120 protein-coding genes, 1 pseudogene and 2 other annotated features (1 of these 123 running past the window's edge) are annotated in these 111290 nt (G+C 36.6%); of the genes and pseudogenes, 85 read left to right on the forward strand and 36 right to left on the reverse strand.

Going from position 1 to position 111290, the window contains the following annotated elements; translation table 11 throughout:
* On the forward strand, positions 1–47 hold the 3' end of the coding sequence (locus ACK4M9_RS05520; protein ID WP_409848594.1) for an SAM-dependent methyltransferase. The gene continues 805 nt to the left of window position 1, outside the view; only the last 47 of its 852 coding nucleotides appear in the window; the start codon falls outside the window, past its left edge; its stop codon occupies positions 45–47.
* A 104-nt stretch (positions 48–151) separates the two neighbouring features.
* Here ACK4M9_RS05520 and ACK4M9_RS05525 read toward each other — a convergent pair whose 3' ends face one another.
* The gene (locus tag ACK4M9_RS05525; RefSeq protein ID WP_409848595.1) at positions 152–1228 is read right to left on the reverse strand and encodes a metallophosphoesterase; all 1077 of its coding nucleotides are present in this window, start codon (positions 1226–1228) and stop codon (positions 152–154) included.
* A gap of 189 nt (positions 1229–1417) precedes the next feature.
* Positions 1418–1852: a YndM family protein gene (locus tag ACK4M9_RS05530; protein WP_409848596.1), complete on the reverse strand. Its 435-nt coding sequence runs from the start codon at positions 1850–1852 to the stop codon at positions 1418–1420.
* A gap of 237 nt (positions 1853–2089) precedes the next feature.
* Here ACK4M9_RS05530 and ACK4M9_RS05535 point away from each other — a divergent pair, with 237 nt between their 5' ends.
* Positions 2090–2641 carry a flavodoxin domain-containing protein gene (locus ACK4M9_RS05535; protein ID WP_409848597.1) on the forward strand — a complete coding sequence of 184 codons (552 nt, stop codon included), beginning with the start codon at positions 2090–2092 and terminating at the stop codon, positions 2639–2641.
* 246 nt (positions 2642–2887) lie between these two features.
* Here ACK4M9_RS05535 and ACK4M9_RS05540 read toward each other — a convergent pair whose 3' ends face one another.
* The 4 genes from ACK4M9_RS05540 to kapB all read right to left on the reverse strand — a co-directional run bounded on the left by ACK4M9_RS05540 (position 2888) and on the right by kapB (position 5264).
* Positions 2888–3016, reverse strand: a complete 129-nt coding sequence (locus ACK4M9_RS05540) for a YjcZ family sporulation protein (RefSeq protein ID WP_409848598.1) — start codon at positions 3014–3016, stop codon at positions 2888–2890.
* A 103-nt stretch (positions 3017–3119) separates the two neighbouring features.
* Positions 3120–4172, reverse strand: a complete 1053-nt coding sequence (locus ACK4M9_RS05545) for an iron-containing alcohol dehydrogenase family protein (RefSeq protein WP_409848599.1) — start codon at positions 4170–4172, stop codon at positions 3120–3122.
* Positions 4173–4823 carry an MtnX-like HAD-IB family phosphatase gene (locus ACK4M9_RS05550; protein ID WP_409848600.1) on the reverse strand — a complete coding sequence of 217 codons (651 nt, stop codon included), beginning with the start codon at positions 4821–4823 and terminating at the stop codon, positions 4173–4175.
* Positions 4824–4880: 57 nt separating this feature from the next.
* Complete coding sequence (kapB, locus tag ACK4M9_RS05555; protein ID WP_409848601.1) at positions 4881–5264, reverse strand: kinase-associated lipoprotein KapB; 384 nt, start codon at positions 5262–5264, stop codon at positions 4881–4883.
* Positions 5265–5434: 170 nt separating this feature from the next.
* On the opposite strand from kapB, the gene ACK4M9_RS05560 reads away from it, so the two are divergent.
* From ACK4M9_RS05560 to ACK4M9_RS05585, 6 genes are all read left to right on the forward strand, one after another.
* On the forward strand, positions 5435–6190 hold the full coding sequence (locus ACK4M9_RS05560) for an exodeoxyribonuclease III (RefSeq protein WP_409848602.1): 756 nt from the start codon (positions 5435–5437) through the stop codon (positions 6188–6190).
* A 236-nt stretch (positions 6191–6426) separates the two neighbouring features.
* On the forward strand, positions 6427–7500 hold the full coding sequence (locus ACK4M9_RS05565; protein WP_409848603.1) for a branched-chain amino acid aminotransferase: 1074 nt from the start codon (positions 6427–6429) through the stop codon (positions 7498–7500).
* Positions 7501–7697: 197 nt separating this feature from the next.
* The gene (locus ACK4M9_RS05570; protein WP_409848604.1) at positions 7698–8642 is read left to right on the forward strand and encodes a DMT family transporter; all 945 of its coding nucleotides are present in this window, start codon (positions 7698–7700) and stop codon (positions 8640–8642) included.
* A 12-nt stretch (positions 8643–8654) separates the two neighbouring features.
* Complete coding sequence (locus tag ACK4M9_RS05575) at positions 8655–10694, forward strand: molybdopterin oxidoreductase family protein (protein WP_409848605.1); 2040 nt, start codon at positions 8655–8657, stop codon at positions 10692–10694.
* 116 nt (positions 10695–10810) lie between these two features.
* Positions 10811–14245, forward strand: a complete 3435-nt coding sequence (locus tag ACK4M9_RS05580) for a hypothetical protein (RefSeq protein WP_409848606.1) — start codon at positions 10811–10813, stop codon at positions 14243–14245.
* Positions 14246–14470: 225 nt separating this feature from the next.
* Positions 14471–14968 (forward strand): GNAT family N-acetyltransferase, encoded by a 498-nt coding sequence (locus tag ACK4M9_RS05585; RefSeq protein ID WP_409848607.1) that lies wholly within the window; start codon positions 14471–14473, stop codon positions 14966–14968.
* 160 nt (positions 14969–15128) lie between these two features.
* Here the strand turns inward: ACK4M9_RS05585 and ACK4M9_RS05590 are convergent, their stop codons facing one another.
* Both ACK4M9_RS05590 and ACK4M9_RS05595 read right to left on the reverse strand, forming a co-directional pair.
* Complete coding sequence (locus ACK4M9_RS05590; RefSeq protein ID WP_409848725.1) at positions 15129–16061, reverse strand: ATP-binding protein; 933 nt, start codon at positions 16059–16061, stop codon at positions 15129–15131.
* A 6-nt stretch (positions 16062–16067) separates the two neighbouring features.
* Complete coding sequence (locus ACK4M9_RS05595; protein WP_409848608.1) at positions 16068–16250, reverse strand: hypothetical protein; 183 nt, start codon at positions 16248–16250, stop codon at positions 16068–16070.
* Between the two features lie 239 nt (positions 16251–16489).
* On the opposite strand from ACK4M9_RS05595, the gene ACK4M9_RS05600 reads away from it, so the two are divergent.
* The gene (locus tag ACK4M9_RS05600; RefSeq protein WP_409848609.1) at positions 16490–17179 is read left to right on the forward strand and encodes an SDR family oxidoreductase; all 690 of its coding nucleotides are present in this window, start codon (positions 16490–16492) and stop codon (positions 17177–17179) included.
* 171 nt (positions 17180–17350) lie between these two features.
* Positions 17351–17992: a GNAT family N-acetyltransferase gene (locus ACK4M9_RS05605; RefSeq protein WP_409848610.1), complete on the forward strand. Its 642-nt coding sequence runs from the start codon at positions 17351–17353 to the stop codon at positions 17990–17992.
* Positions 17993–18522: 530 nt separating this feature from the next.
* Here the strand turns inward: ACK4M9_RS05605 and ACK4M9_RS05610 are convergent.
* The gene (locus ACK4M9_RS05610) at positions 18523–19692 is read right to left on the reverse strand and encodes a cation:proton antiporter (protein WP_409848611.1); all 1170 of its coding nucleotides are present in this window, start codon (positions 19690–19692) and stop codon (positions 18523–18525) included.
* Positions 19693–19697: 5 nt separating this feature from the next.
* Positions 19698–20210 (reverse strand): cation:proton antiporter regulatory subunit, encoded by a 513-nt coding sequence (locus tag ACK4M9_RS05615; protein ID WP_409848612.1) that lies wholly within the window; start codon positions 20208–20210, stop codon positions 19698–19700.
* Between the two features lie 258 nt (positions 20211–20468).
* On the opposite strand from ACK4M9_RS05615, the gene ACK4M9_RS05620 reads away from it, so the two are divergent.
* The 7 genes and pseudogenes from ACK4M9_RS05620 to ACK4M9_RS05650 form a co-directional block, all read left to right on the forward strand.
* A complete protein-coding gene (locus ACK4M9_RS05620; RefSeq protein WP_409848613.1) occupies positions 20469–20639 on the forward strand; it encodes a hypothetical protein in 171 nt (56 codons plus the stop codon).
* 608 nt (positions 20640–21247) lie between these two features.
* Positions 21248–21478 carry a hypothetical protein gene (locus ACK4M9_RS05625; protein ID WP_409848614.1) on the forward strand — a complete coding sequence of 77 codons (231 nt, stop codon included), beginning with the start codon at positions 21248–21250 and terminating at the stop codon, positions 21476–21478.
* Positions 21479–21617: 139 nt separating this feature from the next.
* Positions 21618–22058 carry a hypothetical protein gene (locus ACK4M9_RS05630; RefSeq protein WP_409848615.1) on the forward strand — a complete coding sequence of 147 codons (441 nt, stop codon included), beginning with the start codon at positions 21618–21620 and terminating at the stop codon, positions 22056–22058.
* A 148-nt stretch (positions 22059–22206) separates the two neighbouring features.
* On the forward strand, positions 22207–22401 hold the full coding sequence (locus ACK4M9_RS05635) for a hypothetical protein (RefSeq protein ID WP_409848616.1): 195 nt from the start codon (positions 22207–22209) through the stop codon (positions 22399–22401).
* 249 nt (positions 22402–22650) lie between these two features.
* Positions 22651–22962, forward strand: a complete 312-nt coding sequence (locus ACK4M9_RS05640) for a TIGR04104 family putative zinc finger protein (RefSeq protein ID WP_409848617.1) — start codon at positions 22651–22653, stop codon at positions 22960–22962.
* Between the two features lie 125 nt (positions 22963–23087).
* Complete coding sequence (locus ACK4M9_RS05645) at positions 23088–23387, forward strand: hypothetical protein (protein WP_409848618.1); 300 nt, start codon at positions 23088–23090, stop codon at positions 23385–23387.
* Positions 23388–23465: pseudogene (locus ACK4M9_RS05650) on the forward strand (transcriptional regulator); the annotation flags it as partial.
* A 115-nt stretch (positions 23466–23580) separates the two neighbouring features.
* Here ACK4M9_RS05650 and ACK4M9_RS05655 read toward each other — a convergent pair.
* Positions 23581–24789 (reverse strand): MFS transporter, encoded by a 1209-nt coding sequence (locus ACK4M9_RS05655; protein WP_409848619.1) that lies wholly within the window; start codon positions 24787–24789, stop codon positions 23581–23583.
* 158 nt (positions 24790–24947) lie between these two features.
* On the opposite strand from ACK4M9_RS05655, the gene ACK4M9_RS05660 reads away from it, so the two are divergent.
* Positions 24948–25892 (forward strand): SDR family NAD(P)-dependent oxidoreductase, encoded by a 945-nt coding sequence (locus tag ACK4M9_RS05660; RefSeq protein ID WP_409848620.1) that lies wholly within the window; start codon positions 24948–24950, stop codon positions 25890–25892.
* Positions 25893–25978: 86 nt separating this feature from the next.
* Complete coding sequence (gene lepB / locus ACK4M9_RS05665) at positions 25979–26590, forward strand: signal peptidase I (RefSeq protein WP_409848621.1); 612 nt, start codon at positions 25979–25981, stop codon at positions 26588–26590.
* A 165-nt stretch (positions 26591–26755) separates the two neighbouring features.
* Here lepB and ACK4M9_RS05670 read toward each other — a convergent pair whose 3' ends face one another.
* Complete coding sequence (locus ACK4M9_RS05670) at positions 26756–27178, reverse strand: GNAT family N-acetyltransferase (protein WP_409848622.1); 423 nt, start codon at positions 27176–27178, stop codon at positions 26756–26758.
* A gap of 241 nt (positions 27179–27419) precedes the next feature.
* On the reverse strand, positions 27420–28754 hold the full coding sequence (locus ACK4M9_RS05675) for a polysaccharide biosynthesis protein (RefSeq protein ID WP_409848623.1): 1335 nt from the start codon (positions 28752–28754) through the stop codon (positions 27420–27422).
* Positions 28755–28999: 245 nt separating this feature from the next.
* Here ACK4M9_RS05675 and ACK4M9_RS05680 point away from each other — a divergent pair, with 245 nt between their 5' ends.
* The 11 genes from ACK4M9_RS05680 (at position 29000) to ACK4M9_RS05730 (ending at position 39134) form a co-directional block, all read left to right on the forward strand.
* Complete coding sequence (locus ACK4M9_RS05680; RefSeq protein ID WP_409848624.1) at positions 29000–29206, forward strand: zinc ribbon domain-containing protein; 207 nt, start codon at positions 29000–29002, stop codon at positions 29204–29206.
* A 172-nt stretch (positions 29207–29378) separates the two neighbouring features.
* Complete coding sequence (locus ACK4M9_RS05685) at positions 29379–30308, forward strand: DMT family transporter (protein ID WP_409848625.1); 930 nt, start codon at positions 29379–29381, stop codon at positions 30306–30308.
* Complete coding sequence (locus ACK4M9_RS05690; RefSeq protein WP_409848626.1) at positions 30305–31603, forward strand: Zn-dependent hydrolase; 1299 nt, start codon at positions 30305–30307, stop codon at positions 31601–31603. Before ACK4M9_RS05685 ends, ACK4M9_RS05690 begins: the two co-directional genes overlap by 4 nt.
* A gap of 98 nt (positions 31604–31701) precedes the next feature.
* On the forward strand, positions 31702–32274 hold the full coding sequence (locus tag ACK4M9_RS05695; RefSeq protein WP_409848627.1) for a TetR/AcrR family transcriptional regulator: 573 nt from the start codon (positions 31702–31704) through the stop codon (positions 32272–32274).
* A 191-nt stretch (positions 32275–32465) separates the two neighbouring features.
* On the forward strand, positions 32466–33419 hold the full coding sequence (locus tag ACK4M9_RS05700) for an SDR family NAD(P)-dependent oxidoreductase (protein WP_409848628.1): 954 nt from the start codon (positions 32466–32468) through the stop codon (positions 33417–33419).
* Positions 33420–34114: 695 nt separating this feature from the next.
* On the forward strand, positions 34115–34906 hold the full coding sequence (locus ACK4M9_RS05705; protein ID WP_409848629.1) for a class I SAM-dependent DNA methyltransferase: 792 nt from the start codon (positions 34115–34117) through the stop codon (positions 34904–34906).
* A 94-nt stretch (positions 34907–35000) separates the two neighbouring features.
* On the forward strand, positions 35001–35735 hold the full coding sequence (locus tag ACK4M9_RS05710) for a hypothetical protein (protein WP_409848630.1): 735 nt from the start codon (positions 35001–35003) through the stop codon (positions 35733–35735).
* Positions 35732–36478, forward strand: a complete 747-nt coding sequence (locus ACK4M9_RS05715) for a hypothetical protein (protein ID WP_409848631.1) — start codon at positions 35732–35734, stop codon at positions 36476–36478. Before ACK4M9_RS05710 ends, ACK4M9_RS05715 begins: the two co-directional genes overlap by 4 nt.
* 23 nt (positions 36479–36501) lie before the next feature.
* Positions 36502–38526, forward strand: a complete 2025-nt coding sequence (locus ACK4M9_RS05720) for a transglycosylase domain-containing protein (protein WP_409848632.1) — start codon at positions 36502–36504, stop codon at positions 38524–38526.
* 217 nt (positions 38527–38743) lie between these two features.
* On the forward strand, positions 38744–38899 hold the full coding sequence (locus tag ACK4M9_RS05725) for a hypothetical protein (protein ID WP_409848633.1): 156 nt from the start codon (positions 38744–38746) through the stop codon (positions 38897–38899).
* A 79-nt stretch (positions 38900–38978) separates the two neighbouring features.
* Positions 38979–39134, forward strand: a complete 156-nt coding sequence (locus tag ACK4M9_RS05730) for a hypothetical protein (RefSeq protein WP_409848634.1) — start codon at positions 38979–38981, stop codon at positions 39132–39134.
* Positions 39135–39331: 197 nt separating this feature from the next.
* On the opposite strand, the gene ACK4M9_RS05735 is transcribed toward ACK4M9_RS05730, so the two are convergent.
* Positions 39332–40033 carry a BsuPI-related putative proteinase inhibitor gene (locus ACK4M9_RS05735; protein ID WP_409848635.1) on the reverse strand — a complete coding sequence of 234 codons (702 nt, stop codon included), beginning with the start codon at positions 40031–40033 and terminating at the stop codon, positions 39332–39334.
* Positions 40034–40266: 233 nt separating this feature from the next.
* Here ACK4M9_RS05735 and ACK4M9_RS05740 point away from each other — a divergent pair, with 233 nt between their 5' ends.
* From ACK4M9_RS05740 to ACK4M9_RS05750, 3 genes are all read left to right on the forward strand, one after another.
* Positions 40267–40869, forward strand: coding sequence for a trimeric intracellular cation channel family protein (locus tag ACK4M9_RS05740; protein WP_409848636.1), 603 nt, complete (start codon positions 40267–40269; stop codon positions 40867–40869).
* Positions 40870–41458: 589 nt separating this feature from the next.
* On the forward strand, positions 41459–41653 hold the full coding sequence (locus ACK4M9_RS05745) for a YuzF family protein (RefSeq protein ID WP_409848726.1): 195 nt from the start codon (positions 41459–41461) through the stop codon (positions 41651–41653).
* A 44-nt stretch (positions 41654–41697) separates the two neighbouring features.
* Complete coding sequence (locus ACK4M9_RS05750) at positions 41698–42594, forward strand: manganese catalase family protein (RefSeq protein WP_409848637.1); 897 nt, start codon at positions 41698–41700, stop codon at positions 42592–42594.
* A gap of 154 nt (positions 42595–42748) precedes the next feature.
* Here the strand turns inward: ACK4M9_RS05750 and ACK4M9_RS05755 are convergent, their stop codons facing one another.
* Positions 42749–44185, reverse strand: a complete 1437-nt coding sequence (locus ACK4M9_RS05755; protein WP_409848638.1) for a glycoside hydrolase family 1 protein — start codon at positions 44183–44185, stop codon at positions 42749–42751.
* Between the two features lie 265 nt (positions 44186–44450).
* Here ACK4M9_RS05755 and ACK4M9_RS05760 point away from each other — a divergent pair, with 265 nt between their 5' ends.
* The 3 genes from ACK4M9_RS05760 (at position 44451) to ACK4M9_RS05770 (ending at position 46847) form a co-directional block, all read left to right on the forward strand.
* A complete protein-coding gene (locus tag ACK4M9_RS05760) occupies positions 44451–45176 on the forward strand; it encodes a MurR/RpiR family transcriptional regulator (RefSeq protein ID WP_409848639.1) in 726 nt (241 codons plus the stop codon).
* A gap of 137 nt (positions 45177–45313) precedes the next feature.
* The gene (locus ACK4M9_RS05765) at positions 45314–45841 is read left to right on the forward strand and encodes an RNA polymerase sigma factor (protein ID WP_409848640.1); all 528 of its coding nucleotides are present in this window, start codon (positions 45314–45316) and stop codon (positions 45839–45841) included.
* Positions 45828–46847 (forward strand): hypothetical protein, encoded by a 1020-nt coding sequence (locus ACK4M9_RS05770; RefSeq protein WP_409848641.1) that lies wholly within the window; start codon positions 45828–45830, stop codon positions 46845–46847. Before ACK4M9_RS05765 ends, ACK4M9_RS05770 begins: the two co-directional genes overlap by 14 nt.
* A 110-nt stretch (positions 46848–46957) precedes the next feature.
* Here ACK4M9_RS05770 and ACK4M9_RS05775 read toward each other — a convergent pair whose 3' ends face one another.
* Entirely contained in the window at positions 46958–47152 is a 195-nt protein-coding gene (locus tag ACK4M9_RS05775) for a hypothetical protein (protein WP_409848642.1), read from the reverse strand.
* 180 nt (positions 47153–47332) lie between these two features.
* Between ACK4M9_RS05775 and ACK4M9_RS05780 the strand changes: the two genes are divergently transcribed.
* Both ACK4M9_RS05780 and ACK4M9_RS05785 read left to right on the forward strand, forming a co-directional pair.
* Positions 47333–48010, forward strand: a complete 678-nt coding sequence (locus ACK4M9_RS05780; RefSeq protein WP_409848643.1) for an SOS response-associated peptidase — start codon at positions 47333–47335, stop codon at positions 48008–48010.
* A 205-nt stretch (positions 48011–48215) separates the two neighbouring features.
* A complete protein-coding gene (locus tag ACK4M9_RS05785) occupies positions 48216–48968 on the forward strand; it encodes a hypothetical protein (protein WP_409848644.1) in 753 nt (250 codons plus the stop codon).
* Positions 48969–49199: 231 nt separating this feature from the next.
* Here ACK4M9_RS05785 and ACK4M9_RS05790 read toward each other — a convergent pair whose 3' ends face one another.
* A complete protein-coding gene (locus ACK4M9_RS05790) occupies positions 49200–49436 on the reverse strand; it encodes a DUF3892 domain-containing protein (RefSeq protein ID WP_409848727.1) in 237 nt (78 codons plus the stop codon).
* 161 nt (positions 49437–49597) lie between these two features.
* Here ACK4M9_RS05790 and ACK4M9_RS05795 point away from each other — a divergent pair, with 161 nt between their 5' ends.
* The gene (locus ACK4M9_RS05795) at positions 49598–49876 is read left to right on the forward strand and encodes a hypothetical protein (RefSeq protein WP_409848645.1); all 279 of its coding nucleotides are present in this window, start codon (positions 49598–49600) and stop codon (positions 49874–49876) included.
* 131 nt (positions 49877–50007) lie between these two features.
* Positions 50008–50640 (forward strand): LysE family transporter, encoded by a 633-nt coding sequence (locus ACK4M9_RS05800; RefSeq protein WP_409848646.1) that lies wholly within the window; start codon positions 50008–50010, stop codon positions 50638–50640.
* Here ACK4M9_RS05800 and ACK4M9_RS05805 read toward each other — a convergent pair.
* Positions 50621–51988 carry a GerAB/ArcD/ProY family transporter gene (locus ACK4M9_RS05805; RefSeq protein ID WP_409848647.1) on the reverse strand — a complete coding sequence of 456 codons (1368 nt, stop codon included), beginning with the start codon at positions 51986–51988 and terminating at the stop codon, positions 50621–50623. The two genes, ACK4M9_RS05800 and ACK4M9_RS05805, sit on opposite strands and share 20 nt — an antisense overlap.
* Positions 51989–52077: 89 nt before the next feature.
* Positions 52078–52716, reverse strand: coding sequence for an SIMPL domain-containing protein (locus ACK4M9_RS05810; protein WP_409848648.1), 639 nt, complete (start codon positions 52714–52716; stop codon positions 52078–52080).
* Between the two features lie 214 nt (positions 52717–52930).
* On the opposite strand from ACK4M9_RS05810, the gene ACK4M9_RS05815 reads away from it, so the two are divergent.
* From ACK4M9_RS05815 to ACK4M9_RS05835, 5 genes are all read left to right on the forward strand, one after another.
* Positions 52931–53563: a YhbD family protein gene (locus ACK4M9_RS05815; protein WP_409848649.1), complete on the forward strand. Its 633-nt coding sequence runs from the start codon at positions 52931–52933 to the stop codon at positions 53561–53563.
* 144 nt (positions 53564–53707) lie between these two features.
* Positions 53708–54439 carry a polymer-forming cytoskeletal protein gene (locus ACK4M9_RS05820; protein ID WP_409848650.1) on the forward strand — a complete coding sequence of 244 codons (732 nt, stop codon included), beginning with the start codon at positions 53708–53710 and terminating at the stop codon, positions 54437–54439.
* A 227-nt stretch (positions 54440–54666) separates the two neighbouring features.
* Positions 54667–55089, forward strand: coding sequence for an SRPBCC family protein (locus tag ACK4M9_RS05825; RefSeq protein WP_409848651.1), 423 nt, complete (start codon positions 54667–54669; stop codon positions 55087–55089).
* A 189-nt stretch (positions 55090–55278) separates the two neighbouring features.
* Positions 55279–56262 (forward strand): DUF3231 family protein, encoded by a 984-nt coding sequence (locus ACK4M9_RS05830; protein WP_409848652.1) that lies wholly within the window; start codon positions 55279–55281, stop codon positions 56260–56262.
* Positions 56263–56468: 206 nt separating this feature from the next.
* A complete protein-coding gene (locus tag ACK4M9_RS05835) occupies positions 56469–57791 on the forward strand; it encodes a serine hydrolase domain-containing protein (RefSeq protein ID WP_409848653.1) in 1323 nt (440 codons plus the stop codon).
* Here ACK4M9_RS05835 and ACK4M9_RS05840 read toward each other — a convergent pair whose 3' ends face one another.
* The 3 genes from ACK4M9_RS05840 to ACK4M9_RS05850 form a co-directional block, all read right to left on the reverse strand.
* On the reverse strand, positions 57792–58067 hold the full coding sequence (locus tag ACK4M9_RS05840) for a hypothetical protein (protein ID WP_409848654.1): 276 nt from the start codon (positions 58065–58067) through the stop codon (positions 57792–57794). It abuts the gene before it with no gap.
* A 225-nt stretch (positions 58068–58292) separates the two neighbouring features.
* Positions 58293–58469 carry a hypothetical protein gene (locus tag ACK4M9_RS05845; RefSeq protein WP_409848655.1) on the reverse strand — a complete coding sequence of 59 codons (177 nt, stop codon included), beginning with the start codon at positions 58467–58469 and terminating at the stop codon, positions 58293–58295.
* A gap of 388 nt (positions 58470–58857) precedes the next feature.
* Positions 58858–59016, reverse strand: coding sequence for a YjcZ family sporulation protein (locus ACK4M9_RS05850; protein WP_409848656.1), 159 nt, complete (start codon positions 59014–59016; stop codon positions 58858–58860).
* A gap of 213 nt (positions 59017–59229) precedes the next feature.
* On the opposite strand from ACK4M9_RS05850, the gene ACK4M9_RS05855 reads away from it, so the two are divergent.
* Complete coding sequence (locus ACK4M9_RS05855; protein ID WP_409848657.1) at positions 59230–61797, forward strand: helicase-related protein; 2568 nt, start codon at positions 59230–59232, stop codon at positions 61795–61797.
* 56 nt (positions 61798–61853) lie between these two features.
* On the opposite strand, the gene yjcZ is transcribed toward ACK4M9_RS05855, so the two are convergent.
* Positions 61854–62051: a sporulation protein YjcZ gene (gene yjcZ, locus ACK4M9_RS05860; protein WP_409848658.1), complete on the reverse strand. Its 198-nt coding sequence runs from the start codon at positions 62049–62051 to the stop codon at positions 61854–61856.
* Between the two features lie 227 nt (positions 62052–62278).
* On the opposite strand from yjcZ, the gene ACK4M9_RS05865 reads away from it, so the two are divergent.
* The 3 genes from ACK4M9_RS05865 to ACK4M9_RS05875 all read left to right on the forward strand — a co-directional run bounded on the left by ACK4M9_RS05865 (position 62279) and on the right by ACK4M9_RS05875 (position 64093).
* The gene (locus tag ACK4M9_RS05865; RefSeq protein ID WP_409848659.1) at positions 62279–62782 is read left to right on the forward strand and encodes a L,D-transpeptidase family protein; all 504 of its coding nucleotides are present in this window, start codon (positions 62279–62281) and stop codon (positions 62780–62782) included.
* A gap of 149 nt (positions 62783–62931) precedes the next feature.
* A complete protein-coding gene (locus ACK4M9_RS05870; protein ID WP_409848728.1) occupies positions 62932–63621 on the forward strand; it encodes a pseudouridine synthase in 690 nt (229 codons plus the stop codon).
* A 238-nt stretch (positions 63622–63859) separates the two neighbouring features.
* Positions 63860–64093 carry a hypothetical protein gene (locus ACK4M9_RS05875; protein WP_409848660.1) on the forward strand — a complete coding sequence of 78 codons (234 nt, stop codon included), beginning with the start codon at positions 63860–63862 and terminating at the stop codon, positions 64091–64093.
* A gap of 86 nt (positions 64094–64179) precedes the next feature.
* On the opposite strand, the gene ACK4M9_RS05880 is transcribed toward ACK4M9_RS05875, so the two are convergent.
* Entirely contained in the window at positions 64180–64512 is a 333-nt protein-coding gene (locus tag ACK4M9_RS05880) for a hypothetical protein (RefSeq protein WP_409848661.1), read from the reverse strand.
* Positions 64513–64652: 140 nt separating this feature from the next.
* Here ACK4M9_RS05880 and ACK4M9_RS05885 point away from each other — a divergent pair, with 140 nt between their 5' ends.
* The 4 genes from ACK4M9_RS05885 (at position 64653) to ACK4M9_RS05900 (ending at position 66097) form a co-directional block, all read left to right on the forward strand.
* Positions 64653–64853 (forward strand): hypothetical protein, encoded by a 201-nt coding sequence (locus ACK4M9_RS05885; protein WP_409848662.1) that lies wholly within the window; start codon positions 64653–64655, stop codon positions 64851–64853.
* A gap of 12 nt (positions 64854–64865) precedes the next feature.
* Positions 64866–65168 carry a hypothetical protein gene (locus ACK4M9_RS05890; protein WP_409848663.1) on the forward strand — a complete coding sequence of 101 codons (303 nt, stop codon included), beginning with the start codon at positions 64866–64868 and terminating at the stop codon, positions 65166–65168.
* Positions 65169–65234: 66 nt separating this feature from the next.
* Positions 65235–65459: a hypothetical protein gene (locus ACK4M9_RS05895; protein WP_409848664.1), complete on the forward strand. Its 225-nt coding sequence runs from the start codon at positions 65235–65237 to the stop codon at positions 65457–65459.
* Positions 65460–65488: 29 nt separating this feature from the next.
* Entirely contained in the window at positions 65489–66097 is a 609-nt protein-coding gene (locus ACK4M9_RS05900; RefSeq protein ID WP_409848665.1) for a polysaccharide deacetylase family protein, read from the forward strand.
* A gap of 21 nt (positions 66098–66118) precedes the next feature.
* Here ACK4M9_RS05900 and brnQ read toward each other — a convergent pair whose 3' ends face one another.
* Together brnQ and ACK4M9_RS05910 are read right to left on the reverse strand one after the other, a co-directional pair.
* Positions 66119–67480: a branched-chain amino acid transport system II carrier protein gene (brnQ, locus tag ACK4M9_RS05905; RefSeq protein ID WP_409848666.1), complete on the reverse strand. Its 1362-nt coding sequence runs from the start codon at positions 67478–67480 to the stop codon at positions 66119–66121.
* A 63-nt stretch (positions 67481–67543) separates the two neighbouring features.
* Positions 67544–67793, reverse strand: a binding site (T-box leader).
* A 98-nt stretch (positions 67794–67891) separates the two neighbouring features.
* On the reverse strand, positions 67892–68857 hold the full coding sequence (locus ACK4M9_RS05910; protein WP_409848667.1) for a DMT family transporter: 966 nt from the start codon (positions 68855–68857) through the stop codon (positions 67892–67894).
* A gap of 152 nt (positions 68858–69009) precedes the next feature.
* Between ACK4M9_RS05910 and ACK4M9_RS05915 the strand changes: the two genes are divergently transcribed.
* From ACK4M9_RS05915 to ACK4M9_RS05925, 3 genes are all read left to right on the forward strand, one after another.
* The gene (locus ACK4M9_RS05915; RefSeq protein ID WP_409848668.1) at positions 69010–69483 is read left to right on the forward strand and encodes a DUF6232 family protein; all 474 of its coding nucleotides are present in this window, start codon (positions 69010–69012) and stop codon (positions 69481–69483) included.
* A 119-nt stretch (positions 69484–69602) separates the two neighbouring features.
* Positions 69603–69752, forward strand: a complete 150-nt coding sequence (locus tag ACK4M9_RS05920) for a hypothetical protein (RefSeq protein ID WP_409848669.1) — start codon at positions 69603–69605, stop codon at positions 69750–69752.
* A 294-nt stretch (positions 69753–70046) separates the two neighbouring features.
* Positions 70047–70922, forward strand: a complete 876-nt coding sequence (locus ACK4M9_RS05925; protein WP_409848670.1) for a GNAT family N-acetyltransferase — start codon at positions 70047–70049, stop codon at positions 70920–70922.
* Between the two features lie 214 nt (positions 70923–71136).
* On the opposite strand, the gene ACK4M9_RS05930 is transcribed toward ACK4M9_RS05925, so the two are convergent.
* Together ACK4M9_RS05930 and ACK4M9_RS05935 are read right to left on the reverse strand one after the other, a co-directional pair.
* Positions 71137–71619: a hypothetical protein gene (locus tag ACK4M9_RS05930; protein ID WP_409848671.1), complete on the reverse strand. Its 483-nt coding sequence runs from the start codon at positions 71617–71619 to the stop codon at positions 71137–71139.
* Between the two features lie 18 nt (positions 71620–71637).
* Positions 71638–72216 carry a DUF1836 domain-containing protein gene (locus ACK4M9_RS05935; protein WP_409848672.1) on the reverse strand — a complete coding sequence of 193 codons (579 nt, stop codon included), beginning with the start codon at positions 72214–72216 and terminating at the stop codon, positions 71638–71640.
* A gap of 130 nt (positions 72217–72346) precedes the next feature.
* Between ACK4M9_RS05935 and trhA the strand changes: the two genes are divergently transcribed.
* The 4 genes from trhA to ACK4M9_RS05955 all read left to right on the forward strand — a co-directional run bounded on the left by trhA (position 72347) and on the right by ACK4M9_RS05955 (position 76136).
* On the forward strand, positions 72347–72994 hold the full coding sequence (gene trhA / locus ACK4M9_RS05940) for a PAQR family membrane homeostasis protein TrhA (protein WP_409848673.1): 648 nt from the start codon (positions 72347–72349) through the stop codon (positions 72992–72994).
* A 166-nt stretch (positions 72995–73160) separates the two neighbouring features.
* Entirely contained in the window at positions 73161–73652 is a 492-nt protein-coding gene (locus ACK4M9_RS05945) for a hypothetical protein (RefSeq protein WP_409848674.1), read from the forward strand.
* A gap of 374 nt (positions 73653–74026) precedes the next feature.
* On the forward strand, positions 74027–75466 hold the full coding sequence (locus tag ACK4M9_RS05950) for a DEAD/DEAH box helicase (protein ID WP_409848675.1): 1440 nt from the start codon (positions 74027–74029) through the stop codon (positions 75464–75466).
* A 100-nt stretch (positions 75467–75566) separates the two neighbouring features.
* Positions 75567–76136, forward strand: a complete 570-nt coding sequence (locus tag ACK4M9_RS05955; protein WP_409848676.1) for a lysophospholipid acyltransferase family protein — start codon at positions 75567–75569, stop codon at positions 76134–76136.
* Positions 76137–76504: 368 nt separating this feature from the next.
* On the opposite strand, the gene ACK4M9_RS05960 is transcribed toward ACK4M9_RS05955, so the two are convergent.
* Entirely contained in the window at positions 76505–77089 is a 585-nt protein-coding gene (locus ACK4M9_RS05960; RefSeq protein WP_409848677.1) for a helix-turn-helix domain-containing protein, read from the reverse strand.
* Between the two features lie 84 nt (positions 77090–77173).
* Here ACK4M9_RS05960 and ACK4M9_RS05965 point away from each other — a divergent pair, with 84 nt between their 5' ends.
* The 3 genes from ACK4M9_RS05965 (at position 77174) to ACK4M9_RS05975 (ending at position 79257) form a co-directional block, all read left to right on the forward strand.
* The gene (locus ACK4M9_RS05965) at positions 77174–77353 is read left to right on the forward strand and encodes a hypothetical protein (RefSeq protein ID WP_409848678.1); all 180 of its coding nucleotides are present in this window, start codon (positions 77174–77176) and stop codon (positions 77351–77353) included.
* 390 nt (positions 77354–77743) lie between these two features.
* Complete coding sequence (gene rsgA, locus ACK4M9_RS05970; RefSeq protein ID WP_409848679.1) at positions 77744–78799, forward strand: ribosome small subunit-dependent GTPase A; 1056 nt, start codon at positions 77744–77746, stop codon at positions 78797–78799.
* 131 nt (positions 78800–78930) lie between these two features.
* Positions 78931–79257, forward strand: coding sequence for a hypothetical protein (locus ACK4M9_RS05975; RefSeq protein ID WP_409848680.1), 327 nt, complete (start codon positions 78931–78933; stop codon positions 79255–79257).
* 121 nt (positions 79258–79378) lie between these two features.
* On the opposite strand, the gene ACK4M9_RS05980 is transcribed toward ACK4M9_RS05975, so the two are convergent.
* Positions 79379–80155: a carbon-nitrogen family hydrolase gene (locus tag ACK4M9_RS05980; protein ID WP_409848681.1), complete on the reverse strand. Its 777-nt coding sequence runs from the start codon at positions 80153–80155 to the stop codon at positions 79379–79381.
* 158 nt (positions 80156–80313) lie between these two features.
* Here ACK4M9_RS05980 and ACK4M9_RS05985 point away from each other — a divergent pair, with 158 nt between their 5' ends.
* The 6 genes from ACK4M9_RS05985 (at position 80314) to ACK4M9_RS06010 (ending at position 88324) form a co-directional block, all read left to right on the forward strand.
* Complete coding sequence (locus ACK4M9_RS05985) at positions 80314–82227, forward strand: beta-propeller domain-containing protein (protein ID WP_409848682.1); 1914 nt, start codon at positions 80314–80316, stop codon at positions 82225–82227.
* A gap of 453 nt (positions 82228–82680) precedes the next feature.
* A complete protein-coding gene (locus tag ACK4M9_RS05990; protein ID WP_409848683.1) occupies positions 82681–83628 on the forward strand; it encodes a YiiX/YebB-like N1pC/P60 family cysteine hydrolase in 948 nt (315 codons plus the stop codon).
* 64 nt (positions 83629–83692) lie between these two features.
* A complete protein-coding gene (locus ACK4M9_RS05995; RefSeq protein WP_409848684.1) occupies positions 83693–84901 on the forward strand; it encodes a hypothetical protein in 1209 nt (402 codons plus the stop codon).
* A 273-nt stretch (positions 84902–85174) separates the two neighbouring features.
* Positions 85175–86575: a DUF5643 domain-containing protein gene (locus tag ACK4M9_RS06000; protein WP_409848685.1), complete on the forward strand. Its 1401-nt coding sequence runs from the start codon at positions 85175–85177 to the stop codon at positions 86573–86575.
* A 160-nt stretch (positions 86576–86735) separates the two neighbouring features.
* Complete coding sequence (locus ACK4M9_RS06005; RefSeq protein ID WP_409848686.1) at positions 86736–87530, forward strand: endonuclease/exonuclease/phosphatase family protein; 795 nt, start codon at positions 86736–86738, stop codon at positions 87528–87530.
* 23 nt (positions 87531–87553) lie between these two features.
* Positions 87554–88324: an alpha/beta hydrolase gene (locus ACK4M9_RS06010; protein ID WP_409848687.1), complete on the forward strand. Its 771-nt coding sequence runs from the start codon at positions 87554–87556 to the stop codon at positions 88322–88324.
* 170 nt (positions 88325–88494) lie between these two features.
* Here ACK4M9_RS06010 and ACK4M9_RS06015 read toward each other — a convergent pair whose 3' ends face one another.
* Together ACK4M9_RS06015 and ACK4M9_RS06020 are read right to left on the reverse strand one after the other, a co-directional pair.
* Complete coding sequence (locus ACK4M9_RS06015; protein ID WP_409848688.1) at positions 88495–89445, reverse strand: L-threonine 3-dehydrogenase; 951 nt, start codon at positions 89443–89445, stop codon at positions 88495–88497.
* Positions 89446–89487: 42 nt separating this feature from the next.
* Complete coding sequence (locus tag ACK4M9_RS06020) at positions 89488–90675, reverse strand: glycine C-acetyltransferase (protein WP_409848689.1); 1188 nt, start codon at positions 90673–90675, stop codon at positions 89488–89490.
* Between the two features lie 415 nt (positions 90676–91090).
* Here ACK4M9_RS06020 and modA point away from each other — a divergent pair, with 415 nt between their 5' ends.
* The 7 genes from modA to ACK4M9_RS06055 all read left to right on the forward strand — a co-directional run bounded on the left by modA (position 91091) and on the right by ACK4M9_RS06055 (position 99568).
* Positions 91091–91867, forward strand: a complete 777-nt coding sequence (gene modA / locus ACK4M9_RS06025; protein WP_409848690.1) for a molybdate ABC transporter substrate-binding protein — start codon at positions 91091–91093, stop codon at positions 91865–91867.
* 65 nt (positions 91868–91932) lie between these two features.
* Positions 91933–92181, forward strand: a binding site (T-box leader).
* Between the two features lie 63 nt (positions 92182–92244).
* On the forward strand, positions 92245–93900 hold the full coding sequence (locus ACK4M9_RS06030; RefSeq protein ID WP_409848691.1) for a glutamine--tRNA ligase/YqeY domain fusion protein: 1656 nt from the start codon (positions 92245–92247) through the stop codon (positions 93898–93900).
* 198 nt (positions 93901–94098) lie between these two features.
* Positions 94099–94923, forward strand: coding sequence for a hypothetical protein (locus ACK4M9_RS06035; protein WP_409848692.1), 825 nt, complete (start codon positions 94099–94101; stop codon positions 94921–94923).
* 124 nt (positions 94924–95047) lie between these two features.
* A complete protein-coding gene (locus ACK4M9_RS06040; RefSeq protein ID WP_409848693.1) occupies positions 95048–95731 on the forward strand; it encodes a DUF421 domain-containing protein in 684 nt (227 codons plus the stop codon).
* Between the two features lie 414 nt (positions 95732–96145).
* The gene (locus ACK4M9_RS06045; protein ID WP_409848694.1) at positions 96146–96604 is read left to right on the forward strand and encodes a hypothetical protein; all 459 of its coding nucleotides are present in this window, start codon (positions 96146–96148) and stop codon (positions 96602–96604) included.
* Between the two features lie 226 nt (positions 96605–96830).
* On the forward strand, positions 96831–97076 hold the full coding sequence (locus tag ACK4M9_RS06050; protein WP_409848695.1) for a hypothetical protein: 246 nt from the start codon (positions 96831–96833) through the stop codon (positions 97074–97076).
* An 80-nt stretch (positions 97077–97156) separates the two neighbouring features.
* Complete coding sequence (locus ACK4M9_RS06055; protein ID WP_409848696.1) at positions 97157–99568, forward strand: penicillin acylase family protein; 2412 nt, start codon at positions 97157–97159, stop codon at positions 99566–99568.
* Positions 99569–99729: 161 nt separating this feature from the next.
* Here ACK4M9_RS06055 and ACK4M9_RS06060 read toward each other — a convergent pair whose 3' ends face one another.
* Positions 99730–100551, reverse strand: coding sequence for an alpha/beta fold hydrolase (locus ACK4M9_RS06060; protein WP_409848697.1), 822 nt, complete (start codon positions 100549–100551; stop codon positions 99730–99732).
* 217 nt (positions 100552–100768) lie between these two features.
* Between ACK4M9_RS06060 and ACK4M9_RS06065 the strand changes: the two genes are divergently transcribed.
* Positions 100769–101011 (forward strand): hypothetical protein, encoded by a 243-nt coding sequence (locus tag ACK4M9_RS06065; protein WP_409848698.1) that lies wholly within the window; start codon positions 100769–100771, stop codon positions 101009–101011.
* 393 nt (positions 101012–101404) lie between these two features.
* Here the strand turns inward: ACK4M9_RS06065 and ACK4M9_RS06070 are convergent, their stop codons facing one another.
* On the reverse strand, positions 101405–101656 hold the full coding sequence (locus tag ACK4M9_RS06070) for a hypothetical protein (RefSeq protein WP_409848699.1): 252 nt from the start codon (positions 101654–101656) through the stop codon (positions 101405–101407).
* Between the two features lie 183 nt (positions 101657–101839).
* Here ACK4M9_RS06070 and ACK4M9_RS06075 point away from each other — a divergent pair, with 183 nt between their 5' ends.
* The 5 genes from ACK4M9_RS06075 to ACK4M9_RS06095 all read left to right on the forward strand — a co-directional run bounded on the left by ACK4M9_RS06075 (position 101840) and on the right by ACK4M9_RS06095 (position 105408).
* The gene (locus ACK4M9_RS06075; protein WP_409848700.1) at positions 101840–102634 is read left to right on the forward strand and encodes a hypothetical protein; all 795 of its coding nucleotides are present in this window, start codon (positions 101840–101842) and stop codon (positions 102632–102634) included.
* A 134-nt stretch (positions 102635–102768) separates the two neighbouring features.
* The gene (locus ACK4M9_RS06080; protein WP_409848701.1) at positions 102769–103224 is read left to right on the forward strand and encodes a hypothetical protein; all 456 of its coding nucleotides are present in this window, start codon (positions 102769–102771) and stop codon (positions 103222–103224) included.
* 256 nt (positions 103225–103480) lie between these two features.
* Complete coding sequence (locus tag ACK4M9_RS06085) at positions 103481–104005, forward strand: hypothetical protein (RefSeq protein WP_409848702.1); 525 nt, start codon at positions 103481–103483, stop codon at positions 104003–104005.
* A 156-nt stretch (positions 104006–104161) separates the two neighbouring features.
* Complete coding sequence (locus ACK4M9_RS06090) at positions 104162–104611, forward strand: HIT family protein (protein ID WP_409848703.1); 450 nt, start codon at positions 104162–104164, stop codon at positions 104609–104611.
* A complete protein-coding gene (locus ACK4M9_RS06095) occupies positions 104608–105408 on the forward strand; it encodes a PP2C family serine/threonine-protein phosphatase (RefSeq protein ID WP_409848704.1) in 801 nt (266 codons plus the stop codon). Before ACK4M9_RS06090 ends, ACK4M9_RS06095 begins: the two co-directional genes overlap by 4 nt.
* A 186-nt stretch (positions 105409–105594) precedes the next feature.
* Here the strand turns inward: ACK4M9_RS06095 and ACK4M9_RS06100 are convergent, their stop codons facing one another.
* Entirely contained in the window at positions 105595–105774 is a 180-nt protein-coding gene (locus ACK4M9_RS06100) for a small acid-soluble spore protein H (RefSeq protein ID WP_409848705.1), read from the reverse strand.
* A 129-nt stretch (positions 105775–105903) separates the two neighbouring features.
* On the reverse strand, positions 105904–106929 hold the full coding sequence (spoIID, locus tag ACK4M9_RS06105; protein ID WP_409848706.1) for a stage II sporulation protein D: 1026 nt from the start codon (positions 106927–106929) through the stop codon (positions 105904–105906).
* A gap of 212 nt (positions 106930–107141) precedes the next feature.
* On the opposite strand from spoIID, the gene ACK4M9_RS06110 reads away from it, so the two are divergent.
* From ACK4M9_RS06110 to htpX, 3 genes are all read left to right on the forward strand, one after another.
* On the forward strand, positions 107142–108815 hold the full coding sequence (locus ACK4M9_RS06110) for a ribonuclease J (RefSeq protein ID WP_409848707.1): 1674 nt from the start codon (positions 107142–107144) through the stop codon (positions 108813–108815).
* A 64-nt stretch (positions 108816–108879) separates the two neighbouring features.
* Positions 108880–109191 carry a hypothetical protein gene (locus ACK4M9_RS06115; RefSeq protein ID WP_409848708.1) on the forward strand — a complete coding sequence of 104 codons (312 nt, stop codon included), beginning with the start codon at positions 108880–108882 and terminating at the stop codon, positions 109189–109191.
* Between the two features lie 198 nt (positions 109192–109389).
* Complete coding sequence (gene htpX / locus ACK4M9_RS06120) at positions 109390–110307, forward strand: protease HtpX (protein WP_409848709.1); 918 nt, start codon at positions 109390–109392, stop codon at positions 110305–110307.
* Positions 110308–111290: the final 983 nt, after the last annotated feature.

The raw sequence follows: 111290 nt of genomic DNA on the forward strand, positions 1-111290 counted from the left end.
GAAAAGATGTATTGAAGGATAGGCTTTCACCATTAATCGTTAAATAATGTAGATGATAATTGAGTGTGAGGGGAAATATAGAGAAATTGCGCCTTTGCTAAGCGACGAACAAAGGCGCGTGGTTTAATTACTTGGCGAGTAGCCTTGTTTTTTATTTTACAAAGTTAATATTAATCTCAACCACTTCTGACCGGCTCCCGAGGCGAAATGGCGGTCCCCATATACCGAACCCAGAGGATACGATTGTATGAAGATTTTCTTTTACATAATACCCATAATGATTTTCATAAATGGCTTGTGTAACTAAATTACCAGGGAACAACTGTCCTTTGTGGGTGTGGCCAGACACCATTAAATCTACGCCAGCAGCATTTACTTCAGCAAATTCTCTTGGTTGGTGGTCAATTAAAAAAATTGGTTTTTCTTTGTTCAAGTCTTTTGTCAGCGTATCAATACTCTCTCTGTCTCGATCTGAAAAATCTTTTCTACCGACGATGTAAAAGAGATCTTCTAAATAAGTCACCTCATCTACTAAGACTTGTACATCAATTTGGTTCATTTCCTCAATAAATATTGGAATGTCTCTTCCATAATATTCATGATTTCCTAATACAGCATAAACACCCATTGGAGCAGTTAAACCGGCTAAAGTCTCACCAATATTATGCTTTAAGTAGGGGTCGATGCTATTGTCTAAAATATCTCCAGCTAGGAAGATAATATCTGGTTCTACGTTTTTCGAGAGGTCGATCAGACGAGAGACAAACCTATTTCCAATAGTCTCATTTATATGGATATCCGAGACTAGTAAAACTTTTAGGTTGTCTAGTTCTGTTTCTTTATGGATCTCAACGTCGTAACTAACAACGACCGGGCTCCACATATTAAAAGATCCATAAATGAAAACAAATAAATAAAACGATAGGATACCAATACCATACCATTTAACGCCTCTTTTTTTATTTAAAAAATAAATCAAGTTAATAATAGGGAAGAGAACCAAGCCGTAGCCAAAGATGATTAGCCAGATTGAACCAATCCAAGTAAATGCATGGAAATCAACAATTCGACTTAGAAAAAAGGAAATTGAAATAAAGAACACAATGATAAAATATGTTTTTTTGTAAGTAAACTGATACGTTTTATTTAGCCAAACCCAGCCGTTAAAAGCTATATAAAAACTAAGTAATAAATAAATCAATAGTGAAAAAATAATCAAAAATGGCACAAATCATACTCCCTTAGTAGAATTATTTCTATTAGTTGAATCAACTATATTATACCGTATATATAAATCCTTTAAAAATTTCTGCTACATAATTAATTCATTAATCATAGTTAGGTGCTACTAGAAAAACAAAAAAGGACTGTTCAAGTCCTTTGTTTTAACAAATGTTATTTTAGTAGTAAGTATGGTTTACTCTTTGGTTCTCTTAGGGTCTTCCTCCTCGGCAAATTCAAAAGCAAAACTTTGATTGAAGGTAGGTTTTTGTTTTTCTCGAACGGTAGGATTTACATTTTTTAGAATATAGGAATGGACAAACACTTCTGAGCCTGCAAAAAGAGTTGCTGAGATAATGCTTCCCCATGCAACCTGTAGGTAGTTGTGGAAGAAAACAGCGCCAAACACCCAGACGATTAAATACGTTAGAAAAAAGTCAACAACAACGGCGTTCCTATTTCCAATGCGAGGAAGTAGGACTTGGTCCCCTAAAAAATAAGAAACAATTGTTACTAGTAAACTGAATGCGACGATTTGGGTAAGGGTTGCATCAAAAAACAAATCTAAGCTAACCCAGAAGATAATCATCGCGGCAATAAACTTGAGTAATAGGACATTAAAGTGCTTCATTAACATAAGTACCCCTTTTTTAGTTATCTTGGGCAAAGTAAGGAAATTTTATACAAGAGGGTAAAAGGATAACTAAATTCTTAGGATTATCAATTATGTTGCCCTTGATGTCAGGTGACTAACTTGTGGCTATTGCGTGAAATATCATAATTCATCCCTTTTTCCAACTGCTTTTCTAAAGGGTTCGCCACTTATTACGTAGAATTTTTAAGTAAATATTGTCGTGGAGGGAACTGAATGAAAACAGCAGTTATTTATGCATCAAAAACAGGTTTTACAAAAAAGTACGCAGAATGGATTTCAGAGGAATTAACAGCAGATATGTTTGAACTTAGTGAGATTTCAATTGATAAGTTAGTTAACTATGACACAATTATTTTCGGTGGTGGACTATATGCCGTTGGAATCAATGGGATCAACATCATCACTAAAAACTTTGAGAAGCTAAAGGATAAAAAGATCGTAGTTTTCGCCACAGGTGTGAGTCCGTCTAGGGAAGAAGCAATCATAGAAATTAAAAATAAGAACCTCCCTGGAGAAATGCAAAAGAGCATTAAGTATTTTTACCTTAGGGGAGGATTTGAATACAGAAGATTAAAATCTTTAGATAAATTATTGATGACCCTTTTGAAATGGAAAATCAGCGCTAAGAAAATCCTAAGAATGAAGCTAATTCCAGATGAAAGAGGGATGTTAGCGGCTTATGATGTTCCTCTTGATTTTACGCGTAGGAAGAATATTAGGGCGTTAGTAAATTATGTGAGATTCAAGGATTCCTCTGCTAGTTAGTAGTGGGTCGTGAGGTAGGTTAGGTAAACAAAAAAGAGGTTGGGACAAGAGTGTCTGACATCGCGAGGGGCCTTCTAAATATAGACAGTCAGATTTATATCAAATGTCTATATTATGTGCCTGGCGGTGTCTGACACTTTGTTATGTCCCAGCCTCTTTAACTGTGAATGAACTCGTAACGGATTTTTCAGACGAGTAAACCCGTTAAGGAAATCCAAGCTGTTGTTTTTGAAGTAATCGTAGAAATTACTTAATATAAGCTGATCCTACAACAACTAGTAGGATGAATAAAACAACAATTAATGTAAATGACCTACCTGTGCTATGAGCACTTGGGTAACCTTGGAATTGTTGTGGTGCGCCATAATGATACATTATGCATGCCCCCCTTTTTTGTTTGGCTACATTATATTAGTATGTAGGAGGTCAAAAATAGGGTGGGCATTTACCATAAAGAAAACGAAGTTAAGTGATCCGCCTATTGAAAAATCTCTTGTAGGATCAAATCCTCTTTCATAAATTCAAGCGCTTTTTCTTGATATGAAGCATCATGGAGAAACGTATAGCGATTCGGCTTGATACTTGGTGCCATTTTGATTGCCTCGATATATTCATCTTTTTGTAAACTCAGTGTTTTGACGTAATCAAAAAATCCAGTTCGTTCAAACACTTTTTTTATGCGAAGGGCACGATGATCTTGGACATTTGCGGTAATATAAGTAGCGATACCAACTTGAATACCGTGCATTTCGGGTTTGGTAGCTATTTTATCTAAAGCATGCGAAATTAAATGTTCTGATCCGCTAATTGGTGAACTATTACCACTAATTGCCGTAGCGATACCGCCCATTGTCGCAGAACTAATTAACTCTTTTAAAAAGATCGGGCTTTTGACGTCAGTCATCGGTGTACGGATAAAGCTGTTGACAGCTTTTTTGCTTAACATTGACGCAAAGGCATTAACATGGCTTGCACCGTTTTTTTCTTCAAACTCCCAGTCGTAAAGTGCAGTAATGTTACTCATTAAATCGCCAATTCCGGCTAAGATAAAGCGCTTTGGAGCGTGTTGAATAATATCTAAATCAGCGATAATGCCAAACGGAACCTTTGCAGGAACCGTTGTTTTTTTACCATCTACGTGAATCGAGCAGTTGGAACTTGCGAAACCGTCATTGGATGCTGAGGTTGGAATGCTAATGAAGGGGCTCCTTCTTGAGTAGGCAATATATTTTCCATAATCAATTATCGAACCTCCGCCCATCGCAACTACAACATCATAGCGGGGCATTGCAAATGCTTTTTTGATTAAATCTTGAATATCGAGATCAGAAGGCATCATGATCGTATCGACTTCAAGAGTTTGTAACGATTTTTCTACATCTTCCTTATAGGTCGCGTATGTGAAATCGTCAAAAATAACTACGACATTTGAAAAGTTATGCTTTCTTAGAATATCTCCTAAGCGGGCGAGTACACCATTATTGATTTCCAAGATCGCCGGAATCGGTACACTTGTTACAGGCGAGAGCATTTAAGAAAGCACTCCTTTTTCACGTAAGTACGTTTCAATTTCTGCAAATGTTTCGACAGCTACAAAAGGAATCTGCTTTTCTTTTAAAATATCTTGCAAAGCATCCTTGGCAAAGGTGACGTCTGCATGTGCAGCGGGATGACTATCTGGTTCACTATCGCCAGCAAAATACACATGTTCATACTGTTCTTTCAATTCTAGTATAACTTTCGATTTATCAATGCCGTAACGCTTTGAGTAATGGCGATGATTTTCATCAATGTTCATCAAGACATTTTTCTCATGAAAATAGCCTTCATTAGAAAACACTTTGACATTATGAATGCCATATTTTTTTAGAATATGGTAGATGTAGTAGTCAGTTCCAGCACTTAGTACAAAGAAGTCGCCGTTACTTTCTTGAACTTTCTTAATGAAGCTTGGGACATGCTCATCAATCGGGATTGAAAGAATGTCAGCGATAATTTGATCTTCATCTTGGTGAATGGACGCGAAAACTTCACTAAGAAAATCAATATCTAACAGTTCTGCTCGTTTCCATTTATCAAATAACTTCTGACCTTCAGGAAAATATTTGTTAATTACTAGCCAATAAAAATCTTGTTTTGATATCGTCCCATCAAAGTCAGAGACAAAAGCCCATTTATTCATTTGTTCAGCTCCTATTCTGTAGTGTAAGCAATTTAGGTGCCTGGCACCTAAATGTATCTATTTAAAGTAGTCTTTTTCTAAGCCTCTAAGGATTTCGATTGATTTTAGGGCAAAAGGAGAACCTTCTGCTTCAAGTTGGCTGAATTCCTTGTCGAGAGCACTTCGTAATGACTCCTCATAGGAAGGTAGCTCGCCTTCATATGGTTTTACGTAGACATTTTGGATGTTTACTTGCTCACGGTGCGCTAACGCGCGACGTTCATGGAAGAAGACACCGTCAACAGTTTTAGGGTTATGGAGATCACCTTGAGTGGGATGATTGATGACGGCTAACACTCGCATGACGTAATTCGCTTCTTTGACCATCGTTATTTCACCTATGTATTTTCCTGTTTTATATATACCTGTAACTAATTGACCAACTTCAAATTGTTGACTCATAGATAATCATCCTTTCAATTTTTCTTGCAAATATCATACCATAGATCGTTTCTTTTTCACTATCTTTAGGGTGTTTACAATTAGGAAACGTCTCCCTTTAGAAAAACTTGTCCATTTAGAGTATAATGAAGAAATTAGAAATTTAAACGTAAGGAGAAAACTCATAAATTATGAAACTTATTTCTTGGAATGTGAATGGACTTAGAGCATGTGTAAAAAAGGGGTTTTTAGATTACTTTCATGAAGTGGATGCTGACATGTTTTGTATCCAAGAGACGAAATTACAAGAAGGTCAAATTGACTTAGAGCTTGAAGGCTATTATCAGTACTGGAATTATGCTGAGAAAAAAGGCTATTCAGGAACAGCTATCTTTTCAAAAATAGAGCCAATAAATGTTCAGTACGGCATCAGCATCGATGAACACGATCAAGAGGGCAGAGTGATAACGTTAGAGTTTGATAACTTCTATTTAGTGAACGTGTATACTCCAAATTCTAAGCGTGATTTAGCGAGGCTTGGATATCGACTCCGCTGGGAAGACGATTTCCGCGATTATTTATTACAGTTGGAAAATGTCAAACCGGTCATCCTTTGTGGGGATTTAAATGTAGCCCATACAGAAATCGACTTGAAAAACCCGAAATCAAATCATGGAAATTCAGGATTTACTGATGAGGAGCGAGGGAAACTTACAGAACTACTTGAAAAAGGATTTGTCGATTCGTTTCGTTATTTATTTCCAGACCGCCAAGACTCATTTACGTGGTGGTCTTACATGAATAAAGTAAGAGAGCGGAATATCGGCTGGAGAATTGATTACTTTATCATTTCAAACCGCTTAAAAGAGCGCATAGCAGCCGCTGATATTCACTGCGATATATTAGGAAGTGACCATTGTCCGGTAGTCGTTGAACTTAAAAAATAATTTTCTGTAAAAAACCTTGAAGAACTACTTTTTTCTTCAAGGTTTTTCGTTTATACTTTAAAGAAGTTTAATTGAGTAGTGGGTTAAAGTGAAAAAGTTTAAGAATATTCAATTTTTTTTAGTTTTTTTTCTAAATACACAAAAATTCCTCTTGTCTACAACCGAAAGTAGTATTAATATGAATTAACAGAAAATTTTTACGATTATAAAAGAACTTTTGAAAAGGGGAGTAAACTATGAGTGCCACTGTAGTTGAAATTGTGAAAGCTTCAAATTTAAAAATAAAACCTGAAGACGACAAATTAGGTTTTGGTAGGTACTTTACTGATCACATGCTTGTCATGGATTATTCAATAGAAACAGGTTGGACTCATCCGCGAATTACTCCATATGAGCCGATTTCGTTAGACCCGGCAGCTGTAATTTTCCATTATGGCCAAACGGCATTTGAAGGTATGAAAGCTTACCGGACAAATGACAATCGAATTTTATTATTTAGACCAGAGAAAAATTTCAGTAGATTAAATGCTTCGTGTGAGCGGTTAAGTATGCCGGCAATAAATGAAGAAGAGGTTCTGGAATACGTAAAACAGCTAATTAGTGTTGATCAAGATTGGGTGCCAACTTCTGAAGGGACGTCGTTGTACATCCGCCCGTTTATTATTGCAACTGAATCATTTCTCGGCTTAGCAGCTTCTAAACAATATAAACTTGTAGTCATTCTTTCGCCAGTAGGCTCATATTATTCGAACGGTATTTTGCCTGTTAGTATTAAGGTTGAAGAACATTATACGAGAGCAGTTCGCGGTGGAACAGGTATGGCAAAAACGGCAGGTAACTACTGCGCAACATTTAATGCGCAAACTAAAGCAATAAATGAAGGCTTTTCACAAGTGTTGTGGTTAGATGCAATCGAGAAAAAGTATGTTGAAGAAGTAGGAACGAGCAATGTGTTCTTCAAAGTGAATGGCGAAGTAATTACACCTGAATTAAGCGGCAGTATTTTACCAGGAATTACAAGAATGTCAGTCATTGAAATGCTAAGAAGTTGGGCTATACCGGTCACCGAAAGAAAGATTTCTATCGAAGAAATTTATCAATACTACGCTGATGGACTTCTTGAGGAAGTGTTTAGTACTGGAACCGCAGCTGTCATTTCGCCTATCGGAGAATTAGAATGGCAAGGGCAAAAAATTATCATTAATGATAAAATAATTGGCAATGTCTCACAGAAATTGTACGATACGCTGACTGGTATTCAAACGGGAAAAATTGCTGACACCTATAGCTGGACAACCGAAGTGAAATAGTAAGAGAAAAGTGGAAAGCATTTTGTTGCAAATATCGATTGTTTCCTATATTTTAAAAAGAGCAGCTTGGAATGTTTGCCAAGCTGCTTCTACGTGTACTTTTATTGTATAATCTAAAGGTGCTTACTTATGCAAAAAGAGTGACATGTACTAATAATCTTAATGAAGAAACTATCATCTATGGATGTTCATCAACTATGAAAGAAGGGGTTATGCTGTCTCGAACACTTACGTTTAGTTTACTAGTTTTCGTGATGTTTATCTGGGGATTGAACGTTGTTGCCATTAAATACCTTGTTACTGAATTGCCGCCCTTAGCGATGCAAGGGACGCGAATTTTTATTGCAGGGATGTTTGCAATTACGGTTCTTTATTTTCTGAGGGACTTACGGAAACTGACGAGAACCGAATGGTTTTATGCGTTTTTAGCAGCGCTCTTTGGGCAAGTGGGTCATCATACGTTACTCGCGATGGGATTAGTTCAAACGACTGCAACAAAGGCGGGGCTAATCCTTGGGTTAATCCCACTAGCGACGGTTATTTTCTCGATGATATTCCTTCGTGACCGCCCGACCTTTGTTAGAGTTGTTGGGATCTTTCTCGGGTTTATGGGAGTCGCGATTGTTATTTTCCAAAAAGGTGAGGGGTTAAGTTCGGTTTCAAGGGGCGATCTATTAATCTTTATTTCAATGATTTCACAAGCATTTAGCTTTATCCTAATTAAAAAGGTCACGACGACGTTATCTTCAAGACAGTTAACTGCTGTTATGCTATTAATTGGTTCTGTTTTTATTCTTATAAGTAGTTTTGCTTTTGAACCTGGTAATGTCAGTGAAATGACTGGGAAATCAGCCACTGTATGGGCGGTATTTTTTACATCGGCGATCCTAGCAACTGGATTAGGGCATATCCTTTATAACGCGGCGATTCAACAAATTGGTGCTGGAGAAACGGCAGTTTTTAATAACCTTGTTCCATTTTTTGCGATCGTTGGAGCTTTTTTATTTTTAGGGGAAGCGATTCGCTTCATGCAAGTCTTCGGCTTTATCCTCATTGTGATTGGTGTCTTACTCGGAACTGGTTATTTAGAAATGAAAATGATCAACCGTATAAAACAAAGAAAACTATTAAAAACAGGTTAGGTGGTGTTAGTTTTGAAAAACCTAATAGAAGAACAAAATGGCATTTTTCCTGCTGTTTGTTCGCTTGATTGTCCTGATCAATGTGGTTTATTACTCCATAAAAAGGATGGAAAAATTGTAAAAATTCAAGGTGATCCCAATCATCCTGTGACGAAAGGCAACATCTGTAACAAAGTTCGTCATATGACAGAGCGTATTTACGATCCGAAACGGCTAAAATACCCTTTAAAACGAGTCGGTGCTAAAGGCGAAGGGAAGTTCGAGCGAATTACTTGGGAAGAAGCAATGAACACCATCTACTCGAACTGGACAAAACTAATTGAAACTGAGGGACCTGAAAGCATTTTGCCATATAGCTTCTATGGAAATATGGGAAAATTAAATTCTGAAGGAATGGATCGTCGCTTTTTTCATCGCTTAGGTGCTTGTCTCCTTGATCGGACGATTTGTTCGTCAGCAGGCTCAACAGGATATCGCTATACAATGGGTGGTAGCTTTGGCACAGATCCTGAGGAAACAATTGATACAAAGCTATTTATTTTCTGGGGCGTTAATGCCGTAAGTACAAACATGCATCAAGTAGCGATCGCCGAGAAGGCGCGAAAAAATGGCGCTAAAATTATTGTCATTGATGTTCATAAAAACCAAACAGGACGTTGGGCAGATTGGTTCATTCCCATTTTACCGGGAACGGATAGTGCACTAGCGCTTGGATTAATGCATATTCTTTTTGCTGAAAATATGGTAGATGAAAGTTTCTTAGAAAACTATACAGTAGGTTATGAGGAATTAAGGGGACATGTAAAAAAATATGATCCAGAAACTGTTTCAGCGATTACTGGGGTTTCTATAGACGATATTTATAGTCTGGCAAGAATGTATGGAAAAACAACGCCAGCCTTTATTCGTATCGGTAATGGTATGCAGCACCATGATAATGGTGGGATGTGTGTTAGAACCGTTGCTTGTTTACCAGCCATCACTGGTCAATGGCTTGTCAAAGGTGGTGGGGCGATTAAAGGGAATGGTGGCTTCTTAGCCCACAATAGTCATGCTTTAGAGCGCCCTGATTTACTTGAAAATAAAAATACCCGCGTCATTAACATGAATTTAATTGGGAAAGCATTACAACAGTCAAAGAAACCAATCCGGTCGATGTTCGTCTACAATTGCAATCCGGCACTAGTCGCTCCTGAAGGAAATAAAGTGAGAGAAGGATTGCTTCGTGAAGATCTATTCCTTGTTGTCCATGACTTATTTTTAACGGAAACAGCAATGTATGCAGATCTCGTCCTACCTGCAACATCTTCATTTGAAAACTTAGATTTTTATGCTTCGTACTGGCATCACTACTTGCAAATTCAAGAGCCTGTTATTGAATCGTATGGTGAGAGTAAAGCGAATACAGAAGTGTTTCGCATGCTTGCAAGCGCGTTTGGCTTTGAAGAAGAGTGTCTTTATGACAGTGATGAACAGTTAATTCGCCAAGCGTTAAATCATCCTGAAAACAAATGGATAGAAGGAATTGATTTCGAAACCTTGCTAGACAAAAAGTACATCAAAGCAAACCGAAAGCCACTTGCTGCTGAACCATTAAAAACAACGAGTGGAAAAATAGAGCTTTATTCTAAAACGCTAGAAAAGTTAGGATTGCCAGCACTACCGACATATACCCCTTTAGTAAAGGATAATGATCATCCATTTTTATTTATTCCAGCCCCCAATCACAATTTCTTAAACTCTACCTTTTCCAACAATGAGAAACATATTTCATTGGAAAAAGTGGCTCGTCTTCATATAAATAAGGACGATGCCTATAAGCTTGGAATTGAGGATGGAGAAAAAGTAAAGGTTTGGAATGAACGTGGGGAATGTGAACTTGTTGCTGCTGTTGGTGATAATGTACTTGAAGGTGTTGTCGTCACACAAGGATTATGGGCGGATTTACCGGAAACAAAATACTTTGTCAATGCTTTAACTCCAGACCGTGTCGCCGATATGGGTGGTGGGGCAACCTTCTTTTCCGGTCGCGTCAGTGTCGAAAAGCTCTAGACAAAATATTTGTGTTGATATTTGGAAAATTTTATATAATATATAAATTAAGAAGGAAGTTATGATTGTTATAATCATAGCTTTTTTTTCTATATAAATTATAAGGAGACCGTTATATGACACTGGAAAATCGTAAAACGATTTTTAAAAGCGAGCTAAAGCAGCTTAAAGAACATAGTTACATAGATCAAGAGGAGTATACAAAAGTTGCGGATGCTTACGATCAATATTTTGAGTTAATGATGGAAAAGAAAGTAGCAGAAGAAAATCGTTTGGTTGAACAAAGGAAAGCAAGGCAAGAAGAAGTCAAACGAATCGCCGAGGAACGAAAAGAACAACTGAGAATAAAAAAGGAAGCGAAAAAACTTACTCCTGAACAGGTGAGAGAGCGGAACATTAGTTTGGCACTAATTGCAGGGGTTGTTCTCCTCTTATTAGGTGGGTTAGTCCTTGCTACGAGTAGCTGGGAAAAAATGAATCATTTAATGAAAGTATTTTCAATCGCTTTTGTCTCGCTCTTATTTTTTGGAATTAGCTATGTGGCACGCAAATATTTGAAAATTGATAAAACGGCTTTCGCCTTTTTAACATTAGCTAGTTTACTTATCCCAGTTACATTTATCGGGATCGGCTATTTTCAACTGTTTGGAGAATGGCTTTCACTTTTCGGTGGAGGACGGCATGTGTTAGGCGTGATTGCGACGCTTACCTGTTTGCCACTTTACGCGTGGATTGCTTATCAAAGTAAAAACCGGTTATTCGTATGGTTATCGTTTTTAACACTAACTGCGCTGAGTGGCTTTGTTTTAGCGGCAAGCTTATTGCCGATCGATTTCTTCTATTTAGGTATTATTATTTATAACGGTTTATTATTAGCTGGATATCATTACTTAAAGGACAACAACAAATATGCAATGTTTGTCCGAGAGTTGCCGTTATTTTCACAAGCAAACTTGGTCGTTAGCACATTGCTAATGCTCGTTTTTTTCCAAAGTTATGTTATTTACAGTGTTAACATTCTGCTTACGGCAATTATTTATCTTTCAGTTGTATTTGTTTATAACAAAAAAGAGTTTCATTATGTATTTACGTTGCTTTTGGTGTATGGGATGTATCAATTACTAGAGCACTCATTTTTACAGCCTTTAAACTATATCGGTTTTGCACTCATTGGTATTTTTTATTTAATCCTTGAAGATCGTCTAAACGATGGTTCCTTAAAGAAAGTTTTTAAATACACGAGTGCGATTATTTCAGCACTTGCATTTGTTTATATAAGCTTTGAAGGGCTACTTCTGCGCTACGATGAAAATTCAGTTGTTTTATTAGTTGCTTATCTAATGATTTCGCTAAATTACATCTATTTGGCGTTTATTACGAAAAGACGTGTATTTCAGTTTTTAGCCCCAATTTTCTTAGTCGTCTCGGGCTATCAATCTTGGAATTTACTTTCAGGAGTGTTCTCTTTTGATCTAAAAGGGCTATATATCGTTGAATTGTATATGTTTGCTGTTGGTGTCGTGATGTTTTTGTTGTTATATGTTAGAAACAGCCATAAATATCTAGTACCTATTAAACATACTAGCTTCTATGTTTCAGTGGCAACAATGGCTCTATCAATAATGTCTAGCTATTTTGGAGGCAAGGATCTTGAGTTGTCGTTTCTACTTATTGTTTTTGGGGTCATATTAATGATCATTAACGCGACCCACGATAAAGCAAGTTATCAAAAGACAGCGGCTTGGATGTTTCCAATTTCATGGTTGTTAGCATTTCATAGTATCTACGCAAGCTTTGTTTATTCGGATTTTTACACAAATGAAGTAGGGGTGATTGGTCATTTTGCCTTAAGTTCATTACTACTTTTGGCGATAAGCTTTGGTTTTAGAAGGTATCGAAACATGTTATTTATTCCTATCTATTCGATTGCGATGATCGGCTATTCGATTGCCCTACTTAATTGTTTTACTGCAGAAATGATGCCAGTCTTCAAATCTAGTTTTTATTTGCTAGGAATTGCTTTATACATTGTTTTAGTTTACATCACAAAAATTAAGCAATTTTGGACGCTTGTGGCGATTACGACCGCAATGTTTTTCTTATCGTTTATTGAACCACTTAAAATAATGGATACTAATAGTGTTCTGTTTCTAGTGTTGTTCCTCGTACCTGTTATTTTGCTATTCATTTATGAATTTATTGGCAGGAAAATTGCTGATCTAAAACCGTATTTTTTCTGGACGGCGCATAGTTTCTTAATCGTTTTTTTGATCTTGGCATTAGTTATTACGATGGAAACAACAAGTAACCCATTAGCATTTTTAATCCCATTGTTGATCTACGCCTATAGTGTGCAAAGACAAGAAAAAGAGTGGGCAGTTAAGTTGTTTTTATATGCGGGTTTAACAATGATCCCAGTAAATATCCTTTTAGTGAGCGACTATTTTAACTTTAATATTGATTTTGCGGAAGGCTTAGCGGCTTCAGTGTTAGCCATGGCAATACTGTTTGGACTGACTAATGATAAGTGGAAATTTAGGATTGATTTATACGCTCTGCCATTTGCGATGATTACCTTATTTAGCTTTTTGACTTTTCAAATCAGTCTAGTTGACTTAAGTATTGTACTGCTAACAGCTGCATTTATCATCTATTTATTATTTAGGAGGAGCTGGGATTTGCTAGCGATTATACCGCTTTTCTTTGCTAGCGTTACGTTCTTGGATTTTTTTGATGGATTAGAAAAGTCGATAAATATTAGTGCGATTATTATCGCAATTTTGTTCTTACATCTCATCGGGAAGTTTTCCTATCAATATTTATTTTCCAATGATCAGGATACGAAGAAAACTCAAGTGGATTGGTTTACAATCATAACAGCAATGTTTCTAATTGAATTAAATGACGCTATCTTTTATACAGACCCTCTATGGATGAGGCTAATTCCGTCGTTACTATTGATTTATCTACTATTTATGCAAATCAATAGAGTAAAAGAGGCAGTGGTAAAAAACGTGATGGTTTCTCTTACAGCTGCCGCGACATTATTACCATATTACTTAATCGTAAATTACTTTAACGTACCAACAATTGTTGCGATGGAAGTAAGGATGCTGCCGTTTATTGTCTTGACGATTTTCTTAAGCAAAAAAGCATGGAACAATTATGCCCATGTAATGAGGAACATTCAAACAATTGTGCTTGTGATCGTAACCGTATTTATCGTTGGCGATGCAATTCAAAGTAACACGATTTATGACGCAATCATTGTTGGCGGATTATCGTTAATTTCAATTATCGCTGGGATGCATTACCGGATTAAGTCGTATTTTATCGTTGGTATCGCTGTTTTGCTCGTCAATGTCTTCTTACAAACAAGACCATTCTGGGGTAATTTACCTTGGTGGATGTATTTAATTATTGGTGGTGCTACATTAATTGGCTTTGCGTCATTTTACGAATGGCAAAAGCAACGACCGACTCGTGAAGGAAAGACGTTATTTCAAGAGAAGAAAGAGAAATTTATAAAGTCGTTTAAGGATTGGCAGTAGAGGAGTTGCATAAAGGTTTTTTTGTCGACATTTTTCTTAGATGACCTTTTGAGCTATGCCTCTTAATAGCAACTAATAAAACTGTGCCGCGAAAGAACTAGTCAGTCACTTTTCTTCAAGGGTTGAGGGAAAAGTGAGAAAGTTCGAAGTTTTGTAAATCCTTAGGTTTAACAGTTGGTATTTTATGTTAGAATTATAGAAAAACACTGAAAGTAGGTGTGCACTATGGAAGTAAGAGTTTTAGAGCCAACGGACGCAAAAGATTATCAGTTGCTTAGATTAGAGGCATTGCAAACGAATCCGGAAGCTTTTGTAGCTAGCTACGAAGAAGAAAAGGATTATCCGCTTGAGCATTATGAAAACAGATTTTGTTCGGAGTATTCTGTATTCTTTGGTGCCTTTGACAATGGTCAACTCGTTGGTGTCGTCTCTTTAGTCAAAGAAACGAAGCAAAAGTTAAAGCATCGAGCCAATATTTTTGCGATGTATATTACTCCTAGTGCACGTGGTCTTGGAATTGGCAGAAAGTTAATGATCGCAGCTATTGAAAACGCACTGAACTCAGAAGGGATTGAACAGGTTTATTTGTCAGTCGTAACGACGAATAAGGCTGGAAGAAACTTATATTTAAATCTAGGTTTTGAAATCTACGGAAGAGATTATCGTGCCATAAAGATAGGAAATCGTTATTTTGACGAAGATCATATGGTTCTGTTTTTGTAATGTCAGACATTCAAGTGGATTCCGTCTACAAATATCTTTTAGGTTAATAAAGATAGTGTCCTTTGCCACGAATATAAAGAGATAAGTAAAAAACCTTAGCGATTCAAAAGGCTAAGGTTTTTTTATGTGTTTATGAAAAGCCTAATGTACTTCACAAACATTAACTTCCGATTGGTAAGCGAATAGTTACGGTCGTACCCGCTGAAGTTGTTTCAATGTGAAGTTGACCTTTATGAGAATTGATTATATCTGATGCAATTGAAATTCCTAAGCCGTTACCATCATCCTTTGAAGAATATAAAGGCTTTCCTACTTTATTTAAGTCATTTAAAGCAATACCTTGACCATTGTCGCTAATTTCAATACAAACGACTTGCTTTGACTCTGAAAAACTTCGAACTTGAATCGTACCGTTTTTATTTTTTGTAGCCTCAATACTATTTTTAATGAAATTTTCAAATACACGTTGGATCTGGCTTTTATCTACCTTAAGTTCAGGTAATGTCTCTAAAATTAACGAGATGGATACATTGTATTTATCAGCTTCCGGTTTTAATGATGAAGTAGCTTCGACAAGAGAAGTTGCTAAAGGAATCTTCTCCATCATTGGATAAGCAGGCTTTGTCGTAAGTAAAAATGAATGGATATTTTCCTCCATTGTTGCTAGCTCATCTAAAATGACTTGCTTATGCTGTTGGAACTTTGGTTCTTCGAGTAAATACTGGATAAAACCTTTAACTGTTTGCATTGGGTTACGAACTTGGTCGGCTAAATCAGCAGCTAATGTGCTGATGATTGATTTTGCATGCATTCTAAGCTTGTCTTCCTCTGGTGAATAGGCGAAGCCTGATTGATTTACAATATAAGTATAAATCGTGGCTAACAATACCATATTTTCAAGTTCTGTTTCAGTAAAACTATAAGGGTCAGGGTCTGAAGCACATAGAGTCCCTAATAAAGTGTTATCTATGATAATAGGAACAGCCAAATGAGACCCGATTTTTAAGTCGTGAATGACGTTTTGTTTGTTTACTCGTTCATCTAGATGGGTGTTATTAATGATTAGCGGCTCACGACCGCTAGTTGAAGTGATTTCTTTTCAAAGAGTTTCACTAAATGAGTATTCTCCGCCTTCTTCTACTTTACTCCCGTTGTTATTTAAGACTTTTAAAATCGTATATTTGTCATTATTTAGCATACTTATAAAAAACGTTCTTGTACCAATTAGCCGATTAGCTAATTCGAGGATGGTCACTGTCAATTGATCCAAATTAATGTTCATCTAATTTTCTCCTTCCATGGAATACCATCGATTATACAGATTATTAGTCGCTTTGTAATACAATGTGTTGATTTACCATATTTTTAGTTGGTGCTTCGACATTTGAAGAAGAATGTATTTTTATAAAAACCCCGTTAATGGTTAAATATGTTAGACTATGAGTGGTCTTTGCAAGTTGTTGTTTTATTGTTAGAAACGTAAGGGTAACAGAAACTTATATATGGTAAGGAGGTAAGATAATGTTAGAAAATCAAGTTATCATTATCACAGGTGGCACGAGAGGTATTGGCGAAGGTATCGTAAAACTTTTATTAAATGAGGGAGTTAAAACGATCGTTTTAGCGAAAAGTGAAGACTCAATTGAAAAACTAAAAAATGGTTTTGCTAGTTTTGGAGACTTAGATACTTACCAATGTGATATTACTTCAAGTGAGCAAGTTTCAAAGGTGATTAATTCAATTTTTGAAAAATATGGGCGAATTGATACACTAGTAAATAATGCTGGTGTTGGGGTTTGGAAGCCAGTTGAAGAAATGACTGAGGAAGATTGGGATTGTCAATTAAATACGAATTTGAAGGGTGCCTTCCTTTGTAGCCAATCCGTTTATAAAATTATGATGCAAGGGCAAGGTGGACAAATAGTAAACATTGCTTCAGATCTCGCCTATAATACAGCTGAAAAAGCCTCTGCCTATTGCGCGAGTAAATGGGGACTTTTAGGGTTGTCGCATACGATGAATAAAGAAGGCAAGAAATACGGAATTCGTGTGACAACAGTATCTCCAGGTCTTGTCCAAACCGACTTTGGTGGTGTGCTAGCTTCGAAAAAAACCACAGGCTTAACCGTGGAAACTGTAGCTGAGCAAATTATCACTGTAATTAAAGCTGGAAAAGATGCAGGCGCCATTGATGTGATTATTAGACCTTAGGAAAGGAACTTGTGAAATAAAATACTTAAAAGTAACAAAAAGGGAATTGAGGGATTTAGTTAGTGACTTTTATGATAACCTAGCAGAAGAGTACCATCTCATATTCGAAGATTGGCATAATGCAATATCTTGGCAACTAAAACAAATTATACCTTGATTGGGGGCTAAAAATTGAGTAATGAAATACCGGATAAAAATCTATTTATGATGTGTAATTCATTGATTTTAAGCGCTACAAGCAAATTACCAAAAGGGTATCATGTGCGTTTTTGTAGAGAAGATGAGTTAGATACATGGAAAGCCATGCAATTTGACACAGCAGAATTAGCAAGGGAATATTATGGCTTTATGTCAAATTACTATAATCAGGTCTATCATAAAAAGGGGAATCTATTTTTTCAAAGGTGTGTATTTGTCTGTGATGATAATGATAGGCCAATCGGAACCTGTTTTTTATGGAAATCGTATGATGAGATATGGACACTACACTGGTTTAAAGTTTTGAATGAATATGAAGGAAATGGTATTGGGCGAGCATTACTATCATATGTAATGGAATCCTTACCCCAAAAAGAATACCCAGTGTTTTTACATACTCATCCTTCTAGTTATCGAGCAATAAAACTCTATTCTGATATAGGTTTCAAACTTTTGAAAGATCCAGCTATAGGAAGTAGGCAAAATGATTTGGAAGAATGTATCCCTATTTTAGAAAGTTACATGTCTAATTCAGATTTTGAGAAATTACAGTTTACAAAAGCACCACAATATTTCCTCAATGTGGTCAGTTCTTCAAAAGTTGAAGAGTTTTAATAGTTGAGTAGAAATAAGTAGAAATTGGCTGTGGAGGACCTAGTTACTTTTAATCCAGGTCACAGAGGAAAGTCAGCTAACGAATAATGGCGAGTTTATAGATAATATAGGTTTTGTTTTTTTGAAATATGATTTTGTACTAAAAAATAATAGTAAACAAGACTTAGAGGTTAGTAGCGATTTACAACAGGCGAAAATAATAAAATCATTACGTTAACTATTGAACCCAACGCCAATTTAAAAAGAATGCAATAATTGAAATAAATCTGTTTGGTTCTTTTAATATCTTCTGTTACACTCCTCTAACCTAAATATAAAGTTATTGTACACATTAAATCGTATGTTAAATAGTGCGCTAATTCCCAATCATAAAATCAAATAACTTTACATTAAACCTTGATATATCAACGAAAAAAAGAGGTGCGAATTAGCGTGCTAATTCCACCTCTAAAAGATGTGTTATTTATTATTTTCTCCCTCTCAACCGAACGGGTTGACATCCACTGAACATCTTTATAAAGCCATACCCACTAACTCGGTATGCGTATTTTTGTCTTCAATTTTTCTTTGCCATACACTTTAATTGCAATCTTAGGCGCTAATTGGAACAATATTATCCCTATCGATGCGGTGATTAAGATGTATATTCCCCCAAACAAAGCATACTCACCAACCGCTAAACTCGCTATGATTACCGAAAACTCACCTCTAGCTGTTAAGGACAATCCAGCTTTTAATGCTGTTTTCTTATTTAAACCATACCATTTACCACCAACTATTCCGACTATTACTTTTGCAACAATTGTGTACACGATTAAGATGATCAATAAGGACAGCATAGGGATGGCACCAAACTCTATCGTTGTACCAAAATATAAGAAAAACAGGGGTAATAGCAAGTCTTTCATTGGTAACAATAAATGCTCAATAGGTTCAGGTCTTTTCACTTCTGCCAATGTAATTCCTATTAAGAATGCCCCTAACACTTCTGACAACCCTAATTGTAGCGCCCAGCCACCAAAAGCTAAGGCTAGTCCTACAATAAGCAAGATCATTACATCACTGTCCATATAAGCATCAAAGAAAGTAGCCAGTTTACTAAATACGAATACTCCTAACAAAATAGCAAGGATAGTCATCCCAATAATTTTTACGAATATCATACTAAAATCGAATGCAGTTAATCCTACACCTGCAGTCAATGCAACTAAAATCGCCACCACTATCGGGGCTACTAAGTCTTCAAAAATTAATAATCCTAACATAAACTCACTTTCAGTGTTTGCCATACGCTTATTAGACTCTAACAATTTTGCTGTTATTGAACTACTAGTCGCATAAGTAATACCACCAATAATGAAACTTGTTAGTAAATTCAAACCAAATAACAGACAAAGAGCCATAGGTAAGCCTAAACATAAAAGGACATCTAAGACACCTGCAGGAGCTACCTTCTTCGCGATACCTACTAATCTTTTTATCGGGAACTCTAAACCTAATAAAAAGAATAATAAAATGATCCCTATTTCACCCATTACATGCAGTAGTTTTAATTCGGTAAACAATCCACCTACAACTATCCCTAATACTATGTAAATAATTACATTCGGCACTTTCACTTTAACACCTATAAATCCTGCCACAAATAGCAGGAGAAATAATAGCCCACTATTTAATATCATGTTGTATTCCGAGAACAATTAAATCACACTCCTCGGTTGTTGGAATTAATATATTGCGTTTTTATCCATTCTTCAAACGAGAAAATATTTTCCTTACTTCCAGCCACCATTAGCACATCATCTGTTTTTAAAACTTCGTCAGCAGCAGGACTTACAATGACATTTTCACCTCTCGTTATCGCTACTACCATAGCGCCAGTTTTCGCTCTGATATCGGATTCCACCAAAGTCTTCCCTACTAAAGCACTACTTGCGGTTAACGTGTACCACTCTAACACCATTGCACCTTTGACCATTTTCATTTGGTCTGAATCCCCAGGCTGATAACTTGCACCTAATAATTGTGCACCTAACTCACGCGTGTCTTGTGCAGATAACTCAATTGCATAATCTGCTTCGTCATCATCTACGTCATGGGAAAAGTATAAATCTCGCTTACCCGTGTGATGTGTAATTAAATTTATTTTCTCATTTTTCGATGTCACCATTGTGATCTTCTTTCCAACGGTGGGTAAATCAGTTACTATGGTTTTCATTTGAAATTCTCCTTATTTCGTAATTTAGTTGCCGATTATCAGTACTTATACTTACATTAGTTTAACCCAACCTCCAATTCCTGTATAGATACGAGGCTTTCTACTACAAAGGTTTAAATTCTAATTTTTGAAACTAGATAAGTCCTAATATCGTATTATACAGGTAGCCATGGAACTGATATATATACCAATGAATTAACTAAAATATGGATACTTATTCCTATAAGGTGTAAAGTGGGAAGAAGAGGAGGAATATTTATGTTTATGGCTCAAGAACTATTTTTAATTATCATCCTTTTGTTATTTTTAGTTGGGATAGTTGTCGTAGTATTACTAATTTCCTTTTGGATGAAAAGTAGTTATAGGAAAAAAGATTTAAAAATCAAAGAGCTCCAAGATGAAATTGATGAACTAAAAGGAAAGAAATAAATATAAACGACGAAAGAAGAAAAAACAGTCTATTCTAGTAGACAACTAAATCACGTGAGACAAATCTAGTAATTACCTATTCTTTGGTGCGGCAACGGTACTGTTCCTTGATGAACTAGCGTTTTATCGGTCTGTAGTGCTAGTCTCTTTTTTGTTTTTAATAAATGGTTGCACCAAAAATAGAGAATTAGGAAAAATCTGCTCGGCAGTTGTCTTGTTATTGCTATATTTTTGGCATTGGCTATTTTTACAGTAGATAAGGTTCTGCCACTCTTATTGGGATTATCTGTTAAAACAAAGTAATAAATTAAATGGGAGAAAAAAGTTGAGAATTCTAACTATGCTTTTTCTTTCAACAGTTTTTTTGTTATTTACTTTTTGGTTTTTAGATACTTATACCATTTTGTTGTTCCTTGGAATACAGCTACCGATATAATTGGAATCATCCTTCTTGTTGTTATACCTATTTCTTATCTCTCAGCAACCAAAGCCTTAGACATAATTAAATCTTCATAACATGGATTAATTGGAAATGTTAATGAAAAACAAGAAGTAAAGAGCGTTATTGCAAGGTACAGTAAAAATACAAAAGGGGGTACAAATTATTAATGTTTAGTAGAAAAGATGAAGCTAAAGATCATACTAAAGCAGAAATTTTACTGGCTGGTCAATCACTTTCATTCAAACTTAGTAGCAGTGAAACAACAATACTAATGAAAAATTTAGAGGATGCATCATACGATTTTAAGAGAATGGAAACTATAAAATTATTTCATCAAGACGGTAGATTGAGGTCAGTTATTAACCCTTTACAAATTTCGAGAATTTGGTTCTCTTAATAAAGTACCTTATTGGATTATCGACGTGCGATAACGTAAGAAGCAAATGGTAGATAGTATTAAAATTTACTTATTCAAGAAAGAAGCAGTTAAGGATAACAATAGTGATAAATAGTTTATTGAAAGAAGTGAAAATAGATTGAAATCTTTATATATAATGATAATTACAATCGTTTTAACTTTTACTGGGTGTGGTCAAGGACCATCAATGTCAATAAATACTGCCAAGTCGCATTTGGAGAAGGAAGGATTTACACCAATAAATTTAAGATATAGCATGAATTTTCCGCGCACAGAAATGCCTTGGATTTGTATATGTGCCAAAGAAGATAATCAGTATATAACCGTGATAAATAGTAAAAAGGACTTCAAACAAGTTCAGATCGGTACTGAACAATACCTATCACTAGAAGAGATACAAGATAAACTAGTCAGTCTTGGTTATGAAAAAAATGAATATTTAATAAATAACCTTAATGTTGATTTATCAGAAAATGATCAACTCTACTGGTTTTTTCCTGTAGAAAGTTCAGGAAGTCTTTTGTTTTTTTCACTAGACGGGAAGAGAATTAACCATTAGACAATTTTAATATTTTATTTACTTAGATTGGAATTATCTATATCGTTGTTTTGGTTTTTAGAGTAATGAAATAGTAAACGGATAAAAGAATTGAAGAAAAGGTTGACAACTAAACGAGGAGACTACGCAAAATAAGGAGTAGATGAACTTGGCAATTACCTTAGAATGGTTTATCAAATGGCTTGTTGTTTTCGTAGTATTTATTATTATATTCGGAATACCTACATATATAATTTATATCTTCAATCAACGTCAAAATAGGTTGTTAAAAGCTAATTCACTGGAAGGAAAAGTTGAGGAGTTAGAAAGAAGAGTTAAAGAATTAGAGAATAAGGATAGGTGAAATCCCTTTTTATACAGAATATTTAACTTAGCTAGCCGCATTGATTTATTTCGCACTTAGTCTTATTAGTGATTTAGTGATCAAATTAAAAGAAAAGAAAGAAGCTTCTCCTGGCAGTGAGTGGTCTTTCTGAATTTAGAAATTAAACTATATGAAAGCTTTAGTGGAACAAGCAGCTAACGAGGAATACTTTAAGAAGAATAGGTTTCTAACAATTGTAACTGTAGGTTTAGAATTAGGGAGGCAATTATGAAACTGCCAAAATGTTCTGTTTGTGAGCAGCAATTTAGCCATAAAGAAATCATTAAATCACAATGGCGTCGTTCTTTTAAGGAGTTGAAATGTAGCAAATGTAACACAAAATATACTGTAAGGAATTCTTTTTTACACTTCTTAATTATTTTTAGTGGAGCTTATATAACTTCAAAATTGTTGTTAATAAATTATTTCAGCCCAGAAGTTAATTTACTAATTGAACTATTAATATTTATCATAACAGCGATTTTTATTTCTCTAATAACCCCGTATTTCGTAAAGTTAGGGACTCCTATAAAAGATTAGATGAAATTATCTCTTTAATTAATGAGTAGACATTAATTAACAGTTCAATTGACTTTCCTCTAAATAATGGTAAGGTCTAAATGTAAAAAGTTTTAGATATTTTTAGTAGCAGAGGAGATAAATGTATGGAGGACTTATTCTATATTTCTATTTTAGTTTTTGCAATTCTAATCATTATTATTACATTTGTAACATTACCAAATGTAGTAGGTGACGAGAGAAAAAGAATGATTAGAACAAAAGCACAAGCTCACGCATTCAGCACTATGATCTTTTTATTAACCTACCAGGCGGGAAGGGATTTCTACTCCACTTTCAGGGGTAATGATCCCTACGAGGCGATACCACCATTTGCAACTTTAAGTGGAGCGGCAGTTATTTATATAGGTTCCTTATTATTCTTTAACAGAAAGTATGGAAAATAAATGGAGAATCGAATCTGGGAGCATAGAAAATCTCGAAACCTATCACGGGAAGAAGTTGCGAAATTATGTGATGTATCGAGACAAACGATTAATGCTATTGAATACAATAGGTATGACCCAACATCAATTAGCCTTTCGATTAGCAGATGGGTGAAGCATGGGGAAGCATGGGGACGGTTCTTCTGCTTCCTAATTATTTCAAAAAGGAAGCACCAGAACCGTCCCCTTGCTTCCGAAGTTTGTCCATCGAAACGATCCCTAAAATCGGTCCGATGCTTAGGAAGGCAAAGACCCATTCCCAGCCAACTACCGTTTGAAGAAAGGGGAGGGCTTGAATGGTGATTATTGTAATCGCAAAACCAATGCACATTTGAAAGGTTAGAGCAGTACCTACATATTCTACATCTGCAAATTCTGAAACAGCTGCGGAAAATTGGGCAGAATCGGCAATCACGAACACCCCCCATAAAAAGGCAACGGCTAGCGTTAGCCAAACCGCCTTACCGAAAGTGAAGCCTATTAAAAGAGCACATACAGTACTGCCTGATAAGGCAATGATCGTTAACTGAGCACGACCTATTTTATCAGCGATATATCCGCCAAGGACAGAGCCGATCGCCCCTGCTATCCCAATCGAGAAAAATGCGGCAAGTGCGCTAAACCACAGACTAGTTTCAGGCGCATACATCATAAAGCTTGCGGTTAAAAAAGCAGGTAACCACGTCCACATCGCATAAAGCTCCCACATATGACCGAAATATCCGTAATTGGCTAGCATCACCGGTTTGTTTTGAAGGACTTTCCTAAGTAAAGTAAAAGAAAAAACAGTTTTATTCGAAGCGGTTGGGGCATCGGCAACCAATAGATACATCATGATCGCAGCGCAAAAAGCTAGGCTGGAACTTGCAATAATGATAAATTTCCAACTAACTGCTGTTAAAAAGACGACGATAAAATGAGGCAAAGCAGAGCCAAGTGTTAAAGCTGCTATTAGTATACCAATGGCTAAGCCGCGATTTTTAGGAAACCACGCTGCAAGAATTTTTACAGCAATAGGATAAACAAAGGCGAGAGTAATCCCGGTTAAAAAACGGAGTGAAATTCCGATGAAAGCAGACCCTGTAACTAATATAAAACAATTTATTACTGCACCAAATAGAGCGGCGATAGCAAAAATTTTCCGAGCGTTATACCGATCAGCGATACCAAAATAAGAACTAACTAATGCACCAACAATAAAACCTAATGGTACGGATGAAGAAATAAGCGCTTCACTAGAACCAGACAAATTCCAGATGTACTTGAGGTCGGTGATAATGACAGAGGCACTAAACCAAAGTGAGAGAGCGAATAATTGACTTAATGCGATCCAAAATAAAGCTGTCCAACGAGTCTGTTTCACAGTTATTCTCCTCAATCGTAGATTAATAATTTTCATCATATCATAATTTCAGCATGCCATAGCTAGACAAAGTAAAAATGATATGTTGAAAGTTTCATATACATGCTAAAATATTGGAAAGATGTTATTTTTCTGCCAAAAAATAGAGGAGGGTACTAATGGGGGAGCGAACGGTAATTATAACAGGAGCAAATTCAGGAATTGGCAAAGCAGCAGCGATCAAGTTTGCAACAGAAGGATACCGAGTAATCATGGCTTGTCGCGATGTTGACCGAAGTAAAAAGGCTCAAATGGAAATTATCGCTGCGACAGAAAGTGAGCGTGTTGAACTTATGGGGTTGGATGTTTCTTCGTTTGAATCGATACGCAACTTTTGCGCTGAGTTTAAAACTAAATATGAAAAGCTGGACATATTAATACATAACGCTGCTTACTTTAACCATGGTGAAAAAAGCTATCAGTTTAGCCGTGATCAAATCGAATTAACTTTTGCCACTAATACATTTGGTCCTTATTTAATGACAAAATTGTTAGCTGATCACCTTGCTAAATCAGAGGATCCAAGAATACTAAACGCGTGTACAACCAACATTCGCTACTTCTTTGATCCAAAGCGAAAAATTGAGTTTGATAATCTTCAAGGTGAGTTCAAAGACAGCAAGCCATATAGCGTCTACGTCAATTATGGGAACTCGAAAATGGCCTTGTTGATGCTAACCTTTAAAATGGCAGAGCACTACCACGAACAAGGGATTAAAGTAAATGCAGTTCAAATTCCAGTGATAAAAGTGTCAAAAGAAACGATAAAAAAGGTCAGCCCTGGTTATCGTATCATTGCGAGACTTCAAAACCTTTTAGGTGATTCCCAAGAATCGATGGCTAATACATATTTTCATATATGCACCTCGGAAGAGTTTAAAAATGTTACAGGAAGACTCGTTAATGATAAACGGAAAATTGTGAACTCATCACATTATGGTTCTAGCATCAAGGACGGTGTAAAACAATTTTTTGATAAAGATGTTTATCCAACCTATGCGGATAACCGTGAAATAATTGAAAAAGTGTGGGAGCTAAGTTCTAGGTTAACAGAAGAGGCTTGAAAAATGAGGTGTTAAAATATGAAATTCACTTGGAATAAATTGGTCATCCATCATATACTAGATGAATAGGAAGGGAGGATATTGTATTGAATAAGCTGTTAGTAGAACTATTTAGTTGGATGAAAGTACTGTTCTTTTCATTAGCAATATTTTTAGTTGTTAGTATTTTTGTGTTTCAACCTTATACGGTAAATGGAAGTTCCATGGAGCCGACATTCACTGGAACAGATCCGGGCCATCATGAAGAAAAAGGGGATTTCGTTCTCGTGTCAAAAAGCTCTTATAAGTTATGGGGGAAACCTGAAGTCGGCGATATCGTGGTGATTGATAGTCGGACGTTCAAAAAGCGGACGATGAAAGATGAACTTAGAGAACATCCTTTAGTAAATCTCTTTACAGAAAATCCTAGCAACAATTATAAGTGGATTAAGAGAGTAATTGGCGAAGAGGGAGATACGATTGAGCTAAAAGACGGAAAGCTGTATCGTAATGGGACGCAACTAGAAGAAGATTATATTTTAGAAGAGACGGAAGGTAGCTTTGAAGCGGTTATTGTCCCTGAAGATCATGTATTTGTATTAGGTGATAATCGAAATCATAGCGGTGACAGTCGCGAGATCGGTGCAGTTCCAAATGATCATATAATTGGCAAAGTTTTTGTTCGCTATTTTCCATTTAGTAAATTAGATTTGTTTTAAGTTCGGTCGGAGTGTTCAGCCCTTGTACCAAACTTAGGATCAGTTCCTTTAATCATATCTACTAAAGAGCATGCTAAAACGAAAGCTATGAAATCCTTTTTAAAAAAACTAGTTAGAAATAGAGGCAAGGTCAAGATGGGAACATCTCACCTTGCCTCTATGTGTTTATAGTTCATGAATAAACGAGAACGATTTCTTTTCGTAGGCCATTTTCTCTTCATAAAAACGGTGGGCATCTTTGCGTTGCAATCCTGAAGTGAGAGCGACTGAATGGCAACCTTCGTCCTTGGCTAGTTGATGGATGAACGACAATAGCTTTTGGCCATAGCCATTTGAGCGAGCGCTTACCTTTGTAACTAGATCATATACATACATGTGTTTGAAATTGTAGAAGTTTACTAACTGGCTGATCCCTGCTAAGGCGACAATTTCTTCATTTGCATATAAGGCAAACATTCGATAGCCTTGTGGGACCATTTGTTTAAGTAGCTGCAGATAGTCGTGCTCTGATAAATGTGTTCGTAATTCGTGCATCACTGGATAGGCTTCAAGCCATTGTTGCTCAGTTTTCAATTCTTGAATGACCATTTTTAAATCCCCCTAAAAATTGTATTTTATAGTATCTAATATATCGGTAAAGTGGTCTGAATAAAAGGAATATTTTAAAAATAATTCTGTGTTTAAATGTCAAACGACATAAGTATGTTGGTAACACAATTGGTGACGTACAGCTTTGTCACTATTGAAGTTCGATTTTTTGAAAAGCTAGATCGGTTGGGTCATTAGAATTAAAAAAAGCAGTACAGTGGTGTTATCCACTTGTACTGCTTTATCTATATATATTCGTTATAGATGGAAGGCGTAATGATAGGGGAATGCCAATTTTATGACAAACGGTCATATAGTGCATAAGTGTAAGTAATACAACCCCTGTATTCATTCCAATAATAATTCCATGCATTTGCAAATTTGGATTTGATCCTAAGAAATACATGAGTAAAAATGAGATAAATGTTGACCAAACCGCATGCATTAGCGCGTCTTTCACTAAACCTAAACCAATTAAATAGGCTTGAAGTGGGATGACAAAGAAGTGAAATAAGAAATAGGGTACTAACAGCTGTAAGTAAACAACAGCTGGTGAATCTTTGAAAAATAGACCTGTTAATGGTTCGGCAAAAAAGTAAAAAATAAGCACAGAAGGGAGCCCGTAGGCGAGCGTTAACTTCATAACTTGGATTAATAAGTTTTGGAGTTTTAGATAATCTTGTTTGGCATAAGCTTCAGCAACTGTTGGAATTAACACTATTAATAACGAATGTGCAATAAATGCCGGGAAAAAACCTATCGAAAATGCGACTCCAGCCAACTTTCCAAACTGAGCAGTGGCCATTGTTTCTGTGAGACCAGCGTTTACTAGGGCATATTTGATTAAAAATGGCTTTACTGCAAAGGTGACAGAGTGGAAAATTCGAACTCCTGTCATAGGCAAGGAAACCGCTAATAAACCTTTGCGGACAGTATCACCATTAAGTGTTGCATGCTCCTCCAATCTTTCTGACCGTAGTTGAATAAAGAACATCGTAGCCATGTAGGCAAAAACAACAAACTCACTAGCGATAAGGGTACATAAGGCAACTAATAGAGCAATCTCGTGTTCGAATTGAAATAGTTGATAAACGATAACGAGTAGAACTAATTGAAGAGCACGACGGATAAAATTAGAGATTGCGATTTTACCCATTTGCTGTGAACCCATGAAATACCCCCGAAAAACTGAGGAAAATGAGATGATCGGGATGAGAATATAAACAAGTATTTTTACATACGGATGGTAAAGTTCAAAAACAGGGATATGTGGAACGACAATCATAGCTAGGGCTAAGAAGAGAATGGCAATAAAGGATGCAATTCCAATAGCGTGTAGTAACATGCTTCGGTGATACCGCTTGTCTTTTTCTGCAACGAATTTAGAAATTGAAATGGGAAGCTCCATACTAGCAAGTACGGCAATGAGCATAATCGTTGGGAGGATCGACATATAAAGGCCTAATCCTTGTTCCCCTAATTCTCTAGCTAAGACAATGTTGATGACTAACTCAAGACTCTCCCCAATAAAAGCTGCAATTGCTAATAGAAGTACCCCACGAAAAAATAGTTTCATAACACTTATCCCCTAACAAACATAAAAGTTTACTTAAAGACTATGAGACAAGTTTGGAAAATATGATTTTATTGAAGTGATCTTATCGATCTGCCCGTGGAGTTTGGATGGATACAGCCTTTGTCTGTGATAGATGTTCCATCTAGGAAGTAAACAACAAAATATAAGTGAAACTACTCAGGTCCTAAAGACGTAAAATATATATAAATAATCTTTGAAGAATGCTGAAAATGGGAGGGGTCAAGGTGAACAAAAAAGGTTGTATGAAATGTGGTGGAACAGAAGCAGGAACGAAGGAGATAGCCACAACAGGTACGGGGGTATCTAAGATGTTTGATATCCAACATAATAAATTTATCGTTGTGTTTTGTAAAAACTGCGGCTATTCGGAGCTTTATAATAAGCAAACTTCGACAGCTTCAAATGTAATTGACTTCTTTTTTGGTGGATAATCGGATAATAAAAAGGGATTTCTCATAGTTGAGAGATCCTTTTTTTCGCTAGAAGATTTAGCTATATTCCTTGAACGCGTGATAGTATATATTTTGTATTGAGTTAATATTCACTATCGAGTAATAATAGAATTAAAGATGAACGATTTTAATCTAGAAGTGAGGAACAAGGATGAGAGTTGATAGGGAAAGATTATTTGGAATTAGTCTAGTATTAGCGGCGGCCATATTTTGGGGAGTATCAGGCACGGTTGCCCAATACTTATTTCAGAACCATAGTGTTACTGTTTCCTGGCTTGTTGTTACTAGATTGCTAGTTTCAGGTGTTCTTATTTTGGGTATTACCCTAATAAAGAAAGACAGAAACGTTTGGAACATTTGGAAATCTAATTGGTTAAGCTTGCTTTGCTTTGGATTATTTGGACTGTTAGCTGTTCAATTTACATACTTTGCTGCCATAGAAGCATCAAATGCGGCAACAGCAACGTTACTACAATATTTAGCACCTGTTTTAATTGTCATTTTTGTTGCAATGAAACTTAAACGTTTTCCAACGAGAACACAAATAATCGCGATTTTTTTAGCACTAATAGGGACGTTTTTATTAGTCACACATGGCTACTTTCAGGAACTTTCAATAACTGGCTCAGCCTTATTCTGGGGAATAGCTTCGGCGTTTGCCTTAGCATTTTATACAGTTCAACCAATTAAGCTACTACAACAATTTGGTTCTTTTGTTGTCGTCGGCTGGGGAATGATTATTGGGGGGATTGGGATGAGCTTTTTTCACCCACCGTGGCGAGTTGAAGCAAACATCAACATTACGTCCATAGCTGCCATTTTGTTTGTCATTATCTTTGGTACACTTCTTTCGTTTATTTGTTACTTAGAAAGTTTAAAATACTTAAATGCAACTGAAACAAGTCTCTTAGCATGCGCAGAACCGTTATCTGCAGCAGTTCTATCCGTGATCTGGCTACAAGTGTCATTTGGTGTTTCAGAATGGACAGGAGCCTTCTGTATTATTTCAACGATTGTTATCCTATCGCGCGTGAAAGAAAAGAAAAAACAATTTCTAGTGAAGGAGAGAAAAGGGGCATGAATGGATTTTCACAGCAGTTTTACGAAAAATTAATGAGTGAATATGATAGTAGCTTAAATCGTTCGGGTATTGATGGGGAACGTTTAGCTAGCCGGTTAGCGAAATTAACGGAAATTGGCTTAACATTAGAAAATGGCTCGAATCGAATGGGCTTTTCTAAAGAAGAGCGCAAGGCAAAAGAGCTAGTGAAAGTTTGGATGAAAGAGGCGGGCTTAGACGTTCGTGAAGATGGCGCTGGAAATGTTTTTGGAAGGTTACTTGGTAAAGATAGTGACGCTCCTATTATTTTATCGGGTTCACATTTAGATTCGGTTTCAAATGGTGGTCATTTTGATGGTCCGCTTGGAGTGCTAGTAGCACTAGAAGTTGTAGAGGCATGGAACGAAACTGGCTTTCAACCGAGTCGATCGTATGAAGTAGCTATTTTTACAGATGAGGAAGGCTCAAGGTTTAATGGAGGACTAAGTGGAAGCACAGCAATGGTTGGGGATGTTGACCGAGACGATCAGGTAAACCTAGTTGATGTTAACGGTGACTCGTTTCAGAAGGTAATTGAAGCAGACGGCTTAACGGTTAAGGACTATTTCGCCGCTAAACGTGACTTAAAAGAAATTGCGGCATTCATTGAAGTTCATATTGAACAAGGAAAACAATTAGAGAAACGGGATCTGCCTGTCGGAGTAGTGACGGGTATTGCTGGACCTTGTTGGATTGAGATAACGTTCTCTGGGGAAGCAGGACATGCTGGAAATACGCCAATGAACGATCGCAAAGATGCTTTAATTGCTGCTAGTATGTTTATCCTAGAATTAGAGCGATTTCCTAGAGAAATCAGTCCAACTGCTGTTGCAACAGTAGGGCGATTACACGTTCACCCTAATGGAATTAATGTTATACCTGGCAAAGTCACGTTAACAGTTGATATTCGTGATATTTATAAGGAGACGAGAGACTTACTTGTTGAGGAAATTATAAAAATGGCCCAGGAAATTGCTGAACATCGGAAAGTAACTATAGACGTAGGTGAAAAAGTTAGAATTGCACCTGTCCCAATTTCATTTAAAATGCAAGGGAAAGTAATGAAGGCTGTTGAAGAGCAAGGATTCGAGTCTTTTTCATTGCCTAGTGGAGCAGGTCACGATGCAATGATTATTGGGCGGCACGTACCTGCTGCGATGCTGTTTGTCCGAAGCAAAGATGGAATTAGTCACAATCCGAAAGAATGGACTTCGTTAAATGATTGTGTGATTGCAGCTCATGTGTTAAAAGGGGTAGTTGAGGAACTGACAGAATAAGATTAAGTGAAGATGACAAAAAAATGAAAACCACTTGCAAAAACGAATAATTGGTAATATAATCTAATTAACCGATGGTCAATAAAAGGAGCAAGCAAATGTCCCCTCGAAAACCAGCCTCTGAAGAACTAACTAGAGAGATGATTTTAAAAGAAGCAAGAACTCAGTTTGTTGAAAAGGATTTTCAAAAAGTATCAATGCGCAACATCGCCAAACAGTTAGGTTGTAGTCATGGCGCAATTTATTACCATTTTAAAAATAAAGCGGAATTATTTTACGGGATTGTTGAAGAGGATTTCGCAACTCTCAATAAGCTAGTAGAAGAAGTAGCACAAAGTACTGATGATGACGAAACAAAGATATATATGATTTTTCTTCGTTTTATCGAATTTGGTCTAAACAATCAGAGTCAGTACGAAATTATGTTTATGACTAGAAACTCGGAAGTTGATAGTTTAAATCAGCAGGCAGCTTATGCAAGTTATCAATTATTTGCAAAGAAGGTGCAGTCAGTAGCTAACAAACAGCTAGCGATTAAAGATATTTGGTCTGCATTCATTGCCCTGCATGGTTTTGTCTCCTATTACCGTGGCTATGTAACTAGTTTTGAAGAAGCGAAACTACCTGCCGAAGGACACGTCAATTTTGTATTAAAAGGGTTACTTAGTTAAAATAAAAAATACAATCTTTAAATAGTAGTATTCATTAAAAATAGTTTTGGGCCCATAAAAGTAACTCAAGAATATTTTTACATTCCTGACTTCTAATGGGGCCAAACTGTAAATGTCTATAGAGGTTTCAACTAAATTTTTTTTAGTGGTATTTGACCAGTGGTTAATAAATAAAAAGGGAGCGATTGTTCATGAAAAAGGTATTAGTATTAGGGGCTTCAGGTGGGATTGGGTATGCATTAGTTCAAGAGTTAGTTTCTCGCGGTGTTGAAGTAATAGCGTTTGCAAGGGGGAAAGAAAAGTTAGAGACTCTATATCGAAGCGAAGCAAACGTGAAGATTTTTCAAGGTGATGCCCTTGTCGAACAGGATGTCATTGAAGCGTCAAAGGGAGTTGACGTTATTTTTCACTCTGTAGGTTTTCCATATCAAGACTGGGATGAGACACACCCTCTTTGTGTAGAAATTATGATTACGGCTGCTAGAAAAGTTGGAGCAAAAATAGCATTTGTCGACAATGTGTATGCTTATGGTAGACAGGGAGAATTAGTAACTGAAATAACAAAGAAAATTCCCCATACGAAAAAAGGAAAGCTACGCCTTGCCATGGAAACTAGCTTGAAAGAAAGTGGTGTCCCAACGTTGATCGTTCATATGCCGGATGTGTACGGTCCTAATTGTGAAAATACAATTCTCCATGAAACGTTGAAAAATGTTGTTCAAAACAAAACGGCAAACTTTGTTGGTTCTATGAAACCAGCTCGAGAGTATCTTTACACTCCTGATGGAGCTAAGGCAATGGTGGAACTAGCTCTTCGTGAGGGTGCTTATGATCAAAATTGGAATATTCCCGCTGCTTACCCGATAACTGGGGAAGAGTTACTAGAGCTATTTCAAAAGCAATTCAACTATACGAAATCACTGCGTTCTATTTCTAAAGCGATGATCAGACTCATAGGAGTTTTCCAACCATTCATGAAAGAAATGGTAGAGATGATGTATTTAACGGAAGAGCCAGTTGTCTTAAGTGGTCAAAAATATGAGAGAGAAATTGGCACAATGCCACGGACATCCTATCAGGATGGGCTTAACCAGACATTTAAATGGATGGAAGAGAATTCAAAGAAAGAGTTACAAGTAAGATAGAAAAGGATAGAGGCTGACTCAAAAGGTTATTTTAAAATGACTTTTGAGCTCAGTCTCTTTTTTTAGCCATCTTATAGACAAGCTAAAATCACTTTTGAATCCACTCATTTTTATCTTATCGACTCTCATTTTTTCTCTTGAAATGCTATACTTTTCAAATTATAGGTGACAGAAAGTTACCACATTCTTCAATGTGCCCTTTACACTGTCTTTGAGCTCGTGAAGGGCACGCGGGGAGCGCTCATGTGCCCTTTAAGCTGACTTTGATAACGTGAAGGGCACGTGGGGAGCGCCCATGTGCCCTTTAAGTTGGCTTTGATGACGTGAGGGGCACGTGGGGAGCGCCCATGTGCCCTTTAAGCTGGCTTTGATGACGTGATGGACACGTGGGGAGCGCCCATGTGCCCTTTAAACAAGATTTGATCACGTGACGGGCACATTGACCGCGGCAATTAAAGCCATCTCCACTATTAAAATAGATTTGCAAGAATACAATTGTATCTCTACTAAAATAGTTTTTCACAAACATACAGTTAAAATCACTTGGGTGTCCACTGATACTAATTGGTTAGCCTCAGTTTCAAAAAAAAGGAATTAGATACCCCTATGCTGAATAGGTAGGAGACGTTATTTGATAAGCTATGCTTTACTGAGTGAAATAAATACATATAGAGAACCTAGAGGGAGTGGTTATTATGGAACGTTATTTTGGGTTTGCAAAGGAATTATTAACAAAAGGGTTAGCGAAAGAAGAAGATAGCTACGGCGAGGATAACTTATATGATCTCAATATCACGGACACCTCTGACTTTGAATTTTATTTGTCATTAGCAAAACAATGTAATGGCAAGGTGTTAGATGTTGGATGTGGTACAGGAAGAGTGTTAAGGGAACTATTAAAGGCGGGGTATGACGCAGTTGGGGTTGACCTATCTGAGGAGATGTTAGCTGTTGCGAAGTTGAAATTAACAGAAGCTGGATTTAATCCGCTACTTATTCAGGGGGATATGCGAAATCTCCAGATAGATGATAAATTTGCACTAACGATCATTCCTAATTGTTCAATGATTTATATTAATAATGATGAGGACAGAAAACGTGTATTTAAATCAGTTTCTAACTCCTTACAAAAGGGCGGGTTGTTTGCGTTTGACTTTGATGCAGAAGATGTGCCCTTGGGTGAAACAAAACCATGGCTGTCTGCACAAACAGTTAATCAAAATTCAGGTGAAGTCGTTATTTCCACCGTTCAAATGAAAGGAATCGATAATCAGCTACGGTTAATTAATATGGTTAATTATCGTTACAATAGTGAGAACAATTGTCATATCACTGTAAATGCTTCGTTTGAGGCAACGTGTAAGCACGAACGAATGATTGAGCTTCTCGAAGCAACAGGATTTCATGTGAAAGGCATTTATAGTGACTATCAGTTAACGCCATATCAGGGTGAAGAGCTATGTGTAGTCGTTGCTGAAAAGTTATAGTAAACTAGCATTTTCAACATGACCTATTTTACTAATATGATAAAATAACATTGAAGTATTTACGGCATTAAAATGCCATACAGGAGGAGTAAAGATGCAGGTCGAGTTCGGATTTCAAAATGATCTCATAGAGATTGTATTTACGTTAGTAACGTGGGGATTAATTGCTTTTATGGCTGTACGTTACTATAATAATCAACGAGAAACAACAACACTATGGAAAGCATTTATCGTTACTTTTATCGGGATTTTTTCGTTTACATTTAATTTCACGATTTTAGATACGCTTGTTAAAGTTGCTCTTTTACCGCTTGGGGTCTGGGTGTTATATTGGCTTTTAAAAGAAAAGGGCGATATATGGAAAAGGTATCGTAAGTTCGCCTGGTTAGGGTTTTGGGCAAATTATTTATTTTTAATGACTACGTTGCTTTCCATTCCACTCCACAATATTGTTTATCCTAAGGATGATGCTAAAACGTATGTTGCTAATGTAGAAAATGCGACGATCGTGTCTACGCATCCTTCAGCAGCTGAAGTTAGCTTAAATCATGAAAAGCTTAGAGAACAACTTCGGACAATGAACATCGAAGCAATTCATAGCGATACATGGTATACATGGCATACAGACATGTATTACATACAAGACACTAAAGAAATAGAAGAACGATTTCCTTATCAACTAGCAGGGACTTCCTCAAAATGGGGGAGCGGCATAGCGACGGTTATTTTCGTCGAGAATGATGGCAAGGGATTACTAATATCTACTTCCAAAAAACAAGTCTATTTCCGCTCAAATGAAATATTTTTAGAGGGGGAACTAAAAAAATGAACAAGAAGGAAATTTCCCTAATTGGAATTTGCACATTGATCGTTGTTTTATCAATTATTATTTATTTGTTTTACTTTGCGACGCCTAAAGCCTTTCCTAATGAAGAACTTTTGATCGACAGCATGAATGAGCTTTTTCCTAGTGCAAAAGTGAGTCGCATTCAAGATGTTATTCATCTTAATGAGAGAAATGTGTTTGTTCCGTTTATCTCTCGTGATAACGATTATGGGATAAGTTATTGGATATGGGATAAATATCAATGGAAGGTAGCAAAAATCGAAACTAGAGGTGAACCTGAAGTTTGGAAGTTTAATGGCAATGTCCCGGCTAATCACCATATTGTATGGAATATAAATCCAAATGATCAGTTAAGTCATCTGGATTTTTATCTAATTAGAGATCGAGGTTATTCTATTAGGAACGACATTCATACGTATTACCCAAAAGTACAAATGACGACGACGGCTTCGCTTAACGAGCAATCATACGGGGTTATGCCTGTTCCTAGTGAGTGGAATAGCTTACTAAAGGCAGTTGAAAACATTTGGATAACCAATCAGGGCGATTGGCTATTTGGTCAAGTGTATCAGCAAGATCAGCTCTATATCGGTTGGATTCCATATGCGAAAAACGGAAAAGTATTTTTTCCGGAGTACTCAGTAAATGGTGGAGGCTATATAAACAAATCTATTAAAGTTGAATTTCTGAGAATTTTAAATGAAAGTGAACTAGAATTGCCTTAAAAAAAGGAAGGTGTCTACAACAGATGAGATTACAACAGAATATGCGCCGGTTAATAAAACCAATCTTAGTTACTACGGTTATTTTCATTGGAGTACTCGGAGTGGCATTAGCAATATTAATTAAGGATGCGTATCAGATCGACCTTAGTAAACTAGAAGAACCTTTACCAAAGCCAACAATTATTATCGATAAAAATGGCGACGCAGCATCTGAATTGTCATCAGCGAGATTTACCTCGGTACCATTATCAAAACTACCCGAAGAATTAATCCAGGCGATTATTGCTGTAGAGGATCAACGTTTTTTTGAGCATTGGGGTGTCGATGTACGAGGGATAGCACGCTCGGCGTGGACGAATTTCCGCGCTGGATCGGTTGTGCAAGGTGGTAGCACGATTACGCAACAATTAGCGAAAAATTTGTTTTTGACATCAGATCGTACGTATACTCGAAAGTTTCGTGAGGTCATTACGGCATATCGAATCGAACAAAACTATAGTAAAGAAGAGATTTTAGAATTATATTTAAATCAAATTTATTTTGGAGAAGGAACATGGGGAATTCAAGATGCAGCTAGAGTCTACTTTGGAAAAGACGTTCAAGATATAACAATATCAGAAGCTGCGTTACTAGCGGCATTACCGAAAGCACCGACACATTACTCTCCCTTTCAGAATGAACAAAAGGCCAAAGACCGTAGGAACCTTGTTTTATCCTTACTTTATGACCAGAAATACATTGATAAGGAACAATATGACAACGCGGTAAATGAGGAAATCATCCTGAGGGATTGGGATTTAGAAGGTTTGAGGGGGAAATTCCCAGGCTATGTAGATTATGTCATTGAAGAAGCGATTCATAAATATGGGTTTAGTGAAGAATATCTTTTGACTGGTGGCTTGCATATTTTTACCCAAATGGACCCTATCGTGCAAACGGCAATCGAAACGGCGTATGCGACAAACGAACTTTTTCCTGCAAATAGTGGTGAGGAGCTTGTACAAAGTGCCTCTGTGGTGATTGATCCCTATACGGGTGGCGTACGAGGTCTTATTGGCTATCGTGGAAGCCATGTATATCGAGGCTTTAACCGTGCTTCGCAACTAAAACGGCAGCCGGGATCTGCGATTAAACCGTTGGCTGTTTTTGCGCCGGCGTTGGAAAATGGCTATAAACCAAACTCCACGCTTATTGATGAGAAAACAGATTTTAATGGCTATTCTCCGAGGAATTACAACGATCGCTATAGAGGGAGAGTTTCTTTATATGAGGCGTTAATTCATTCTATTAACGTTCCTGCAGTAGCTTTACTAAATGATATTGGTGTTAAAGCAGGTGTTGATTTTCTGCAGAGGGCAAGTATTCCGCTGCACCGGGATGATCGAAACTTAAGCATTGCCCTTGGAGGATTTACTGACGGAGTATCTCCTTTGGATATGGCACAAGCATTTAGTTTGTATCCTAATCAGGGTACAATGAAGAAAGCACATGCGATTACGAGGATAACTTCTAGTACGGGTGAAATTTTATTAGATGTTGTTGAGGAAGAAGTACAAATCATGAAACCTGAAAATGCCTATACAATGACTCAAATGTTAATGGGTGTTGTCCAAGAGGGAACAGGAAAAAATGCTGCATTAGACCGACCAACAGCAGGGAAAACAGGGACGACGCAATTACCGGCAACTGAGGCTTTCCAAGGTATTTCGGGAGCAAGAGATGCTTGGTTTGTAGGGTATACTCCTGAGTTAGTTACAGCTGTTTGGGTAGGTTATGACAAAATAGAGCCGAGTCAAGTAATGGAATCAACAGGTGGAAATCATCCAGCAAAAATCTTTCAGGCGATCATGGCAAAGGCATTACAAAATACGGCAATTACGCCATTTACGAAGCCGAACAATTATCAGGAAGAATTAAAAAAGCAACCCGGGCAAATAGATCAGCAGCCTAAAGAAAAAGAGAAGGAAAAGGACAAAAAAACTGGTAAAAGTAAAGAAAAAGAGAAAAAGAAAAAGAAAAAGCCAGGAAAGGGAAAAGGACGAAACTAAAGAATTTTAAAATGCGAGGCTATCCGATAAGTGTTAGAGTACCTCAAGGTCGCACTATAAATAGAAATGTATTCTATGCAAGATTTATTTATAGTAGGCGGGATGACTGATACTTTGTTTTTGGAAAGCCTCGATTTTTCTTTAGGTAGATAGAACTGTAGTAACGAACAATTTTCCAACATATCTATTAGGTAACCCAATAAAAGGAGGCGTTTTTTTGATTCCATCGATTGTCATTAAAATAGCTATACTAATTATTGCGATACGGTCTGGATATGTTGCAGTCAATATGCTATCAAATTATCGGAAAAGCCTATTAGATTTACTTTACCATGTTTCAATCTGTATCATCGCACTATCATTTTTCATCTAATCGTGTAATCCAGTCTCATTATTAACACTCTTTGAATTTTGGCATATAATAAAAAAATCACTTTTTGAGGTGCACACAAATGACTGATCCGCGAACGTTAGAGATAGTCGAAGAGTTCATACAAAAACGTTTTAACAAAATTCTAGAAAATAATGAGTTGGAAAACTTCGATAAGCTTCCGGGACTGGTGGAAGCGTTAAAATTGATTAAAGAAATCAATTTAGAAAATGAATAAAACAGCAATGAACTTTCCTTCAAGCTTGAGTGGAGATTTCACAATGCTGTTTTATAAAGCGCTAGCTAAAATATGTTACTTATAAAAAGGATGCCCATTAAGTATTGGTTCATTGAAGGTGTTAGATTTAGAAGTTAATATTCTTCTAAATACTAACACTTTATGAACGTCACTTTGTGTGGGCATCCTCATTTTAATTATTGTAATGAATGTATCGTAGTTAGAAACAATTGCTCATTTTGCTTGAAGTAACTATAAGAAACCTTTGCATCTGTTTCTAGCAATTCAACAAGTTCTTTTGAGCTTGCAGTCAAACGGTAGGCCTTTGGATTTCCGTCCGCATCAATAATTTCCACTGAATTGTTGTCAATTTGACCTACGTACTCACCTTCAACATTGCTGCCGACTTCCTCAAGTGTAATCTCCATTTTCGCACTTAAGTTTTCTGCTTCAGTGGCCATCGACCATACTTCTAATATATATGTGTCTGCTTGTAGTGTCGGGAAAATTTCTACATCAATATTCATTTGATATGAATCGCCAGCAGCGATCGTTTTCTCACTTATCATTAGTAAAAACATTTTATCCATTGAATACGTGTAAACAACTTCACCAGCTTTATCTTTAAGTTGGTATTCATACTCTTGGGAGCTTGGGATAGTAAAGACAATGTCTTTGTCAGACGTGTTCGTCATGGTGAATGTATAATAACCGTCTGAAAATTGTAAGTCAGTTTTAACCACTTCGTCGTTAATAACTTCCTTCCCATTTTCACCAGGTGTTTCGTAACCAGTTTGGTCACCGCCACCAACCTTTTTTTCTACTTCTCCTGAACCACAAGCTGTTGCTAATATAGTAGCTAACGTAATTGCCGATAATACTTTCCAATGTTTTTTCATAGTAATTGCCTCCTTTAATCTATTTTGTTCTGTTCAACTAATTAGTCGACAACTAAAATAAAAGGTTACAAGCAATCTATTTATTATTGTTTTACTAGTTTTTGATCCTAAAACTCTACATCTATGTATATGAGCAAAATAAGAAGTAATTTTCAAACGTTCATGTTATGATATGTTGTAGCTTTTTTGGGCACATTTTTTGTGTCCTTTTACTTCTTTAAAGGGGAAATACTATGACTTGGGAAATTTTGACGATCATCGGGACAATCGCTTTTGCCTTAAGTGGAGTCATTGTTGCGATGGAAGAGAATTATGATTTAATGGGGGTATATATATTAGGGCTAGTAACAGCCTTTGGTGGTGGGGCAATCCGTAATTTACTTATAGGGGTCCCAGTTTCTGCCCTTTGGGACCAAGGGCATCTCTTTACAGTAGCGATTATTGTTATGACGATTGCCTTTTTCTTTCCTAGGTTATGGGTGGCACGGTGGCTGCGATGGGGATTACTATTTGATGCATTAGGCTTAGCGGCCTTTGCTATCCAGGGTGCTTTGTACGCTACCGATATGGGCCATCCTATTAGTGCTGTTATTGTCGCTGCAACCTTAACAGGGACAGGTGGAGGAATGATCCGTGACGTACTCGCTGGGAGAAAGCCACTATTTTTACGAAATGAAATCTATATTGTTTGGGCGATGTTAGCAGGACTCGCAATTGGCGTCGGTGCGATCAAGGAACCAATAGGAATTACAGTGTTATTTGTTATCATCGTCGTATTACGAATGTTATCAGTCTACTTAAAGTGGGAGTTACCACGTCGGAGCATTAGTAATTAAGAAACAAAAATAGGCTGTACAAAATCAAATGATTAGTCGCCTCGTAGAACTAATATGGAACCTGTACAAACACATTTCTATGAATAGTATCATTTCGTGGTGGGTTGGCACTGTTCTTAAAACCATAAATAAAAAAGACGTCCCTAAGGACGTCTTTTTGCGTATTGCGGCGAGTGACTACACTCCACATAGTGTATTGCCAAAGGCGTGTCTCTCGACTTATGCAAATCAGCTCATCGCTTAGTAAATATACCATGGCAAATCCTAAAACACAATAGAAAATTATGGGCAAATATATTAACTTGCTAAAACACCCCTTTTATAAAAAGTTCTATGCAATTGTAATCTCTAGGGGATTTAAGTTCGTGGCGGTTGCGCTTGTACAGGTACGTATGGTCATTACTTATTTGGCATTACCCCACAACAAGTAAAAAAATGCTGACCAAATAGAAAAAGGTGACTTTTCGACAAAAGAAAAAAAGTTGGTATGGTACAATCTGGATTTTACATAAGATCAGAATAAGTGAGAAAAAGAAGGGAGTTGTTTTATTTGAGTAACTTTCCAAGTCAACAGCCGCAAACTCCACAAATGATTTCGTTAGTCGATCCTTATGTATATCAGACACTTTTAACTGTCGTAGGAAAAACGGTAGTCGTGCAAACATCTGAGGGCAATATCCGTGGCCTCTTAAGGGATGTAAAGCCAGATCATGTTGTTGTTGATGTTTCGGGTTCGTCCTTTTTCATTCGTACTCAATGTATTGTTTGGGTATTGCCGCAGTAAATCGATTGTAAATGAATACATGAATTGAGAAAGGGGCGAAGGTCTTGATCCAACGTTTTGATAAAATCCTCATTGATTTACCAAAGCCGGATTATCCAGATCCAAACGGTGCTTCAGCTGTTCAGGAATTACTCGGTGGTAAATTTGGTGAAATGTCGACATTAAATAATTATATGTATCAATCGTTTAACTTCCGTAACAAAAGAAAATTCAAACCTTTTTATGATCTAGTAGCAAGTATTACTGCCGAAGAATTCGGCCATGTAGAGCTTGTATCCCATACAATTAATATTATGTTAGAAGATACAACATTCCCGGGTGATCCTAATATCGCCCCAATGCAAAGTGCCAAAGACTTACGCTTCCATCATCATTTTATCGATACAGCGCAAACGGCCAAACCAGCTGATTCTCATGGCCGTCCTTGGACTGGTGATAATGTCTTTAATAGTGGTAATTTACTACTAGATTTAATCCATAACTTTTTCTTAGAGTGTGGCGCAAGAACCCATAAGATGCGTGTCTATGAAATGACAGAGCATCCAACGGCACGGATGATGATCGGTTATCTCCTCGTTCGTGGAGGAGTTCATATTATTGCTTATGCAAAGGCGATAGAAGTAGTCACTGGCGTTGATATGACGAAAATGTTACCGATACCGAATTTAAGTAATCGTGCTTTTGAAACAGCTAGACAATTTGAGGATGCAGGAGTTCATACAAAATTATATACATGGAGCCCAACAGACTTTCGAGATATTAACAAAATATGGAAAGGGGCACATCCTGAAGATGGAAGACCACTAGAAGTAATCATAGGTTCTCCTGAGGGTGCACCTACCCCTGATTACGATGCAGTCCCAGAAGAGTTCGCACCAGGAATATCGGCAGAGGACTACCAAAAGATTGTTAGTCGGTTAATGCGTTCTGCAGGATTGTAGTTTAACGTTAGGAGAGTACTAAGAACAGAGTATTTTCAATAAAAAGCTTCTATTAAAAATTCAGAAAAAAATGGTATAATATCTATAAGAAAGCACCGCATTTGCGGTGCTTTTGTTTATACATAGGGAATTTTTGGTGCCAGGCACCTGTAATTTATAGTTTCTCTCCATTTGTAGCAATTACATCTTTATACCAGAAAAAGGACTTCTTCTTTTTACGTTCTAAAGTGCCACTACCGTCGTCGTGCTTATCAACATAAATGAAACCATATCGTTTGGAGAACTCTCCTGTCGACATACTTACCATATCAATGCAGCCCCAGCTCGTATAGCCCATTAATTCAACACCATCTTCAATAGCTTCAGCCATTGCTTTAATGTGTTCACGAAGGTAGTCAATCCGATAGTCATCATGAATCGTGCCGTCTTCTTCTACTTTGTCATAGGCTCCTAGCCCATTTTCTACAACAAATAGTGGTTTCTGGTAGCGATCATATAGTTTGTTTAGGCTAATTCGTAATCCTTCAGGGTCGATTTCCCAGCCCCAGTCGCTTGCTTGTAAGAATGGATTTCTTACTCCGCCAATCAGATTTCCTTGTGCCGCTTCTTCTGCTGTCTTCAGCTTCTTTTCAGTACGGGACATATAATAGCTAAAGCCGATATAATCAACAGTGCCTTCCTTGATTAATTCCAAATCACCATCTTGTATATCCAAATCGATATCATGTTCTTTAAAATACCTCTTAATGAAAGCTGGATATTCACCTCGTACTTGCACATCAGTACAATAGTAATTAAAAAGCTGTTCCTCCTGAAGGGCATACATGACATTCTCTGGATGGCTATCAAAGGAATAAACAGGTGCAAAGAGAATCATACAGCCGATTTTTGAGTTTGGGATGATCGCATGGCATGCTTTGACAGCAATTGAACTTGCAATAAATTGATGATGATATGCTTGGAAAGTAGGTTGGTATTTATCCTCTTCTACTTGAATTGAAAAACCAAGACCTTGAATCGGCATCACCAAGCCGCTATTTATTTCGTTAAAAGTCATCCAAATTTTCACTTTATTTTTATAACGATTGAAAATGGTTTTTACGTATCTTTCAAAGAATGTTACAACTTGTCGGTTTCGCCAACCACCATATTCTTTGACAAGGTGTAATGGCATTTCATAGTGAGAAATAGTTACGACAGGTTCAATATGATGTTTATGCAACTCATCAAAAATACGATCGTAAAATGCTAATCCTGCTTCATTTGCCTCTAACTCATCACCATTAGGAAAAATTCTCGTCCAGGATATCGACATCCGAAAGACTTTAAAGCCCATTTCTGCAAAATAGGCAATATCTTCTTTGTACCGATGATAGAAGTCAATTGCTTCATGATTAGGATAATAATATTGATCAAGATCTATTTCAAAATCAAAACCTGACTTCATTAAAATATTATACCGCTCTTTTCCACCTGGAAGAACATCAGCAATATTTAATCCTTTATTCCCTTCATTAAACGCACCTTCAATTTGATTAGCTGCAGTAGCTCCTCCCCATAAAAACCCTTTAGGGAATTGGTTTTTTTTCATTATGATTACCTCCAGAAATTTATTCCTTCATTAATATTTGCTAATTTGGTAATTTATATCTTTCTTTTCCCTAAAAGTCAAGGAGAGAAAGACTACAAATGCATCATAACTACGTTTAGCTTGAAAGTATATAAATGAAGAGTATCTAGTTTTTTATAACGTAAATATGCATTTGTTACATAAATGTAACGCTATGTTTCTACATAAAGGTTATGTTAAAATGGCATTATTCATTTTTAAAATAGGTGAAGGAGGCACTAAATTAATGTTCACAAACGAAATTATCGCTTCTTTTAATGAATTAGAAACTTCTTTATACAATTATATTTGTCAGAATAGTACTAAAGTGGCTTATATGAGAATTCGTGAATTAGCGGATGAAACACATGTATCAACAGCTACAATCATCCGTTTTTGTAGGAAACTAAATTGTGAGGGTTTTTCCGAATTTAAAGTAAAGCTTAAAATGCAATTAAAAGAGAATAAAAAGACGATCATAAAAGGGTCTCAACAATCAGTAATGGAATTTTTCGAGCGAACGCTAAAAGGTAATCTAGAAGAAATAATTTTAGAGGCTGCAAGTCTAGTTACAAAAGCAGAGAACGTCATTTTTATAGGGATTGGAAGTTCTGGTATTCTTGCTGAATACGGTGCAAGATATTTTTCAAGTTTAGGTAAATTCTCGTTGTATATTAAAGATCCTCATTTTCCGATTCACTCGAAACTTCGCAATCATAGTGTAACAATTGCTTTATCAGTCTCAGGAGAAAATGAGTTCACGATCGCTCATCTAAATCAACTTAAACATGAAGGTAGTAAGATCATTAGTATTACCAACAATAAACTCTCAACGATCGCAAAAATCTCTGATATCAACATTCCTTACTATGTCACAGAGGAATTTTTCGAAGAATCTAATATTACTACCCAAGTACCAGTTGTCTATATTTTAGAATCGATGGCACGTGAAATACATAAACTTACTCAATAAACGATTGGTGCCAGGCACCTGTTGTTTAATTTTGGTGTCTGGCACCTACTAAGTTAAATTTTTTTAAAAAATAGTGAAACTTTTTAAATGTTCATCCGTCTTTAGAGGGACTGAACAAGAGAGAGAGGTGATTTTCTTTGGAAGAGGAGTTCGCAAAAGAAAAAATTCAAGAGTGGTATAGCTTGTATAGTGATGATATTTATCGCTTTATTCTAATGATGATCGGGGACGATGCGGAAGCGAAGGATTTGACGCATGATACGTTTCTTCGTGCACACAAAGGGATTGCTAGTTTTGAGGGGAAGGCTAGTGAGAAAAACTGGTTATATAAGATTGCAAGAAATACGACGATCGATTTCCAAAGAAAGCGTAGGCCGATTCAGTATGTTGTGGAATTATTTACGACGTATCCCTCGGCGGATCGTTGCCCTGAGCAGCTAGTGACTTTAGGCGAAGCGGAAGAGATTTTATATCGCTCGCTAAAAAAGTTAAAGCGTTCCTATCAGGAGGTTATTATTCTACGAAAAATCAAGGAACTAACGATTGAGGAGACTGCCGAAATACTAGACTGGAACGAAAGTAAAGTAAAAAACACGTTATTTCGTGGCTTGGCAGCCTTAAAACAACAAATGGAAGAGGAGGGATACAATCATGAAACAGCATAACACTGAACATGAACTTGATCGCACCTTTCAAAGCTTTAAAAATATTGGTCTTAATGAGGAGGAGAAAACAGATATGTACAAAAAGTTAATGGGAAATATAAACGACTCAAACCAAAAAAAGAAAAAGGTTCGTTTTTTTCAATCGGCTATTCCACTAGCAATGACCGCGCTACTCTTGATGATTGGCGGGTTGTATGTAACTCAAATGTTCTTTCCTAATGAGCAAGTTAGCCCTGGTACGGAATTGAGTGATAAAGAAACGGCGATCAATGAATTGAAGCCGACAGATTTTTACGAGTTTCGTCTCGTTGCTTTCTTTGAGGAGTTCCCATACTCTGATTGGCAAGGAGATGAAAGCTTAGATCCTGGCTTGAAAAAACAGTTTGAGATTTATGAAGAATTGACGACGATAGTTCCAATTGATAGGTTAGAGGAGTTTCAGCTATTTATGCCAGACTCAAAATATGTAGAGGCGTTCGGTGTGAAGGAATTCCCAACGTTTATTGGTTTTGACCACACGGGGATTTTCTTTACATCAAATGAATTAAACGATGTTGAAGATTTCATGGAACATGTTCAACAGCAACAAGCTATGGCAGGCGCTATCGCAATAAGGACAATTGAGGAATTCCCTTATGAGATTAAACAGCCAACGGTAATGCCGTTTGAACCGGTGTGGACAGACATAGACGGTAGAATTGTTCAGCACACTTCTGCCTTTTTGAATATTTCCTATAGTGACCAAGAAAATAGAATGGAAATCGTTATAATGTCGGATAGATCAATTGAAGACCCACCGTTGGAACACGAACTACCGTTGGAAGAATATCAACAGGTACAACTGAGTGATGGTACTAAGGCACTTTATACCTTGGATGATCGTATACAGGTTCTGATCTGGGATGACGGTGAGTTGAATTACAGGATTATCATTTATCTTGAAGAAAAAGCTGTAGAGAAATATACGATCACTGAATTAATTGAGATTGCAGATTCGTTTGAATAGGGAAGAGGTTATATTTAAAGGGGTTTCCATCATCAAATATATGCGGTAAAAATAGTCGCTTTTAACGAATTAGGCATTACTTCAAACAATCGAAGTAATGCCTACACTTGTTACCCATAAAGATAATAAAGGACCGTCAAAAGAAGTGCGGGAATTAACACGATAACGTATATTAAAGATAATCGGATCATTCGCTTTTTTGTTGTTTTGATGTAATTTTTGTCGTTTGGCTTAACAGCAATCATAATTGTGGCTACTAATGCTGCAAAAGTAATGATAGCACTTAAGATGATTAAAATGGTCACTAGAACAGGCCTCCTAATAGTGGACTCGCTTATAAGAGTATACCAAATGAACAGCCAAAACGGTTACTAGTTTGCTTTGTAATCAGACTTATTATAAGTTTAATCTGAGACTCTTGCCGTTTGCATTTCAGTCATTCTCCATTGTAAAGTGGAAGTAATAATAGGGGAGGTGATGTGCCAGTGTGCGGTAGATTTACGTTAACTGCTGAAGTAGAGGCGATTAGTGAACGTTTTAACTTTGATCCTCCAATAAGAGGATATGAGAAACGCTACAATATTGCACCAAGTCAGCAAGTATTAGCAATTATCCATGACGGTAAGAAAAATAGGGCAGGCTATTTGAAATGGGGACTAGTTCCGCCCTGGGCAAGTGATCCTGCAATTGGTCATAAATTAATTAATGCTCGTGGAGAAACCGTTGCTGAAAAACCGAGCTTTAAGCAAGCTTTCAAAAAAAGACGTTGTTTAATTCTTGCGAATGGATTTTATGAATGGAAACGTGATGGCAAAATAAAAATACCAATGTATATTTCACTAAAAGACAATCGTTTATTTGCTTTTGCAGGACTTTGGGAAACGTATAAAACAGAGGGAAACCCATTACATACATGTACAATTATCACTACTAGTCCTAATGAACTTGTTCGTGACGTTCATGACCGGATGCCGGTTATTATACCAAGAGAAAAGGAACAAACATGGCTTGATTTGACGATGGAAGAGTCTCGGGTACAAGAAATAATCAAACCATATCCCGCTGAAGAAATGTTTACCTACCAAGTTCCTAGTCTCGTAAATTCACCTAAAAATGAAGGGTCAATCCTATTAGAAAGGGACGAGCCTACAACGTTTTTCTAGCTAGAAGCTGCGGTTTATATCGAAATGGTAGCCATAAAATTATAAAAAACAGTCTTGGGTAATATTCCAAGGCTTATTTACATTTATTTATCAAATTAATGGAAAATATATGTTAATATAGAAATTATTAAGGGGTTTTTAGATAACTAATTGGAACTGTGAATTGCTAATGGAGAAAATAAAAGAGAGGAACGGATAGGAACAAATGCGGAAAAATTGGTATTATGCTATTTTAATCATTGTTTTATTAACCGTTACCCAAATCTATCCAATGTTAAATGTAAAAACAGTTGACATGGTTAGTGAAGAGACGGAGCATTTTTTGCTTAATTTCGAGGAAGTTGATAGATTAGTAGCATTAGAGATAGGGCAGGTATTAGAAGCAAAGAAAGCGGATATTGATAGAACTCTCAATTTTGAAAACGATGGGAAAACTGAAGTTTACATATACCCAGATCAAGGTACTTTACACGGAAAGAAATACGGAATGGTCGGCAAGATCATTGCACCCGAATGGTATATTGGTGACAATATAGGTGAACAGGTTTTACTAGTATCACCGAGTAATCCAGGTCCCATGCATTCTTATGAGAGTGTGATGTTAGCAGCTGTTCATGAATATGTTCATACGGTAGTTTATCAGATTAACAAGAAAACACCTAAATGGATAAATGAAGGATTAGCAGTCTATTTGGCAGAGCAACAACCTGACTCTAATTCTATCAATAAAATTTATGCGCCTTCATTTAAAGATACTCGTACAAACAATCCGATAAAATTCGGTAATATGGGCGGCTATGAATATTCTTATACGTATATGAGATTTTTGGATTCTCAGTTTGGTCTTGAAGCCGTGTCGACTTTACTTAGGAACGGACTAGATTATGAAGCTGCGTTTGGCTACACAGAAGAGGAGTTATATGAGATGTGGATAGTTTATTTAGAAAAGGTTTATTAGGATAAAAAGAGAGCCGAGTTTTTCTATGAAACTATAAGCACTTTTATGGTGATTTAATTTTTTCGTCAATAATTTCCCAGCCTTTATTGACGAAAGACCTTGTCATAGAAGGTGAACTTAACGAAGTATCTTTAGTAGAAATCTTAGCGAAAATAAATAAGTATGTGTATTGAGCCTGCACCCCAATTATTAGATACAAACAACAATTGGGGTGCAGCTTTTTGCTGTTGCCTAAAACTCCGGTAAATTGTCTAAATTATTTTCTTTAATTCCGTCAGGTTCACTTCGCAAGATGTCGCGACCATATTTATGAAATACGTCAACATGGGCTAACTTGCCAGCCTTGGCGTCATTTAGTGCCTCCACATAATCTAGTTGCCTACCTGAGCTTGTTTGAAAGGCAATTAAATCACCATCATCATTTTTGCGTACTGCGACAATATGCTCTTTCCCATCGTCTTGGCTCATGTCTATCTGATCTGCCTTTTGCCGATATTCTTCAAAGATTTTTTCGAAATGATCATTCTTTTCCACGAATATCCCTCCTTCTCTCATAGTTTGTGTAAACAATGTTGTTTAATTCAAAGCGATTCGTGAAATAATTTTATAGAGAGAAAGGGGAGTTAAAGGTGCAAATTTATTTTTCGCCAGAATTCATTAATCAAAATGCCCAAGTTTTAAATATAGTAACGGACCGCAATGAAGCGATTGGTTACCTATCTTTTTTGATGGAAGAAGATAAAATGTATGTTTTTAGTCAATTAGAAGAGGAAGGTGTATGTGAAGATTACAAAGACCTTGTTAAACCTTATTTACAAGGCTTAACGAAAATCAAACCAGAATTAGAAGTGATGATGTACTTAGCTGTAGGTGGGAAAAAAATTGATATTGAGTTAGATAAGGAATAGAAATAATTAGAACAAAAATAAAGAAAATACATCCTCTTGTCGTAAAGGCTTGTATCGGTGAATACAATGTACAAGCGGTTAGTTTGTCCGACTAACTGAACAACTTTACTGACTGGAGGATGTTTTTTATTATGAGTATTTTTTTAGGTTATATCTTCTTAGGCTTATCATTAGCAGCACCAATTGGTCCAGTAAATGCTGCACAACTTGACCGTGGCATAAAAAATGGTTTTTTTCACTCCTGGCTTGTAGGTTTAGGTGCAACGATTGCGGACGGCATTTACATGCTCCTTGTATTTTTAGGTGTTGTCCACTTCCTAGAGATCCCCTTTATGCAAACGTTCCTTTGGTTGTTTGGTTTTTTTGTCCTTGTTTATACTGGGTTTGAAAGCATCCTTGGTGCAAAGGAAGCAGCAAACTTAACTCCAGCTGAACGAAGTAAAGAGTCTTATTCTAAGTCCTTCTTATCAGGATTTTTTATTTCCTTATTTAATCCATTAACTATTCTTTTTTGGCTAGGAATTTTCGGCTCTATTTTAGCAAAAACCGTAACAACCAATGATTTAAGTACTGTCCTACTTTATACGGGAGCAATCTTTTTAGGAATTACCGTTTGGGACATTACGATGGCAACGCTTTCGAGTAGTTTACGAAAATTTTTGACGAGTCGTTTTCTCGTTACTATTTCTGTTCTATCTGGATTGTCGCTGATCGGTTTTGGTGTTTACTTTGGCATTCAGGCTGCTACTGTTTTATTTTCGTAAAAACAGAAGGCATCTTAGGCTTCTTCGGTTTCTTCCAATGTTGTTTCATGAACAAGGTCACAATTAGGATGATCAAAACAAAGGCGACACTAACAAAAAAACCTGGACGGCTTATACTATGGAATAGCGTTCCAAAAACAGCGAACATGACAAGGGCAAATCCTAGAAAACGTTTGACGTTATCGAGAGTTGTTAGCTCGTGGATTTTACCATAAGAGCCGATGATAAATAACCAATTGTAGAGAAGCATTAATCCTGCAGCAGTTGTAATGTATTCATAAATACGCCCTGGCATAATGATCGCCAAGATGATCGAAACGATGATCCCGGCAGTAGTTAATAAAATTGCATTAATAGCAATTTTATTGTTTTTCACTCTTTTTGCTAATCCTGCCGGTGCATCTTCATCTTCAGCTAAGGTTACTAAAATTCGAATGACTGCGAATAAGGAAGCAACCATCGTTGAAAAGCCTGCGATGATAAAAACGCCGTTAAAAATATCAGTAACATAAGGGACATTGTAATTCGCTAATGATGTGACGAATGGACTCGTGTCGGTTTTAATTTTATTGACCGAAACCATAAGTAAAGCTAGCCCAATGGAAGCGACATAAAGTCCTGTTAGCGAAAAAAGCATGACTTTTCCCGCTTTCGTGGCATCATTCATATTCGTTAAGCGGATCGCTAAAAGCCCGACAATCTCAATCCCACCAAACCCGTAAAATCCGAAAATTAACGACGGTAAAAAACCACGAATTCCATTTGGGAAAATCCCATCATACGTTCTTGGGACGGTGACCTCGGCATCAGCACCGCCAAATACGCCGAATAAAGCAACGATGGCTAAAATAATAAACATTACGATCGCTGCCAGTTTAAGGACGGCTAATAAGTTTTCAACTCTGTCAAAACCACTAGGTCCTGCCAAGATGACAAGTAGCCCTAAAGCGGCATATCCACTTGCAAAAACCCATAAAGGGATATTTGGAAACCAAAATTTCGTAAAGATTGATAAGGCCGTCATTTGACTCCCCATAATAAGCATTTCGGAAAGAAAGTAAACCCAACCACTACTAAAACCAGCCCAACGTCCGTAAGCTTTTTTAGCATATGTACGAAATGAGCCTTTTTGTGGATCGGCAATCATCATTTTTGCTAATGCTTCATAGACAAAATAAGTTCCTAAACCAGCTAGAGCGTACGATAGTAGGACAGAATATCCTGCCATATTAATAGCAATACTTGAACCTAAGAAGAAGCCTGTCCCAATTGTACAAGCAACCCCTAATAAAGACAGTTGCCACCACTGCAAGGGTTTTTCTTGCTGTTCTTTAGACTTCGTCTTCAATACATTCCCCCCTTTTTCATTCTTATATTTTCTGATAAAAGAGCAGAGTTTATGTAAAAGAATGCAGAAAGGAGGGAGGGAATTAAATGTTAACAGTAAAAGTAATGAGCAATAATCGTCGCTGTTATTGTAATTTCGCCAGGCTGAATCGGTGTTGCTTCAGCCTTTGCCAGCATTGTAGTCGCCAATGGTACTGGAGGTGAAATGACTTGCGAAAAATCCTCGATTTTATAAGGGACCGGGTTTAGATTAACAGGTAACTGTGAAGTTAATGTTAGCGCCTTCTGATAAGCATTTTGTAAGGCTATCTTTAAGGCCTCATTATAATAAGCTTCTGGATGAACAACCGTAAATTCAATATTGGAGACAGAGTTAGCGCCTTGACTCACAGCAAGATCAACGACTTGACCAGTTAGTTCAATTTGATTAATTTTGACTAGCAACTGATGAGTGACCTGGTAGCCTCGGAAGATTTGCCTGCCATCCTGGTAATCGTACATAGTGTCAATCCGGTAAATCACGGTTTGAATTTGATCTTTTGGGATTCCGAGTTCGACAAGCGCTGCAATTACATTTGAAATGATCCTTGCATTTTCCTCTTGAGCTTGTTGTAGGCTCTTTTTTTCTGTAATTGCTCCAATTGTAATGTTAACTTGATCTGGGGCAACGGAAATGTTGCCTTCACCAGAAACCTTTAAACGTTTCGCTTGGAAATGAGGATAATACATTGGTGTCAACTCCTTCGTAAATGAACTTCTACTTCTATAATATTAAGGAGATAAAGTTACAGAACATAACGAGAAGGGGCAATATTAATTTTCTTAGAATACCGGTAACGCTAGTTATACGTAAACTTTAGTTACGTTGTGTTATTCACTCTTTACATCGTAACAGTGTTATGTTACATTGGTTTTAACAAAACGAACTTCTGGAGGTGAAGAAATGGTTGAACACTTAATTTCAAAAAAAGACTTGTTAAATGAAACAGGGATTTCATATGGACAGTTATACCGTTGGAAGCGAAAAAATCTAGTTCCTGAAGAGTGGTTCGTTCGTAAATCAACATTTACTGGACAGGAAACGTTTTTCCCAAGGGAGAAAATCCTAGAAAGAATTGAAAAAATTATTAATTTAAAGGATGATCTCTCATTAGATGAACTAGCCGATATGTTTTCTGACAGCCCAACAGATCTTACTTTATCTAAAGAGGAGTTAATGAAACGTAACATTGTTTCAATTACTTCCTTGAGTGTTTTTATAGAAACGGTTGGCGACCTAAGCGAATACTCATTTGATGTTATTCTTTATGTTTATGTTCTTGATGAACTGTTACAAAGTGGTGAAATAGGTTTTGATGAAGGGAAACAAATTTTACAAACGTTAGTTGATCATTATCCGAAATTTCAACAAAAGAGCTGTGAGCTCTTCGTCATGAGGAAAATGGGGATCGCCATCGCTCTTTTAATAGCAAGTGGTGAAGAAATTCACCTAGAAAAAACAGCGAAGATCGCAGTCAAATTCTCGATTAGTGCGGCAATTGAAAGTTTAAAAAAGAAAATTCATGTGGGAAGTTAGCACTCAAATTTAGATCAATAGGCAAGGAAGCTAAAAAGTTGGCTATTTAGTATTTATAGAAAAGTCTAGAGAACGAGGTCAAACCCAATATCCCTTAAGAAGAATTTGTTCGATAGTAGAAAAATAATCTAATGAGGTGAGAAAATGATGGAAGCGCAAAAGATTGGTGATCTAATTATTTCTGGAAATGGAAGTACAGCGGGTGGGACGTTTACGAATGTAAAATTAAATGGGAATGGAAAAGTAAACGGTGATATCGAATGTCAAAGCCTAGAGTGTAATGGATCAAGTAAGGTAGAAGGAAATGTAAAATCAAAAACAACTAACGTAAATGGAAGCACCAAATTTATTGGAAACCTCACTTCTGAACGAGTAAGCTTTTCTGGTAGTTCGAGAGTAGAAGGTGATTTGACATTTGATTACCTTATCTCAAAAGGTGCTAGTAAAGTTACTGGGGGGGTAAAAGGGGAAAAAATGCTAGTAGAAGGCACGATCGATATCGGCGCAGATTGCGAAGCAGAAGAAGCAAATTTTCAAGGAAGCTTTACGATTGACGGGCTTCTTAACGCAGACAAAATTTTGGTTAGCTTACATGGTAGGTGTTATGCAAAAGAGATCGGTGGAGAAATGATTAATGTAAAGAAATCGATAGGTCCCTCACTTGGATTAGATAAATTTTTCAAAATATTATCTAGAGATTTAACAGCGGAGATTATTGAAGGAGACGTCGTCGAATTAGAATACACGAAGGCAAAGGTTGTACGTGGTAACAAGATTAAAATAGGCTCGGGTTGTGAAATTGAACTGGTTGAATACAAAAATCAATTAGAGACCAGTAAAGATGCTAAAGTGAATGAGAGTAGAAAAATCGAGTAAAGCTAAAAAGGTTGTCTCAATAGTGTCAGTTCACCTCGTTTGGGTACCTTTATTTTTTTAGCTTGATATATAGTACCTGTGGCTACTGTTACTTAGCTCTTGGGACAACCGCCTGTTTATGATTAGTTTGAGTATAAAAACAGATTAAGTTGACAGCGACCTGAGAAATTTCGTACAGTGTAAACGAAATGACTTTTTACATAATTATGTTTGTGGAGGTAGTTGACATGGGTACACCGGATATTCGTAAAAACTTAGTATTAAATGCACCAATTCAAAAGGTTTGGGCGGCAGTTGCAACTTCTAAAGGGATAAACTCTTGGTTTATGCCAAATGATTTTCAACCAGAGGAAGGGTTTGAGTTTACGATCCACTCTCCATTTGGTCCAACTTCTTGTAAGGTATTAAAGATAGAGGAACCTAAGCAAGTGGTCATTACATGGGGCGAAGCAGGTTGGAATGTCTCCTTTGATCTAAAAGATTTAGGTGACAAAACAGAACTGACGCTTGTTCATTCAGGATGGGGAGAACCTGACGAAAAGGTTCAAGGTCCTGGACCAGATATGACAAACCTACAAATTAGAAATACGATGGATCTCGGCTGGGATGGACTTTTTAATAACAATCTTCGCTCCGTTGTTGAGGAATAATTAATAAACCTTGATCTAGTTTAACTGGAACCTTCCGCACACGAATCACGCTGATTTGTGTGTTTTTTAGTTTAAGCAGTTCAATGTCCCTTTAAATTACTTTGAGGATAAAACTAAAGGCCGATCTTAATCATAAAATCTAACCTTTGGGGGAAAAATAGCCTAACAAATAAAATAGAAGGTGATATAGTGGACAAAACTCAAATGGATTTAACTGCTACTGAAATAGGATATCTATGGAATACATATCAAGCCCAGTGTATGAACTACTGCTTTTTGAAATATTTTGACTCGATTGTGGAAGATGATGAGATTAAACAAATTAATAGTCAAAATTTAGAAAAATGTAAGAAATATTTAACTGAATTAAGAGGGATTTTCGAGAAAGATGCAATACCAATACCGATTGGCTTTTCAGAAAGTGATCTAAACGAAACAAACGAACGATTATACACCGATCCATTTATTCTTTACTATCAATGGTTTATTGCGAAGGGAAATATAAACTTCGGTTCGATTGCAATTAATACAATAGCTAGAGAAGATGTCTTTACATTTTTAAATCAGCTTATCTCGGACTCCCTAACAATACTAAACGATGCTAGAAAGCTATTATTAAATAAAGGGTTATGGATAAGAGCACCATATATACCAACTCCTAACGCTGTTGAGTTTGTTCAAAAAGAGAGTTTCTTAAACGGTTGGTTTGGTGATACTCGGCCGTTATTGGGAGTTGAAATAGCAGGTGCATTCTACAATCAGATGACTAACTCACTTGGAATAAGCATCATAAATAGTTTTATTCAAGTAACCAAAACAAATGACATTAAAGACTATTTTGTAAAAGGAAAAGAAATCGCAGCTAAGCATATAGATGTGTTTACGGACATGTTAAAGAAAGAGGAACTAGCTATTCCTTCAACTTGGAATTCAGGGATTACAACATCGACGGAAGCCCCATTTTCAGAAAAAGTCATGTTAAATTTTATTGTTCTTTTGAATGCTCAAGGCATTAGTAATTATGGGATTGCAACATCTATGTCAGCTAGAAGAGATATTGGTATGACATTTACGAAGTTGGCAGCTGAGGTCGTAAAGTATTCAGATGAGGGTGCACAACTTCTAATTGAAAAGGGATGGATGGAGGCTCCGCCTCATGCACCGAAGCGGTAAGTTAGTTTCAACTGGCAATGCCTCTATAATACGCTAGACTTTCGCTCTAGAGACGTAAGAAGTCGTTATGCTTACGTCTTTTTTATTGTTTAAATAGACTTTGAGCAAGCGACTCAAGCTCCAAACTGGAACATATCAAAAAAAGGATTTTCAGCTATAGTTAGAGAAAGTAATTTACAAGAAATCAATCTTAGGGGGGCGTATGTTTGAGTGATTTGAATTGGAAACATTTTGAGGAGTATTTAAGAGAAAAAGTGAAACAAAGTCATATACCAGGGTGTGCAATAGCTGTTTATCACAAAGGGAAAGTTATTTATAAAAATGGATTTGGTTATCGTGATATGATTACCAAAAAGCCAGTCACACCTGAAACGATTTTTGGAATTGCTTCGATTACGAAGTCATTTACAGGATTAGCAATTATGAAGCTAGAGGAGGAAGGACTCCTCTCAGTAGAAGATCCTGTAATTAAACATATACCTGAATTTAACTTACTAGGTGTCGAAGACATGAGCCAAATTAAAATATGGCATCTACTAAACCACACTACTGGACTCGCACCAATGTTTCGTAGGGAGGAGTTAAAAAAACTAAAGCACCACGTTGCATACTTATCCGAGAAAGAGTTTGAAAAAATTGGTGTGCCTGGTGAATATTTTAGTTATTGTAATGACACGTTTTTACTTTTAGGAGCGATTATCGAAAAATACACCGGGAAACTATTTCGTAGACATATAACAGAAGCCATCTTAAATCCGTTGAAGATGTATCGATCTACCTTAAGTATTGATGAGTTAGGTAAATACGAAAACGTATCAATTCCATACGATTACAATAAAAGAACAGGGCAACTTGAGGAGAAACCATGGCCAATGCTAGGCAATTATGAAATCGGTGGTGGAATTAGATCCTCTGTTTTGGATTTAATCGATTTTGGAAAAGTTTTTCTCGGTGATGGAGGGACAATAATCTCAACTGAAAAGGTCAAAAAAATGTGGGAGAACCCCTTTAAAATAAGAAATAATACCTATTATGGATATGGCTTGCAAGTCACCCCTAACTATAATAACTCTACGTTAATTGAACATGGTGGCGGGCAGCCGGGCGTTTCCGCGCACTTTGGCTTTATTCCAGAACAAAAGCTTATTGTCTCTGTCTTATGTAATGTCTCAAATATTCCTGTCGATGAGATTTGGTTAGGTGCAGTGAATACTGCTATTGGGTTGCCGATGAATAAACAGCGAAGCATTGAGCCTTCATATGATATGTCTCCAGAACGGGTCATTAAAGTACTAGGAACGTATGATTCATCTGAAGGAGGTAAGGCAACGATATTTTTAGAAAATGGCCAGATCATGTTAGAAATGAATGAAGAAAAATATTCACTACGGGCAAGTAACGAGGAGACGCTAGTCATTGATATAAATCAACAATCCATTCCTCTATTCATTAAAGATGGTGAGGTGTGGGCGATTTTATTGGGGTATCGAATGCTGACAAGAAAAAAGAGCTGGGTGCCAGGCACCTAGCTAGTTTTTCTTCATTTCACTGCAGATAAAAGCCAGTTCTTCATTCCCGAACATTGATAAAACGGCTAGCAGTGTTTCAGTAGGAATGTAATTGGATTCTTCTTTTGGAACTGTGTTTTCCATCGCGTTTTTTAAAGCGTCATTTGCTTTTTGCTGTGGATATGCTCGCTCGTAGATCTCAACTGGATTTAAATCATGATTAATACACCATTGAGCAAAAATTAATATCATCATCTCTTCATCGCGTTGATAGTTTTCAACTACATCGTTTTTCATCGTATTACCGCCTATCGCTAAGATTTTTTAATAATTACCTAAAAAGGACTCCCATTGTGGGGAGTCCTTTCTTCGTCTTTAAGAAAGATTACTGGGAATTACGATTAAGGGAGAACAAAAAAACAAGCTTCGTATGTAAATCATGTAACGATAAGTGAAGTTTTTTCTAGGTAAGAGGAAAAAAACTAAGGTCTAATCCTACAAGAATGTGCAATTAGCAAATTTTTATGTAGTTAGTTGTGCCAGTTCTTCTTCAAAATAAAATGTTTGTGGGTTCTCTTTAATCGTATACGAGTATCGTTTCATATTTGGGACGTAACTAAATTTACTGATCGTAACCGTTTCTCCAGTCACTTTCAGCGTTACTTTTTCGTTTTCTTGAAATTTATTTTTACTTTTCAATTTAGTTACCTACTTTCTAATAAAGTTATCTTTATTATCTCATACTTGCGTTGTTTTTACATGTTTATCGCTAAATTTAATTTTTAAAAAGATTTACCTCTGTTAAAAAGTTCCCTTATTTTAATTTTATTAACCCATTTTTACAAAAAATCTCACAGTAAACTGCTGTCAAAAATTAAAAAGGATATCAAACGGTATTGTCGAATAAATTGAGTAAGAGAAGTAAAAAGATTGTCATAAACTATAAATAGGCTGCCCAAAAGCATTGTCAGTACCTCATCTACTAGACATAGATTGAGTACAACATACGTATGGGACAGCCTTCTTTATCCTCTTGGAAAAGACAACTCTCAAGAGAACAGTGTAATCTTTTTTTCTGCTTTAGTGATTAGACACCTGGTGTTACCCAAGCAGTCCCAATAATCACTAACAAGATGAATAGCACAACGATTAAAGCGAAACCGCGGCCATACCCAGCAACAGGAGCAACAGGAGCACCAGTAAAGCACCCAGCACCAGCACCAGCACCATATCCATATCCGTACATTAACAACACCACCTTCCGATGAAGATAATACAGCATATGCATTTTAATCTATGTCGGTATTAGTTATTTGAGGATTAGGCGATAAAATGGGCGACAGCACTAATTGTGATATGACATAAATAATATGTTAATGTGAAAACTAAATAAACTAAGATAAGGATTAAGTTCCCTCTAAACACACTTGGAATATCACATGGAAGGGAGAGGAATAGAATGGAAAGATTAGATAGATTATATCCGCAAGCAGTGGAACATACGAAACTAAAAGTGTATGAAGATATAGATCGTTTTCTTGAGGTGAAAACAGAACCACTAGGGTACGACGAATATGTGAAAGAACGTTTTCAATATTTAGGTCAAATTTGGTTTAGTATTTGGTTGAATTTAACAAATAATGATGTTCCGCGAAAAGAAAAAAAGCGGTTCCTTAGTGAAAAGGGTTATGAGGTAGAGGCCGTTGATAAAAAGCTGATTAACAAATTATTTCGGAATGAAATGATGTTAGTTCCAGCATTTGATGTCATACAATGGTTGAACGCACAGTTTTTGAACGACAAGGAAGAATGGGACGAACGATACCCACTAGCTAGGGCAAATTTCTTGAAACGAGTAGAAGACGAGCGGAGAGCAGAGAAAAAGCGATTGCTTTACAATGAGATTGAAAATACGGCATCAATTACAATTGACGAAGAATATGACACCATTTACTTGTTTGTTCGGAATTATGTAGCCTCTAAGTTAGCTAAAGATATTAATGATAATCCGAAATATTCGACAGTCGATGAACCTTATATGCTTGAAGAAAAGTTAGTCGAGCAAGGAAAGTTTGATAAGTCGAAGTATACGACAATGGAAACGTTCTTTCATGAACTAACCGGTTCAGTTCATAAGATGTATCAATGGGAATATGAAACGTACCAAGCGCGATACAATGTGATTCTTGAAAAATATGTAGGGAATCTTGTCCCAAATTGGATTTTAGATAAATTAGCACCTACAGTTCTAAAGCAATATCACGAAGTAATCGGAGAAGAGTTGACTGCCAAGCGAATACATGAAATTTTGATTGATTACGTCAACGCTATACACTCAGACTATTTTTTAGAATTGAAAGAAGAGTATCTAGAGGATTTATTAAGACTAGCTACGATTCCTTTTGAAATAAAACTCCATCAACAAATCTATGAAGAAGATTTGCAAGGAAGGGAACGGAGAAAACAGGAAGAGTTAGCTGAAATCGAGCGCCGTAAAGCTGAGGAAGCGCGAATGCTCGATGATATTTTTGGTCGAGAATATAACCCTTCGACTGGTCGCAATATTCGCTACGTTCTTCATATTGGTGAAACCAATACTGGGAAAACCCATCAAGCCTTAAAAAAAATGAAACAAGCAAAAACAGGTCTCTATTTAGCACCACTACGACTGTTAGCTCTTGAAGTATATGAAAAGTTAAACAAAGAAGGAGTTCCTTGTGGACTTAAAACCGGTGAAGAAGAGAAAGAGGTTGAAGGAGCTAGGCATCTCTCCTGTACCGTAGAAATGTTCCACGAGAAATCATTTTTTGACATTGTTGTCATCGATGAAGCGCAAATGATTGCCGATAAAGACCGAGGCTTCTCTTGGTACAAAGCTATAACGAAGGCTAATGCAAGTGAAGTCCACATTATCGGAAGTTGGAACTCTAGGGAGATGATTATTCAGCTTTTAGGTGACTCAAAAATAGAAATCCATGAATATTATCGTGACATTCCTCTTGTAGTGGAGAAAAAGGAATTCAATATTAAGCATACAAAAAAAGGTGATGCGCTTGTCTGTTTTTCAAGAAGAAGGGTACTTGAGACTGCTTCAAGGCTAGAAAACGATGGTCACTCTGTTAGTATGATTTATGGAAGTATGCCGCCTGAAACACGACAAAAACAAATTGAGCGATTTAATAAACGGGAATCGACCGTGATCGTAGCTACAGATGCTATAGGTATGGGCTTAAATCTGCCAATCCGTCGCATTGTTTTTTTAGAAAATGAAAAGTTTGATGGTACACGCCGACGTCGCTTAACATCACAAGAAATAAAACAAATTGCTGGTCGAGCTGGTCGTAAAGGGATTTACGATGTTGGGAAGGTAGCATTTACGGGTGATATTAGAACGATGGAACGATTGTTGGAGCAAGAAGATGTCCTCATTTCACAATTTGCGATTGCGCCAACAAATGCGATCTTTGAACGATTTCAAAAATATTATCGTGATCTTAGTAAGTTTTTTGAACTGTGGTATAAGTTTGAAAGCCCAAAAGGAACAAAGAAAGCCTCACTTTCTGAAGAACGCGAGCTTTACGCGACAATACGCGATACCGAAGTAGAGGGACGTCTTTCGATGATGGATTTATACGGATTTTTACACTTACCGTTTTCAAAAAAGGATCCCGAACTAATTAAGCAATGGCGCGATACAATGTTTGCGATTGTTAAAGGAAAGGATATTCCAGAACCAATCGTAAAAAAAGGTACGCTTGAGGAGTTAGAGCTTTCTTATAAAGCACTAGGGCTCCATTTATTATTTTTATATCGATTAGGACGAGGGACAGAAGCTATTTACTGGGAAAGGTTACGAACGGAAATTAGTGACTATGTTTATGAACGTCTGAAAACGGATGTTAAGACGTTAACGAAGAAATGTAAAAGCTGTGGCAAGATATTACCATGGGATTTTCGTTTTCCAACCTGTGATGCGTGTCATGCCTACAAAAAGAAACGCAATGACCATAGTCATTTTTATGACTAAAAAAAGCAAGGGTACCGCCTTCCAAAGTGGTGGTATTCCTTGCTTTTCTTCAATTGCTATGCTCTTGGAGTCTGGTAATAATAGACCGCACCTAAAATGATTAATAAAATCACGACGACAACAATGAGCGCAAACCCGAAACCTGAACCATGCCTAACTGGTGGATAGGCTGGACCGTAAGCCGGGAATGGAGGGGAACAACATGGATCAAAATATGGTGTGGTAGGATAAACAGGTGCACCGTAATACCCCATACAAACACCCCTTTCTTAGGTTATAGTACAAATTATGTTAAGGAATGTTTATGTGATACAGAACCGCATAGGAATGGGCTTTCGTATTTTTATTTTAAGGCTTTTTTAAGGAGGTTAACCGACATCTTCTAGAATGATATTTTCATGTTTAAATCAATTGGTAAAAAAAAGCGCCTCCAAGCTAATTGTGTCATATAGTATAACATCTTTTAAATATTGGAGGTCCGATGATGAACCATAAACACACGGTTAAGCAAGGCGAAACGCTTATGTCCATTTCTGAAGATTACCGAATTCCGATTCAAACAATCATTTCCGAAAATCAAATAAGCAATCCAAATGTAATCTACGTAGGTCAACAGATTACTATTCCAGGTGTACCTGACCCGAATTTAATCGCTTACTCTATCGTTGTTTCGATTAGCGCACGCCAGTTAACGCTAAAAAGAAATGATACAATCGTTAAGACTTACCCAATTGCAGTAGGAAGAATCCTTCATCAAACGCCAATTGGTGAATTTATCGTTATAAATAAAGCGCCAAATCCAGGTGGACCTTTTGGGACGATGTGGATGTCTTTGTCAAAGAAACATTATGGTATTCACGGCACAAATGACCCGTCTTCAATCGGTAAAGCTGTCTCAAAGGGATGTATTCGAATGTATAATCAAGATGTAAACGAACTGGCAAGCATAATCCCTATTGGAACTCGAGTATTGATTCGCCCTTAAAAATTAGCAATTAATTCTTGTCCAATTAGTCAAATAATTATGTTAAAATTAACCGGGTGATAAACTTTGGCGTGCTTTTAGTTGAGTAGTACTAACCAGATTTTGTTACGGCATATTTTACTTACGATAATAAGGATGAGTACTAGATGATGAGAATTAACAAGTATATCAGCTTAACTGGAGCTTGCTCCAGAAGAGAGACAGATCGTTTAATTGCGGCGGGAAGAATTACGATTAATGATACGATTTGCGTTCATGGCGATTCAGTTGAGCCAGGAGACCTTGTTTTAATAGATGGTAAACCGATTGAAGGTAAAAAAGAAAATGTCTATCTTATTTTAAACAAACCTGCAGGAATTACATGTACTGCCAATAAACATGTGAAAAGCAATTTAATAGATTATCTAAATTATCCAGAACGGATTTTTGCAGTTGGGCGACTAGATAAAGAATCTGATGGCCTACTGTTAATGACGAATGATGGGGACATCGTAAATGAGATTCTCCGCTCAGAGAACAATCACGAAAAAGAATACTTTGTTTCTGTCGACAAATTAATAACAGATGAATTTATTCAAGCGATGTCAGCAGGTGTGGACATTTTAAATACAACAACGAAGCCATGTTATGTGAGTAAAATTAGTGATTTTCAGTTTCGGATTATTTTAACACAAGGACTAAACCGCCAAATTAGGAGAATGTGTAAAGTTCATGGTTATAGAGTAGAGCGGCTTCAGCGAGTACGAATTATGAATATAAATATTGGGGATTTACCGATAGGTGATTGGCGTTACCTGACGGAAAATGAGTTGAGCGAACTGACTGCTTTATTGGACTAAAAGAAATTAATAACGTTTTAAATAGGTGAAAGTATCTCGAAGTATCGCTCAACTTTATTTTGTTAAAGTCTCATCGTCAAAGTAGCTGTGCTACTTTTTTTTATTTGTGAAAAAGTTCACAATTCATTCAAAAAGCTGACGAAACCTAGACAAATGTATCAGTTCCCACAAAAAACAACTGTGATATAGTAATAGTAAGAGAACAGTAACATTACTAAATCAGGGGAGTGGTTAGATTATGAGAAAAGTTAGTCTAGTTTTTGAGGGGATTTTTGCATTCTTAATTTCATATCTTTCAGTTTTCGCAGCATTGATTGTATTGCCATCATCTTTAGGTGTAATCGTTAACCTCTATGCAGGTAATTTTCAAAATGTCGGAACGTTATTTTCAGTAGTCGTTTGTGCAGTGGCCCTAAGCTCAAGTTTCATCGTGAAACACCTAAGAAGCTTAAACATTATCGCGGCAAAATAAGGTCCTTTTTTTAAAAGAAACTATGTGAATAATTGAACAATAGATAAAAACTGCTTCTTCTATCGGAAAATAGAGGAGCAGTTTTTTTACGTATAATACTCAGTAACTTGAAAGGGTACTTTTTTTCCATTCACGGTCACAGAGAATGCTGTATTTGTTTTTGGATCATATTTACCGCTAATAACTCGTCCACCGAAATTATTACCTAAATTTAGCGCACCATTTAAATCTTTAATATCAAGATGATCAAGACGATAAGATAGCTCGTCTAACTTAAACTCCTGGACATTGATCTCTTTAATTTCTTTTATATTTATATTAATTGTTATGTTCTTTCTTTCTTGTATTTTCTCATTTTTCGTTAGTTCTTCGATTAGGTCTTTGTAAGAAGTTAGTGGTTTTTCTCCTTCTTCAAACATAATAACACCCCTTTTTTCATCTCAATATTAATGTATTTGTTTAAGCTGAATTTTATTAGTAATATTTTTGGAAACAAACGAGCATATATTAAAAAAGAATGTTCCAGAAGCAGCAAAAATAATGGGTAGGGGTGAGTACTTTGGCAACGATCCGTTTTCAAACTATGAAAGTAGGTACAATCTCGGAAACTTCGGATGTGAATAGTGGGAGGAATACACAGATTAATGTAAAAGCAACTATAATAATAAACGAAGGGCAAGGAGCGGTGTCTGGTAATTACAATCAATTAGCTCACAATAAAAGTATAATCATTGATGTTAGAAATAAAGATACAGTTTAAAGGAGTGAGAGTATGTCCTCATTTTCTCCGAACTTTACGATCGGAACGATCCGTATCGGTACAATTGAAGGTGCCTCATGTGTAAACATGGGAAATAACTTTCCAAGTAATTTTCAGAGCAATAAAAAACATAATCAAGGATTTGGATCAATCACTGGTGATCATAATACTCTTGAAGGATTACGCTCAATTTTAACTGATTCTAATATCATTGATATGATAACGAAGTCAGCCCTAGATGAAGATATTCCCGACTGGGTAAAAGAGTTAATAGAAGAAAAGCTAAGAAAAACTGAAGAGGATTGTGCACCTTGATGTTAGGGAAGCACAGCTTAAAACCATCTGAATAGAATGCCAAAGATTATTGTAGGGGGAATTTTGGTGAATGATGTAAATGTAAAATTTGAGAATATAGAAGTAAATAGTATTACAAGTTCCTCAGGAATTTTTTTGGGTGATAATCTTAAACTTTATGCTTCCTCTGAAACTAAGACTAATATTGGTTCTATAAGATTAATCGGAGAAGTCAATAGGTTGGTTGATAATGATACTATTGTCATTGGTAATGGAGACAATAGGGGGACAAAAAAGGAGTGTGTCACATGAACTGTCCGTGAGTTGTAAAGGGAGAGATCGTGTACGATCTAAAAGATCAACGGTGGTTAAAAAATATTCAACAATTGGGCATTTTTGAAAAAAGAGTCGTATTGACTTTTGACGATGGACCTAGTCGCCAGCTACCAGAAATTCTAAATATATTAAAAGAAAAAGGCGTCCAAGCCTACTTTTTTTGGCAATCTAAATTGTTATATCCGTTAAGGCCATGGGAAAAGGTAATAGAAGATGGGCATATCATTGGTTCGCATAGCGAAAATCATAAGAATTTGACTAAGTTGTCTTATGGTGAACAGTTCAAACAAATAAAGGGGAGTGTTGAGAAGATCGAGCGGATTACTAGGGAAGAAGTTCGTTTTTTTCGACCACCGTTTGGTCAATATAACGAAAATACAATGTTGATTTTGACGGAATTAGGTTTAATACCAATGATGTGGGAAATTTCGTCTTATGATTGGGAGAATAAAAGGATACCTGAGAAGATCGTTTCTAATGTTGTTGATCATGCGATGGACGGATCGATCATTCTCTTACATGAAACAAAGCAGACAGTAAAGATCCTACCAATTCTTATTAATGGCTTGAGGGAGAGAGGCTTTGAGATAGGTTTAATACAAAAAGAGGAATGAGTTTCATTCCTCTTTCGTCCGTTATGCTATCTTTTTTGAATTAGTATCTTTCGCAACTTTATTTCTATTTGTAATGAGATAATCTAAGCAATAACCTAAAATTCCACCGACGAAAGCGGGGATTAGCCATGCTAAGCCTAGATCGGAGAATAGCAATTGAGCAAATACGTTTTCTAGGTAAGGTAAAAGGGTATCTAGATAACTAATCTTCTTTACATACATGATTAAACCTTCAAAAATACTAACTAAACCAGTGAACAAGATAGCACCGCAATAGACCATTTGTTTTCCATTGAACAATCTATGCAAAAATGCTAATGTGACTAAAACAATCGTGATTGGATAAACCATAACAAGAATCGGTATTGATAGTGAAATAATCTGATTTAAACCAAGATTAGAAACAAATAAACTAAAGAGTACGATAATCGTAACAGTAGTTTTGTAGCCAATTTTTGTCGTCTTTTTTGTTACGTACTGGCTACAAGCGATCGTTAATCCAATACATGTGGTTAAACAAGCAAGAAGAACAATAAAGCCAAGTAATAATTTTCCGCTTGAACCAAAAAGAAGTTCTGCACCATTTGAAAGAATAGCACTACCATTTTCGAATGTACCGTAGCTGACCATTTTCACTCCCATCATTCCGATAGCGACATATACAAAAGCTAAACCAGCACCAGCTATTAACCCTGCAATTATAGAATGTTTCATTAAATCTTTAGGGTTACTAATTCCTTTTTCTTTGAGGGCATTAATTACAATTAGTCCAAATGCTAGTGAAGCGATGGTATCCATCGTTAAGTAGCCCTCAAGAAATCCTGTAAAAAACGGAACAGAAAGATATTTGTTACTTGGCTCATAAGAAGAAGCTTCAAGATTAAAGTAGCTTGCTACAGCTAAGCTAACGATTGCTAGTAATAACGCAGGTGTTAACCATTGGCCAACACGATCAACTATCTTTGTAGGGTTTAAGCTTAAGGCATATACGACTGCAAAAAATGTGATTGAAAATAACAGCAAGCCGATAGACTCAATTGGACCACCAAGCACAAACGGCTTTAGCCCCATTTCATATGCGACTGTTGCCCCTCGCGGAATTGCAAATAACGGACCGATAGCTAGATAGACAATTGAGATAAACACAAAACTAAATAGTGGATGGACTCTACTTGCTAAGCCTTCGGCACCACCCTTTACCATAGCAATTGCAGCTATTGCTAAGATTGGTAAACCGACTCCAGTCAGAATAAAACCACTTATCGCTAACCAAAATGAGGAGCCTGCTTCCATTCCTAAAAATGGCGGATATATTAAATTTCCAGCTCCAAAAAATAATGCAAATAACATAAGTCCAATAAATAAAGTGTCTTTCGTTTTCATCGTTCTTCCTCCTAAATGTTTTCCCTATCGTTTTTTTTCTGAAAAAATAAAAACTCATCCCTAAAAAGGGACGAGTTTAATCGCGATACCACCCTAGTTCCGTAAAATGAATAGAAATCCATTTTAAACGGCGCTCCATCAACGTACAATCATACGTGTTCCAATGTAACGGCGGAAAATCCCGGCAAAGCTTACTTGGTTTCAACTTTGCATCTCGGAGATGATTTTCAGAAGTAGCTAAACATTGACTCGCACCAACCGTCAATTCTCTGATGTTTAGTGTTACTCTTACTATTCTCGTCATTGATTTTATTTTATAACAGAATTTTATAACAATTATGATTATATAACTTTTATGAGAATTTGCAAGTGTTTTTTTAAAAGATTAAATTTTCAGAAATGTCAGTATAACTAGGTTACATTCGAAAGGCGAGTATTTTCACGCGGTGGAATTGCTTTTTTAGAATAATAGCTATGAAGCAGCATACCTACTATAATAATGGATAGCCCTGCTGTCGCAACGGTGTTTGGTAATGGACTTGAAAGAAGCAACACTTCACCAATGATCACAAAAAATACTTGAGTTGATTGCGTTGCTTCAACTGAAGCTAATTTACTATGGTCATCGCGAACACGGTTCGTTGCTAGGAAAAAAAGGGTGGTTGCGATAATGCCTGAACTAATTGCGACTATTAAGGCTTGTAAGACTTGATCAGTTGACGGTAGGCCAACTTGAACATAGCCAATCCCGCCAATAATTACCCAAAATGGAAGACATGCCAAGGTCATTCCGAAAATCCGTTGAAACGTGTCTAATCTGCTACCGCAGACCTCCATCATTTTGCGATTACCTAATGGGTATGAAATTGCAGCAACAAGAACCGGGAGTACCCCAATGAGCAGCGAATTTAATGTTACACCGGCTATGTTTTGAAATTGAATTAAGACAACACCAATTAAAATAAACGAAGAAATCAAAAGGGCCCGAACAGGGATTTTCTTTCTAACTTTTCCGTCCCCGTTCTCTTCAAAAAATAAAGGTCCTAATAAAATTCCAGCAACGATTGTAATTTGCCAAGTTCCAGCAACTAACCAACCTGGACCATATGCTGCAGCAAAAGTAATAGAACCGTAAAAAAGGACAAATCCAGTAAAACTCCATACTAGCCACTGGATAGGTTTTTTCATCATTTCTTGAAATAACGGCCTGATGTTTTTTCGCAATAACACAATGAAAAAGAGGAACGGTACCATGAAGAAAAAACGTAATGATGAACTCCACAACCAGCTACCACCAGACAATTCCATTGATCGATTTAAAATAAATGTCACCGAAAAAAACATCGAAGCCAAAATACCTAGTGCGATTTCTTTCATAATTGGATCACCTAATTTTCTAAAAAATACGATAATTCTATCATACGTTGCTAATGACTAATTGGCTAGAAAAAATTCTCTATGGAGATGTAACATAAGTTTGTCCACCTTCTCATATAATTTTTTAACGAACGTATTGGACGGTGGAGAAGATGAGTGAAATCATTTATTACGAAAGTGACGATAAAAAAATTAAAGTAGCAGACGAATTTATTAGAGTCCATCATAGAAAATATCGAATAAATGAGTTAAAGAGGGGCGAGGCTCTTATTGGTAAGCCTGACCAAACATTGAACTTGGCGTTAGCTGTCGTGGGGATTTTCTGTATTTTATTAGGGAAAATTAGAGCAGGGCATTTCACACAAGTAATAGATGTCAATGTCCTATTTAGTGCTTCAAATTACTTTGACTTAGCAGGACTGATCCTTATTCTAATTGCCTTATTAATTACGTTACCTCAAAAAGAACATTACGCACTTCAATTGACCTTTAAAAATGGTAAGAAAAAAAACATTATACTCAAAGATCGCCAAGAACAGCTTGATATTCGAGAAATTAACAATGCGATTAAACAAGCGATCCGCTATGCCAACTATCGCCAACATATAAGAGAAGAGTTCTTTTAATTCTGTAGTGCTGCCCCAAAATTGTAACATCTCCGGTAAAGAGGTGTTTCTTGCTGTTTACATTGAATTAATAAGCAAGATTATTGAAATAATAGTACTGAAATGGAGGTGTGATGACAATGGCGAAAAAGAAAGATCGCAAAAATCGTGACAATCGCAACAATAATGACGAATTAGTCGTTGGCAATGTAAATACGGAATTTGCATCTGAAAACGACGCTCAGGATTTAGTTGATAACAAACGCAATAAACGAAAAAATAAAAAATAATTTTAAAGGAAGCTACCACAGAACTAAACTGACTGTGGTAGCCTTTTTTGTATATGCTTCACTGATTTATTTTTCTAGATGTTTCGCATAGGACTGAACATTGTGAAAAGGTGTACGTAAAGGTAAGTTAAGAAGGAGTATCAACTCTGTTTGACGAAATAAGAAAAATAGCATAGTCATAAGTATCCTTTGCAAAATTGGGGTTCAGTATGGCGGAATAAAATCCAGCTATTCGATGGCAATGCATTGTGCCTAGGCATTGGTTAAGTTAGTATAATTATGGGAGATTAAGATATGGTAAAAATAGATTTAATGAAGAAGAATGAAGTTCAAGTTGTAGCTAAATTTATTTCAGATTTAAACAAAATCGAACAGTCGCATATTGGTTACTGTGGTAAAGATAGTCTTGAAATCGCTCACTCATTAATTAATGATATAACAGATATTACTTATGATAAGAGCTTTGTAACTGTGTATGAAAAAGAAGAATTAATTGGCGTTTTAGGATTTGATGCTGACCTTGAGAACAATAGTGCTGAGATATGGGGACCATTTGTTAAGGGAAATAAATGGGACATTGTGAATAGTATGTGTGAAAAAATGTATAAATTACTTCCAGAAGAAATAAATACAATTTGTATGTTTCCAAATAGTAAAAATAGTAAAGTGCTTCAGCTGGCTACTAACCTTTCATTCATTAAGCATAGTGACCAAACCATTTTGCAATTCAGCCGAGATAGAAAAGACGAATTAGAGGATGTTCCTATTTTAGAATTAAGGGAAGAGTATTTTATCGAAATGGTAAAGTTGCATGAGGAAACTTTTCCTGGTACTTATTATACTGGTCAACAAATAATTGATCGACTAAATGAAAATAGGAAAGTCTTTATAATCGTAAACAACAATCAAGTGAGTGGTTATGTTTATGTAGAATCAGAACCTGCCTATGGAGAAGCAAGTATTGAATTTTTTGCCGTCAAAGAAAGTGAACGAGGGAAAGGAATTGGTTGTCAATTATTAACCGTTGCCCTTAAATGGCTGTTTACTATTGACAGTATTCAGTCCATAACTCTTTGTGTCAATTCCAGTAACCAAAAAGCAATTAATTTATATAAGAGAGTTGGATTTAAACATATACATGATCTATGTTTTTTTACTAAAAAAATGTAAAAGTTTAATGAAGTGAATTTCATCAATACAATAAAGTTGATGACTTAACTGTGGTAGTAAGAGGGAAACAGGGTGACTCATTTGCATATGTTCACCTCAAGTTGTAAAGGATAGAACTTGTTACAACTGAGATGATAGACATATTGCTGCCAGGTCGCCCTATTGTGGAATATTTTTAAGCGATTACCTACCCTTTTGGGAAGGCGCACTTTTATCATTTTTGTTTAGCCATTGGTCCTACATAGATCAGTTCCTTGGTGTCAAACTCAGCATCATACGAACGGACAATGATTTTGCCGAAATAGATTTCCTCAGGACTTCCGGTTTCTAGATTATATAAAATATATTCAAAGTTAATATCAGTATCAACAACATTGCCCTCGACTGCATCAGTTTTTACAGAAATGTATTGAAGAAATTCTTCGTTTTCAGTTGGGGGGGTGAAAACATCATATTCGTGAATTTCTACGCCTTCGATCAATGGGTGCGGAAGTTGATTCTCATTAAAACTTTGAAAAAACCGCTTGATTTCTTCGTTTTCTGCAGCGGTCAACGACGGTGAATACTCATTGATAATTAGTTCTTCGATAAACGCTTTTGTGTTTACCTTTACAACATCTTCCCCAATGAAAAAAAATGAACTAATAATAATTGAACCAATAATAAGTACAAATGAAATAATGGCAAATTGTTTCAAACGACGAACTCCTCCTATCTATTGTTCTTTCACTTGTTCTAAGTTATCAATAAGCTTTTCAGCAACTCTACGATAAAGATTACTTGTACTAACGAATGTTGCGATGAGCAAAATTTGTTCGAGGTATTGGTGATCTTGATCAGTCAATTTCGAGACTTCGCTTTTTACCGCTGCTTCTCTAGTGGTAACTTCATGTTTAAAACTCTCTACATTATTTTCCAAAAGTTGCAGATAACTAGTATAAAAAGCTTCAAGATCAAAATCTTTTTTGACAGTTTTATCATTAATTCCTTGGAGTGTCGTTTTAATATCATTAATCGACAATGCTCCTTTTAAATGATAAATCATGCTAATTAAAATGAGATGTTCTTTTGAATACTTTTTGTTTTGAATCGGGAAAAATACTTTTCCTTTTGCATAATTGTTGATCATCGTTTTTGTCATCACTTTTTCACTATCGTTGCGTTTTGTTTTACCATATTTATTTTCAAACAACTGAATAACTTGATCCATGTATAGATCAATGTTTGGAATATCATCGAGAGTGATTGTCTTTTCTAACCCAAGTTGATCAAGAATTTCGTTTAAATTGTTCATACAGGGTACCTCTTTTTTCTTTTTATTATACTTAAAAAAAATGACAAAGTAAACGTTGACTACTTATCGAGTTGGGTATATGATTATAAGTAGTTATTAAAACTATATGTGATCGTGAGGGGATTTATCAATGTTAAGTTATATTCGTGAACCGATGAACGGTTTAACACATTTAGCAGGGGCGCTATTATCATTTATTGGATTGCTAGCATTAGTCATTAAAGCTTCAGTAACAACAGGTTCAGCACTAGCGGTTGCTGCAGTGATTATTTTCGGGCTCAGTATGGTGCTACTTTATTCTGCATCGGCAACGTATCATATGGTGATTGCGAAAGATCGCGTCATTGCCTTTTTGAGACGATTAGATCATTCGATGATCTTTATCCTTATCGCAGGATCTTACACACCTTTTTGTTTAATTAGCTTGAATGGGTTAACAGGTTGGGTGTTTTTTGGAGTTGTTAGCTTTCTTGCAGTTACTGGAATTGTTTTTAAAATGGTTTGGTTTAACTGCCCTAGATGGCTTTCAACTGCGATATATATAACAATGGGATGGCTTGCAGTATTTGTCTTCTCCCCATTAGCTGAAAGCTTAACGACTATCGGGCTAGCATTATTAGTGGCTGGTGGAGTTTTTTATACAATTGGCGGTGTTATTTACGCAATAAAACCAAAATTTTTAGAATTTAAATACATGGGCTTCCATGAGATTTTCCATATATTTATCTTATTCGGGACCTTATCCCACTTTTTATGCGTGTATATGTTTGTTCTTTAGCATTAGGTGCCAGGCACCCAATATGGACAAAAACGTAGAGATGTCCACCTCCAGTGGACTTTTTTCTGGTTTTACAGTAAAAGTATCCAGAGCTAACATCTACTTTTGTTGTTAATATCTACTAATGATATAATGAATTATTAAATTACGATTATTTGGAGGCAATATGTTAACTTTTGAAGAAAAACTAGCAATTATTGAGTCTTACCCTGAATTAAAACGTCACGATGTGTCGCTAAACCGTGTAAATTTCCATTATGAAGAAGGTGAAAGTGATAAGAAGAATGTGGTGTATCACTTGCATCCAAATGGGAATGGGTTTGTGTACGCTGCGAAATTAAAGGTACCCAAAAAAGACCCTAAAGGGATGGTTAACATCCGTGATTTTTCAGAAGTCGATTTACGTTCAATAATTGAGCGATCAATTGCATCACTAAAACCAAACGCGGTTAGTGAAGTGGTTGACCAAGCCCAAGCAATAGATGAAGTGTGGTTAGACAAAGAGAAGCACTCGTTAACGGTTATTAATGAAGATGAGATGTGGAATGTATATGCTGGCGAGCTTTTAGATGGAACATTTCCATCTTATAATGAAGCAAAGCAGTATTTACTCGAAGAAGGGTTTAAACCGAAGCGGAAGTTTGATAAGCAGAATTAAAAAGTGCATGTGCACGAGGATAGGCAATTAGCTCGTGCCTACGCATGTCCAAGTTCAAATTCTTTTTTCCCTAAGATGAAAGAAGAGATGGCCAACGTAATGTGGCCATCTCCTCGTTCCTTACCCATTCTTTCGTTTACTTACAATCTGGGGCCGTATCGATCTTTGCTTTCCACAGAAACACCTCATTTCATTCATGTTAAGAACATTCTTGAAATTTCTTGTCACTGTGCAAACGAACCACCTCATCTTGTATATTAACATCAACAAAGTGATGGGATTGGGTTGAGAGGGCAGTTGTTGCCCTCGAATAATATGATGTCCCAAGGAAATAATTTTATTATAAAAATCTAGAAAAACAAGAGGTTACATAAATGAGAAATTTTAACAGCTTACCAATCAATGAAGACATCAAAAAAGCCCTCGCTAGCCTTAATTACCAACAACCAACAGAAGTTCAGGAAAAAGTAATTCCAGCTGCATTACAAAAAAAAGATCTTGTCGTTAAATCACAAACAGGAAGTGGTAAAACCGCATCTTTTGGAATTCCGATTTGTGAATTGATCGATTGGGAAGAAAATAAGCCACAAGCATTAATCTTAACACCGACAAGAGAACTTGCTGTTCAAGTCAAACAAGACATTACCAACATTGGCCGATTTAAACGGATCAAAGCTACTGCAGTATATGGTAAATCACCGTTTGATAAGCAAAAATTGGAGCTTAAGCAAAAATCTCATGTTGTAGTAGGAACACCGGGTCGTGTCCTTGACCATATTCAAAAAGGAACGCTCAAATTGGACAAGGTAAACTATCTTGTTATTGATGAAGCAGATGAGATGCTCAATATGGGTTTTATCGATCAGGTTGAGGCAATCATTAAAGAGGTTCCAAAAAAAAGAGTGACAATGCTGTTTTCAGCTACACTTCCAGAGGATGTTGAGAAATTAAGTGTAAAATATATGAAAAATCCTCTCCAAGTAGAAATTCAAGCTACAGGAATTACGACAGACAAAATTGAACACTTTGTCATGGAAGTAACTGATGAGAAAAAGTTTGCCCTCCTTAGAGATGTTTCAATTGTTGAAAATCCAGAGAGCTGTATCATTTTTTGCCGTACCCAAGAGCAGGTAGAAAATGTCATTGATTGGTTAAATGAATACAATTATCCTTGTGACAAAATCCATGGTGGAATGTATCAGGATGACCGTTTTGCGGTAATGAATGATTTTAAAAGAGGAAAGTTCATTTATTTAGTAGCAACAGATGTCGCTGCAAGAGGAATTGACATTGAAAATATATCCCATGTCATCAACTATGACCTGCCTCTAGAAAAAGAAAGCTATGTCCATCGTACCGGGCGAACGGGACGAGCTGGTAAGTCAGGAAAAGCGATTACATTTGTAACACCGCATGAAGGAAGACGACTTGCAGAAATCGAAGACTATATAGGTTTTAAAATCCAAAAGATTGATGTCCCAACTCCTGAGGAAGTGACAGAAGCTAGAGCAGCGTTTCTGGCGAAAGTAAAAGCCCGTCCAACGATTAAAAAAGATAAGAGTGAACAATTAAATAAGGAAATTATGAAGCTCTATTTTAATGGCGGCAAGAAAAAGAAGTTACGGGCGGTTGATTTCGTAGGAACAATTGCCAACCTACCAGGCGTAACTGCTGATGACATTGGGATCATCGAAATTCAAGATAACGTGACTTATGTCGATATCTTAAATGGCAAAGGTCCTCAGGTCATTAAAGAAATGAAAACAACAACAATCAAAGGCAAACAGTTAAAAGTTCATAAAGCAAATAAGTAGAGATGTTCTATTTAGGTGCCAGATCTTAGGTGCCTGGCACCCTAAATGGACAAAAATCTAGAAATGTCCATTTCAGGTGGACATTATGGGAGGATGAAAGATGGTTTATCACTTTATTCGTTTTGTAGTTGGTCTAGCCGCAAGAATTCGTTTTAGGGTTACGATTAAAGGAAAGGGAAACATTCCAGAAGGTGGTGTGATTATCGCGATGAACCATCAAGGGAATTGGGATTCCTTATTAGTAGGTACGAACACACCGCGAAAACTCCATATTATGGCAAAAGAAAGTTTATTTAAAAATAAATTATTAGCGTGGACGATTACGGAAATGGGAGCATTTCCGATCAATCGTGAAAAAGCAGACATTAAATCATTGAAAAATTCTTTAAAGATCATAAAAGACGGCAAGCTATTTTCACTTTTTATCGAAGGATCGAGAAGTAAAACAGGAGAAATGCAAGAACCGAAAAAAGGTGTCGGCTTTATCGTTGCTAGAAGTGGTGCACCAGTCATACCTACTTATATATATGGAACAACGAACAAAAAGTGGTTCGCTAAAGCAGGCGTTATCTTCGGTGAACCCATTTACTTTGGTGACGAAACTGATTATGAAAAAATTGCAAAGACGATTGCGAATGCGATTAAGGATTTGAAAAATAAAGTGTCGTAAACATACAGGAAGTCGAGGTTGAAATCAGAAGATTTTAACCTCGACTTTTTCCTATTTGAGATAAAGAAGATTAACCAGTGTCTTTTTCATGTGAAAAACCGTTTGAGCATTAAATAAACCTAATGTTATAGACAATTCATAATGATTCTAAAACAACATTTTAACAGTTATCGATGGATTTCCTTGAACAAGCCTCTAAAATTCGTTAGAGTTTTACAGCGAAGTGAAAGGAAATTCAGCGACTCTTGCAAGGAGAAGGAGGCGGCGTGATGTTCCCCTCCATGTAGGTTTTATTGGCGAAATTGATATAAAAAAATCCATGCAATTAGGAGGAGGTAAATTGGTAGTGTAATTTATCCACCCTTAGATTATTTCTCAGTATTTTTAAAAAGGTCACTTATATCCATTGAGGCTGTAACTACTCCGATTACTTCAGCTTTGTTATTTAAAAGTGGTTCTCCAAAAACATAATAGCAATAGTCACCATCAGATAAAGGGAAACTGATTTTTCTATTAATTTTCTTTGCTTTAGTTATAACCTCACGTTTAAGATTCATTAAATCAAGAACACCTTGATTCATCGCAAGTTCGTCATCACGTTTACCAAAAGTGTTTTCTAGTTGGAAATCAGGGTGGGGATTAAAAATCCATGTATATCTTAACTCTAAATCACAGTGAGCGATGATCATTGGTGAGTTTTTTAAGGCTAGTTGAAAAGGTTCACTTAGTTCATTTGTAAAAAATGCAGAGGAACTAAATCCTAATGTTTTTGCAATATATTTAGCGACTTCAAAGCTAGGATTACGACTTCCATTTTCAATTTGAGCATAAAAAGCTCGATTAATAAACGCTTTCTCAGCGACGGTAGATTGTGTTAGCCCTCTTTGTTTTCGTATTTTCTTTAACCAATCTCTCATAGCAAATTTCCTTTCAAAGCCAATAGAATGTGGCAATTAGCCACTCTTTTTAACTCAATTATAGAGTAAAATAAAGAGAATAAATAGAAATTTTTATAAAAATAGGTAAAGGAAATAGTTATGGGGCGGTTTATGAGAGGCAAAAAAGTCGTGTATGAAAATAAAAGCTATATAGTGTTACATGATTATGGAAATGGACAAATCGAAATCCAATTAGAAGGTTCTAATTCTTATAGACATATTAAATTAGTAGAAAAAGAGGATATACAATTTAAAAAAGTAGATAACGAAAAACAGTGAGGTCTGTATTAAAAGAACATTGTTAAGAATAGGAGGTTGTTAAAAATTCAAGATAGATTAAATTCTAATTTTTTGAAAATCATTTTAGGAAAAAACTTGCTGAAATTACCATAAAATGCTATGATTAATTTATCTTATTAGAAAGCGAGGGATGTATGATGATTACAATGAAAATGAAGTATACGTTAATTGTTAGTAAAACACAGCCCTCAAGTGAAGCTTTTTAATTTGCGTTTTCTCTATTGGATACGTACATCTTCACCATGGGCTGTGTAATCAGGCCATGGTTTTTTAGTTACGGAAAAAGGGCCTACAAGTAGTAGGTCCTTTTATTTTTTACACATGTAAAATGTGACAAAAATATACAATATCCAATTGGAGGAAATAACATTGAATTTAAAGCAATTAGGTTGGAATGAAGAATTAGCAAAAGACTTTAAACAATATGAGATAGAAGGATATACTGTTGGACGTATTGCCTTAGAACATAAGCGGATGTACCGTGTTTTCTCTGAGCTAGGTGAGCTACTTGCCGAAGTTTCTGGAAAATTTCGTTTTGAAACTAGGGGGAGAGAGGAATTTCCTGCCGTCGGTGATTGGGTCGCTATGAGTGCTAGACCAGAAGAGGGAAAGGCTACGATCCATGCGGTCTTACCAAGGTTTAGTAAATTTTCTCGAAAAATAGCCGGAAGAACGACAGAAGAACAAATCGTTGCTGCCAATGTTAATACAGTCTTTTTAGTGAATGCCTTAAATAACGACTTTAATCTTCGAAGAATTGAACGATATCTGATCATGGCATGGGAAAGTGGGGCGACACCAATTATTGTGTTATCGAAAGCAGACCTTTGTGATGATGTTGAAACAAAGCTTGCCGAGGTTGAAGCTGTCGCTTTCGGTGTCCCTACTTACGTGACTAGTTCGATAGAAAATAAAGGTCTTGAGCCACTTCATCATTACATTGGGGTTGGTCAAACGGTTGCCTTATTAGGGTCTTCTGGAGCCGGGAAATCCACATTAACGAACTACTTCCTTGGGTGTGAGAAGCAAATTGTACAGGATATTCGTGAAGGTGACGACCGTGGTAAGCATACGACGACTCACCGTGAATTAGTCGTGCTCCCTAATGGTGGCCTTATTATCGATACTCCAGGAATGAGAGAACTTCAGTTATGGGAGTCAGATGATGCCTCAGAACAAGTCTTCCACGATATTCATGAACTTGAAAACCAATGTCGTTTTAGAGATTGCACCCATGGCTCAGAACCAGGTTGCGCGGTGAAAAAGGCGATTGCTGATGGAGCATTGGCTCAGGCTAGATATGATAGTTACCTTAAGTTGCAAAAAGAGTTAGCCTATTTAGCTAGAAAAGAAGATGTTCGAGCGCAGCTTGCGGAAAAAGCGAAGTGGAAGAAAATTTCTTCCGGAATGAAAAACAGACCGTGAGATTAAAAAGAAAAGTGGTAGTGAACTACAACCAGTTTACAGTTTAATTTTAATTTTTTTTTTTTTGTAACGTAATTATGTAACAAGCGTCTAAACCTTTAATAGAAAAAAAATATATATGGAGGGTTTAGATGATGAGAGTAAATTATCTTTTGTTAACGTTGGTTTTCTTTATGACTTTAGTAACTGTAGGCTGTTCTCAAGGAGAACAAGAAGAGGTACAGGGTTCTCCGACTACTGAAATCCATTTAACAGAACAAGTAGAAGGAATTTTTGAAGGTTATGCAGATGGAGACCAAGTCATCATTAGTCAGAATAACAAGGAAGAGTATTATTTAATTAGTTCAGATGTTGTTGGAGATCTTGATGTTGTAGAAGTTGGTGACCGTATTTATTTTTCATTTGAGAAGTCCGCGGAAGGAAGACTTGTATTACAAACATTAAGATTAGGTGAGTAAAAATATTAGCTAACGAGGCTATCCCGTACTGTTGGGGAAGCCTCGTTTTTTTATGGGAAAAGTTTTGCGACAATCGATAAATTCTATCCTTATTACTTTTAAGTTTGAATTTGATAGATGATCAGTAAAATTCTGGGCGCCGATCGGCAAAAATAGGAATTTGTTCACGGACTTGGCGGACTTTTGTTAAATCGATTGACGCTGTTAGTTGTGTTGGTTGCTTTTCGGCTTCTGCCAAAATTTCGCCCCATGGGTCAATAATCATTGAATGACCCGCAAATTCGTTTTTCGGATCATGACCTGCACGGTTACAGGCGACGATGTAGCATTGATTTTCAATGGCACGGCTCGTTAATAACATACGCCAATGATCTAGGCGTGCTAGAGGCCACTCGGCAACAACAAAGACGATTTCAGCTCCGTCGGTCGTATGCGCCCGCAGCCATTCGGGAAAGCGAATGTCATAACAAATAACGCCAGAACTTGGAACACCATCAAGTTTGAAATGCCCTTTCGAATTGCCAGCTTGTAAATAAAGATGTTCATCCATTAACTTAAACAAATGAACTTTGCTATAGTCAGCAACACATTCACCAACACGATTAAAAACGTACATCGTATTCGTAACCCCACTTGCTGTTTTTTTGGCAATCGAACCACCGATGATGTTTACTTGATACACTTTAGCGAGATTGGATAAAAATAGTTTCGAATCGTTGCCATCAACATCGGCAATTTGATCTAGACGGGTTAAGTCATAGCCTGTTGTCCAAAGCTCTGGAAGAACGATAACATCTGGCGTAAAGTCCATTGCCTTCCTTATTTCTTCTTCAACGCACTGCTTATTTTTCCTTGGGTTTCCAAAATCAATATCGATTTGTAGACAGGTAACCTTCATTACATATCAACTCCCAATAGTATCGTTGTAATCAACTTTAACGATAGCTAACTAATTTTTCAATCAAAAACAATCTTTTCACTTGAATTGAAACTTAGTGTTCGTAACTCTCGTCTAATGAAGTAAGAAGCAATCTAGAAATATGAGGGGGACTAACCGTGAATAAAAAGTTGGTTATAGCTAGTTTGGCAATCATGCTAATTTTCGTTATAGCTTTAACAAAACAACTAACGACTCATTCTCCAGTACCGACAGGGAAAGATAGTTGGGAATTACCTAGCATAGAAGAACTTCCTGTTGTCGGTACGTTAGAAAATTTCGAGTCGATTATAAAGGAAATAAACAAAAAGCAAGAATATTTTACGCACAGGGCTATGGATGAAATGGCGCCAAGTGCAGAATTCGGATTTTTAAATAAGGACACAGAGAGCTCTGAAGCAACCTCTGACTACTCTTCAACGAACGTCCAAGTTGCCGGTGTTGATGAAGCCGATCAAGTGAAGAATGATGGCACATTCATCTATCAATTAAGAGAAAATCAATTAGTGATCTCAAAGGTTAATCCCGGAAATGATATGACAGTTGTTTATACGGAAAGCTTTAAGGATGATTTTTACCCTTATGAAATGTATGTAGATGAGCAATTTCTAGTCTTGATTGGGATGCACTCAACATACGATGATAAAGGGTACTACCATAAGGATTTTACTCAAGTAAAAGTCTATCAATTAAATGAGCGTAGCAATTTAACGCTTGTTCGTGAGTCGGAGATAGAGGGGTATTATTCTTCGTCTCGTAAAATAAATGATCAAGTATATATCGTTTCTAATAAGCATTTACCATATTACTTGTTCAATCAACCAAAGCCGCCAATGAATGATCCCGACTTGAAGCCAACTTATCGAGACACTGCGCTTTCTGAGGAGTTTCAAATAGTCGATTGGGATAAAATGTACTACTTTCCTGAGTCTTCGGAGGCTAATTACTTGATTGTATCAGGAATTGATTTAGGAGATCTTAAAAAAACAATGTCCGTTAACAGCTTTTTAGGCGCTGGAAATACCATCTACGCAACGAAAGAACATTTATATATCACAAGAACGCATCACCACTTTGACCAAACCGCAGGTGGTAAAATTGCGGACTGGATCTTTCACCCAAGTACGAAGCAAGATACACTTATTTATAAATTTAAACTAGAAAATGGTGCCGCGACTTTCATAACAGAAGGGAAAGTAGAAGGAGCGTTACTAAATCAATTTTCGATGGATGAACATAATGGCCATTTACGGATTGCAACTACAAATGGTGATATGTGGAATGAAAGTAACCCTTCTGAAAACCTACTTTTCATCCTTAACCACAAGTTAGAAGAAGTCGGTTCTATTAGAGGAATAGCTAAAGGAGAACGAATTTACTCCGCACGCTTTATGGGCGACCGTGGCTACATTGTTACTTTTAAACAAGTAGATCCATTATTTGTACTAGATCTAAAAGAACCAACAAAACCGTCAATTCTCGGGGAGTTGAAAATTCCTGGATTTAGCGATTACCTTCATCCTTACGATGAAAATCATATTATTGGCTTTGGGAAAGACACGATGGAAAATGATTTTGGCGGCGCAATGGTTCGTGGCTTTAAGATGGCTCTGTTTGATATTACCGATGTGAATAATCCAAAGGAAAAATTTGTAGAGATTATTGGAGATAGTGGAACACACTCTGCCCTTCTTTATAATCACAAAGCATTGCTCTTTTCTAAGGAAAAAAATATCATTGGCTTCCCAATTGATATGTATGAAAACAAAGCGGAAGGTCGGATGATGTACCCTGAGCTAACCTTTCAGGGGGCGTACGTATTTGGGCTAGATCTTGAACATGGCTTTCAGTTAAAATCGCGAATTAGTCATTATGCTGGTGGAAAGGCAACCGATAAAGATTGGGACTACCAAAAGCATATATCGAGATTAATGTATATTAACGAAACCATTTACACGATATCGAATTATAAAATTGAGGCACATGACTTAAATAGTTTTGAGAAAATCGGTCAGTTGACCTTTACAAAATAGGAAGAAAGCCACTATGAAAACAACGAAGTTTACTACTGTGATAGTGTTAATAACTAAAATAGAGTACGGATTGCTATGCAATTTGTACTCTATTTTTTTATTAAATATGGGAATTCAAATGGTGATGGACAATTGTCAGTTAACTAGGCGGGCATGGCTTGTCCTAGTAAAAATGTATCCGTTTTTATTAATTTTGTTTAGATTTTAAATTTTCTATAAATGAATAGTAAGCCCTATATTAACCTATTTAAATCTAAATTATTATTTAATTGTCAGTTTAATTTGTAAAAAAAGGAATATAGGGATTTTATTCCCAAAGAATTAGGTTTGTAACAAATAACTATGAAAGGGTGGAACTTAGGTATATACATACCAAACAAATAAATAAATAAATAAATAAATAAATAAATAGGGCTGACAAGTTTGAATGAAAGATTAGAGGAGGAACTTTATATGAAACTAAAATCAATGTTTGTAATTTTATTAAGTATTTCTCTCTTATTTGGTCCGGTGATTGCAGGTGCACAGAACTACGACTTTGAAAATAGTGTAATTGATTCTAAAATAAGAGAAATTAATAATTTAACATTTTCTTTAAGCTTAAGTCAGCAGCAGGATTTTAATACTTTTTATCCAAATAAGGCAAAGAAAAAAGAAGTAGTAGATGAATACTTACAAGAAGCTAACAATATCCACATTGAAGTTGAAGAGTTCTTCAATTCTATAGATAGTGAGGACTTTTATCATTCTGTCAAATTTGAAGAGTTAATTAATAGTTTAGATAGATTAGACTTAGAGGTAAACAAGGTTGAAAACCAACCGATTTATGATATTGGTGGACCAGGTACTGTGTCTACAATGAATACTAGTTCGACTTCTACATTGTCTACGACTTCTACCTCATGGCGATATGGAGATATTTTATATTACGGCATAGGTAGTAAAAATGCTATTGGCGAAACATCTTTTACTGGTCACACGGCTGTTTTGTCGACAACTGATTATTTTGTAATTGAAGCGGCAAGAACGGCGAATAACGGTGCGAAAGTTCATCACTGGAATAGAAGCAATCTATGGAGAGGCGCTTCTGGAATTAAACAATATAAAGTTACAAGTAAATTAGGGAAAAATGCTACAACAACTGAAAGAAGAAAAGCCGTTAACTTTGGTTTAAATCAAGTAGGGGAACCATACAAATTAAAAACAACTATTTTCTCAAGCGATGCTTGGTATTGTTCGAAGCTTACGATGAGACAGTGGTATAATGCAGGTTACGATTTAAGAGGTGCTAGAGGCCTTCATGTTAGCGGGATTTTATTAGTAATTCCATATGATATTAGAATAGATGCTAATACACGATTGAATAAAGATTGGGGAACTTCCCTACCAGGTAAAATCTAATAAAAAATGGAGAATCACTTTTAAATAAAGGCTGATTCTCCATATTAAAGTTTGTGGAGGAATTATGAAAAAGAAATTACTTCTTGTTATAACCACGATAGTAGTGCTAGTAATGATACTATTTAATTATCTTTTTAATAACGTAGATGTTAACAGCGAGCGAATTGTAGTTAATGGGATTGAAAACTTTAATCCAACAGCAGACAGAAGTGGTACAAAAGAAAGTTATTTATTATTCTATCCAGCTGACTCAAGGGTCTCACAAGGGGCTACTTTAGTTAAAGAAGTAACTACTGATGGAGAAGTAATGAAGGTATATGAAATTAAAGACGATGAATTTAGACGTATGGAAATTCATCAGAAACCTAACGAAATTAATAAGTTGTATATTTCCTTGTTTGGTGAGGCTGTCATTAATAATTGGTACTATACCTTTGATATTGACCAACAGCGATTTAACAAGGTTGATATAGAATATTTTAACTATGACGTGGGAGTAGATCATATAAAGCATTATGGTCCTGACGTTCTATTCCAAACAATTGTGTCATATAAGACAGGTGATCAAAACTATGATCCAGAAACAGGCCTATTTAATATGTCAATTTCAAACTACACAACTGAAAAAAGCTATGAAACGGAGTATGGATATCCACCAAATTGGTCTCCAATTTTACAGTCGGGTGATACAGTCATTTACGCTGGTAACGGTCAAGTCAATGATGCTGGAATCGCTGAAAACGCTTTTGTAGCGCTGATTAATAGCCAAACTGGTTTAGTAGAGTATACGAACTTTGATAGGCAATCGACAGAATTTTTTCCATTATACGCAACAGATGAATATGCTTATATTATTGGGAATGCAGGGAAGATTTTTGTGTTAGATAATGAAAATAATTATTCTACATACGAACCTTTTAATGATTTGTTGCCTCAAGATTATTATTATAATATCGACGGCTTTGGGACACTTTTAATTAGCGATGGAGTTGTCCTACATTATCTTTATAGCGAAACCGCGGGGATAACATTAGGGCTGCTGTCATTGATAGGAGAGCCAACATTTACTCCTCTTGATAAAAGTTATATAGATAAAGATAATTCGTACCGAATATTATATCAAGACACGATAAATGAAGAAATTTATCTACTAGAATCAACATCAAATAATGATGGCAATCTCCTAGTGATTAATAATCAATCCTTTGATTTAATTCATAAAATCCCTATAGAATACGAATATTTACTAGATTTCGTGATAAAAAATGAGTAGAGCAACACGTCAAAAGAATAACTAGGGCTAAAAGCCAATAACGACCTTTACAAAAGGGATATTGGCTTTTTTCTGTGAAAAAATTTGGTCGAGTTCTTGAGCAAGCCTCTTATACAGGAACTGGGTAACAGCGAAGAAAAAGGACTCGACCGATATTTCATTGGGTGCTGATTGGAAAATAATGAATGTTTTGTATATATAGAAATTCAGCTCGTGATTTTCTTTTTTATTATGGTAATATTATGGTAAACGTTTGCACTAGGAGAGATCTTTTTGAACTGTAAATCTGTAAAATCAAAGCTGTTAGATTATCATAAAGGGAAGTTAAGTTTCGAAGATTACAAGAAAATAAAGATGCACATTGACGCTTGTGATGATTGCGCGAAAAGTTTGTATACGGTAATAAATGATATACAAAGACAACGACCGAAGATGCCAAACTTTTTTTCGAAAAGGACAGCTCTTGCTATCGTTTCGTTAATTATGCTTTTAGCTATTGTAGCAATGGTTACTGGCAGACTTGACTTTTTAAGTTCGCAACAAGCAAGTTTCGGTGAAGTCGTTGACGTTACTGCAGTAAGCAATAACATCGAATTTACCATCACCCATGCAGCTGCAGATGAAGAACAGACGATAGTATATTTTGAAATTAAGGATTTAGAAAACGCGCACAACTTTTATGTAGACATCGAAGACATAGACATAGATTCGAACATGGTAAGGCCGTTTTTTATGAAAAATGACGGAGATGGCGTTAATAGGGGAGAACTGTTTTTGTTATCATTGTTGGAAGAGGAAAAAACGATCCCAATTCGCATTAACAGGGTATACCGTAGCAAAGATCCAACGATTGAACCCTATTCTATCGAGTGGTATGCCCCTACAAACCAGGTTGTTGTTGAAGGTGTGTGGGAACTCGAAGTACCAATCAAAAAACGTGAACAATTAATTTACCCGCTAAATGAAACGATACAGCTAAATGGAGTAAATGTGGATTTAACTCAGATCACTGTTAGCCCAACTAAGACAGCGGTAACGTATCAATATAAGTACGATAATAGTAATGAGCACAATCTTGATATTAATCTTTCTCATCTTGAAGCAAATGGGAAAAGGTATGAAAAGCAGCGTGAACATAGTGAATTATTCGATGATATTCTAAGTAGAACAATTTCTTTTGATAGCATCTTTTACAACAGACCAAAAGACGTTGAAATTTACTTTGCAAATATGTACCAAAGTGTCGCTAATCAAGTGAAAATTGATTTTGATTATCGTAACGTACCTCATACTTTTACATACATGGGCGAATCTATTACAATTGCAGAAATTGAAGTGGGAAATCCGACAAAAATATTAGTTATAGAAGACGCCCATCCTAAACGTGACTACAATTTTTTAAATATTAATTCTTCATATTTTCATTTTGATGGTGAGTATAACCTTTATGAAGTAGCCACTTCGGGTGAGGGAGTATGGCTTGATAATACTGGTCAAGTGCAGGATCCTTTAGCTTATCAAGGGGCTTCACCTTTACGGTACTTTACAACAGAACATTTTTTTGAAATTACTACTGAAAAGGGGAGCGCACCGTTTAAACCTACTTTTCTCTACATTGAAGGATATACGATAGAAACAAGCTTAAATGAAAGATTGAAGGTTTCATTGGATTAGAGCGTAAGGAACTTCCTGGTCCTAAGCCTTTAGCCTGTCAATACTGTGGGAAAATAGTGAAACGAGATCCGAACAGAAACCTTTGTCCATCCTGCAAAAAAATGTTAGAGTAGGGGACGAATTACAACAACGTGCATCAGCAGAGTTAGGAGACTAAATCATGAAGTTATTAACGCTAAATTGTCATTCGTGGCAAGAGGAAGATCAGCTTAATAAGATTAAAATTTTAGCAGCTACGATCAAAGAAAATGACTATGATGTTATAGCACTTCAGGAAGTGAGTCAAAAAATAATCGCAAAAAAGGTTGATGGACAGATAAAGAAAGATAATTTTGTCTACGTCCTCCTAAACGAATTAAAAAAGTTAGGTGTCAGTACTTATACATATGTTTGGGCATTTTCACATATTGGGTTTGTGTTTTACGAAGAGGGTGTGGCTATTTTAACAAAGCATAAAATAGAACGTAGTCCATCGTTTTTTATTACCGAGTCTCAAAGTAAGTATAGTTGGAAAACGAGGAACATTATTGGGATAACGACGCATATTAATGAAAAGCCGGTCTCCTTTTACTCCTGTCACCTTGGCTGGTGGAACGATGAGGACGAGCCGTTTAAAGCTCAAGTGGATAAGTTGATGACATTCCTGCCAGAAAATGAACACATTTTTTTGATGGGCGACTTCAACAATGATGCTGCTGTTCGAAACGAAGGTTACGATTATTTAGTTGGTAAAGGCTTTTATGATACGTTTCAACTAGCCAACGAAAAGGATAGAGGAATAACGGTACCTGGTCAAATAACTGGTTGGGCGAAAAACACCGATGATTTAAGGTTAGATTATATTTTTACAAATCAGCCTATTGCTGTGCAAAGTTCAAAAGTTATTTTTAACGGGGAAAATAAGCCGGTGATATCTGATCATTACGGAGTAGATCTCTTGATAAAGGAATGCTGATAAGAGGAGAAAAGGAGCCAATTATGTTCGAACATTTTGAAGTAACAATGAAACCGTTTAACCGCAAAAGAACGGTGCGAGTCTATTTACCAAATGATTATTACGAAAACGAAGATAAAGCGTACCCAGTTCTTTATATGCATGACGGACAAAACTTATTTAGAGATGAGGATGCCGGGTACGGTGTTTGTTGGGGAATTGCTGATTATCTTGATCAAAGTGAGATTGAGGTTATTGTTGTTGGGATCGATTGCAATACCGAGGGTTTTAAACGACTTGATGAATATTCACCTTGGAAAAGTACAACGATGAGTAAAATTTTCCCGATGTTTTCCGAGGAGATTGGTGGCGAAGGTCAACAATATATTGATTATATCGTCAATGAACTAAAACCAATGATTGATGAAAAGTATCGAACAAAGCAAGCTGAAACTGCGATGGCTGGTAGTTCAATGGGTGGCTTAATTTCTACATATGCCGCTTGTGCTTACCCAACGATCTTTAAAAAAGTAGCGTCAGTTTCTTCCGCCTATTGGTTTAATCAAGAGGAAATTGAACACTTTATTAGGGAAAGCGATCTATCATCTATAGAAAAATTTTATATGGATATCGGTACAAAGGAAGCGACAGAAACGATTGATGGTGAGCGTTATGTTCAATCAAGTAGAGATATTTATGCAATTTTGAAAGATAAAGTAAGTGATTGCCAATTCGAGATAATTGAAGATGCTCTTCACAATGAAGACGCGTGGCGAAAGCGAGTTCCCGAGATTTTTAGGTATTTATTCAGTTGATTAGTGCGGCATGAAGCAGTCTTTGTTGCTTTACTAGTCTCGCAAAAAGTGAATTCACTAAAATAAACCACAAAGAAAAGGCATAGAGAATTCTCTATGCCTTTTCTATAGATAAATCAAATGATTAAATCATCTGATTTTTATCATTAGATTTGTCTATTGGTTGCTTGTCAAACCGATACCGTTTTTTTTAGCTTGTTTAACATATCAACGGTCATTTTTGCAAGATCATATTCTGATTTGAAGCCCCATTCTTGTTTTGCTGCTGTGCAGTCAATGGCGTTTGGCCAGCTATCGGCAATCGCCTGTCTTGCTGGGTCAACGTCATAATCCATAACGAAGTTTGGAATATGTTTTTTAATTTCTGCGGCAATTTGTTCAGGTTCAAAGCTCATCGCTGTTACATTGAATGAGTTGCGGTGGATTAGCTTTGTTGGGTCGGCTTCCATCATATCAACAATCGCATTTAGAGCGTCTGGCATATACATCATATCCATGTACGTTCCTTTAGCAATGTATGAAGTGTAACGACCTTCTTCAATTGCTTTATAGTAAATGTCAACTGCATAATCAGTCGTACCGCCACCTGGTGGGGTAACGTATGAGATTAAGCCAGGGAAACGAAGCCCTCTCGTATCTACAGCATATTTGTGATAGTAATAGTCACATAGAAGTTCTCCTGATACTTTGTTTACGCCATACATTGTCGTTGGACGTTGAATGGTATCTTGTGGTGTTTGATCTTTTGGCGTTGATGGTCCAAAGGCACCAATCGAGCTAGGTGTGAAAAACTTGCAATCTAGTTCTCTAGAAACCTCTAAAGCATTCACAAGTCCACCCATATTTAAGTTCCAAGCAAGTAGCGGCATTTTTTCAGCTGTTGCTGATAGTAAAGCAGCTAAATGAATGACGGTATCAACCTGATGTTTTTTTGCTACTTCAAACATCGCTTCTGTGTTTGTTACATCTAATATTTCAAAAGGACCTGACTCAACGACAAGACCACCATTATCACGAATATCCGTAGCAATAACATTAGTTGCACCGTAAATGTCACGTAATTTAACCGTAAGTTCCGAACCGATTTGCCCTAATGCACCAGTTAGTAAGATTTTCTTCATATCGATTACCCCCTATTTCCGTAGTGAAGTGATTTTCAGAGTTTAAATAACCCCTAATTCTTTCCCTACTTTTTCGTAAATAGCGATTGCTTTGTCTAGCATTTCTTGTGTATGCGCAGCTGTTGGCATATTACGAACACGACCTGTTCCTTGAGGAACGGTAGGGAAGACGATTGATTTTGCGTAAACACCTTCTTCATATAATCGTCGACTGAATTGCTGCGTCAATTTTTCATCACCAATAATACAAGGTGTAATCGGTGTTTCACTTTCACCAATGTTAAAGCCAAGCTCTTTTAAGCCTTTCTTTAAGTAATGACCGTTTTCCCAAAGGCGATCATGAAGTTCAGTGCTTTCCATTAAGATTTCAATGGCCTTTTTACAAGCTGCGACATCAGCAGGAGGAAGAGCGGTAGAGAATAGGAACGGTCGACTTCTAACTTTTAACCATTCGATTAACTCTTTTTTACCAGCCACATAACCACCGACAACACCAATCGCTTTTGAAAGTGTACCGATTTGGAAATCAACTTTATCAGAGAGACCAAAGTGCTTAACAGTACCAGCACCTTTGCCTAAAACGCCTGAACCGTGAGCATCATCTACGTATGTGATCAAATCGAATTCTTCAGCAATTTGAACGATTTCAGGGAGCTTGGCAACATCGCCATCCATTGAAAAGACACCGTCAGTGATCACCATTATTTTGTTATATAGTCCTGATTCAACCGCTTCTTTTGCTTTTGCGCGTAAGTCCTCCATATCCGAGTGTTTTACACGAATGATCTTTGCTTTTGAAAGACGGCAGCCATCAATAATTGAAGCATGGTTTAATTCATCTGAAAGAATGGCGTCATTTTTATCCATAACAGCAGAAATAGCAGCCATATTGCAGTTAAAGCCTGATTGATAGGCAATTGCAGCTTCTGTATGTTTGAACTCAGCAATTTTTTCTTCAAGGTCAGTATGAAGCTCTAATGTTCCATTAATGGTCCGAACAGCGCCAGCACCAACACCAAATTCTTTAATGGCTTTTAAAGCCACTTCCTTCATGCGCTCATCAGTTGCTAGCCCTAAGTAATTGTTTGAAGATAAGTTTATTAGCTCGTTTCCATTTATTTTAATCATTGGCCCATTGGCACTTTGTAAGGGATCGATAACATTGAATAATCCTTTTGATTTTAGGTCATCGAGGTTTTCTTTTAAAAAGCTATCTAATACTTTAGCCACATTAATTCCTCCTTGTTATTCCTGAAAAGATAAATGTACACGCTGAGCGTACATGTAATGAAATTCTTATGTTAATATTTCTACGTTGTATAAATGATTTTATCACAATTAATTCGTTTTGTTTACCTAGAAAAGACAAATTCTTAGGAAAAAAATGATATTTTTGTAGTTTGATTAAATCGTTTACATAAGGGGGAAGTTTGTCTTTTTGGAATGGACAAATAGAGTGATGTTGACAATTAAACTCGAAAGGGCCTTTCAACATATAAACTCTTGGTATCAAATGAACCATTTCGTTGAAACATTATCAGGAGATAGTTTCAATCAAGGTTGAGCGGAAAATCATGAATGTTTTATGGTAGAATAGGTTGGACAGAAAAGAGTCGACTATTTTAGAGAGTAAGAGGGGAATTGAATGAGATTAATTAAATTAAAAATGATAGTTATTAGCTTATTGTTGTTTAGTCTGATTGCTGTTGGTTGCAACAACACGCAATCAGAAAACATTGAACTTAATATTGCCGCTGCTTCAGATTTAACCCTGGCTTTCACTGAAGTAGGTAAGGTATTTGAAGAGGAAACAGGTATAAAAGTTACGTTCTCATTTGGTTCAACAGGACAGTTAGCTGACCAAATTGAACACGGTGCGCCTTTCGACGTTTTTGCAGCTGCTAATAAACAGTTTATTGAGCAATTAGATGAAAAAGAATTAGTCGTAAGCGATACAAAAATGCTTTATGCTCTAGGGCGAATTGGACTTGCTACTAAGGTTGATCAACAACTTAAAATAGAAACGCTTGAACAATTAGTAGAGTCAGCTGTTGTAAAGGTGGCAATTGCTAATCCTGACCACGCTCCTTATGGATTAGCGGCAAAGCAAGCGTTACAAAATGCTGGGGTATGGGAAACGATTGAAGATAAGCTTGTATTTGGCCGAAATATTTCAGATACATTAACTTTTGTTGAAACGGGTAACGTCGAAGTGGCGATCATTGCACTTTCGTTAGTGAAAGAAGAAGAAGTCAACTTTACCTTGATTGATGATCAGCTGCACGCACCATTAGAACAAATGATTGCTGTCATCAAACAAACAAAGCATGAAGAACAAGCGAGAGCATTTATTGATTTTATTAGAGGACCAATTGGCAAGCCGATCATGGAGAGCTATGGGTTTGTTGTACCGGTAGAGTGACTTGAAACTTTTCATGAAATATTTATTTACATTTCCCTATTTTTGGTGATACTATGAACAAAATATGAAATGCGATGATGAGAAGAGTAGATCGTTTAATTCTTTAGCAGAGAGCTCCGGTAGCTGAAAAGGAGCAAGAATGAACGTTCGAAACAAGCCTCTGAGCAGCACATTGGAACCTAATCGGGGATGGTGTGACAGGAGCTCCTGTTATAGAGCTAGGGTATATGCTGATTGCCGTACCTGAAAAGGTTAATATGGTGACATATTAATAAACAGGGGTGGTACCACGAATTTGAAATCTCGTCCCCAAGACTTTACGTCTTGGGGGTGGGATTTTTTTATTTTGTCTAAAAAATAGGAGAGAGGGTTTGAAGATGAGCGAAAATTTTTTAGGAAAGTTAATTGAAGATGATTTGAGCGCCAATACTTTTCCAAGACCAATTTGTACGAGATTCCCACCAGAGCCAAATGGTTACCTTCATATTGGAAGTTTATTTGCGGTCCACACGAATTATATGATTGCCCAAAAATACCGAGGTCATTTCAACCTTCGTTTTGATGACACTAATCCGTTAAAGGAAGATATGAAGTATGTAAATGCTATCATTGAAGACATCGATTGGTTAGGATATAACACAAATGGTCGAGTATTTTACGGGTCTGATTATTCGGAGGAAATATTTGAAGCAGCGCTGACCCTAATTAAAAAGGGTAAGGCCTATGTTTGTGATTTATCACCAGAAGAAATAACCGAGTATCGAGGGACACTTACTGAAGGTGGAAAAAATAGTCCTTACCGAAATCGCTCTGTAGCAGAAAATGTCGGGCTGTTTATGAAGATGAAAAATGGCGAGTTCGCAAATGCCTCCAAGGTTCTAAGAGCAAAAATTGATATGAGTTCACCGAATATCACCTTGCGAGATCCAGTACTTTACAGAATTATTCACGCGCCACACTATCGAACAGGTGATAGTTGGTGTATTTATCCGTTATATGATTTTGCCCACCCGATTCAAGATGCCATAGAAGGAATTACGCACTCTTTATGTTCAAATGAGTTTTTGGAGCATCGCCCTTTATATGAGTGGGTTTTAAGAGAGTTAGATATTGCTGATCCGCCTAAACAACGAGAGTTTGGCAGAGTCAATGTAACCGGAGTAGTTACAAGTAAGCGTTATTTACGAGAATTAGTTACTGGGGCTTACGTAGATGGCTGGGATGATCCAAGATTACCGACGATTCGTGGCTTAAGAAGAAGAGGATTTACGCCTTCTAGTATTAAAAGCTTTATTGAAGAGATTGGGATTCCAAAACAACAAACATTTGTTGACATGGGCATGCTTGAACAATCATTACGTGCTGACTTAAAAGCAGAAGTCGTCAGTAAAATGGCGGTGCTGAACCCATTAAAAGTTGTCATTACCAATTACCCAGAAGGTCACATAGAGCCTTTGCCTGTCAAAAATAACAGTGAAAATGGAGAATTAGGTAATCGAGAGGTCCCTTTTTCGAAAGTTATCTATATTGAGAGCGACGACTTCATGGAAGTACCAATTCCGGGCTTTAAACGTTTAACGCTAGGTACTGAAGTGCGTTTAATGGGGGCTTATTTTATTAAGTGTCATGATGTGATTAAAGATGAGGCAACTGGCAATATCCGAGAACTGCACTGTACGTATGATCCAGAGACGAAAAGTGGCACTGGTTTTAAAGGAAGAAAAGTAAAAGGGACGATTCATTGGGTTTCTGCTGAGCATGGTATCAAAGCGGATGTTCATCTTTACAACAGGTTAATTATTACTGATGAGATTGGCAAAGACAAAGGCAAACCGTGGGAGGAAAAACTAAATCCTGAGTCACTTGTCATTTTGAAAGATTGTATGATTGAGTCTTCGGTAAAAGACGTGAAGCAAGAAGAGAAATTTCAATTCATTAGACACGGTTATTTCTGTGTAGATACAAAATATACAACAAAAGTTCGTTTAGTTTTTAATCGAATAGTTCCTTTGAAAGACTCCTGGAAGCGATAGTGAATAGTGGGGAGGCTGTCCAAATGCAATCCATCAGTAACTTCGTCAACTAGAAATAGATTGTCTACAAGGATACTGCGATAGTTGCATTTTGAGGTACGCTGAAAGTTATGGGGGCAGTCTCTTCTTTATTTGAAACCTTTCCTCTTTTTTTCTCGTCTAATATTTAAAATAGGAAAGCAGAAAGTAGGCGGGCTTATGAGATATTTATTGATAATCGTAATGTTTTTTGGATTAATAGGCTGTGGTCAAGGGAATGAGGGCGACAAAAAGACAGGATATCCAGGAGCTCAAAGTGAATATGAAGTGAAAATTCCAGTAAGATCAGAAGATGAAGCAGTTAGAGTTGTCCGAGATTTTGCGGCAAGTGAACTAAATGAACTGGCTTATTCAGGCTTATACTTACTCCACGATCCAAGCACCCATGTCGTAATGCTTATTCAAGAAGACTATTTTAATGAAGAAGTTGCTAATCAACTAGTAGCATTTGCTGAAAAAAATGGAAGTGCAAGTGGTAGTGAATTTATGATTACCTTAAAGCCTGCCCAATTTTCATATAAGACACTTGAAACAATCACAAATGAACTATTAAACTCACTTGATGACTTACTTACGAACCGCAAAGTGTTTTCGATGGGAATCGATGAAATGGAAAATCGAATTGATCTTTTTGTATCAACAAAAGCTGACTTAAATTTAGATTTACTTAATGAAATTATAGAAGGAAATGAAGCAATCCTAAACATCACGGAAGGGTTGATGAGTTCGGTAGATGATAATGGTGTACCAACAGCTGATCCTTACATTGTTGGTAAAATAATGAGTATAGAAGGTAGTTCACTGTTAATCGAAGACCAAATTTACTTTTCAGTCGATGAAGCAACGCTCATCTTGGATAGTCAAGGAAAAACGATCGAAATGAAAGACTTAAACGTCGGTGATACTGTTGCTGCATGGACAGACGGTCACATTCTCGAATCATTCCCTGCACAGGGATATGCTCTCGTTATTCAGGTCCAGTAAGGTATGTATATTGTATTTTTGAGCCTAGCTATAGAAAATGATCCATTCGTTTTGACATGTGTGTTTAGCATTTAAACTCTTTGTCAAAAATGAGGAGGTCATAATTTAAAGTGGGGCGAAAGAAGTGAATACGAATTTTTATCATTTATCTGTAGAACTCATCGTTGGATTTTTTGCCTTGTTTCTCGTAACAAAATTATTAGGGAAAACGCAAATCACCCAGCTTACACCCTTTGATTTTGTTTCTGCGCTCGTTCTGGGAGAATTAATCGGGAATGCCATTTATAGCAAGGATATAGGTGTTCGCTATGTCTTATATGCGATTGGTTTATGGGGAACGTTTATTTATTTGTTAGAATGGGTAACGCAAAGGTTTAAACAAACCCGGTCAATTTTAGAGGGGAACCCGGCAATTGTCATCCGAAATGGCAAAATTGACCGTCATCAATTAAAGAAAAATAAATTGGACATTAACCAACTTCAGCACTTACTCCGTGATAAGGATGTATTTTCAGTTCGGGAAGTAGAATTTGCGATTTTAGAAGCAAATGGTACGGTTAATGTCATGAGAAAGCAACAATACGAGAAGCCAACAAAAAAAGATTTGAACTTAAAACCGGAACCTGTCTATATGCCAATTGCTGTCATAAGTGATGGAGAGGTTTTATGGGATAATTTAAAACAAGCAGGGTACGACGAACAGTGGCTGCAGCGCCAGCTAACAGCAAAAGGGATTGTCAAACCAGAGCAAGTATTCTTTGCCGAGTGGCTCGAAGGCGACCAGATGTATGTGAGTACTTATATATAGGGATAGCTGCGGTTTTCATGATGGAAATCGCAGCTTATTTTTTTGGGGGAATCTTCGAGTTCTTGAGCCTCTTAAAAAGGAAAACAGCCAAGTGAAAAAAACTGGTAAATGTTTTTTCTTTCAGCATAGAAAAGTAAATCTAGAATGATTTGCATGTGCTTATTTTTAGTTATCGAATTACGGATTTATTTGAGAAGATTTGTATATATGATTAGACGATCAGGTAATTTATGTTAAAATAGGTGTTAGTTTTTTAATAAATCAGGAAGAAAATCTGGAAATCAGTTTAAAAAAAAGATTTCAATCGATTTAAAGAGTTAGAGATTTGGAGGGGTGTTTAACATAAAGGCCTAGTCCGATAGTAAGACTGATTTAGGAATTCCTGTATAAAAAAATTCGAAAGTGAGTGATCTTATGACAAACCCAACTTGGTTTTTTGTGCTAGCATCGTTAATAGCTGTTATTGGAATTTTATTTGCTTATAAGCAATTAATGGCAGTTGTTGAAGAAAGAATTGAGCGTAAGGAAATCGTCACCCAAGAAAATTTTCAAAAAGAAATGAGCCGTTTCTTTATAAAAGTGCCGATTATTGAAATTATCCCAATTTTATTAGTTGTTTTTGGCTTTATTCAGCTTGGAGAAGCAGCTGGGACTGGAGAAGTAAGTGATATTATCTTACCATTTGGAGTGATCCTTCTCGTATTCGTTTTTGCGGTAATAAATGTAATCTTACTGCGTGGCAGAGTCATGTCGATCAACGAAATCGATAACCAATCTAAAGCGTTTGTCAATACGTTATCATTCATTGGCGTCGCGTTACTTGGTGCACTTCCGATTATTTCGTTTGTGGCGATGATGTTATTTATTGGGTAGAAGAAAACAATAAGAAGATAGGAGGTATTACGACTGGCGTAATACCTTCTTTTTTATGATGAAACTATCGATCATAAAAGAAACGATTTCAAGCAAGCAGCACAAAAAGAAGATGGTCAACGTAATGTGACCATCTTCCTTACCGCATCCAACGAGCTTATTTTCTGGGGTCGTATCGATTATTGTTTCCCACAGACACCTCATTTCATTATTGTTAAGAACAATCTTGAAATTTCCGGTTATGCTGCAAGCTAATCACCTCATTAAAGGTACAATCGAACTTCCTAATGTTATTGATCGTAACATTCAAACGCTGCTGGAGTTGGTAGTGAGTAGCATCTCTGCTCCTCAAGAAATAGTATGTCCGTTTCTTTCTGACTCATGTAATGAATCACCTGTTTTTTTTAGAGTTTATAACTTCGGTGAAAAGATTGCTGAAGGAGTAAACCAAGAAATTAGTCTTGAAAAATAAGGAAGTTTTAAGTTGTTTTTTCAGAATTTTCAAGTAATAATAAAACATAGGATGCACAGTATGGATTAGGGGGAAAAAATTTGGAAGTTACGATTCAAAAGCAACCACTAAAGAGACGAAGTATTTTAAAAAAAGCGATTTTGGGATGTATTGTTTTAATCGTCATGATCCTTCTAGCAATGGCCCTCTGGGGGTATCTCCAACTTAAAAAACCTTTACCGAAGCTAGAAGGAACTGTACAAGTGTCTGGACTTCATGAACCAGTTGCTGTTTGGCGAGATCCTAATGGTGTTCCTCACATCGAAGCTAACAATGAGCACGATCTTTATTTTGCACAAGGGTACGTGACCGCTCAAGATCGTTTGTTTCAGATGGACTTAGGAAGAAGGCAGGCGTCAGGAACATTGAGTGAGGTTATTGGCGAGGCGACATTAAACAATGACAAATATTTTCGAACGTTTGGACTAAGAAGAGCAGCCGAAGCGACAATTGATCACCTATCAGACGATGCCCTTCTAGCGCTTACGGCTTATGCCCAAGGAGTAAATGCCTTTATTTCAGAGGCAAAGGAAAAAGGAACATTGCCCATTGAATTTCGGTTTATGGGCTATGAGCCAGAGGATTGGTCCGAAGTTGACTCACTAACTCTAGGTAAGTATATGGCTTATGACCTCGGGGGAAATTGGCATAATCAATTATTCCGTCAATATGTTCTTCAGAACTTTACAGAGGAAGAAGCATTTGACTTATTTCCGAGTTACCCGAAAGATGCGCCAACGATTTTGGATGTTTTAAAGGCACATCAACTAGATTTTAAAGAGACAATTGCGAGCCACTTCGTCCCGAATCCCGAAAATGGTAGTAATAACTGGGTTCTTGCGGGTAACCGAACAGAAACAGGGCTGCCGTTACTTGCTGACGATCCTCACCTAGGGTTGGCAACCCCTTCGATCTGGTATGAGACACATTTGCAATCACCTGAAGTCAATGTCACAGGGGTTATTTTCGCGGGAATTCCAGGAATTATCCTTGGTCATAACGAGAATATCGCTTGGGGTGTAACAAATGTAGGACCAGATGTGCAACAACTCTATATTGAAAAACGCAATCCTGCTAATCAATATGAATTTGAGTATATGGGTGAGTGGCAAGAGGCTACTGTTATTGAAGAACAAATAGTGATTAAAGGAAAGGAAACACCTGAAAATTATGAGATCATTATCACTCGACACGGACCAGTCATTTCTGAATTCGCTCATGATAATAGTCGTGATACAGCGCTTTCGCTACGCTGGACCGCCCATGAGCCAACACCAGAATTAGAAGCGGTCTTACGCTATAATAAAGCGACGAATTGGGATGAATTTAAAGATGCATTGACTTATTTTCAGGCACCTGCGCAAAATTTTGTTTTTGCTTCTAAGGATGGGACGATCGCCTATCGAGCCAATGGCCGAATTCCAATTCGCAAAAATAATGAAGCATTAGTCCCAGTACCAGGTTGGACAGATGAGTATGAATGGGAAGGCTATATCCCTTGGGAAGAGTTGCCAACAGTTGTTAACCCAAGTAATGGGATGATTGCTACGGCCAACAATAAGGTCGCAGGAGACGACTATCCTTATCACATTTCTCATAGCTGGGCCCAACCTTTTCGGCAAAAACGGATTTTAGAAGTATTGAATGAAAAAGAAATTTTTACAGTCGAAGATATGAAGGCGCTTCAATTTGACCAAAAAAATCTACAAGCAGAGGAAATGTTACCTCTTTTACTAGCTTCTCTAGAAAAGGGTGATAACTTAAGAGAAATTGATCAAAGGGCGATTGCTTTACTAAAGGACTGGAACTATTTTGATGACATCAATCTTGCTGCGCCACTCATTCATCATTTATGGATCGCTACTTTTACAGACCAAATTTTTAATAACCGATTTAAAGACGGAATGTTTAAGCACTTTAGGGACAGTAAAGTTGTCGCCGATGAATTCATTCGCCGTGCTTCAAATGGAGATGTTAGTCCATGGCTTGAACGAAAAGGAGGCTTCGATGAGGTTGTCGTTAAATCGTTCCAACAAGCCATCGACCGCGCTAGTGAATTACAAGGCTCGAACATCGATAAATGGTCATGGGGCAATTTCCACCAAGTGAAGTTCAAACATCCATTAGCATCGATTTCTCCTTTACATCATTTATTTAATCCAAAGCAGCAACAAGTAGGCGGCAGCTCGGTTACTGTTATGGCAGCTTCCTGGAATTTGGAGAGCGGTGAAGTTACCCACGGTGCAGGGTGGCGAGGCGTTATGGACTTATCAGATTTATCAAAGAGTTACCATGTTGTCACCCCTGGCCAATCCGGTCACGTCACAAGTCGATGGTATGACAACCAAATCACCGATTGGACAACAGGGAAGCATCATGAAACGAACCTTGATCCACAAGTTTACCAAGCAACAGGCAAAAAACTTCAGCTTCTCCCGAAAGGTAGTGAATAGGTGCCAGGCACCTAAACTTTTAAATACACAACATTCAGCACTAAATTATGCAATGTTTTGCATTGTAAAAAAGCACGAAGAAAACAGTTCTTCGTGCCTTTATTTTGATGTTACTCGTTTTTATTTGGAAAAGAAGATTCTACGCCTATGGTGATAATAAATTATAACTGTTGTCTAGTATTTATGTTTTTATTCTGCTTTATTACTTCCTCACTGAATGCAATTAATTCTCTATTAAACTCAGTCGAATTATCTTGGTTTGCAATATGGTGAGCATCCTTTATTATTATTAGATTACTATTTTTTAAAGTGTCATTGAATTTAATGCTCATTTTCTTTACGAATGATGCTTCATGATCCCCAAAAATAATTAAAGTTGGCTGTTGAATGGGAGTGGGAATACCTTCTACCATATCTCGAAGCATATCTTTTGTAATATGAACAATTACATTTTTCCCTGTTTGTGTTGACACTTTTTTCAAATACTTTTTAGTATGTTCCTGTAACGCTTTATGTTCTGCAAACATTGTAAACATTTGCTTACTTGGGATGAGTGTAATGAGTGGCTTTATGAAAGGGATAAGTGATTTCAAGAAAAAACTACTCTTAGGATAAAGTCCGGCACCACCAATATGAATAGTTGCAATTACCTTCTTTGGATATGAATGAGCTATATGTTGTACTATAAAACTTCCAAGTGATTGACCAACTAAAATAGCTTTATCTATCTTAAGATGATTTAATAGACTAACAGCTATATCTGCACACTTTTTTGAATAAGGTATATCGGTATCTAAATGTGACGATTGACCATGGTTTGGTAGGTCAATAACTATTACTTGGTAATACTTTTCAAGTTCAATAATTTGAAATTCAAACGTCTCGTGATTCATTGCAACGCCATGAAAAAATACTAATGTCGCCTTATTATTCTGTCCATATATTTCATAGTATAAGGACCCTTGCTCAAACTTAAAAAACATGCCCATCCCCCCTCTTAATATACTAACTTCAATTTTACTATTTAACTAAATGTATAATCTTATATATTGGTGAAAAATTTGTTAATTATTCCTATTTTTATTTAAAGATAACTACTAGGTTATTCATTTAGAAAGTGGCTATGAAACCAATTATTGTTTTAAATCGTCTAATCTATGGAAGTTGTAGGTCAATATGCTTAGGATTGGGGTGAACTGTTTGAAAAGAAAAATAGGTAAAATCATGATTAGCCTTTTAGTTTTTTTATTTATATTTACTTTCTTACCATTAAAGGGGTTTGCTTGTTCATGCGAGGAGCCTAAATCTCCACTAGAAGAGTTGAAGGATAGTTCCGCGGTTTTCAGTGGAAGAGTGATTGGAATTGTAGATGAGAATAAAGGTAAGGAGTTACTCTCTGGGGACGATCCTATTAGGGTATTGTTCGAAGTAAACGAGACTTAGAAAGGTATCAATCAGTCGCAGGCTATTATTTATACAGTAAGAGATACGGCTACGTGCGGTTATCACTTTACGGTTAACGTTGAGTATTTAGTTTATGCAGATGAGTGGGACGGGGAGCTAAAAGCTAACCTATGTTCAAGAACGGCCCCATTAGCAACCGCCAAGGAGGATATTAAAATCTTAGGAACAGGAGAAAAACCAACTGAACAAATTTCAATAGACATTGTCGGTGAGGGAAAAGAAAAAACTATAGAAAAGTCTAAATATAAGCCAAGTTCGTTAATCATCATATTAGGGATTACAACAATTGTTTTGATACTAGTACGCTTTCGGGTAAGCAAAAAATAAGTTATTCAGAAAAATAAAGACGCCAAATAAATGGCGTTTTTAAAATTACTGATTATTGTTATTTTTATTGCTATTGTTATTTCTTTGTTTATTGTTGCCAGTTAAACTGTTAATTGCGTTTGCTGTTCCATCAACAGCATTCATGGCAACATTTTCAGTTGTCTCTAAAGCGCTATGAACTGCGTGAAATGCAGCTCCTGCAGTATTTTTAATTCCATCAGCTACACCATTATTGTATTGTTGGTTATTTTGCTGATTTTTACTTTGTTGGTTGTTCTGATTTGATTGGTTTGACATTTGTTTCACCTCCTTAACAACGATAGGATTTGTATTATACGATTAAATATTCTGGAAGATTTTTGTTCCGTTTTTTCTAAGAGATGAAGCTTAGGTTAATGTGCAGGATTATTCTAAATGGGCGTTGAATAATTGATTAATAACAAAAACATGAGATGGTTTAGTCTCGAAAGGTGAACGTTTATGAGGAAAAGGGCAGTTAGTTTGTTTTCTGTATTCGTTTTATTTGTGTTTCCTGGGCTGATTTTTGCAAATGCTGGACCTACATATACGCATCAATTTCCATCACTAGAAATGATGACAATCGATCAAAATTCTCCTATTAAGGTTGAGAATGAGACACTTGTCTTTAATTTTGAAGATAGCGAGCGATTTGACAAAACATTAACGGGTAAGGTCACTGCAACTTATGAAATGGTAAATCCTACAGATGAGCCACAATCAGTACAGATGCTATTTCCTTTTGTAGGTAGCCTTTATAATTTTAACTCTGCTGATTTATTGATCACTTCAGATGAAGTGGCGTTGCCTTTTGATATATATCTAGGGGAGTCTGTCAGCAGTCCGTCTTATCCCACTAGTGCAAAGCCGGATCTTTATGATTTTCAAAGAATTGTTAGCACAGTTACGAACGAAGTTTATAATGGAAAGTTTGTTAATGGAAATGACAAGGGGAAACTGTACGTAATTGATACCAAGCCATCGACCATTGATGGGGTAAACCTTGTGGTCGAATTGATTTTTAATAGTGAAAAAACGAAAATAGTTACAAAGGGCTTCAGTGGTTATGAAAGTTATAACGAACAAATAAAAGTATCTAGTTGGTCCAATGAACCAACGAAATTAGAGATTTTTGTTATTGGTGAAGATATCGATTTTAATGTTAACGGTTATCTAGACGGTGAAAAAAAGCAAGAAACGGACCTTTTCAGCTATGAAACCTCTTTTGATGAAGTAAAGTTAGAGACTATCTGTTAGAGTTTTTAAAAACGGCTGATCACTTCGCTTACGATCAAACTGTACTGGATACGCAATTATACAATTTGTTTGCAAAATCTTTAGATAGATATTTCTTAACAGAAAAGGCCTTGATTTATGAGGATGAACTTCTTATGCCTGGATATTATGAACGCATTTTTTCGTTAGCCTATACAGTAGATTTCCCAGCTAATTCCTCGAGGGAAGTAGCTGTAAGTTATAGAACTTTTGGAACCATGGACAAAACTGAAACAGAAGAACCATTGTATTCATTTGATTATCTATTTAATCCTGCTGAAAATTGGAGTGACTTCAAGAATTTATCAATAAAAATTATCGCACCAAATCATGCACCATTTTTAGTGAGAAGCAGCATTAACATGGAAAAAGAGGCAGATGATGTTTATATAGCACATCTAGCCCAATTACCTACTGAGGACTTTTCGTTTACCCTTCATGCAAATGAGCAAATAAAAGTAGTTAATAAAATGAAACCAATATTACAACGGGAGTTTGGCTACTTTAAACACTTCTTTGTTTTAGGAGTAATTGTTCTGATCGCTATCGGTATTCTGGCCAAGAGGAAATAAAATGGTGCCTGGCACCCTAAATGGACAAAAACGATCAAAAGTCCATGTGGAGTGGACAGGTTTTATATTTGAGGATTTTGAAGACGCTACCCAAATTGTTTGGTAGCGTCTTTTTTAGGTGCCTGGCACCTAATTATGAAACTTATTTTCGATCTTTTCGTCTTAGTAGTAACGGAAGGTTTATATGATTGAGAGCGATTTAAATGGAATTATTCAAAAGAGAAAGAAAATTTCTAAATAGTTGGGAGAGATATTTTTGACAATTCGAAAGCTCAAGGTTTCAGTCATTTTATTTTTGTTCATTGTTACCTATCAGACAACTGTCCTTGCAAATTCATCTTGGCAATGGCTTACGTCAAGTCCTAAAGTGTTCTTACCTTATGCCATTTTACTCACTCTTAGTATCGAAATAATCGGGATCTATGTTTTTGCCAAAATGAAAGAGTGGTCTATAAAAATTAAGATTGCTGTCGTTGTTGTCATTGCAAATCTTGCCTCGTTTCTTTTTCCTTACATACTTAGAGCGATTGACCTCCATGGCTTTTACTCTGAGGGCTGGGTTACTTCCTGGAATTTAGCATTCGAGACAGGACCGTACTACATCGTTTTAGCGGAATATCTGTTACTTACGCTTGCTATTGAGGGTCCGCTAGTCTATCTTTACTTGAAAAAACATGTCAAAAATACGGGAGCTCTTTTAAAGCTCATCATTTTATTGAACATTGTCACCACCTTAATTGTTGCAGTATTAGAAAGAATTTTGTTTTATGGGAGATGGTAGTTTAGAAGGGGTACTATTTCTAAATTAAATTTGACCGAGATAAGGTGAGTGAATTAGGAGACTTTTTTTATAAGGTAAGTTTAAGATTAGAAATTTATACCAAATAGAGGTTGATTGTATTATAATTTTAGAAATATTTAAAAAAGGAGGATGGTTATGGAAGCCTGTTTTATTTGTAACAAGCATGCTGGATCAATTGAAACATCAGGGGTCACAATTTACGAAGATGAGTACGTTTTTGTTGGGCACATTGATAAAAAAGGGGAACCAAATTACCTAGGTCATATTATGATTGATTTGAAACGTCATGTTCCAACACTTGGAGATATGAATATGGAAGAAGCAAAAGTATTTGGGATGATGTTAGCAAAGGTAAGTAAAGCACTTCAAGAAACTGAGAAGGCGGAACATATCTATTCCTACGTTTTGGGAGACGCTGTGCCTCATCTTCATCTTCACATCGTACCTCGCTATCCCAATACACCAAAAGAGTATTGGGGGCCAATGGCTGTCTATGACTGGACAGATGCACCTATGGGAACTAATAATGAAGTAGTTGAGTTATGTCAGCGAATAAAACAGTATTTAGAGAATGATAGTTTATGATAAAAGATTTTAGTTGGGTTGGGAACCAGGAAGATTTCATTGATCAGGCCAATTGCGTACAGGTGGGAAAATTGATTGTTGGTCGTTATGGTGGGAGCTCTAGTGGCGGACAAACAAAAAATGAAGATGGTTGTCTAGTTTGGGTACATCAAGATTGGGAGTTTGCGATGATCCTAGATGCCCATACGACAGCCGAAAGCGCTGAGGCTGTGGTAAAACAGTTAGAGTCTAACAAAAATGCGATAAAAAATATTTTATCAGTACCACTAACTTCATCTAGTTTTAAGAAACTCGAGAGTAAAATAGTAGATATCTTCCAAGATGAGAAGTTCCTTTCCAAATGTGAAAATATAAAAGGAGAAACATCCTGCTTACTTGTAGTTAGAAAAGAGAAGTTTCTTTGGTGGTTTTCAATTGGCGACTGTATCCTTTACTTGTTTCATAACGAATTGGCAAACTTAGGGCAGTATCAGCTGAATCAAAGGCAGTTTTTTGAATGGGTGGGGAAGGAAAATACGTTTCGAAAGCTAGTTCCCTGCTATAGTAGTGGAATAAGAGAGTTAAGAAAAGGAAGTAATCATTTGTTATTAACGACTGACGGATTGATTGAGTACGCTAATAGTCGATTTGTTAACACAGTAGAAATTGCTAATGTGGTTGAAAAAACTAGTCAACACGAAGGGATTTATTCGTTGTTGGGTGATGTTGCGAGCAACAATGGTAGAGATAGTGCAACAATTATTTCTTGGCAGGTTACTATTTTAGAAGAAGGTAGTATGCCTAGTAAAGGGGAATGATCCCACCACAACTCACGTTCGTTAACGGTGCTTTTGCAAAAGTAGAAGTAGCTAATGGAAAGGGTACAATACTTCAATATTTTAATGAATACGATATATTGAAGAAATAAAATAGTAACAACCTAGGTTAATTATTTGAAGAAAAGAACACCTTCAGCCAGTCTAGTTAGCTGAAGGTGTTTGGTTTTACACTTCACTTAATTCTGAGATAGAAACACTTTGTTTATTATTTGGATCATTTAGAGGGTGAATTGTAGCTAATCCGCTACTACGATCGACGTGTTCAATGTAAACCTCTTGTCCGTTGTATTGTACAGCCTTCATATTTGGTGAAGAAGAAATTTCTTGTGCTCGCTGGGTATCCATTACCGCACCTCCTTTTCATAGTTACTATGTTTTACTATTTGTTGGAAGGTGAGTAGTTATGCATTTCTTCCACAATGCTTTATATTAATTTCTTTTTTAAAGTATTTATAAAAATTATTATGAATTATTTTATCTTTTCAAAACTAACTCACTGTATTTTTGGTTCGATTTTAAATCTTCTATCTCAATGCCTCTATAATAATATTCTAGAATTTCTTTATAGTTCTTTCCATCCTTCGCCATACTATTAGCCCCATACTGGCTCATACCAACTCCATGTCCATAACCAATTGTAGAAAATTTGATTGTATCTCCATCAATATTAAAACTAAAATCGGTTGACCTTAAACCTAAAAGCTTCCTAAACTCATCACCAGTAAATTTCTTTTCTTTGATTGTAACAGAGGATACTCGATTAGTAGAAGTTCTCTCAACGCTGATACCACTTGTAAACTCAACACCAATTTTCGATTTAAACTCATTTGAGGAAAATTCACTTTCTCCAATAAAACCGGGGGAATTTTTATCCCATGGACTAGGAACACTTCTTAGATATGGCAAGGATGCTGTCCAGTAATCTTCTGAATTCTCAGTAAAACCGTTACTAATGGCGAAAAAAGTAGGTTCAATGATTTCTCCATTATATGTCATTATCAATCCTTTAGTTTCGTCGATTGCTTGAGATATTTTATTAAAATACTTGTCATAATCGCTTTTCCACATCTCTTTTAATTCATTTTGGCTTTTATACACCTGATGGTCTGTAGAATCCGTAATATCGGCTCCTAGAGGTAGTTGAGGTAATTGGTCTTTATTTTCTATTATTAGATACTTCAAGGTATAAGTTCTTGCACTTATAGCTTGCGCTTTTAAAGCCTCTAATTCATAACTAGCTGGCATTTCAGAAGCTAATACACCCTTCAAGTATTCTTCAAGATACAACTTTTCAATTTCTTGAGTATTCGTTCTAAAAACTGATACAGTAATATTATTTGTAGCGTTTTCAGATGGCACGCTAGATGGAAATTCATATTTTGGGGTATAATTTATGTTTTGATTTTCCGCATTTGGACCAAAAGCGATAACAATTACTGAAGGAATAACAAGGACAATAATCATGAAAGAAGCTACAATTAAATAAAAAAATGGTTTCATCCAAAGCCTCCTATATTTTATTTAATATATATACGAAGATAGGACAGGCATTTAGAACAAATAATTTCACAATGAAGTATTTAAAATAACGAGTGTTTTTTCTTGAACTAAACTGCATGGAAAATTTAAGTCTTTCTCAATCAACTCAATTTAATAAAGAAAAACCTAAACAGCCATACTAACATTACTATTAGTGGTAGGAGGTTTTTGAGTTGAGCGTTGAACAGAAAAAGGTATCAATTTTCGCCTTAGGTGGCTTGCATGAAATCGGAAAAAATATGTATGCAGTGCAATATGGAGAGGATATCGTCGTCATTGACTGTGGGAATAAGTTCCCGGATGAGAGTTTATTGGGTATTGATTTGATCATCCCTGATATTACTTATCTAGTTGAAAATAAAGAAAAAGTTCGAGCTTTAATTGTCACACATGGACATGAAGATCATATCGGTGGAATTCCTTTTTTTCTGAAAAAAATAAACGTACCTGTTTATGCGACTCGCTTTACCCTTGGTTTAATTGAATTAAAATTAAAAGAGCACAAACTATTGAGGGAAACAGAACTCGTTGAGATAAATGCAGATTCTAACATTACAATTGGCGAAATGAGTGCTACATTTTTCAAGGTAAATCATAGTATCCCTGATTGCCTTGGGATTGTTTTTAATACACCTGAGGGGAATATTGTCCATACTGGTGACTTTAAGTTTGATTTGACTCCTGTAAATAAAGAATACTCAGATATTCATAAAATGGCTGAAATCGGTAAGCGAGGAGTCTTATTACTTTTGTCAGAAAGTACAAATGCGGAACGACGCGGCTTTACGCCATCGGAACACATTGTTGGTGAACATGTTGAAGAAGCTTTCAAGAAAGCTAAACGTAAAATTTTTCTTTCAACCTTTGCATCAAATATTAGTCGTGTTCAGCAAGTCGTTGATGCTGCAAAAGCTACCAACCGTAAGCTTGCCTTACTTGGAAGAAGTATGGTGAATGTCGTCGATGTGGCGATCGAACGAGGTTATTTAGATATCCCTGATGGCATGTTAATTGGCCAAGATGAAATCGATGAAATGGACCCTGAAAAAGTTGCCATTCTTTGTACTGGTAGCCAAGGAGAACCAATGGCAGCCTTAGCGCGTTTATCCAACTCGAGCTTTCGCGGTGTTGAAATTTTACCAGAAGATACTGTCATTTTAGCTGCTGGTCCAATTCCAGGCAATGAAAAAAATGTTTCAAAAATCATCGACAACCTATACCAACTCGGCGCAAATGTCATTTATGGTTCAGGAAGTTCATCAGGAATGCATGTTTCTGGTCACGGCTATCAGGAAGACTTAAAACTAATGCTTACGTTAATGAAACCAAAGTATTTTATTCCAATTCACGGTGAGTATCGAATGCTCCATCATCATCGCTTGTTAGCTGAAACTGTTGGAGTAGAGCAAAATCATACATTTATCATCAAAAATGGAGACGTTGTTGATATCGTTAACGAAAGTGCGCTTCAGACAAGAAGCATACCAACAGGAAACACCTACATAGACGGTATCGGTGTTGGTGATGTTGAAGAAATTGTATTAAGGGATCGCAAACAGCTTTCTGAAGATGGAATGCTCGTGATCGTATTAACGATTAGTAAATCGGAGAGAAAACTAATTACTGAACCAGATGCAATTTCTCGAGGTTTTGTATATGGAGGAAATTCTGAGCAGTTATTAAGAGATGTAAATCGCCTTGTTGGAAAAACAGTGAACGAACTCCTTGAAGCAAATAGAGACTCGTGGAATGTCATTAAGAAAAATGTTAAAAAGACAATCGGACAACATTTATTTTCACATACGAAGAAAAAACCAATGGTCCTTCCGATTATTATAGAAATTTAACGGTTAAGGTGCCAGGCACCTATGTTCAAGACTAGGGTGCCAGGTACCAAAAGGAGGCGGAGCGATGCCACGTAAAGCTACTGAAAAAAACGAAGAGACGGATCTGGAATTAGCGATTGAAGATAATAACGAAGATGAAATTTCCAGGCTTAATCGATTTTTAGCGGCGGTTTTGAATTATATTTCGGATGATGATATAGAAGAAATCGATATTGATTACCTCCTTAAAAATACGGAAGGTTTACGTGAATGGTGGGACCAATATCGAGAAACGAACCGGAAACAGATCGAGGAAGAAATTAAAAAATCACTCGGTGAGTTGTCGTTAGAAGAACTAGAAAGTATACGAGAAAAGATTAAAGAAAAAGATAAATAAGGTATATGGCGTTCTCTGTAAAACAGGAGAGCGTCATATTTTTTTGACGTTTTAGAGGAAGGGTGATTCAGTTATTTTAGTTAAACCCTGTAGCTGTTTGTTAACACACTTGGAGAAAATTTTAGTCGTTTTTCTACCGCTTAAAAGTAAAACCATGTTAAACTAGACTAGTACATCAAAGAAAATGGAGGCGAATCAATGGGGAAACGATTTTTTCTTTTTATTTTAACAAACATTCTTGTAATGACGACGATTTTAATCGTCTGGTCGCTAATCACAAAATATACAGGCATTAGCGGGTCGTTCGAGAATGGCGAAGCCGGATTAGGCATTAATTATGGCTCATTAATGGTATTTAGTTTAATTGTTGGTTTTGCTGGTTCATTCATCTCACTTGCAATGTCGCGTTGGATTGCTAAGAAAATGATGAAGGTAAAAGTGTTAGATCCAGACGGTCCACTTACAGCACAAGAACGTGGAATCGTTGAGAAGGTTCACCGCTTTTCGCGTGCAGCAGGGCTAGTTCATATGCCAGAGGTGGGAATTTACCCTTCACCTGAAGTAAATGCTTTTGCGACAGGACCTTCGAAAAAGCGCTCACTTGTTGCCGTTTCATCAGGGTTATTAAATGCGATGGATGATGCTGCTGTTGAAGGCGTTATCGCCCATGAAGTAGCTCACGTAGCAAACGGAGATATGGTAACAATGACGTTGTTGCAAGGTGTAGTGAATACATTCGTTGTATTTTTCTCAAGAATCGCAGCGATCCTTGTATCACGCCTCGTTCGTTCTGAAATGCAAATGATCGTTCGTTTTATAGCTGTGCTTGTTTTCCAAATCTTATTCTCGATTTTGGGAAGCTTAGTCGTAAGTGCATACTCACGTCATCGTGAATTCCATGCGGACCGAGGTGGTGCTGACCTAGCCGGACGCGACAAAATGGCTCATGCACTTCGCTCACTTAGATCGTATGTAAATCAAGCAAATGTGAGTAATGGTCATACTGACGATTCAGCAATCCAAACAATGAAAATCAGCGGAAAAGGCGGGATGATGAGACTATTCTCAACTCACCCTGACTTAGATGAAAGAATTGCCCGTTTAGAACAAAGATAATTAATGATAGCGAGCGACTGCCCCCAACTTCAGGGGCAGTTTTTTTTTGATGTCTTTATGTTGCTGCGGATTATGTGGCCGTTATATTAGGTGCCAGGCACCTTAAATGGAAAAGTTTTGAGAAAAGTCCATCTGAAGTGGAGAATTTTTGATTTTGCGGACTGAGATTACCAGTTATTAGGAGTTAGTGTCCTTATAGTTGTGGTTAGTGGACTGAGTTTACCAGTTATTAGGATTTAGTGTCCTTGTTGATGTGGTTAGTGTCATTATAGTTGTGTTTAGCGGACTGAGTTTACCAGTTATTAGGAGTTAGTGTCCTTATAGGGGTAGTTAGTGGACTGAAATTACCAGTATTAGGAGTTAGTGTCCTTGTTGATGTGGTTAGTGGACTGAGTTTACCAGTTATTAGGAGTTAGTGTCCTTATAGGGGTAGTTAGTGGACTGAGTTTACCAGTTATTAGGAGTTAGTGTCCTTGTAGGTGATGTTAGTGGACTGAGTTTACCAGTTATTAGGAGTTAGTGTCCTTATAGGTGAGGTTAGTGGACTGAGATTACCAGTTATTAGGAGTTAGTGTACTTATAGGGGTAGTTAGTGGACTGAGATTACCAGTTATTAGGAGTTAGTGTCCTTGTAGGTGATGTTAGCGGACTGAGATTACCAGTTATTAGGAGTTAGTGTCCTTATAGTTGTGGTTAGCGGACTGAGATTACCAGTTATTAGGATTTGGTGTCCTTGTTGATGTGGTTAGTGGACTGGATTTACCAGTTATTAGGATTTGGTGCCTTTATAGTTGTGTTTAGTGGACTGAGTTTACCAGTTATTAGGAGTTAGTGTCCTTATAGTTGTGTTTAGTGGACTGAGTTTACCAGTTATTAGGATTTGGTGTCCTTATAGGGGGAGTTAGCGGACTGAGATTACCAGTTATTAGGAGTTAGTGTCCTTATAGTTGTGGTTAGCGGACTGAGATTACCAGTTATTAGGA

It is taken from the genome of Anaerobacillus sp., assembly GCF_046314235.1.
Classification (GTDB): Bacteria; Bacillota; Bacilli; order Bacillales; family Anaerobacillaceae; genus Anaerobacillus.

Coding starts and splice junctions, on each gene's coding strand:
- ACK4M9_RS05640 (WP_409848617.1), top strand. CDS start 22,651: ATGAAACTGCCAAAATGTTCTGTTTGTGAGCAGCAATTTAGCCATAAA.
- ACK4M9_RS05915 (WP_409848668.1), top strand. CDS start 69,010: ATGAGTGAAATCATTTATTACGAAAGTGACGATAAAAAAATTAAAGTA.
- ACK4M9_RS05700 (WP_409848628.1), top strand. CDS start 32,466: ATGAAAAAGGTATTAGTATTAGGGGCTTCAGGTGGGATTGGGTATGCA.
- ACK4M9_RS05740 (WP_409848636.1), top strand. CDS start 40,267: ATGACTTGGGAAATTTTGACGATCATCGGGACAATCGCTTTTGCCTTA.
- ACK4M9_RS05535 (WP_409848597.1), top strand. CDS start 2,090: ATGAAAACAGCAGTTATTTATGCATCAAAAACAGGTTTTACAAAAAAG.
- spoIID (WP_409848706.1), bottom strand. CDS start 106,929: ATGAAACCATTTTTTTATTTAATTGTAGCTTCTTTCATGATTATTGTC.
- ACK4M9_RS05825 (WP_409848651.1), top strand. CDS start 54,667: ATGGGTACACCGGATATTCGTAAAAACTTAGTATTAAATGCACCAATT.
- ACK4M9_RS05735 (WP_409848635.1), bottom strand. CDS start 40,033: ATGAAAAAACATTGGAAAGTATTATCGGCAATTACGTTAGCTACTATA.
- ACK4M9_RS06090 (WP_409848703.1), top strand. CDS start 104,162: ATGGAAGCCTGTTTTATTTGTAACAAGCATGCTGGATCAATTGAAACA.
- ACK4M9_RS05560 (WP_409848602.1), top strand. CDS start 5,435: ATGAAACTTATTTCTTGGAATGTGAATGGACTTAGAGCATGTGTAAAA.
- ACK4M9_RS05600 (WP_409848609.1), top strand. CDS start 16,490: ATGTTAGAAAATCAAGTTATCATTATCACAGGTGGCACGAGAGGTATT.
- ACK4M9_RS05645 (WP_409848618.1), top strand. CDS start 23,088: ATGGAGGACTTATTCTATATTTCTATTTTAGTTTTTGCAATTCTAATC.
- ACK4M9_RS06005 (WP_409848686.1), top strand. CDS start 86,736: ATGAAGTTATTAACGCTAAATTGTCATTCGTGGCAAGAGGAAGATCAG.
- ACK4M9_RS06080 (WP_409848701.1), top strand. CDS start 102,769: ATGCCTGGATATTATGAACGCATTTTTTCGTTAGCCTATACAGTAGAT.
- ACK4M9_RS05755 (WP_409848638.1), bottom strand. CDS start 44,185: ATGAAAAAAAACCAATTCCCTAAAGGGTTTTTATGGGGAGGAGCTACT.
- ACK4M9_RS05965 (WP_409848678.1), top strand. CDS start 77,174: ATGGGGCGGTTTATGAGAGGCAAAAAAGTCGTGTATGAAAATAAAAGC.
- yjcZ (WP_409848658.1), bottom strand. CDS start 62,051: ATGGGGTATTACGGTGCACCTGTTTATCCTACCACACCATATTTTGAT.
- ACK4M9_RS05695 (WP_409848627.1), top strand. CDS start 31,702: ATGTCCCCTCGAAAACCAGCCTCTGAAGAACTAACTAGAGAGATGATT.
- ACK4M9_RS05530 (WP_409848596.1), bottom strand. CDS start 1,852: ATGAAGCACTTTAATGTCCTATTACTCAAGTTTATTGCCGCGATGATT.
- ACK4M9_RS05920 (WP_409848669.1), top strand. CDS start 69,603: ATGGCGAAAAAGAAAGATCGCAAAAATCGTGACAATCGCAACAATAAT.
- ACK4M9_RS05690 (WP_409848626.1), top strand. CDS start 30,305: ATGAATGGATTTTCACAGCAGTTTTACGAAAAATTAATGAGTGAATAT.
- ACK4M9_RS05710 (WP_409848630.1), top strand. CDS start 35,001: ATGCAGGTCGAGTTCGGATTTCAAAATGATCTCATAGAGATTGTATTT.
- ACK4M9_RS05675 (WP_409848623.1), bottom strand. CDS start 28,754: ATGAAACTATTTTTTCGTGGGGTACTTCTATTAGCAATTGCAGCTTTT.
- ACK4M9_RS05855 (WP_409848657.1), top strand. CDS start 59,230: ATGGAAAGATTAGATAGATTATATCCGCAAGCAGTGGAACATACGAAA.
- ACK4M9_RS05995 (WP_409848684.1), top strand. CDS start 83,693: ATGAAAAAGAAATTACTTCTTGTTATAACCACGATAGTAGTGCTAGTA.
- ACK4M9_RS05945 (WP_409848674.1), top strand. CDS start 73,161: ATGTTAACTTTTGAAGAAAAACTAGCAATTATTGAGTCTTACCCTGAA.
- ACK4M9_RS05865 (WP_409848659.1), top strand. CDS start 62,279: ATGATGAACCATAAACACACGGTTAAGCAAGGCGAAACGCTTATGTCC.
- ACK4M9_RS05980 (WP_409848681.1), bottom strand. CDS start 80,155: ATGAAGGTTACCTGTCTACAAATCGATATTGATTTTGGAAACCCAAGG.
- ACK4M9_RS05545 (WP_409848599.1), bottom strand. CDS start 4,172: ATGCTCTCGCCTGTAACAAGTGTACCGATTCCGGCGATCTTGGAAATC.
- ACK4M9_RS05910 (WP_409848667.1), bottom strand. CDS start 68,857: ATGAAAGAAATCGCACTAGGTATTTTGGCTTCGATGTTTTTTTCGGTG.
- ACK4M9_RS05955 (WP_409848676.1), top strand. CDS start 75,567: ATGGTTTATCACTTTATTCGTTTTGTAGTTGGTCTAGCCGCAAGAATT.
- ACK4M9_RS05620 (WP_409848613.1), top strand. CDS start 20,469: ATGTTTATGGCTCAAGAACTATTTTTAATTATCATCCTTTTGTTATTT.
- ACK4M9_RS05975 (WP_409848680.1), top strand. CDS start 78,931: ATGATGAGAGTAAATTATCTTTTGTTAACGTTGGTTTTCTTTATGACT.
- ACK4M9_RS05570 (WP_409848604.1), top strand. CDS start 7,698: ATGAAAGAAGGGGTTATGCTGTCTCGAACACTTACGTTTAGTTTACTA.
- ACK4M9_RS06095 (WP_409848704.1), top strand. CDS start 104,608: ATGATAAAAGATTTTAGTTGGGTTGGGAACCAGGAAGATTTCATTGAT.
- ACK4M9_RS06030 (WP_409848691.1), top strand. CDS start 92,245: ATGAGCGAAAATTTTTTAGGAAAGTTAATTGAAGATGATTTGAGCGCC.
- ACK4M9_RS05890 (WP_409848663.1), top strand. CDS start 64,866: ATGTCCTCATTTTCTCCGAACTTTACGATCGGAACGATCCGTATCGGT.
- ACK4M9_RS06070 (WP_409848699.1), bottom strand. CDS start 101,656: ATGTCAAACCAATCAAATCAGAACAACCAACAAAGTAAAAATCAGCAA.
- ACK4M9_RS05550 (WP_409848600.1), bottom strand. CDS start 4,823: ATGAATAAATGGGCTTTTGTCTCTGACTTTGATGGGACGATATCAAAA.
- ACK4M9_RS05585 (WP_409848607.1), top strand. CDS start 14,471: ATGGAAGTAAGAGTTTTAGAGCCAACGGACGCAAAAGATTATCAGTTG.
- ACK4M9_RS05950 (WP_409848675.1), top strand. CDS start 74,027: ATGAGAAATTTTAACAGCTTACCAATCAATGAAGACATCAAAAAAGCC.
- ACK4M9_RS05595 (WP_409848608.1), bottom strand. CDS start 16,250: ATGAACATTAATTTGGATCAATTGACAGTGACCATCCTCGAATTAGCT.
- ACK4M9_RS05730 (WP_409848634.1), top strand. CDS start 38,979: ATGACTGATCCGCGAACGTTAGAGATAGTCGAAGAGTTCATACAAAAA.
- ACK4M9_RS05625 (WP_409848614.1), top strand. CDS start 21,248: ATGTTTAGTAGAAAAGATGAAGCTAAAGATCATACTAAAGCAGAAATT.
- ACK4M9_RS05715 (WP_409848631.1), top strand. CDS start 35,732: ATGAACAAGAAGGAAATTTCCCTAATTGGAATTTGCACATTGATCGTT.
- ACK4M9_RS05745 (WP_409848726.1), top strand. CDS start 41,459: ATGATTTCGTTAGTCGATCCTTATGTATATCAGACACTTTTAACTGTC.
- ACK4M9_RS06045 (WP_409848694.1), top strand. CDS start 96,146: ATGACAAACCCAACTTGGTTTTTTGTGCTAGCATCGTTAATAGCTGTT.
- ACK4M9_RS06075 (WP_409848700.1), top strand. CDS start 101,840: ATGAGGAAAAGGGCAGTTAGTTTGTTTTCTGTATTCGTTTTATTTGTG.
- ACK4M9_RS05565 (WP_409848603.1), top strand. CDS start 6,427: ATGAGTGCCACTGTAGTTGAAATTGTGAAAGCTTCAAATTTAAAAATA.
- ACK4M9_RS05580 (WP_409848606.1), top strand. CDS start 10,811: ATGACACTGGAAAATCGTAAAACGATTTTTAAAAGCGAGCTAAAGCAG.
- ACK4M9_RS06100 (WP_409848705.1), bottom strand. CDS start 105,774: ATGGATACCCAGCGAGCACAAGAAATTTCTTCTTCACCAAATATGAAG.
- ACK4M9_RS05850 (WP_409848656.1), bottom strand. CDS start 59,016: ATGTACGGATATGGATATGGTGCTGGTGCTGGTGCTGGGTGCTTTACT.
- ACK4M9_RS05870 (WP_409848728.1), top strand. CDS start 62,932: ATGAGAATTAACAAGTATATCAGCTTAACTGGAGCTTGCTCCAGAAGA.
- ACK4M9_RS05880 (WP_409848661.1), bottom strand. CDS start 64,512: ATGTTTGAAGAAGGAGAAAAACCACTAACTTCTTACAAAGACCTAATC.
- ACK4M9_RS05615 (WP_409848612.1), bottom strand. CDS start 20,210: ATGAAAACCATAGTAACTGATTTACCCACCGTTGGAAAGAAGATCACA.
- ACK4M9_RS05810 (WP_409848648.1), bottom strand. CDS start 52,716: ATGTATTATCCTCATTTCCAAGCGAAACGTTTAAAGGTTTCTGGTGAA.
- ACK4M9_RS05760 (WP_409848639.1), top strand. CDS start 44,451: ATGTTCACAAACGAAATTATCGCTTCTTTTAATGAATTAGAAACTTCT.
- ACK4M9_RS05660 (WP_409848620.1), top strand. CDS start 24,948: ATGGGGGAGCGAACGGTAATTATAACAGGAGCAAATTCAGGAATTGGC.
- htpX (WP_409848709.1), top strand. CDS start 109,390: ATGGGGAAACGATTTTTTCTTTTTATTTTAACAAACATTCTTGTAATG.
- ACK4M9_RS05785 (WP_409848644.1), top strand. CDS start 48,216: ATGCGGAAAAATTGGTATTATGCTATTTTAATCATTGTTTTATTAACC.
- ACK4M9_RS05990 (WP_409848683.1), top strand. CDS start 82,681: ATGAAACTAAAATCAATGTTTGTAATTTTATTAAGTATTTCTCTCTTA.
- ACK4M9_RS06035 (WP_409848692.1), top strand. CDS start 94,099: ATGAGATATTTATTGATAATCGTAATGTTTTTTGGATTAATAGGCTGT.
- trhA (WP_409848673.1), top strand. CDS start 72,347: ATGTTAAGTTATATTCGTGAACCGATGAACGGTTTAACACATTTAGCA.
- ACK4M9_RS05720 (WP_409848632.1), top strand. CDS start 36,502: ATGAGATTACAACAGAATATGCGCCGGTTAATAAAACCAATCTTAGTT.
- ACK4M9_RS06060 (WP_409848697.1), bottom strand. CDS start 100,551: ATGTTTTTTAAGTTTGAGCAAGGGTCCTTATACTATGAAATATATGGA.
- ACK4M9_RS05820 (WP_409848650.1), top strand. CDS start 53,708: ATGATGGAAGCGCAAAAGATTGGTGATCTAATTATTTCTGGAAATGGA.
- ACK4M9_RS05925 (WP_409848670.1), top strand. CDS start 70,047: ATGGTAAAAATAGATTTAATGAAGAAGAATGAAGTTCAAGTTGTAGCT.
- ACK4M9_RS05705 (WP_409848629.1), top strand. CDS start 34,115: ATGGAACGTTATTTTGGGTTTGCAAAGGAATTATTAACAAAAGGGTTA.
- ACK4M9_RS05790 (WP_409848727.1), bottom strand. CDS start 49,436: ATGAGCCAAGACGATGGGAAAGAGCATATTGTCGCAGTACGCAAAAAT.
- brnQ (WP_409848666.1), bottom strand. CDS start 67,480: ATGAAAACGAAAGACACTTTATTTATTGGACTTATGTTATTTGCATTA.
- ACK4M9_RS05935 (WP_409848672.1), bottom strand. CDS start 72,216: ATGAACAATTTAAACGAAATTCTTGATCAACTTGGGTTAGAAAAGACA.
- ACK4M9_RS06010 (WP_409848687.1), top strand. CDS start 87,554: ATGTTCGAACATTTTGAAGTAACAATGAAACCGTTTAACCGCAAAAGA.
- ACK4M9_RS06015 (WP_409848688.1), bottom strand. CDS start 89,445: ATGAAGAAAATCTTACTAACTGGTGCATTAGGGCAAATCGGTTCGGAA.
- modA (WP_409848690.1), top strand. CDS start 91,091: ATGAGATTAATTAAATTAAAAATGATAGTTATTAGCTTATTGTTGTTT.
- ACK4M9_RS06115 (WP_409848708.1), top strand. CDS start 108,880: ATGCCACGTAAAGCTACTGAAAAAAACGAAGAGACGGATCTGGAATTA.
- ACK4M9_RS05670 (WP_409848622.1), bottom strand. CDS start 27,178: ATGGTCATTCAAGAATTGAAAACTGAGCAACAATGGCTTGAAGCCTAT.
- ACK4M9_RS05770 (WP_409848641.1), top strand. CDS start 45,828: ATGAAACAGCATAACACTGAACATGAACTTGATCGCACCTTTCAAAGC.
- ACK4M9_RS05540 (WP_409848598.1), bottom strand. CDS start 3,016: ATGTATCATTATGGCGCACCACAACAATTCCAAGGTTACCCAAGTGCT.
- ACK4M9_RS05875 (WP_409848660.1), top strand. CDS start 63,860: ATGAGAAAAGTTAGTCTAGTTTTTGAGGGGATTTTTGCATTCTTAATT.
- ACK4M9_RS05800 (WP_409848646.1), top strand. CDS start 50,008: ATGAGTATTTTTTTAGGTTATATCTTCTTAGGCTTATCATTAGCAGCA.
- ACK4M9_RS05840 (WP_409848654.1), bottom strand. CDS start 58,067: ATGAAAAACGATGTAGTTGAAAACTATCAACGCGATGAAGAGATGATG.
- ACK4M9_RS05815 (WP_409848649.1), top strand. CDS start 52,931: ATGGTTGAACACTTAATTTCAAAAAAAGACTTGTTAAATGAAACAGGG.
- ACK4M9_RS05685 (WP_409848625.1), top strand. CDS start 29,379: ATGAGAGTTGATAGGGAAAGATTATTTGGAATTAGTCTAGTATTAGCG.
- kapB (WP_409848601.1), bottom strand. CDS start 5,264: ATGAGTCAACAATTTGAAGTTGGTCAATTAGTTACAGGTATATATAAA.